This is a genomic window from Bartonella bacilliformis Ver097 (assembly GCF_000709795.1).
GTDB lineage: Bacteria > Pseudomonadota > Alphaproteobacteria > Rhizobiales > Rhizobiaceae > Bartonella > Bartonella bacilliformis_A.
The window spans coordinates 230,687-346,029 of the sequence record NZ_KL503803.1; the positions used below are offsets into that span (position 1 = coordinate 230,687).

General features: G+C 36.4%; 90 protein-coding genes, 7 tRNA genes and 4 pseudogenes (2 of these 101 running past the window's edge). 74 read left to right on the forward strand and 27 right to left on the reverse strand.

Annotation, left to right across the window (positions count from 1 at the left end; translation table 11 throughout):
• The 9 genes from kdsA to H710_RS03160 all read left to right on the forward strand — a co-directional run.
• On the forward strand, positions 1-88 hold the 3' portion of the coding sequence (gene kdsA / locus H710_RS03120) for a 3-deoxy-8-phosphooctulonate synthase (RefSeq protein ID WP_041849396.1). 761 nt of this gene lie to the left of the window's left edge; 88 of the gene's 849 nt are visible here — the last part of the coding sequence; its start codon lies off the left edge, out of view; it ends in the stop codon at positions 86-88.
• 90 nt (positions 89-178) lie between these two features.
• Positions 179-1,450, forward strand: a complete 1,272-nt coding sequence (eno, locus tag H710_RS03125) for a phosphopyruvate hydratase (RefSeq protein WP_041849397.1) — start codon at positions 179-181, stop codon at positions 1,448-1,450.
• Between the two features lie 331 nt (positions 1,451-1,781).
• Positions 1,782-2,111, forward strand: a complete 330-nt coding sequence (locus tag H710_RS03130) for an FtsB family cell division protein (RefSeq protein ID WP_041849398.1) — start codon at positions 1,782-1,784, stop codon at positions 2,109-2,111.
• 196 nt (positions 2,112-2,307) lie between these two features.
• On the forward strand, positions 2,308-3,294 hold the full coding sequence (gene pdhA / locus H710_RS03135) for a pyruvate dehydrogenase (acetyl-transferring) E1 component subunit alpha (RefSeq protein ID WP_414946216.1): 987 nt from the start codon (positions 2,308-2,310) through the stop codon (positions 3,292-3,294).
• A 16-nt stretch (positions 3,295-3,310) separates the two neighbouring features.
• Positions 3,311-4,675, forward strand: a complete 1,365-nt coding sequence (locus tag H710_RS03140) for a pyruvate dehydrogenase complex E1 component subunit beta (protein ID WP_041849400.1) — start codon at positions 3,311-3,313, stop codon at positions 4,673-4,675.
• Between the two features lie 14 nt (positions 4,676-4,689).
• On the forward strand, positions 4,690-6,015 hold the full coding sequence (locus H710_RS03145) for a pyruvate dehydrogenase complex dihydrolipoamide acetyltransferase (protein WP_041849401.1): 1,326 nt from the start codon (positions 4,690-4,692) through the stop codon (positions 6,013-6,015).
• Positions 6,016-6,232: 217 nt separating this feature from the next.
• Complete coding sequence (gene lpdA / locus H710_RS03150; RefSeq protein WP_041849402.1) at positions 6,233-7,693, forward strand: dihydrolipoyl dehydrogenase; 1,461 nt, start codon at positions 6,233-6,235, stop codon at positions 7,691-7,693.
• 76 nt (positions 7,694-7,769) lie between these two features.
• The gene (lipA, locus tag H710_RS03155; protein ID WP_041849403.1) at positions 7,770-8,723 is read left to right on the forward strand and encodes a lipoyl synthase; all 954 of its coding nucleotides are present in this window, start codon (positions 7,770-7,772) and stop codon (positions 8,721-8,723) included.
• An 11-nt stretch (positions 8,724-8,734) separates the two neighbouring features.
• Positions 8,735-9,196: a type II toxin-antitoxin system RatA family toxin gene (locus tag H710_RS03160; RefSeq protein ID WP_041849404.1), complete on the forward strand. Its 462-nt coding sequence runs from the start codon at positions 8,735-8,737 to the stop codon at positions 9,194-9,196.
• A gap of 90 nt (positions 9,197-9,286) precedes the next feature.
• Here H710_RS03160 and H710_RS03165 read toward each other — a convergent pair whose 3' ends face one another.
• Complete coding sequence (locus tag H710_RS03165; RefSeq protein ID WP_080772754.1) at positions 9,287-10,480, reverse strand: bifunctional 2-C-methyl-D-erythritol 4-phosphate cytidylyltransferase/2-C-methyl-D-erythritol 2,4-cyclodiphosphate synthase; 1,194 nt, start codon at positions 10,478-10,480, stop codon at positions 9,287-9,289.
• A gap of 594 nt (positions 10,481-11,074) precedes the next feature.
• Here H710_RS03165 and H710_RS03170 point away from each other — a divergent pair.
• The 8 genes from H710_RS03170 (at position 11,075) to H710_RS03205 (ending at position 22,246) form a co-directional block, all read left to right on the forward strand.
• Positions 11,075-13,303 (forward strand): sensor histidine kinase NtrY-like, encoded by a 2,229-nt coding sequence (locus H710_RS03170; RefSeq protein ID WP_041849406.1) that lies wholly within the window; start codon positions 11,075-11,077, stop codon positions 13,301-13,303.
• Positions 13,304-13,330: 27 nt separating this feature from the next.
• Positions 13,331-14,689 (forward strand): sigma-54-dependent transcriptional regulator, encoded by a 1,359-nt coding sequence (locus H710_RS03175; RefSeq protein WP_041849407.1) that lies wholly within the window; start codon positions 13,331-13,333, stop codon positions 14,687-14,689.
• Positions 14,690-14,692: 3 nt separating this feature from the next.
• On the forward strand, positions 14,693-16,069 hold the full coding sequence (trkA, locus tag H710_RS03180; RefSeq protein WP_041849408.1) for a Trk system potassium transporter TrkA: 1,377 nt from the start codon (positions 14,693-14,695) through the stop codon (positions 16,067-16,069).
• 4 nt (positions 16,070-16,073) lie between these two features.
• Entirely contained in the window at positions 16,074-16,880 is an 807-nt protein-coding gene (locus tag H710_RS03185) for a hypothetical protein (protein WP_041849409.1), read from the forward strand.
• A gap of 146 nt (positions 16,881-17,026) precedes the next feature.
• Complete coding sequence (gene clpP, locus H710_RS03190; RefSeq protein ID WP_041849410.1) at positions 17,027-17,659, forward strand: ATP-dependent Clp endopeptidase proteolytic subunit ClpP; 633 nt, start codon at positions 17,027-17,029, stop codon at positions 17,657-17,659.
• 206 nt (positions 17,660-17,865) lie between these two features.
• On the forward strand, positions 17,866-19,140 hold the full coding sequence (gene clpX, locus H710_RS03195; protein WP_041849411.1) for an ATP-dependent Clp protease ATP-binding subunit ClpX: 1,275 nt from the start codon (positions 17,866-17,868) through the stop codon (positions 19,138-19,140).
• A 177-nt stretch (positions 19,141-19,317) separates the two neighbouring features.
• Positions 19,318-21,741 (forward strand): endopeptidase La, encoded by a 2,424-nt coding sequence (lon, locus tag H710_RS03200; RefSeq protein ID WP_041849412.1) that lies wholly within the window; start codon positions 19,318-19,320, stop codon positions 21,739-21,741.
• A gap of 202 nt (positions 21,742-21,943) precedes the next feature.
• Complete coding sequence (locus H710_RS03205; RefSeq protein WP_172952859.1) at positions 21,944-22,246, forward strand: HU family DNA-binding protein; 303 nt, start codon at positions 21,944-21,946, stop codon at positions 22,244-22,246.
• 704 nt (positions 22,247-22,950) lie between these two features.
• Here H710_RS03205 and trmFO read toward each other — a convergent pair.
• A complete protein-coding gene (gene trmFO / locus H710_RS03210; RefSeq protein ID WP_041849413.1) occupies positions 22,951-24,339 on the reverse strand; it encodes a methylenetetrahydrofolate--tRNA-(uracil(54)-C(5))-methyltransferase (FADH(2)-oxidizing) TrmFO in 1,389 nt (462 codons plus the stop codon).
• A 156-nt stretch (positions 24,340-24,495) separates the two neighbouring features.
• Here trmFO and H710_RS03215 point away from each other — a divergent pair.
• The 8 genes from H710_RS03215 (at position 24,496) to H710_RS03245 (ending at position 30,410) form a co-directional block, all read left to right on the forward strand.
• Positions 24,496-24,578, forward strand: a tRNA-Leu gene (locus tag H710_RS03215).
• 161 nt (positions 24,579-24,739) lie between these two features.
• Positions 24,740-26,167 (forward strand): trigger factor, encoded by a 1,428-nt coding sequence (gene tig / locus H710_RS03220; protein ID WP_041849414.1) that lies wholly within the window; start codon positions 24,740-24,742, stop codon positions 26,165-26,167.
• A 169-nt stretch (positions 26,168-26,336) separates the two neighbouring features.
• The gene (gene gatB, locus H710_RS03225; RefSeq protein ID WP_041849415.1) at positions 26,337-27,836 is read left to right on the forward strand and encodes an Asp-tRNA(Asn)/Glu-tRNA(Gln) amidotransferase subunit GatB; all 1,500 of its coding nucleotides are present in this window, start codon (positions 26,337-26,339) and stop codon (positions 27,834-27,836) included.
• Between the two features lie 192 nt (positions 27,837-28,028).
• On the forward strand, positions 28,029-28,427 hold the full coding sequence (locus H710_RS03230; RefSeq protein WP_041849416.1) for an NADH:ubiquinone oxidoreductase subunit NDUFA12: 399 nt from the start codon (positions 28,029-28,031) through the stop codon (positions 28,425-28,427).
• An 88-nt stretch (positions 28,428-28,515) separates the two neighbouring features.
• Positions 28,516-28,914 (forward strand): DUF2155 domain-containing protein, encoded by a 399-nt coding sequence (locus tag H710_RS03235; RefSeq protein WP_041849505.1) that lies wholly within the window; start codon positions 28,516-28,518, stop codon positions 28,912-28,914.
• 327 nt (positions 28,915-29,241) lie between these two features.
• On the forward strand, positions 29,242-29,376 hold the full coding sequence (locus H710_RS06460; protein ID WP_280508809.1) for a hypothetical protein: 135 nt from the start codon (positions 29,242-29,244) through the stop codon (positions 29,374-29,376).
• A gap of 26 nt (positions 29,377-29,402) precedes the next feature.
• Positions 29,403-29,570 carry a hypothetical protein gene (locus H710_RS06345; RefSeq protein ID WP_244875588.1) on the forward strand — a complete coding sequence of 56 codons (168 nt, stop codon included), beginning with the start codon at positions 29,403-29,405 and terminating at the stop codon, positions 29,568-29,570.
• A 105-nt stretch (positions 29,571-29,675) separates the two neighbouring features.
• On the forward strand, positions 29,676-30,410 hold the full coding sequence (locus H710_RS03245) for a rhomboid family intramembrane serine protease (protein WP_041849417.1): 735 nt from the start codon (positions 29,676-29,678) through the stop codon (positions 30,408-30,410).
• Here the strand turns inward: H710_RS03245 and H710_RS03250 are convergent.
• Positions 30,400-31,230, reverse strand: a complete 831-nt coding sequence (locus H710_RS03250; RefSeq protein WP_041849418.1) for a TrmH family RNA methyltransferase — start codon at positions 31,228-31,230, stop codon at positions 30,400-30,402. The two genes, H710_RS03245 and H710_RS03250, sit on opposite strands and share 11 nt — an antisense overlap.
• Positions 31,231-31,434: 204 nt before the next feature.
• Between H710_RS03250 and H710_RS03255 the strand changes: the two genes are divergently transcribed.
• The 14 genes and pseudogenes from H710_RS03255 to H710_RS06465 all read left to right on the forward strand — a co-directional run bounded on the left by H710_RS03255 (position 31,435) and on the right by H710_RS06465 (position 48,070).
• Positions 31,435-31,518: transfer RNA gene (locus H710_RS03255), tRNA-Tyr, on the forward strand.
• 23 nt (positions 31,519-31,541) lie between these two features.
• A tRNA-Gly gene (locus H710_RS03260) sits at positions 31,542-31,615 on the forward strand.
• A gap of 162 nt (positions 31,616-31,777) precedes the next feature.
• The gene (gene tuf, locus H710_RS03265) at positions 31,778-32,953 is read left to right on the forward strand and encodes an elongation factor Tu (RefSeq protein ID WP_041849419.1); all 1,176 of its coding nucleotides are present in this window, start codon (positions 31,778-31,780) and stop codon (positions 32,951-32,953) included.
• 45 nt (positions 32,954-32,998) lie between these two features.
• Positions 32,999-33,071: transfer RNA gene (locus H710_RS03270), tRNA-Trp, on the forward strand.
• Positions 33,072-33,301: 230 nt separating this feature from the next.
• Positions 33,302-33,505, forward strand: a complete 204-nt coding sequence (gene secE, locus H710_RS03275) for a preprotein translocase subunit SecE (protein ID WP_041849420.1) — start codon at positions 33,302-33,304, stop codon at positions 33,503-33,505.
• 20 nt (positions 33,506-33,525) lie between these two features.
• Positions 33,526-34,056, forward strand: coding sequence for a transcription termination/antitermination protein NusG (gene nusG / locus H710_RS03280; protein WP_041849421.1), 531 nt, complete (start codon positions 33,526-33,528; stop codon positions 34,054-34,056).
• A gap of 152 nt (positions 34,057-34,208) precedes the next feature.
• Entirely contained in the window at positions 34,209-34,637 is a 429-nt protein-coding gene (gene rplK, locus H710_RS03285; protein WP_041849422.1) for a 50S ribosomal protein L11, read from the forward strand.
• Positions 34,638-34,641: 4 nt separating this feature from the next.
• Positions 34,642-35,340, forward strand: a complete 699-nt coding sequence (rplA, locus tag H710_RS03290; protein WP_041849423.1) for a 50S ribosomal protein L1 — start codon at positions 34,642-34,644, stop codon at positions 35,338-35,340.
• A 347-nt stretch (positions 35,341-35,687) separates the two neighbouring features.
• Complete coding sequence (gene rplJ / locus H710_RS03295) at positions 35,688-36,206, forward strand: 50S ribosomal protein L10 (RefSeq protein WP_041849506.1); 519 nt, start codon at positions 35,688-35,690, stop codon at positions 36,204-36,206.
• Between the two features lie 102 nt (positions 36,207-36,308).
• Positions 36,309-36,683: a 50S ribosomal protein L7/L12 gene (gene rplL / locus H710_RS03300; RefSeq protein WP_041849424.1), complete on the forward strand. Its 375-nt coding sequence runs from the start codon at positions 36,309-36,311 to the stop codon at positions 36,681-36,683.
• A gap of 289 nt (positions 36,684-36,972) precedes the next feature.
• Positions 36,973-41,124: a DNA-directed RNA polymerase subunit beta gene (gene rpoB / locus H710_RS03305; RefSeq protein WP_041849425.1), complete on the forward strand. Its 4,152-nt coding sequence runs from the start codon at positions 36,973-36,975 to the stop codon at positions 41,122-41,124.
• A gap of 159 nt (positions 41,125-41,283) precedes the next feature.
• A complete protein-coding gene (gene rpoC, locus H710_RS03310) occupies positions 41,284-45,495 on the forward strand; it encodes a DNA-directed RNA polymerase subunit beta' (protein WP_041849426.1) in 4,212 nt (1,403 codons plus the stop codon).
• 361 nt (positions 45,496-45,856) lie between these two features.
• Positions 45,857-46,540 (forward strand): nitroreductase, encoded by a 684-nt coding sequence (locus H710_RS03315; protein ID WP_041849427.1) that lies wholly within the window; start codon positions 45,857-45,859, stop codon positions 46,538-46,540.
• Positions 46,541-46,870: 330 nt separating this feature from the next.
• Positions 46,871-48,070: pseudogene (locus tag H710_RS06465) on the forward strand (serine dehydratase beta chain).
• A 480-nt stretch (positions 48,071-48,550) separates the two neighbouring features.
• Here the strand turns inward: H710_RS06465 and H710_RS06360 are convergent.
• Both H710_RS06360 and H710_RS03325 read right to left on the reverse strand, forming a co-directional pair.
• Positions 48,551-48,829: a hypothetical protein gene (locus H710_RS06360; RefSeq protein WP_080772755.1), complete on the reverse strand. Its 279-nt coding sequence runs from the start codon at positions 48,827-48,829 to the stop codon at positions 48,551-48,553.
• Positions 48,830-48,861: 32 nt separating this feature from the next.
• Entirely contained in the window at positions 48,862-50,214 is a 1,353-nt protein-coding gene (locus H710_RS03325; protein ID WP_041849428.1) for a D-alanyl-D-alanine carboxypeptidase, read from the reverse strand.
• A 308-nt stretch (positions 50,215-50,522) separates the two neighbouring features.
• On the opposite strand from H710_RS03325, the pseudogene clpS reads away from it, so the two are divergent.
• Both clpS and clpA read left to right on the forward strand, forming a co-directional pair.
• Positions 50,523-50,810 (forward strand): annotated as a pseudogene (gene clpS / locus H710_RS03330) (ATP-dependent Clp protease adapter ClpS); the annotation flags it as partial.
• Positions 50,811-50,816: 6 nt separating this feature from the next.
• Positions 50,817-53,180, forward strand: coding sequence for an ATP-dependent Clp protease ATP-binding subunit ClpA (clpA, locus tag H710_RS03335; protein WP_041849430.1), 2,364 nt, complete (start codon positions 50,817-50,819; stop codon positions 53,178-53,180).
• On the opposite strand, the gene H710_RS03340 is transcribed toward clpA, so the two are convergent.
• Both H710_RS03340 and H710_RS06070 read right to left on the reverse strand, forming a co-directional pair.
• Positions 53,177-53,599, reverse strand: a complete 423-nt coding sequence (locus H710_RS03340) for an HIT family protein (RefSeq protein WP_041849431.1) — start codon at positions 53,597-53,599, stop codon at positions 53,177-53,179. The two genes, clpA and H710_RS03340, sit on opposite strands and share 4 nt — an antisense overlap.
• Before the next feature lie 84 nt (positions 53,600-53,683).
• Positions 53,684-54,091 (reverse strand): annotated as a pseudogene (locus H710_RS06070) (RidA family protein).
• A 174-nt stretch (positions 54,092-54,265) separates the two neighbouring features.
• Between H710_RS06070 and H710_RS03350 the strand changes: the two are divergent.
• The 13 genes and pseudogenes from H710_RS03350 (at position 54,266) to lpxB (ending at position 68,319) form a co-directional block, all read left to right on the forward strand.
• On the forward strand, positions 54,266-55,081 hold the full coding sequence (locus H710_RS03350) for an EipB family protein (RefSeq protein ID WP_041849433.1): 816 nt from the start codon (positions 54,266-54,268) through the stop codon (positions 55,079-55,081).
• 160 nt (positions 55,082-55,241) lie between these two features.
• Complete coding sequence (gene rpsB / locus H710_RS03355; RefSeq protein ID WP_041849434.1) at positions 55,242-56,057, forward strand: 30S ribosomal protein S2; 816 nt, start codon at positions 55,242-55,244, stop codon at positions 56,055-56,057.
• 109 nt (positions 56,058-56,166) lie between these two features.
• Positions 56,167-57,090, forward strand: coding sequence for a translation elongation factor Ts (tsf, locus tag H710_RS03360; RefSeq protein WP_041849435.1), 924 nt, complete (start codon positions 56,167-56,169; stop codon positions 57,088-57,090).
• Between the two features lie 140 nt (positions 57,091-57,230).
• Positions 57,231-57,950 (forward strand): UMP kinase, encoded by a 720-nt coding sequence (gene pyrH / locus H710_RS03365; RefSeq protein WP_041849436.1) that lies wholly within the window; start codon positions 57,231-57,233, stop codon positions 57,948-57,950.
• A gap of 36 nt (positions 57,951-57,986) precedes the next feature.
• The gene (frr, locus tag H710_RS03370) at positions 57,987-58,547 is read left to right on the forward strand and encodes a ribosome recycling factor (RefSeq protein WP_041849437.1); all 561 of its coding nucleotides are present in this window, start codon (positions 57,987-57,989) and stop codon (positions 58,545-58,547) included.
• Positions 58,548-59,287: 740 nt separating this feature from the next.
• Positions 59,288-60,106 carry a phosphatidate cytidylyltransferase gene (locus tag H710_RS03375; protein ID WP_041849507.1) on the forward strand — a complete coding sequence of 273 codons (819 nt, stop codon included), beginning with the start codon at positions 59,288-59,290 and terminating at the stop codon, positions 60,104-60,106.
• A 13-nt stretch (positions 60,107-60,119) separates the two neighbouring features.
• Positions 60,120-61,259: pseudogene (locus H710_RS03380) on the forward strand (M50 family metallopeptidase).
• A 179-nt stretch (positions 61,260-61,438) separates the two neighbouring features.
• Positions 61,439-63,835, forward strand: coding sequence for an outer membrane protein assembly factor BamA (gene bamA / locus H710_RS03385; RefSeq protein WP_041849508.1), 2,397 nt, complete (start codon positions 61,439-61,441; stop codon positions 63,833-63,835).
• 72 nt (positions 63,836-63,907) lie between these two features.
• Positions 63,908-64,954 carry a UDP-3-O-(3-hydroxymyristoyl)glucosamine N-acyltransferase gene (lpxD, locus tag H710_RS03390; RefSeq protein ID WP_041849438.1) on the forward strand — a complete coding sequence of 349 codons (1,047 nt, stop codon included), beginning with the start codon at positions 63,908-63,910 and terminating at the stop codon, positions 64,952-64,954.
• Position 64,955: 1 nt separating this feature from the next.
• A complete protein-coding gene (gene fabZ / locus H710_RS03395) occupies positions 64,956-65,420 on the forward strand; it encodes a 3-hydroxyacyl-ACP dehydratase FabZ (RefSeq protein ID WP_041849439.1) in 465 nt (154 codons plus the stop codon).
• A 25-nt stretch (positions 65,421-65,445) separates the two neighbouring features.
• Entirely contained in the window at positions 65,446-66,270 is an 825-nt protein-coding gene (gene lpxA, locus H710_RS03400; protein WP_041849440.1) for an acyl-ACP--UDP-N-acetylglucosamine O-acyltransferase, read from the forward strand.
• Between the two features lie 2 nt (positions 66,271-66,272).
• The gene (locus H710_RS03405) at positions 66,273-67,145 is read left to right on the forward strand and encodes an LpxI family protein (RefSeq protein WP_041849441.1); all 873 of its coding nucleotides are present in this window, start codon (positions 66,273-66,275) and stop codon (positions 67,143-67,145) included.
• Positions 67,135-68,319, forward strand: a complete 1,185-nt coding sequence (gene lpxB / locus H710_RS03410) for a lipid-A-disaccharide synthase (protein WP_041849442.1) — start codon at positions 67,135-67,137, stop codon at positions 68,317-68,319. The genes H710_RS03405 and lpxB overlap by 11 nt, the downstream gene beginning before the upstream one ends.
• Positions 68,320-68,348: 29 nt before the next feature.
• Here lpxB and H710_RS03415 read toward each other — a convergent pair whose 3' ends face one another.
• From H710_RS03415 to gltX (H710_RS03440), 6 genes are all read right to left on the reverse strand, one after another.
• The gene (locus tag H710_RS03415) at positions 68,349-69,128 is read right to left on the reverse strand and encodes an amino acid ABC transporter ATP-binding protein (protein ID WP_041849443.1); all 780 of its coding nucleotides are present in this window, start codon (positions 69,126-69,128) and stop codon (positions 68,349-68,351) included.
• Between the two features lie 82 nt (positions 69,129-69,210).
• Entirely contained in the window at positions 69,211-69,918 is a 708-nt protein-coding gene (locus H710_RS03420; RefSeq protein ID WP_041849444.1) for an ABC transporter permease, read from the reverse strand.
• A complete protein-coding gene (locus H710_RS03425; RefSeq protein ID WP_041849445.1) occupies positions 69,915-70,637 on the reverse strand; it encodes an ABC transporter permease in 723 nt (240 codons plus the stop codon). The genes H710_RS03420 and H710_RS03425 overlap by 4 nt, the downstream gene beginning before the upstream one ends.
• Positions 70,638-70,696: 59 nt before the next feature.
• Complete coding sequence (locus tag H710_RS03430) at positions 70,697-71,464, reverse strand: transporter substrate-binding domain-containing protein (protein WP_041849446.1); 768 nt, start codon at positions 71,462-71,464, stop codon at positions 70,697-70,699.
• A 349-nt stretch (positions 71,465-71,813) separates the two neighbouring features.
• A complete protein-coding gene (gene gltA, locus H710_RS03435; protein ID WP_041849447.1) occupies positions 71,814-73,106 on the reverse strand; it encodes a citrate synthase in 1,293 nt (430 codons plus the stop codon).
• 235 nt (positions 73,107-73,341) lie between these two features.
• The gene (gene gltX, locus H710_RS03440) at positions 73,342-74,772 is read right to left on the reverse strand and encodes a glutamate--tRNA ligase (protein ID WP_041849448.1); all 1,431 of its coding nucleotides are present in this window, start codon (positions 74,770-74,772) and stop codon (positions 73,342-73,344) included.
• A gap of 115 nt (positions 74,773-74,887) precedes the next feature.
• Between gltX (H710_RS03440) and H710_RS03445 the strand changes: the two genes are divergently transcribed.
• The 7 genes from H710_RS03445 to gltX (H710_RS03475) all read left to right on the forward strand — a co-directional run bounded on the left by H710_RS03445 (position 74,888) and on the right by gltX (H710_RS03475) (position 85,026).
• Entirely contained in the window at positions 74,888-77,161 is a 2,274-nt protein-coding gene (locus tag H710_RS03445) for a ComEC/Rec2 family competence protein (RefSeq protein ID WP_041849449.1), read from the forward strand.
• Positions 77,162-77,520: 359 nt separating this feature from the next.
• A complete protein-coding gene (gene rpiA, locus H710_RS03450; protein WP_041849450.1) occupies positions 77,521-78,225 on the forward strand; it encodes a ribose-5-phosphate isomerase RpiA in 705 nt (234 codons plus the stop codon).
• A 54-nt stretch (positions 78,226-78,279) separates the two neighbouring features.
• Positions 78,280-78,822, forward strand: coding sequence for a DUF2059 domain-containing protein (locus tag H710_RS03455; protein ID WP_041849451.1), 543 nt, complete (start codon positions 78,280-78,282; stop codon positions 78,820-78,822).
• A gap of 199 nt (positions 78,823-79,021) precedes the next feature.
• Positions 79,022-80,410, forward strand: coding sequence for a glutathione-disulfide reductase (gene gor, locus H710_RS03460; protein ID WP_041849452.1), 1,389 nt, complete (start codon positions 79,022-79,024; stop codon positions 80,408-80,410).
• Between the two features lie 74 nt (positions 80,411-80,484).
• Entirely contained in the window at positions 80,485-81,849 is a 1,365-nt protein-coding gene (locus H710_RS03465) for a class II 3-deoxy-7-phosphoheptulonate synthase (protein ID WP_041849453.1), read from the forward strand.
• Between the two features lie 119 nt (positions 81,850-81,968).
• A complete protein-coding gene (locus H710_RS03470; protein ID WP_041849509.1) occupies positions 81,969-83,645 on the forward strand; it encodes an NAD+ synthase in 1,677 nt (558 codons plus the stop codon).
• Positions 83,646-83,655: 10 nt separating this feature from the next.
• Positions 83,656-85,026: a glutamate--tRNA ligase gene (gene gltX / locus H710_RS03475; RefSeq protein WP_041849510.1), complete on the forward strand. Its 1,371-nt coding sequence runs from the start codon at positions 83,656-83,658 to the stop codon at positions 85,024-85,026.
• A gap of 85 nt (positions 85,027-85,111) precedes the next feature.
• On the opposite strand, the gene H710_RS03480 is transcribed toward gltX (H710_RS03475), so the two are convergent.
• Together H710_RS03480 and H710_RS03485 are read right to left on the reverse strand one after the other, a co-directional pair.
• Entirely contained in the window at positions 85,112-86,503 is a 1,392-nt protein-coding gene (locus H710_RS03480) for a DEAD/DEAH box helicase (RefSeq protein WP_041849454.1), read from the reverse strand.
• A gap of 156 nt (positions 86,504-86,659) precedes the next feature.
• Positions 86,660-87,433 (reverse strand): NAD kinase, encoded by a 774-nt coding sequence (locus H710_RS03485; RefSeq protein WP_041849455.1) that lies wholly within the window; start codon positions 87,431-87,433, stop codon positions 86,660-86,662.
• 248 nt (positions 87,434-87,681) lie between these two features.
• Here H710_RS03485 and H710_RS03490 point away from each other — a divergent pair.
• Positions 87,682-87,758, forward strand: a tRNA-Arg gene (locus H710_RS03490).
• A gap of 362 nt (positions 87,759-88,120) precedes the next feature.
• Here the strand turns inward: H710_RS03490 and H710_RS03495 are convergent.
• Together H710_RS03495 and cpdR are read right to left on the reverse strand one after the other, a co-directional pair.
• A tRNA-Val gene (locus tag H710_RS03495) sits at positions 88,121-88,195 on the reverse strand.
• Between the two features lie 93 nt (positions 88,196-88,288).
• Positions 88,289-88,651, reverse strand: a complete 363-nt coding sequence (gene cpdR / locus H710_RS03500) for a cell cycle two-component system response regulator CpdR (protein ID WP_041849456.1) — start codon at positions 88,649-88,651, stop codon at positions 88,289-88,291.
• 725 nt (positions 88,652-89,376) lie between these two features.
• On the opposite strand from cpdR, the gene H710_RS03505 reads away from it, so the two are divergent.
• Positions 89,377-89,862 carry an Hsp20 family protein gene (locus H710_RS03505; protein ID WP_041849457.1) on the forward strand — a complete coding sequence of 162 codons (486 nt, stop codon included), beginning with the start codon at positions 89,377-89,379 and terminating at the stop codon, positions 89,860-89,862.
• Between the two features lie 194 nt (positions 89,863-90,056).
• Here the strand turns inward: H710_RS03505 and H710_RS03510 are convergent.
• Positions 90,057-90,133 (reverse strand) — tRNA-Pro (locus H710_RS03510).
• 534 nt (positions 90,134-90,667) lie between these two features.
• On the opposite strand from H710_RS03510, the gene H710_RS03515 reads away from it, so the two are divergent.
• Positions 90,668-91,033 carry an iron-sulfur cluster assembly accessory protein gene (locus H710_RS03515; protein WP_041849458.1) on the forward strand — a complete coding sequence of 122 codons (366 nt, stop codon included), beginning with the start codon at positions 90,668-90,670 and terminating at the stop codon, positions 91,031-91,033.
• Positions 91,034-91,105: 72 nt separating this feature from the next.
• On the opposite strand, the gene H710_RS03520 is transcribed toward H710_RS03515, so the two are convergent.
• From H710_RS03520 to H710_RS03550, 7 genes are all read right to left on the reverse strand, one after another.
• Positions 91,106-92,038 (reverse strand): lipid A biosynthesis lauroyl acyltransferase, encoded by a 933-nt coding sequence (locus H710_RS03520; RefSeq protein ID WP_196295848.1) that lies wholly within the window; start codon positions 92,036-92,038, stop codon positions 91,106-91,108.
• 3 nt (positions 92,039-92,041) lie between these two features.
• Positions 92,042-93,070: a zinc-binding dehydrogenase gene (locus H710_RS03525; RefSeq protein WP_041849459.1), complete on the reverse strand. Its 1,029-nt coding sequence runs from the start codon at positions 93,068-93,070 to the stop codon at positions 92,042-92,044.
• Positions 93,071-93,082: 12 nt separating this feature from the next.
• Positions 93,083-94,393 carry a beta-ketoacyl-ACP synthase gene (locus H710_RS03530; RefSeq protein ID WP_052472879.1) on the reverse strand — a complete coding sequence of 437 codons (1,311 nt, stop codon included), beginning with the start codon at positions 94,391-94,393 and terminating at the stop codon, positions 93,083-93,085.
• 18 nt (positions 94,394-94,411) lie between these two features.
• Entirely contained in the window at positions 94,412-95,587 is a 1,176-nt protein-coding gene (locus H710_RS03535; RefSeq protein ID WP_041849460.1) for a beta-ketoacyl-ACP synthase, read from the reverse strand.
• A 9-nt stretch (positions 95,588-95,596) separates the two neighbouring features.
• The gene (locus H710_RS03540) at positions 95,597-95,881 is read right to left on the reverse strand and encodes an acyl carrier protein (protein WP_041849461.1); all 285 of its coding nucleotides are present in this window, start codon (positions 95,879-95,881) and stop codon (positions 95,597-95,599) included.
• Between the two features lie 194 nt (positions 95,882-96,075).
• Positions 96,076-98,409 (reverse strand): NADP-dependent malic enzyme, encoded by a 2,334-nt coding sequence (locus H710_RS03545; protein WP_041849462.1) that lies wholly within the window; start codon positions 98,407-98,409, stop codon positions 96,076-96,078.
• A 515-nt stretch (positions 98,410-98,924) separates the two neighbouring features.
• A complete protein-coding gene (locus H710_RS03550) occupies positions 98,925-103,556 on the reverse strand; it encodes a hypothetical protein (protein WP_041849463.1) in 4,632 nt (1,543 codons plus the stop codon).
• A 785-nt stretch (positions 103,557-104,341) separates the two neighbouring features.
• Here H710_RS03550 and hfq point away from each other — a divergent pair.
• From hfq to H710_RS03570, 4 genes are all read left to right on the forward strand, one after another.
• Positions 104,342-104,581 carry an RNA chaperone Hfq gene (gene hfq, locus H710_RS03555; RefSeq protein ID WP_041849464.1) on the forward strand — a complete coding sequence of 80 codons (240 nt, stop codon included), beginning with the start codon at positions 104,342-104,344 and terminating at the stop codon, positions 104,579-104,581.
• A 57-nt stretch (positions 104,582-104,638) separates the two neighbouring features.
• Positions 104,639-106,003, forward strand: coding sequence for a GTPase HflX (gene hflX / locus H710_RS03560; RefSeq protein ID WP_041849465.1), 1,365 nt, complete (start codon positions 104,639-104,641; stop codon positions 106,001-106,003).
• A 135-nt stretch (positions 106,004-106,138) separates the two neighbouring features.
• Positions 106,139-107,863 (forward strand): hypothetical protein, encoded by a 1,725-nt coding sequence (locus H710_RS03565; RefSeq protein ID WP_196295849.1) that lies wholly within the window; start codon positions 106,139-106,141, stop codon positions 107,861-107,863.
• A 138-nt stretch (positions 107,864-108,001) separates the two neighbouring features.
• Positions 108,002-109,078, forward strand: coding sequence for a COX15/CtaA family protein (locus H710_RS03570; protein WP_041849466.1), 1,077 nt, complete (start codon positions 108,002-108,004; stop codon positions 109,076-109,078).
• 20 nt (positions 109,079-109,098) lie between these two features.
• Here the strand turns inward: H710_RS03570 and argC are convergent, their stop codons facing one another.
• Positions 109,099-110,034 carry an N-acetyl-gamma-glutamyl-phosphate reductase gene (argC, locus tag H710_RS03575; protein WP_041849467.1) on the reverse strand — a complete coding sequence of 312 codons (936 nt, stop codon included), beginning with the start codon at positions 110,032-110,034 and terminating at the stop codon, positions 109,099-109,101.
• 304 nt (positions 110,035-110,338) lie between these two features.
• On the opposite strand from argC, the gene glyA reads away from it, so the two are divergent.
• The 6 genes from glyA (at position 110,339) to nusB (ending at position 114,867) form a co-directional block, all read left to right on the forward strand.
• Positions 110,339-111,637, forward strand: coding sequence for a serine hydroxymethyltransferase (gene glyA / locus H710_RS03580; RefSeq protein WP_041849468.1), 1,299 nt, complete (start codon positions 110,339-110,341; stop codon positions 111,635-111,637).
• A gap of 26 nt (positions 111,638-111,663) precedes the next feature.
• On the forward strand, positions 111,664-112,146 hold the full coding sequence (nrdR, locus tag H710_RS03585) for a transcriptional regulator NrdR (protein ID WP_041849469.1): 483 nt from the start codon (positions 111,664-111,666) through the stop codon (positions 112,144-112,146).
• Positions 112,139-113,263: a bifunctional diaminohydroxyphosphoribosylaminopyrimidine deaminase/5-amino-6-(5-phosphoribosylamino)uracil reductase RibD gene (gene ribD / locus H710_RS03590; RefSeq protein ID WP_041849470.1), complete on the forward strand. Its 1,125-nt coding sequence runs from the start codon at positions 112,139-112,141 to the stop codon at positions 113,261-113,263. Before nrdR ends, ribD begins: the two co-directional genes overlap by 8 nt.
• Complete coding sequence (locus H710_RS03595) at positions 113,245-113,862, forward strand: riboflavin synthase (protein WP_041849471.1); 618 nt, start codon at positions 113,245-113,247, stop codon at positions 113,860-113,862. Before ribD ends, H710_RS03595 begins: the two co-directional genes overlap by 19 nt.
• 78 nt (positions 113,863-113,940) lie before the next feature.
• Entirely contained in the window at positions 113,941-114,399 is a 459-nt protein-coding gene (locus H710_RS03600; protein WP_041849472.1) for a 6,7-dimethyl-8-ribityllumazine synthase, read from the forward strand.
• Between the two features lie 3 nt (positions 114,400-114,402).
• Positions 114,403-114,867, forward strand: coding sequence for a transcription antitermination factor NusB (gene nusB / locus H710_RS03605; RefSeq protein ID WP_041849473.1), 465 nt, complete (start codon positions 114,403-114,405; stop codon positions 114,865-114,867).
• A gap of 58 nt (positions 114,868-114,925) precedes the next feature.
• Here the strand turns inward: nusB and H710_RS03610 are convergent, their stop codons facing one another.
• On the reverse strand, positions 114,926-115,343 hold the 3' portion of the coding sequence (locus H710_RS03610) for an outer membrane protein assembly factor BamE (protein WP_041849474.1). It continues 59 nt past the right edge of the window; 418 of the gene's 477 nt are visible here — the last part of the coding sequence; its start codon lies beyond the right edge, outside the window — the gene reads right to left on this strand; it ends in the stop codon at positions 114,926-114,928.

The following is a 115,343-nucleotide window of genomic DNA, read 5'->3' on the forward strand; positions in this document are numbered from 1 at the left end:
GATCGAGATTGATAATTTACAGAGATTGATTGAGATTTTGATGGATTTTGATCGTTTGACGAAAAATGAATTAAATATACATGTATAGAAGGTATCCTATGTTATGGTGTTTTACAATTAATCAAGACCTCTGCTAGATGATGGGGCTTACATAATTAACAGAGCTAATGGGATTTGCATGACAAGAATTGTAGATATAATTGGGCGTGAGGTACTTGATAGCCGTGGAAATCCAACTGTAGAAGTTGATGTTTATCTAGAAAATGGTTTTTTTGGTCGTTCTGCTGTTCCTTCAGGAGCATCAATAGGTGCGCATGAAGCTGTAGAACTTCGCGATGGTGATAAGCGCTATCAAGGCAAAGGCGTTGAGAAAGCGGTTGCTGCAATTAATGGCGAAATTTTTGAAGAACTTGGTGGAAGAGATGTAAGGAATCAATTAGCTATTGATCAAGCAATGATTGCTTTAGATGGAACATCCAACAAAGAACGCCTTGGTGCCAATGCTATTTTGGGTGTTTCATTGGCTGTTGCAAAGGCAGCAGCAAAATCATTTGATCTGCCTTTGTATCGTTATATTGGTGGTACACAAGCGCATCTCCTTCCGACGCCTATGATGAATATTATTAATGGTGGTGTTCACGCTGATAACTCAATCGATTTTCAAGAATTTATGATTATTCCGGTGGGAGCACTTACTTTTAAAGAGGCAGTTCGCTACGGTGCTGAAATTTTTCATACATTAAAAAAACATTTGCAGGATGCAGGTTACAATACCAATGTTGGTGATGAAGGTGGATTTGCACCTAATCTTAAAAGTGCTGAGCAAGCAATTGATTTGATTATGGAATCAATAACTTCATGTGGATATAAACCAGGTGAACAAGTCGCTATTGGTTTGGATTGTGCATCAACAGAATTTTATAAAAATGGTTCATATGTTTATGAAGGTGAAGGTAAATGTCGTGATGTACAAGAACAAGTAGAATATTTAGCTTATCTTGTTGATTCTTATCCTATTATTACAATTGAAGATGGAATGGCTGAGGATGATTGGACAGGTTGGAAGCTGCTTACTCAGGCGGTCGGAAATAAATGTCAACTTGTTGGTGATGATTTATTTGTGACAAATTCAGCCCGTTTGCGTAATGGTATCAGAATAGGTGCTGCTAATTCTATTCTTATTAAAGTCAATCAGATTGGCACGTTAAGTGAAACGCTTGATGCTATAGAAATAGCTCATAAGGCAGGTTATCGCGCCATTATATCTCATCGTTCAGGCGAAACAGAAGATTCTTTTATTGCAGATCTTGCTGTTGCGACGAATTGTGGGCAAATTAAGACTGGTTCACTTGCACGTTCAGATAGATTAGCAAAATATAATCAGCTTATTCGTATTGAGGAAATGCTAGGGACACAGGCTCGTTATGAAGGCAATTGGCATCATCGATAGCTGTTAGAAAAGATATTATATCTTTCAGTTACTTTGATAGATTTTCAAATTTGTTTTCTTTGTCAATGGATTCATCAATGATTTTTGAGAAATTTTTTATAGCGAGTAAAAGTGAAAAAAATGATACAAATCGATTAAGAATTATTGATTATTTCAATTTCTACAAATTTTACATAAGAATAGAATTTTCAACTTTTTGTTTTGGTAAGTGAAGCTTAAACTGTAAAAAAGACTAATTATCGATCACATTTGGTTATTATTTTGGTAATGAGGTATTAATCAAAGTGATATATCGTTAGATATAAAATATTTTACAAACCCGGCTATCAATATGTGGACGAAGCAAAAACGTAGATCAATCAAAACGCGCTTTATATTGCCCGTTATGACGGTTTGGGTTGTAAGCTATTTCAGCTATCATATTTATCATGGTGAATATGGATTGCACGCACGCGATAAAATTAATCAACATATTATCGAATTGAAAGAGGAACTTCATCAAATAGAAGTTGAGCGAGCGTTTATCGAAAACCGTATTTCTCTTTTGCGTGAGGGGCATATTGAAAAGGATATGCTTGATGAATATGTGCGAGAAAATTTAAATTTTTCTAAACCGAATGAATTAACAATTTTAGTTTCTCCTAAGGGGAGTAAAAATTAATTAGAAATCGATTAAACTAAAAAAATATTTTACAATAAGTCTCCTGATAGTATCGTTTGAGCTGATTTATAATGCTTGTAACTTTTGTTCGTAGGGGTTATTTACGGATCATCATCGAAGGGAGTTAAGTATGGCAGAACGAATCAAAAAAAATTCTGCATCGGTTGAGAATGCTGCATTATTAAATACTGCTAAGATGGTATGTAGGACAGCGCAAATAGCCCATTTTACGAAAGAAGAGGAAATCAATGCTTATCGTGAAATGCTTTTGATTCGCCGTTTCGAGGAAAAAGCAGGCCAATTGTATGGTATGGGCCTTATTGGTGGGTTTTGCCATCTTTATATTGGACAGGAAGCTGTTGTTACAGGCACATTAAAGGCAACAAAAGAAGGTGATCAAATCATTACATCTTATCGTGACCATGGCCATATGTTAGCGGCTGGTATGAGTCCGCGTGGGGTTATGGCAGAGTTAACAGGACGTCGAGGTGGTTTTTCCAAAGGGAAAGGGGGCTCGATGCATATGTTTTCTAAAGAAAAGGATTTTTACGGTGGACATGGTATCGTTGGTGCACAGGTTTCACTTGGCACAGGTCTAGCCTTTTCGAATCAATATCTTAAAAAAGATAATGTGGCATTAGTTTATTTTGGTGATGGTGCTGCAAATCAAGGGCAGGTCTATGAAAGTTTTAACATGGCCTCACTTTGGAAGCTTCCTGTCGTCTATGTTATTGAGAATAATCAGTATGCTATGGGGACTTCTGTTGTGCGTTCAGCAGCAGGAGCGGATTTTTCTCGTCGTGGTCTTTCTTTTGAAATTCCAGGTATTGCTGTTGATGGTATGGATGTTCGTGCGGTAAAAGGAGCTGCTGATGAAGCAATTGGTTGGGCTCGTTTAGGTAAAGGGCCGATTATTCTTGATATACAGACTTACCGTTATCGTGGTCATTCCATGTCTGATCCAGCAAAATATCGGTCTAAGGATGAAGTAGAAAAAGTCAAAACAGAGCATGATCCAATTGATCAAGTAAAAAATCGAATTATTAAACAAGGTTGGGCAAGTGAAGACGATTTGAAATCTATTGATAAAGAGGTGCGTGCAGTTGTTGCTGATGCAGCAGATTTTGCACAAAATGATCAAGAGCCAGATGCTTTTGAGCTCTATACTGACATTCTTGTTTAAAACGAGGGGATAAGGTATGTCCATTGATATTTTAATGCCAGCACTTTCACCAACGATGGAAGAAGGTAAATTGTCTAAATGGCTTAAGAAAGAGAGTGATCAAGTTAACTCTGGTGATGCAATTGCTGAAATTGAAACCGATAAAGCAATAATGGAAGTAGAGGCCGTTGATGAGGGTATTCTTGGCAAAATTTTGATTTCTGAAGGAACTGAAGGAGTGAAAGTTAACACTCCCATTGCAGTTTTATTAGAAGAAGGAGAAACTGCTGAAAATATTTTGCAAGTGATGACATCTTTTAAAAAGCCACAAAAGGATTTTTCTTCTCTTTCTTCATTGGTTCCTGTGTCCCCTGTTTTTGATATAGCTGATGATCCCGATATTCCTGTAGGTACTGAAATGGTTATGATGACAGTTCGTGAAGCACTTAATCAAGCTATGGCTGAAGAAATGCGGCGAGATGACTTGGTCTTCTTGATGGGGGAAGAAGTTGCAGAATATCAAGGTGCTTATAAAGTAAGCCAAGGTTTATTGGAAGAATTTGGTGGGCGCCGAGTTATTGATACACCAATAACAGAGCACGGTTTTGCAGGATTGGGTATCGGTGCTGCATTTGCTGGTTTGCGTCCCATTATTGAGTTTATGACGTTCAATTTTGCTATGCAGGCAATAGACCAAATTATTAATTCAGCAGCAAAAACGCGTTATATGTCTGGTGGACAGATGTCTGTTCCTATTGTTTTCCGTGGTCCTAATGGTGCTGCTGCGCGTGTTGGCGCTCAGCATTCACAGTGTTATGCTGCATGGTATAGTCATGTACCAGGTCTTAAGGTGGTTATGCCTTATAGTGCTGCAGATGCAAAAGGTTTGTTAAAGGCTGCTATCCGTGATGATAATCCTGTTATTTTTCTTGAAAATGAGATTATCTACGGCCATCAATTTGAAGTTCCCAAGATAGACGACTTTGTTTTGCCTATTGGTAAAGCACGTATTCACAAATCTGGTAAAGATGTAACAATTGTGGCTTGTGGAATTGGGATGCATTATGCAATTCAGGCGCTACCAGAGATTGAAAAACTTGGTATTGACGTTGAATTGATAGATTTGCGTACTGTTCGTCCAATGGATCTGCCAACAATTCTTACATCAGTTAAAAAAACTGGCCGGTTGGTAACGATTGAAGAGGGGTATCCTCAGTCGTCTGTTGGTACTGAAATAGCAACGCGTGTTATGCAACAGGCTTTTGATTATCTTGATGCACCAGTTGCTACAATTGCTGGGAAAGATGTTCCAATGCCTTATGCAGCAAATCTTGAAAAATTAGCTTTGCCAAATATTGCTGAAATTGTTGAAGCCGTTAAAGCTGTAACTTATAAAACATAACGGAGGAAGACACTATGCCCATTAAGATCACGATGCCTGCGCTTTCTCCTACAATGGAAGAAGGAAATTTATCAAAATGGAATATCAAAGAGGGTGATAAAGTTTCTCCTGGTGATGTTATCGCTGAGATTGAAACAGATAAAGCGACGATGGAAGTAGAAGCCATTGATGAAGGGACAGTCGCTAAAATCGTTGTTCCTGCTGGAACACAAGGGGTTAAAGTCAATGCTTTGATCGTTATCTTAGCAGAGGAAGGTGAAAATTTAGCTGAGGCAGTAAAGGCTGCAGAAGAAGATGTCGCTCTTTCAGGGAAAAAATCAAAAGTTACAAAACAAGTAGAAGCAAAAGAAGAATTGGTTGCTGATGCATCACTGGCTCAGCAATTTATACAAAGAGATGGAGACAATACACGTCTTTTTGCCTCTCCTTTGGCGCGGCGGTTAGCAGCTGAATCAGATTTCGATTTATCGGTTATTTCTGGAACTGGTCCTCATGGGCGTATTATTAAGCGTGATGTAGAGAAAGCTCTGAGTGGTGGTGCCTTAAGAGATTCTTGTTCATCATCGGTCAATCGACCAATCGCTAAAGGTGCTTCTGGTGAACAGGTGATGAAATTATTTAAAGAGAGTGAATATACATTTGCATCTCATAACAATATACGGAAGACAATAGCCAAACGTTTAGTTGAATCAAAAAGTACGATACCGCATTTCTACGTAACTGTGAACTGTGAACTTGATGCGCTATTAAAGCTGCGTGCAGAGCTTAATGCCATTGCTCCAATGGTTACAATGCAAGAAAATATGAACCCTGCTTATAAGCTGTCAGTCAATGATATGGTTATTAAAGCTGTTGCTCTCTCTTTAAGGGCGTTACCTGATGCTAATGTATCATGGCTTGAAGATGGGATGCTTTATCATAAACACTGTGATGTTGGTGTTGCTGTTTCTATTCCCAATGGGTTAATTACACCAATTATTCGCCATGCAGAAGAAAAGTCGTTGCCAGTTATTTCTAATGAGATGAAAGATTTTGCAACGCGTGCACGTGCAAATAAGTTAAAACCAGAGGAATATCAAGGGGGAACAACAGCCATATCAAATATGGGGATGTATGGCGTAAAAGATTTTTCTGCTATTATTAATCCTCCGCATGCAACAATTTTCGCGATTGGTGCAGGTGAGCAATGTGCAGTTGTTAAGAATGGTGCATTAGCAATAGCAACAGTGATGTCGGTCACACTTTCAGTTGATCATCGTGCTGTTGATGGTGCATTAGCAGCAGAGCTTGCTCATACTTTTAAGAAGCTGATTGAAAATCCGCTATCAATATTAGTTTAGATTTTGTTGGTGCGCTTTACATCACTGTATGTGATGGCAAGACAGGAGTGATGACGCAGGGGAAGTATAGATTTTAATTTTTAGTGGTGGCTTTGCGGCTTCTTTTGATTTAACCAGATTGTTTAGAACTGAATACATGAGAAAGTTCATCATGTTCATTTTGGTCTTAGGCTTGGGTAGGTAGCATCCGTTTTTATATATCCACGGAGGGATTATTATGGCAAATCTTTACGATGTAATTGTAGTTGGTTCAGGGCCAGGTGGTTACGTGACAGCAATTCGTGCAGCACAATGTGGTTTTAAGACTGCGATCGTTGAGCGTGAACATTTGGGCGGAATTTGCTTAAATTGGGGTTGTATTCCAACAAAAGCGCTTTTGCGGTCAGCAGAAATTAAACATTTTTCTGAACATGCCAAAGATTATGGGCTCAAGCTTAATGGTTCAATTGAAGCAAATGTTAAAGATGTTGTCACACGTTCACGTGGAGTTTCTGCTCGTTTAAATGCTGGTGTCGGTTTTTTAATGAAAAAAAATAAAATTGATATTATTTGGGGTGAAGCAAAATTAACCAAAGGAGTCAAAGGTAACCAGCCTGCGGAGATTTTGGTTTCTCCATTATCCAAAAAAATTATGCAACCGCAAAATCCGATACCTAAAGGGACATTGGGTGAAGGTGTATATCAAGCAAAGCATGTGATTATTGCAACGGGTGCGCGTCCACGTGCTATTCCTGGTATTGAACCAGATGGAAAGCTGATTTGGACTTATTTTGAGGCTATGATACCACAAGTGATACCGAAGAAACTTTTGATTATGGGATCTGGAGCGATCGGCATTGAATTTGCTTCCTTTTATCATGATATGGGGGCTGAAGTGACTGTTGTTGAAATGATGCCTAACATTATGCCTGTTGAGGATATTGAAATTTCGATATTTGCGCGTAAACAGTTAGAAAAAAGAGGTATCCGCATTATAACTGAAGCAAAAGTAACGAAGGTTGAAAAAGCCTCTGATTCTGTTACAGCGCATATTGATGTTAAGGGTAAGACACAAACAATGATTGTTGATCGCTTAATTTCAGCTGTTGGGGTGCAAGGGAATATTGAAAATCTTGGTTTAGAAGCTTTGAGTGTTAAAACTGATCGTGGAAGCATCATAACGAATGAGTGGAGCTGGACAGGCGTAGAGGGTATTTATGCGATTGGGGATGTTGCTGGCCCTCCTATGTTGGCCCATAAGGCAGAAGAGGAAGGTGTAACATGTATTGAACATATTGCAGGTTTGAAAAGTGCTCATCCACTTGATAAAGGGAAAATTCCAGGATGTACATATTGCATGCCACAAGTTGCTTCTGTAGGCCTTTCAGAGGCGAAGGCAAAAGAGGCAGGTTATGATATACGCGTTGGTCGTTATTCTTTCTCTGCTAATGGTAAGGCGATTGCTTTGGGTGAAGATCAGGGATTAGTTAAAACCATTTTTGATAAAAGAACGGGACAGCTTCTAGGTGCACATATGGTAGGAGCGGAGGTAACAGAGCTCATTCAAGGTTTTGTTATTGCTATGAACCTTGAAACAACCGAAGAGGAATTGATGCATACTGTTTTTCCGCATCCAACGTTATCAGAAATGATGAAAGAAAGTGTATTGGATGCTTATGGTCAGGTTTTAAATGCTTGATATCTGGATTGTATGAAAAATCTTTCTCTTTATGATTTTTCATCAACCTTCCTTATTTAAAAGGCAGAGGTCCTAAATGGTTACGGTGGTTGATAAAGTTGCGAATATGCGTGTACGTCATCCTGAAAAGGCACATCGTCCAGATACAAGTATTCAGAAAAAACCAGATTGGATTCGTGTAAAGGCACCAACATCACAGGTATATAAAGAAACGCGTGGTATTGTTCGTGCCAATAAATTGGTTACTGTTTGTGAAGAAGCAGGGTGCCCGAATGTTGGCGAATGTTGGAGTCAACGGCATGCTAGTTTCATGATTTTAGGTGAAATTTGTACGCGGGCTTGCGCTTTTTGCAATGTTGCAACAGGTATTCCGCTTGCTGTTGATGACGATGAACCAGAACGTGTAGCAGATGCCGTTGCTCAGATGGGATTAAAACATGTTGTAATTACTTCTGTTGATCGTGATGATCTTGCTGATGGTGGTGCGCAGCATTTTGCAAAAGTTATTTATGCTATTCGTCGAAAATCTCTTGGGACAACGATTGAAGTTCTTACCCCTGATTTTCGTCATAAGGATCACGCTTTAGAAATTGTAGTTGCTGCTAAGCCTGATGTTTTTAATCATAATTTAGAAACGGTTCCATCAAAATATTTAAAAGTTCGACCTGGAGCACGCTATTTTCACTCAATTCGGTTATTGCAACGTGTTAAAGAAATTGATCCAATGATCTTCACAAAATCAGGAATCATGGTTGGTTTTGGAGAAGAACGAAATGAAATTCTTCAATTGATGGATGATTTGCGCTCTGCTGATGTAGATTTTATGACAATAGGGCAATATTTACAGCCCACGCGCAAACATCACCCTGTTATCCGTTTTGTCCCTCCTGATGAATTTGAATCTTTTGCCAAAATTGGTAAAGCAAAGGGCTTTTTGCATATGGCTTCTAGTCCTCTGACACGTTCTTCTCATCATGCAGGAGATGATTTCGAAATTTTGCAAAAAGCACGTGCTCAAAAATTTTCTTGATAAGGATAGTTATGTCGACTTTTACAACACATCGGCAAGTTGCTCATACTGCTCATGAAATGTTTGATCTTGTCGCGGATATTGAATGTTATCCTGAATTTTTACCAATGTGTGAGGCTTTAATTGTACGCTCTCGAGAAGAGTACGAAAACAAAACATTATTTCTTGCTGATATGACAGTTGGCTATAAAATGATTCAGGAAACTTTTACGACTCAAGTTCTTCTTAAACCAAAAGAAAATCTCATTGAGGTTAAATATATTAATGGTCCATTTAAATATCTTGAGAATCGTTGGGCATTTCACCAAATTCAGAATATGAATGCATGTAACATAGAGTTTTTTATTGATTATGAGTTTAAAAGCAAAGTACTTGGAACATTGGTGGGATCAATGTTTGATATTGCTTTTAATAAATTTACTGATGCTTTTGAAAAACGTTCGCATCAGATTTATGGTTTTCCAGAGGAATAAATAATTTTCTTAACTCACTTTGTTGCATGATGGATGGTATGAAGGATTTGTGCTTGAGATAAGCTTAGAGCTTGCCCATAGTAAAATATATTATTTTGGAATTTCTCCTGGATAAATAACAGTAGCAGTTGCAAGAGCAGCAATACCTTCCTCACGACCAATAAATCCCAATTTTTCGTTGGTTGTCGCCTTAATGGAAATACGGTCAGTTGAAATTTTAAGTATCTTCATAAGATTTTCTGTCATGATGTGACGATAGGGACCAATTTTGGGTTTTTCAGCAATGAGTGTGATATCTACATTGGCAATACGACCTTCTGCGTTTTTAATAATTTCAATAGCGTGGTGCAGGAAAATTTCTGACGATGCATTTTTCCATTGCGGATCAGAAGGAGGAAAATGAGTGCCGATATCTCCTGCTCCTTGGGTAGAGAGAAGAGCATCCGTTAGGGCATGAAGCGCAACATCAGCATCTGAATGTCCGTTTAATTTCTTTTCAAAAGGGATTTTGATGCCACATAAAGTGATATAATGGCCGTCTTCAAAAGAATGAACATCATAACCATTTCCAGTACGAATATCAGGAAATATTTGCGTGCCTTTGAGGAGGTATGAGTGTGCGGTTTCAAGATCTTCTGGCCATGTAATTTTTATATTGTTCGGATCTCCAGGGATGGTGCGTATAGGGATACCAAACCATTCAGCGATTGCTGAATCATCAGTAAAGTCTTGTTTATGAGATTGCATCGCTTTTTCATGGGCAGCTAAGATAAGTTTAAATGGAAAGCACTGAGGAGTCTGTGCTCTATAGAGATTAGTGCGTGGGATTGTTTCTAAAACGTGATGTGTGTTGCTGACATATTTAAGGGTATCAGAAACAGAGAGAACAGGGAGAACGCCTTCTTTGTGGTTGATGGAGGTATGGATTTGTTCAAGAAGTGCATTTCCAATAAAGGGGCGTGCACCATCATGAATATGGACATAGTCTGGCTTAACATTTTTGAGTGCACGAAGTCCTTGTAAAGTAGATATTTGACGTGTCTCACCTCCTTCAATAATTGTGAGGTGCTCTTTAAGATCAAGTATAGCGTTTGCACATATTTGGTGGTCATCTGGGTGGATGACTAAAATGATATTTGTGATAGCTGGATGTTGCAAAAAACAACGTATAGTATGACAAATAACTGGCTCTCGTCCTAAAAGTTGGTATTGTTTTGGACCATTTTGGAGAAAGCCTGCTCTGCTTCCACGTCCGGCGGCTAATATGATCGCTGCAATAGAAATATTTAATCTCCTTTTGAAATTTCATTATTTTTTACTCTTATCAATTTTAAACTGACGTTGAAATAGTCATTGCAAATTAAAAATATACATTGTGAAAGAATAATGCACTAAACAAGATGTAGCTAATTCATCTTTGCGTTAGATAGTTAATGTATTTATGATATTTAAATTACAGAAATTGATCAAAGAATAATTAAATTAATTTTGTCAAAATATTTTGTTCTGGAGAGATTATCTTTTGTTATTTTACAACATTAATTACTGAAAATCTCTATGCATTATTTGAAAAAAATACATTTCTACAATTGGTTCAAGGATTTTACATAGAATAAAGTTTCAAAGTGGCATGTTTTTAGCAATATTGAAAATATAACTTAGAGCACTCTAACTAAATGCAGATTACATAAATAAGTATTTAAAAGGGATAATTGGGGAGATAATAGCATTTTTCTTGCTTTGAAGCATTTTCGTATGCATTTTATTCAAAAATTATAGCTCTTTATTTTCTAATCAATTGATATTCTTAATATCGTTTGTCAATTTTTACCACAAGGGGTTGTATAAGGGGAATGAGATAGGTAACGTAAGATAATTATGAGCACAACATCTGGAATACATCTCCAAGGTACAGGCCAAGATACTTATAATGATAGGTCACATCATTTGAGTAAGGTATATACATTTTTAGGTATCATAATTATCGTATTGGCTTTGCTGACGGCTTCTATTTCATTTATTATTCTTATTGGGTTTACTCCTGTTGTTCCTAGTAGAGTTGTAACATTGATCCTCATAGGGGTTAACAGTGTTTGGATTTTTGGATTAATCGTCATCGTTATTTACGAGATAATTCCCATTATCCGTGCATGGCGTTCGAGACGTGCTGCTTCGCGTCTTCATGTGCATCTTATTTCCTTATTTGCACTTGTTGCGACATTACCCGCTGTTGCTGTAGCTCTTGTATTAGGGTTTGCTCTTAATTTAGGGCTTGATCGATGGTTTGATACAACAACTCGGCAAATTGTAGGATCTTCTATCGATTTGGCGAATGCTTATGCAGATGAAATGCTGCAAAATTTGAAAAATTTATCCTATGCTATGGCATTTGCACTAGATAACAAAGCGCTTCTGCTGCACAATTTAGCTGAGTATCGGTTGCAGTTAACACGTCATGCTGCAGGTCGTAATATCCGTGGTGCATTTTTATTAAGCGCTGGAGGAACCATTTTTGCATCAAGTAATCTTGGTGATGAGGATAAATTGCCTATTCCACCGTCTGATCTTATCATACAAGCGACAAATACGAGGCCTTTTTCTTTTCAGCCAGGAATTCACGATTATTTTGGCATTATTTTGAAGTTTACCAATATTCCAAATACATTTTTGTATTTAGTGCGTGATGTTGATAAAACTGTTTTATCTGCTTTGCGTTTGACTGAAGTCAATACAGAGCGTTATCGTGATTTAAATGAAAATCGTCTTCCAATGCAAATTGCATTTGGTATGCTTTATTTATGCCTTTTTTTAAGTTTGTTTTTATCAGCTATTTGGGCAGGCATTGCTGTTGCTGATCGTTTAGTGCGTCCTATTCGGCTTCTTATTGGTGCAGCTGATGATGTGGCTTCTGGGAATATGGAAGTCTTTGTGCCAGTGCGTGCAAAGGATGGTGATATTGGGCAATTATCAAAAACTTTCAATTACATGGTCAGTGAACTTAAAAGCCGACATAATGAGCTTATTGCAGTTCGTGATCAAATTGATGAGCGACGGCGTTTTTCTGAAGCTGTTTTATCTGGTGTAACAGCAGGTGTCGCTGGAATCGATGATAACGGTGATATTACAATTATTAATCGATCTATCGAGACAATGTTTTCTATGGATTCTCAACAGGTTATCGGACATAGTCTTTTATCGCTGAGTGCTGAAATTTGGCAAGTCTTTGAACTTGTTCGTGCATCAGGTCGTAAAAATCATCGTGAGCAAGTAACTTTAAGTGTTACAGGACAGGAGCGTGTTTGTAATGTGCAAATTACAATGGAGGAAGAGGATAGGCAAAGGAAATCTTGGGTCTTGACGATTGATGATATTACGGATCTTGTAGAAGCACAACGTTTATCAGCATGGACAGATGTTGCGCGTCGTATTGCACATGAAATCAAAAATCCACTAACACCTATTCAATTATCAGCTGAACGTATTCGTAGACGCTATGATAAAATGATTGTACAGGATCGAGAAATTTTTGATCGGTGTATCGATACGATTGTTCGACAAGTTGGGGATATTGGGCGTATGGTTGATGAATTTTCTTCTTTTGCACGTATGCCTAAACCACAAATGCATACTTCAGATATACGTGGGTTATTGCATGAGGCATGTTTTTTGATAGAAGTTGTTCGATATGATATCCATTTTGAGAAAGATTTAGGAGATATACCGCTTATAGGTAAATTTGATAATCGTCTTATTGTTCAGGCTTTCAGTAATGTTATAAAAAATGCAAGTGAAGCCATTGATTCAGTAATACGAGCAGAGGGTGTTTACGGTCATATTTTAGTCCGTTCTTATCGCCAAGAGGAGAATTTGGTTGTAGATATTATTGATAACGGTAAGGGGCTTCCAAAAGAACAAAGACAAAAATTATTAGAGCCGTATATAACAACACGGAAAAAAGGCACAGGGCTTGGGTTGGCTATTGTGCGCAAAATTATTGAAGATCATAGTGGTTACATGGAATTATATGATGCACCGAGAAGTTTTTATGGAGGTTGTGGTGCGATGATTCGTATGGTGTTTCCAGTGAACAAAGTAGACTTATGTTGACCATAAATCGTATGATAAGGGGTTGAGATGGTATCAGATATCTTAATTGTTGATGATGAAGTAGATATTCGTGAACTTGTTTCTGGTATTTTGGATGATGAAGGTTATGAAACCCGTGTTGCATGTAATTCTGATGAAGCATTAGAAAAAATTAATGAGCGTGTTCCAAAGTTAATTTTTTTAGATATTTGGTTACAAGGAAGCCGTGTTGATGGTTTAGCGCTACTTGATGAAATCAAAATTCGATATCCAGCTCTTCCAGTGATTATGATTTCTGGTCATGGTAATATTGAAATGGCTGTCTCCGCTATAAAACGAGGTGCGTATGATTTCATTGAAAAACCTTTTAAAGCTGATCGATTAGTATTGGTTGCTGAACGGGCTCTTGAGAATTCAAAATTAAAACGTGAACTTTTGGAATTACGAAAGCGATCAAATGAAATACCAGCATTTCTTGGAACATCAACAGCTATAAAACATTTGCGCCAAGTTGTAGAAAAGGTAGCACCGACCAATAGTCGTGTTATGATTACTGGTCCTTCAGGTGCAGGAAAAGAAATGGCAGCACGGGCTATTCATGCACTTTCAACGCGTTACAATGGACCATTCGTTACAATAAATGCTGCAACAATTACTCCAGAGAGAATGGAAATAGAATTATTTGGCAATGAAATAGAGAGTGGAGAACGTAAAGTTGGTGCATTAGAGGAAGCTCATGGTGGAACATTATACCTTGACGAAATTGCCGATATGCCACGTGGAACTCAAAGTAAGATTCTTCAAGTCTTAACGAGTCAGACGTTTGAGAGGGTTGGCGGTACAAAGCGCGTTAAAGTAGATGTTCGTATAATTTCTTCAACAGTGCAAAATCTTGAAAATTTAATTTCTGATGGGCTATTTAGAGAGGATCTGTTTCATCGTCTTTCCGTTGTGCCTATTTCTGTTCCACCGCTTTCTGCACGTCGTGAAGATATTCCTGAACTTGTTCATCATTTTGTTAAAACTATATCACTGCAGGCTGGTATCAAGCCATGTGACATCAGTGATGATGCTATAGCTGTTTTGCAATCATATACTTGGCCAGGCAATGTACGGCAATTACGTAATAACATTGAGCGTCTTCTTATTCTTGCACGTGAGGATGATAGACCAATAACACCGGAATTGCTTTCTGTTGAAGTGAATGATTCTTTTCCGCATGTGCACATGGAAATAGATAAGAGTGTAATGGATTTGCCGTTACGTGAAGCACGTGAGTTATTTGAAAAAAGATATTTAGCAGCTCAAATTGGGCGTTTAGGTGGCAATATATCACGTACTGCTGAATTTATAGGTATGGAACGTTCAGCTCTACACCGTAAGCTTAAAGCACTTGGAGTTTCATAGATTATGCGTGTTATTATTTGCGGAGCAGGGCAAGTCGGTTATAGTATAGCAGAGCGTCTTTCTTTTGAGAATCATGATATTACTGTTATTGATACTGAAGCGAAGCTGGTTGAAAAAATTCGTGATACGTTGGATATTAGAAGCTTCGTTGGTCATGGTACACATCCTGAAGTTCTTTCAGCTGCGGGTGCCGATGAAGCTGATATGTTGATTGCAGTAACTTTATTTGATGAAGTCAATATGGTCGTGTGCCAAGTAGCACATTCATTATTTAATGTGCCCACTAAAATAGCGCGTATTCGTTCAAAATCATATTTGGAGCCATGTTATAAAACCCTTTTTGCAAGGGAAAGTATTCCTGTTGATGTAGTTATTTCGCCGGAAATTGAAGTTGGGGAAATGGTTCTGCGTCGTATCGCGTTACCGGGAGCGATAGATGTTCTTTATTTTTGTGATGATGAAGTTGTTGCGTTAGCTTTGGAATGTATGGAAGATTGTCCGATCATTAATACCCCCTTGCGTCAGTTAACGGAGCTTTTCCCTGATCTTCAAACAACGGTTGCTGCTGTTAAGCGTGGTTCAGAATTATTGGTAGTGCATTCAGAGACACAATTGCGTGTTGGTGATATTACGTATCTTGTTGCAGCTCGCGATCAGGTGCGTCGTGCACTTGGACTGTTTGGCTATAAAGAACAGGAAGCACATCGCATAATTATTGCAGGGGGTGGTCACATTGGTCTTTATGTTGCACAAGCTATTGAAAAGCGCCTGCATAAATTAAAATTGAAGATTATAGAGGCGCATAGAGAAAGAGCGCTGACAATTGCTGATCAACTTGAAAAAACAACAGTTTTATATGGTAATGTATTAGATCCACTCATTCTTCAAGAAGCTGGGATTGATCAGGCTGATTTAATGATTACATTGACCAATCAAGATCAGGTTAATCTCTTAAGTGCTATTATAGCGAAGAGATTAGGATGCAAATCCAATATGGTATTAATTAATAATGTTGCTTATCAAGAGTTTAGTCGTGCAGTTGGTGTGGATACGCATCTCAATCCTCGTAGCGTTACTGTGTCAAGAATTTTGCAACAAATGCGCCGCGGGCGGATTCGTGCTGTCCATTCAGTTTTTAATGGTGCTGCAGAAATTATTGAAGCAGAAGCAATGCAAACGTCTTCATTGATTGGTAAAACATTATCAGAGCTCAATTTATCAGAAGGCTTACGGATTGGTGCAATTTATCGTAATAAGACAATAATACAACTTGCATCAGATACACGAATTTTATCTGGTGATCGGATAGTGATTTTTTCTCTTGCTAATTGTGTTCGTGATGTTGAGCAATTGTTCCGAGTAAGTTTGGAATATTTTTAATATTATGGATATTTGTACTTTTTGGTATGGTAAACAATTAAGGTTAGTTGATAGGCTTTGTCTAGCATCAATGGTTAAAACTGGTCAACGCGTTAAGCTTTTCAGCTATGAAAGAGTGCAAAATGTACCTATTGGCGTTGAGTTACATGAAGCTCAAGCAATTTTGCCACGTTCAATATTTTATCGACTTGATCCCAATTTTTTTAATCATCAACATAATCATACGATTGTTCAGTTTTCAGATATTTTCTCCGTTATGTTAATGAAATATAAACAAGGTGTTTGGTTAGATACAGATGTTTATCTTGTTCAACAGTTTCATCCAGAAGTAGGTAAAAGTTGGTTAGCTAGAGAAAATGCTTCAAGAGTTGGGGTTTCTGCACTGTATTTACCGCCTGATAATCCGATTATAAAGACATTTGAGGATTATTTGGCGGGTACAGAAATTATTCCTCATTGGTTGGGTTTTAAACGTCGTGTTTGGAGGCCATTTTGGTTAAAAAGAAGAGGAATAACCATTTTACCAAGAATGGTTGGAGTTACGATATTTGGTAATGATGGTATTTCGCGATTAGCTAAACAATATAATTTTTTCCATGAAGCAAAAGAAAAAGAGACATTTTATTATTGGACAGGACGAAAAGCTGAACGGATTTTTGATACAGCTTTTGGTATTAAAATGCTAGAAGATCTGCGCTTTATAGGTTTTCATATTCATAGAAAAGCTAAGACAACTCAAAGACCTCAAGAAGGGAGCTTTTATCATTGGGCAGTGTCACGTATCCCTGATGCGCAGGGTTGGTTTGAGTAGGTTTGTTGTTGTTGTTTTTACATTACTGAAATTTTAATCTACTTGAAATATAATTGATTGTGGCTTGCGTAAGAGAGTATTGTTAGCCTATGAGTAATATGATTAATGCGTAAAGTAACATTTTTAGATTGGTGGAAATAAAAAACATGAGCGATTTGGTAAAAACAGCTTTAAGTTTAGTTCCTATGGTTGTCGAGCAGACTAATCGTGGAGAAAGAGCCTATGATATTTTTTCCCGTCTCTTAAAAGAACGAATTATTTTCATTAATGGTCCTGTTGAAGATAGTATGGCGATGCTTGTGTGTGCACAGTTACTTTTTTTGGAAGCAGAAAATCCTAAAAAAGAGATTAGCCTTTATATCAATTCGCCCGGTGGTGTAGTGACATCTGGTATGGCGATTTATGATACTATGCAGTTTATTCGTCCTCCTGTTTCTACACTATGTATGGGGCAAGCTGCATCTATGGGATCACTACTTTTAACAGCAGGAGCAAAGGGGCATCGTTTTTCATTGCCGAATGCACGTATTATGGTACATCAACCATCTGGTGGTTTCCAAGGTCAAGCTTCTGATATTGAACGGCATGCACAAGATATTATAAGGATGAAACGGCATTTGAATGAAATTTATGTCCAACATACAGGGCAGGATTACGAAATTATTGAGAACACGCTTGATCGTGATCATTTTATGACAGCAGAAGAAGCTAAGATATTTGGTTTGATTGACGATGTTATACAATATCGTGCAGAAACTGAAAAAGAAGAGAAAGATTAGGGAGTTTTTTACAGAAAATAGCATTTATTAAACATGTAAGGATTGCCTTTAAAATAACTATTTTTAAATATAAAATCCTACGAAGATAGTAAATATTTAAAAATATTGTAGCGTTCTTAATTTTTTATAGTCTTTATATTTGTGGTTATGAAAAACTTCTTTAATAGAGACGAGCTGTTTGTGTGTTGGAGTGAAAGGAAAGTGAAATGAGCAAAGTTAGCAATAGTGGGAGCGAACCAAAAAATACACTCTATTGCTCATTTTGCGGCAAAAGTCAGCATGAAGTGCGTAAGCTCATTGCAGGACCTACTGTATTTATCTGTGATGAATGCGTAGAGCTGTGTATGGATATTATTCATGAAGAAAATAAGTCTTCAGGTATTAAGACGCGTGATGGTGTTCCTACTCCACAAGAGATTATAGAGGTTCTTGATGATTATGTTATTGGGCAGCGATATGCAAAGCGTGTTCTTTCTGTTGCTGTTCATAATCACTATAAGCGTCTTGCACATCAGTCTAAAAATAATGCTATTGAGTTAGCAAAATCAAATATTCTTCTTGTTGGACCAACGGGATGTGGAAAAACTTATTTAGCACAAACATTGGCACGCATCATTGATGTACCTTTTACTATGGCAGATGCCACGACCTTGACTGAAGCGGGTTATGTAGGTGAAGATGTTGAAAATATTATTTTGAAACTTCTTCAATCCGCTGATTATAATGTTGAACGTGCACAGCGTGGTATCGTGTATATTGATGAAGTTGATAAAATCTCTCGTAAAGCTGATAATCCATCGATTACAAGGGACGTTTCGGGTGAGGGGGTTCAGCAAGCATTGCTAAAAATTATGGAAGGGACAATAGCCTCTGTTCCTCCGCAAGGTGGGCGTAAGCATCCACAGCAAGAATTTCTTCAAGTTGATACAACAAATATTTTGTTCATTTGTGGGGGCGCTTTTGCTGGCTTGGAACGTATTATTTCGGGGCGTGGTGAAAAAACTTCAATTGGTTTTTCTGCTACTATTAAAGCGCCAGATGAGCGTCGCGTTGGTGAAATTTTTCACGATTTAGAGCCTGAAGACCTTGTTAAGTTTGGTTTAATACCAGAATTTATTGGTCGTCTTCCCATTATTGCTACCTTGGAAGATTTAGATGTTGATGCACTTGTTCGAATTTTGTTACAGCCAAAAAATGCTTTAGTTAAGCAGTATCAACATCTTTTTGAGATGGAAAATGTCGAATTAACGTTTCATGAAGACGCTTTACGCGCTATTGCTAATAAGGCGATTGAGCGTAAAACAGGTGCTCGTGGTTTACGTTCGATTATGGAGAAAATTCTTCTTGATACTATGTTTGAATTACCAGCTCTTGAAGGTGTTCAAAAGGTAGTGATTTCAAGTGATGTTGTTGAAGGAAAGGCACATCCTCTCTATATTTATTCAGAGCGTGTAGAAGATAAAGAAAACGTATCTGCGTGATGTAAGGTTATTGTATAAACGATAATAGGCACTATTTGGAATATATGTCTCTGGGCATTGTGATATGATTCTTGATTTATTTATCTATCGTTACCATCTTCACTTATTATAGGTGGCTAGGTTTTTCTAGAGATGGTTTATAGAGTGAGGGAATCGTCAATTCCAGAAAGGTAAGATATGCAGTATATTGATGAAGAGACTAAGGTGATGGGAGAGCTTTACGCTGTTTTACCGCTCCGTGACATTGTTGTATTTCCACATATGATTGTTCCGCTTTTTGTTGGCAGAGAAAAGTCAATTCATGCTCTTGAAAAAACAATGGCAGAAGATAAGCCAATATTATTGGCTACGCAAAAAAATGCTGCTGATGATGATCCAAAAGCAGAAGATATTTATGATATTGGTACGGTTGCTAATATTCTTCAGCTTTTAAAGCTTCCTGATGGGACTGTGAAGGTTTTGGTTGAAGGTACGGCGCGTGCAAAAATTAGCCAATTCATCACTAATGAAGATTATTATCAAGTTTATGCAGCTATTACAGAGGAATTTGAGGAAGATGAAGTTGAGATTGAAGCTCTTTCTCGATCGGTGATGGTTTATTTTGAAAAATATGTAAAACTTAATAAGAAAATTTCTCCTGAAGTTGTAAGTGCGGTTAGTCAGGTTTATGATCCTTCTAAACTCGCTGATACTATTGCTTCCCATTTAGTCATTAAACTTTCGGATAAGCAGGAAATTTTGGCTTTGTTGTCTATACGTGATCGTCTTGAGCGTGTACTTTCCTTTATGGAAGGAGAAATTTCTGTTTTACAAGTTGAAAAACGTATTCGCTCACATGTTAAACGGCAGATGGAAAAAACTCAACGAGAATATTATTTGAATGAGCAGTTGAAGGCTATTCAGAAAGAGTTAGGAGCAAGTGACGATAGTCGCGATGAACTATCTGAGTTAGAAGAACGCATTAAAAGAACAAAACTTTCAAAGGAGGCACGTGCAAAGGCTGGTGCAGAGCTTAGAAAATTACGTAATATGTCTCCTATGTCTGCAGAGGCAACAGTTGTACGTAATTATCTTGATTGGCTTTTAGCTGTACCTTGGGGAAAAAAATCAAAAATTAAGAATGATTTGGACTTTTCTGAAAAAGTGATGGAAAATGAACATTTTGGTCTTGAGAAAATTAAAGAACGAATCATTGAATATTTAGCAGTACAAAGTCGATCATCGAAAATAAAAGGTCCTATTATTTGTCTCTTAGGTCCTCCAGGTGTTGGAAAAACATCACTTGCACGCTCTATAGCAAAGGCGACAGGTCGTGAATATGTTCGCATTTCATTAGGAGGGGTCCGGGATGAATCAGAGATTCGTGGACATCGTCGGACTTATATTGGTTCTATGCCTGGAAAAATTATTCAATCCATGAGAAAATCTAAAAAAACCAATCCTCTTTTCTTGCTTGATGAAATTGATAAAATGGGTCAAGATTTTCGTGGGGATCCTTCATCAGCTTTACTAGAAGTGCTTGATCCTGAACAAAATGGTACATTCATTGATCACTATTTGGAAATAGAGTATGATCTTTCCGATGTGATGTTTGTTGCAACTGCAAATACGCTTAACATTCCAGGGCCATTAATGGATCGAATGGAAATTATTCGTATTGCAGGTTATACTGAATGTGAAAAGATGGAGATTGCTAAACGGCATCTTTTACCAAAGGTATTAAAGGAACATTCTCTATCTAAAAAAGAGTTCAGTGTTTCTGATGATGCAATAAGGTCGATTATTCAGTTCTACACACGTGAAGCTGGGGTCCGTAACCTTGAGCGTGAGGTAATGAAATTAGCTCGCAAATCAGTTACAAAAATTCTTAAAAATAATCAGAAGTCTATAGAAATTACAGAAGATAATATTGGCGATTTTCTAGGAATAAAGCGTTATCGCTTTGGTCAAGTTGAAGGGGAGAATCAGATTGGTGTTGTTACTGGGCTTGCATGGACTGAAGTTGGTGGAGAATTGTTGACCATTGAAGGAGTGATGATGCCTGGTAAAGGCAAAATGACTGTGACTGGAAATTTACGTGATATCATGAAAGAATCAATTTCTGCGGCGGCGTCTTATGTACGTTTTCGTGCTGTTGATTTTGGCATTGAGCCAACGCTGTTTGAAGAGCGTGATATTCATGTTCATGTCCCAGAGGGAGCAACACCAAAGGATGGTCCATCAGCTGGGATCGCAATGGTGACAGCAATTGTTTCAGTATTAACGGAAATAGCTGTTCATAAAGATATTGCAATGACTGGTGAAATTACTTTGCGTGGGCGTGTTTTACCGATTGGTGGATTGAAAGAAAAATTACTTGCGGCTCTTCGGGGAGGAATTAAAAAAGTTCTCATTCCTGAAGAAAATGCAAAGGATTTGGTTGATATTCCTGATGATGTCAAAAATAATATAGAAATTGTTCCTGTAAGTCATGTTAGTGAAGTACTTAAGCATGCGTTAGTTTGCTTTCCTGAAGCTATTGAATGGACAGATCCTTCTAAAAAAGTATCTACGACTGTTAGAACAGGAAGCGATGATGAAAGCATACCGGTTGCACATTGATTCATTTTTTGAATTTATAATTGTATTTCTCACAGTAATGAAAGCCATTTTTTGGGAAAGGACTTTATTTTTTTTGAAAAAAAATAAAAAAAACGTAAATAACTGTGATTATTGCTAAAAAAACAATGTACTAAGATAAAATAATTCTTCAGTTTACTACAGTTTTCAATAAACTTGCTCATAATCGGTTAAGTTATATCCGGTGATACAGGAAAGGAAATATTCAATGAATAAAAGTGAATTGGTTAACTCCATTGCTGCAAAAGCAGGTGTCTCAAAAGCACAAGCTGGTTCTGTTTTAGATGCCTTTATTGCTTCTGTAACAGAAGCTTTAGGAGAAGGGGGTGATGTGCGTCTTCCAGGTTTTGGTTCTTTTGAAGTTTCTCGGCGTGCTGCTACAAAGGGACGTAATCCTTCGACAGGTGCAGAAATTAATATTCCAGCGCGTTCTGTCCCTAAGTTTTCTGCGGGCAAAAATCTTAAAGAAGCTGTTAATAAACGGTAATTTGAATTCCGTTTTAAAAACCCGGTTTATTAATAAGCGGGTTTTTTTGAAGAAAGCTTTTTAGTCTTTTTTCAAAGATAGGCATTTTATAAAGAGTTGTTAGCAGGGGGGGAGTGTGGCATTTATCCTTTACGTTTTCAGATAAGATATTGCCAGTTTATGAGCGCTGATTTTGGGTGTAAATAGTAATTTTGATTTTCGACTAATATACTGATTGATCTATATAGTTGAATTTACCATGATAACTAGAGTATTGGCTATTGGCTCTACATAAAGTTATTGTTGATTATCGCTAATTATTTTAGAGAATGTTATTAGCGATTTTTTCAAGGGGAAAAAGATATAATCCTAGTTATATTTTATGATGAGCTTTCATTAAATTAAGAGACTTAAAATGTTTTTTCTCTTAAACTGTTTAACAAGTGTTAAACTAGAGTTGGTGTTTATTGATATAGATAGCCCAAAATAATTGATTTACCAGTGTGTAAATCATTAATATACAGGCTATTAAAATAGAGAGAAAATTTTTTAGACGTTAAAGCTTCTACTTGGAGTGTTCATATTCGTCCAGGCATTCTTTTTCAAAATTGGAAAGAGCAATAGGGTTTTTGTGCTGTACTGATTAAAAGTTTTTAAACAGATCGAAGGTGAGTCAACAGGTGTTTTATTAAGATCAAGTCCAAAAATTGATTTTAAAGTTATTTTTATCTGTTTAACCACCGTGTGCAATCATTTAAGGCTCGTTCAACGATAGCTCGCCTCTTTGCTATTTTTTTTTCTTTGTGTTGCATAGTTTTTCTTTGATGATTTGTAGAATCAATAGGTGGAAAAAGACCAAAATTGATATTCATTGGTTGGAAGGATTGTTTTTCTGTTTCTTGAGTTACAATATGCCCGCTGGTAATGTGATTTAAAAGGGCTCCGAATGCTGTAGTTTTTGGTGGCAAAGATGGGTAAGTATTATTATATTCAGCAACAGCGAAGCGTCCGGCAAGAAGTCCTATTGCAGATGATTCTACATAGCCTTCGCAACCTGTAATTTGTCCAGCAAAACGCAATTGAGGTTTCTTCTTTAAACGAAGAGTTTCATCTAGAATGGTTGGTGAATCGAGGTAGGTATTGCGGTGAAGACCACCAAGACGTGCAAACTCTGCTTTTTCAAGACCGGGGATTGTTCTAAAGATACGAACTTGTTCATTATATTTCAGTTTTGTTTGAAAGCCAACCATATTATAGAGAGTGCCAAGCATATTATCTTGCCGTAATTGTACAATGGCATAAGCTTTAATTGTAGGGGTATGGGTATTAGTTAATCCCATAGGTTTCATGGGACCATGCCTTAAGGTTTCAACACCACGTGCGGCCATAACTTCGATTGGTAAGCATCCATCAAAATAAGGTACATTTTCAAATTCACGAAATTCTATTTTTTCTCCATCTTTTAACGCTTGAATAAATGCTTCATATTGTTTTTTATCGAGAGGGCAGTTAATATAATCTTTGCCAGTTCCTCCAGGACCAATTTTGTCATAGCGAGATTGATACCAACAAATATTCATATTAATGCTATCGGTATAAATGATGGGTGCAATGGCATCAAAAAAAGAAAGAGCTTCTGTTCCTGTTATTGTTTGTATTGCATGAGCAAGTGCAGGTGAAGTAAGAGGACCGGTTGCAATAATAACATTGTGCCAGTTTTCAGGAATATCATAGATTTCTTCACGTTTTATGGTTATAAGAGGATGATTTTTGAGTGCTTCTGTAACAGTTTGAGAAAATCCATCACGATCAACAGCAAGTGCGCTTCCAGCTGGCACTTTATTGGCATCTGCAGCTTTCATAATTAGGGATTTAGCTAATCGCATTTCAGCATGTAAAAGTCCTACAGCATTTGTTAATGAATCATCCGAACGGAATGAATTTGAACAGACGAGTTCTGCAAGTTTATCGGTTTTGTGAGCTTCAGATAGTCTTTGTGGTCGCATTTCGTGCAAAATAACAGGGATTCCTAATTGAGAAATTTGCCAACTTGCTTCACTTCCTGCTAAACCACCGCCGATGATATGGATTGGGAGATTTAATTTATTTAACATGATTTAACTTTAGCAAAAGCAATGTTGTCTGAAAAGCATAGATTTTTTATCTATAAATTTTGTGAAAAAATATATTTCTAGTTTTTTTCTTTGATTGGTTGAAATTGAATGGTATAGAAACACCGCTTGTATGAGATTATTGGTTTACAGGTTTAAGCGGGTGTGGCGAAATTGGTAGACGCACCAGATTTAGGTTCTGGCGGGAAACTGTGGGGGTTCGAGTCCCTCCACCCGCACCAAGGCGATTGCTTTGTATGCAACGGATTTCCGAATATTTTGAAAATCCATTTCATGTAAACTGGACATTCAAGTGTTAGCATGTTGGTCTGGCACATAGTGTTGGATATCGTTGTTCCCGGAGCGAGGTTATGAGCCTCCTCAAAGAAATGAAGGTTGTTCGATGCAGGTTACCGAGACAATTAATGAAGGACTGAAGCGCGAAATTCAAGTCGTGATTCCAATGAAAGATTTGGAAGCGAAGTTAAATGAACGATTGGATGATACTAAGGGGAAAATCAAGTTGAATGGTTTTCGCCCTGGTAAAGTGCCTTTTAGTTATTTACGAAAAATGTACGGTAAATCTTTTATGGTTGAAGTTTTGAATGAAATCATTAATGATGCTCCTCGTTCTATTTTGGTTGATCGCAATGAACGTTCAGCAGTGCAACCACAAATTGACATCAATGAAGATCAAAAAGTTCTAAATGGCGAGGCCGATTTTATTTTCAATTTAAAATATGAAGTTTTGCCAGAATTTGAAATTAAAGATTTTAAAGATATAGAAATCACTCGTGAAATTGCTGATGTTTCTGAACAGGAGATTGATGAGGAAGTAAAAAAAATCCTTTCTTCTACTCGTAGTTATTTGGAAGGGGATGGTCCTTCTGAAGATGGTGATCGCGTTACAATCGATTATCTCGGAAAAATTGATGATGTCTCATTTGATGGTGGAACAGGTCATGATGTGCAATTGGTTCTTGGCTTGAACCAATTTATTCCTGGCTTTGAGAAACAGTTAGTTGGTGTAAAAGCTGGTGATACAAAAGCGATTTCTGTTAAGTTCCCTGATAATTATGGTGTTGCACATTTAGCTGGTAAAGATGCAGTTTTTGACATCACTGTTAAGGCTGTATCCAAACCAGATGAGCTAAAAATTGATGATGAAGCAGCTAAAAAGCTTGGTTTAGAATCTCTCGACCGTTTGCGTGAAGTTGTTCGAGGGCAGATTGAAAATCAATATGGCTTAATGACGCGTCAAAAAATTAAGCGTCAAATTCTTGATTCATTAGATGCTGATTATAATTTCGTGATTCCTGAACGTCTTGTAGAAATTGAATTTAATAATATATGGGCTCAAGTTAATAGCGATTTACAAAAGTCGGGTAGAAGTTTTGAAGATGAAAATACTACAGAAGAAAAAGCACGGGAAGAATATCATATGCTTGCGCAGCGTCGTGTTCGTCTTGGTTTAGTGCTTTCTGAAATTGGGATGAAAGCTAATATTCAAGTCAGTGAAAGTGAGTTACAAACAGCAATTTTTGAGCAGGTTCACCAATATCCTGGGAAAGAAAAAGAAATTATGGATTTTTTTCGTCGTACGCCAGAAGCTATCGCGAATTTACGTGCACCTATTTTTGAAGAAAAAGTTATTGATTATTTACTGACACATATAAAAATTAAAGATGAAAAAGTAACAGTCGAAGAATTGATGAAAGAATTTGATGAATCAGATGCAATCAAAAAAAGCTCAGTTAGGAAAACAGCTGCTTCAGATAACAAAGAATCTACCGCAGTTAAAAAAAAGATCTATAGTGGAAAAAAAGTGTAAAAGAATAGGAAGATGTAGCCAAAAAAGACACCTAAAAGCGTAATTTGTGAACTGATAGAATGGATCTAATAAAACTGAGCCTTTTATTAGTTTTTTGTGCTATGTTTGCCCTAATGGCAATTGTAGATTAGCCGTTGAGTATGTTAAAATATTGATAATGGATTAACCAATGCAAATGATTGATATTCGTACATCTGATCCTAAGCGCTTTATTCCTGGATCTACAGGTGATTGGGAGGTTGTTATTGGCATGGAGGTTCATGCACAGATTGTATCAGATTCGAAACTTTTTTCGGGTGCATCAACAAAATTTGGTGCTGAACCAAATAATCATGTATCGCTTATTGATGCAGCTATGCCTGGTATGTTGCCTGTTGTTAATCAAGAATGTATTCGCCAAGCTATTCGAACTGGTTTAGGGCTAAAAGCTCAAATTAATTTGAAATCTGTTTTTGATCGTAAGAATTATTTTTATCCAGATTTACCACAGGGATATCAGATTTCACAGTTTCATTATCCGATCGTCGGTGAAGGAAAAGTCACTATATCAATTGGGCCAGATTCAAATGGTCAATTTGAGGATGTTGAAATTGGAATTGAGAGGCTTCATCTTGAGCAAGATGCTGGAAAATCGATACATGATCAGCATCCAACCATGTCTTTTGTAGATCTTAATCGTTCTGGTGTAGCCTTAATGGAAATTGTTTCCAAGCCTGATATACGTTCATCAGAAGAAGCGAAAGCTTATATAACAAAATTGCGGATGATTCTTCGCTATTTGGGTACTTGTGATGGCAATATGGATGAGGGCTCTATACGTGCAGATGTCAACGTATCAGTTCGCCGTCCTGGGGAGCCTTTGGGAACTCGTTGTGAAATTAAGAATGTTAATTCTATTCGTTTTATTGGTCAAGCGATAGAGTATGAAGCACGTCGTCAAATTGCAGTGCTAGAAGATGGCGGTGTAATAGATCCAGAGACTCGGCTCTTTGATGCAGCTAAATGTGAAACGCGGTCTATACGTTTAAAGGAAGAGGCTCATGACTATCGTTATTTTCCTGATCCTGATCTGTTGCCGTTGGAATTTGATCAAGCGTTTGTTGATGCTTTAGCTTCAGAATTGCCGGAGCTTCCGGATGATATAAAAGCGCGTTTTATCAATGACATGGGATTGACTGTTTATGATGCTTCTATTCTCATAACAGAAAAAGAAATTGCTGATTATTTTCAAAAAGTAGCACGTGGGCGTGATGGAAAAATGGTTGCTAATTGGGTGATCAATGATCTTTTAGGTGCTTTGAACAAAAATAATTGTAAAATTGAAGATACGCCAGTTAAACCAGACCAATTAGGAGCAATTATTGATCTGATAGAAGAAGGGATTATTTCTGGAAAAATTGCCAAGGATTTATTTGAGATTATTTGGCATAAAGGGGGGGATCCACGTCAAATTGTGGAAGAACGTGGTATGAAGCAGGTGACAGATACAGGGACTATTCAAAGCGCTGTTGATGAAATTATGGCTAGTAACCCGGATAAAGTTTCTCAAGCAAAAGAAAAACCTGCTTTAATTGGTTGGTTTATTGGGCAAGTTATGAAGAAAACAGGAGGCAAAGCTAATCCTCAAACTGTTAATAAACTGATTAAAATGAAATTTGAAATAGATTAATCTCGTAAAGTAGAAAATATTTCTAGTCTGATATTTTCTCAGAGGGAGAACAATAAAAATTGAAAGTTTGTTGTTTGAAAGAGTTTTTAATGGTATTTCGTAAGAGTTTTCTTGCCTTTGGTGATTTTAAGAGTGATGTGAGTTTACTTCGATGATTAAGCTTATTTGCACTAGAGAAGTGAAATAGAGAAAATGGCTGGCTTTTTAAAACAAATCTTTACGTGGTGGAATGGTAATACCATTAATACGCGCTTTTTTACGTGGCGCAAGGGGAAGCGTATAGGAGAAGATCAGTTTGGCAATATTTATTATGAAGGCGGTCGTCATAAAGATGGTTATCCGCGCCGTTGGGTGATTTATAAAGATTTTTCTGAGGCTTCTACTATTCCTTCAGGTTGGCATGGCTGGATTCATCATCGTTGTGATATGCCACCTACAGAAGAGAATTATAAAGCATATGAGTGGGAAAAACCTCATAGTCAAAACATGACAGGAACAAGAAAAGCATATCGACCAAAAGGATCTATCGCTTATAATGCTGAGCATCTTTCTGCGCGTAAAGATTATGATGCATGGTTTCCTAAAAAATAGAGTGTTTTAATTGATATGTTATTTTATTTCCTTAACTGGCTATATTTAGAGCCGAAATTGTTTATTTGAATTAATTGATGTGGTGTTTATGAAATTTTGTTTAGTATCAAAATTCAGGCATTTTTCTTGCGTTTTTTTAATGGGAATGATGGGGGGGGTGTTGTGGGTAGGGAATATGCAAGCAAAACGTGTTAGCAATACGATTGCTGTTTTTTCTGGCCTTGATAAAATTACTGGTCGAACTACTCGTTTTGAGGTTGCTATTGATGAGGTTTATCAATTTGGTGCTTTGCAAGTAACACCACGAGTGTGTTATACAAGTTCTGAGGGTGAGCCCGCTCGTACAACTAGTTTTATTGAAGTCAATGAAGTAATGTTAGATAAAAAAACGCGACGTATTTTTACGGGGTGGATATTGGCAGATAGTCCTGGTTTGAATGCAGTTGAGCATCCTATTTATGATGTATGGCTAAAAGATTGCAAATAAAATATCGTTAACTTTCCCGCTGAATGATTTTAAAAGTAATTATTCTTAGAATAAAATTGCATGCAGGAAAAGGTTTTTAATTTTTTTCAGTGAGTGTTGTTAATTTTATGTAAGCTTGACACAAGGATAGTTTTTTAAACTGTAATGGTCACTTTTTTCTTGAAGGAATCAATGATATGCATACCTTTACATTTAACAAAAAATTATTAGCTGCTGCACTTATGATAACTCTGGTAAGGTGCCAATTATCATAATTATGATATATAGGTCACAGAAGTAAGTTCAGGAAATTTCTATTACGCCCATAATCCTTTAATTCTGTTTGAGATGCAAGCGAGGTGGATTAGTAATCAAGGGTATGTTCTTGATATAACAACAACTTCAACTAATTCAGGTGATCTTAATTTAACTTTAGCATGGTCTCAAAATCGCAATTATCGTTATATTCCAGGAGGGAAATAGTAATTATGTGTGTTATTGGTTGTATAGTGTCTGAAAAGGGACGCTTGTTTATCCCTGAAGATGAATTTCATACATATGCACGTACGGGCTTTAAGTTTCAATTGATAGGGCGTGGTAATTCTGTAAATGGTTTTCTTGATGCACGTTCTTTTCGGCGTGTTTTGTCTAAGATGCAAGTTTTACCACGCAAGTGATATCCGATATTGAGAAGTGCACACTAGAAAAGTCTAGAGTTGATGATTTTTTCATTATTACAGTTGGCATACTGAGATTTTTTTATAGTGGAGATTGTATGTAAAATGAAAATTACTCATTCTCAATATGATGATGCTTTATTTTCACAAAATCGGCCTAAAGAACCGTTATTAAATGTTCCTTTTATTATAATTTTTTTGATAGCATTTTGTTTTTTCATTTATTTTGTTTCTCATTTTGTTTCTGATCAGCTTCATGCTAGAATTTTTGTGTTATTTGCATTTATACCGGTTTTTTTCAAGGCTGATCCTGTAGGCTGTTTTCATACTGTTGTTAGTTATTCATTTATGCACGGTAGTTTAAGACATATTGCTCTTAATATGATTTGGCTTTTGGTCTTTGGGTCTCCTTTGGTAAGGCATTTAGGCAATTTACGTTTTTTAATTTTTTGGGTCTTAACAGCAGTTGCATCTGTATTGACTTATTTTATTTTTCATCAAAACAGTGAAATACCGCTTATTGGAGCATCAGGTGCGATTTTTGGAATGATGGGAGCTGCTGTACGTTACTTTTTTTCTACTTGTTCTAATTCTAGTACAAGAGATGGAAAATTTGAGAGACCTTTATTGTCGATCAGGGAAGCTCTTCATTCAAGGACTGTACTTATTTATCTTGGTGTGTGGTTTATGATTAATTTTATCACAGGCATATTTCCATATTTTAGCGAAGAAGATAATGTTTCAATAGCATGGGAAGCTCATGTTGGTGGTCTGATTTCAGGATTTTTATTGATTAGTTTTTTTAACATTCCATGGAGAAAATCAAAAATTACGGTCTAAGATATTTATGAGTTGCGTAGAGAGCAATTGTTGCTGCATTTGAAACATTTAATGATTTAATATTTCCAGGCATATCAAGGCGTGCCAATGTGCAAACAGTTTCGCGTGTTTTTTTGCGCAAACCTTTTCCCTCTGCTCCTAAGATTAGGGCAATTTTTTGACCTGTTAATGCGATCTCTAGTGGTTTTTCACCCTCTGAATCAAGTCCAAAGCTAATAAAATCAGCTTTATGGAGTTCTTTAAGTGCTTCAGCGAGGTTACATACAGTAATATAATCGATCATTTCCAAAGCTCCAGAAGCTGCTTTAGCAAGTACACCGCTTTCTTGTGGTGAGTGGCGATGAGTGGTAATGAGTGCTCCAGCTTTAAATGCAACGGCAGAACGCATGATGGCGCCAACATTATGGGGATCAGTAATTTGATCCATTACAACAACAAGATCAGAATGAGTGAGTTCGGATAAATGGCGTGGTTTGAGAGGTTCAGTCTCTAAGACAACACCTTGATGCACTGCGTCACTTCCAATAAGGGTATCCAGTTTTTTAGGCGAGCACAATTCTAGAGGACAAGGTAGGTTTGATTCAACTATATTTAGCCGTTTTAAGGCGTTTGGTGTGACATAAAGACATTTTAAGACTCTATTAGGATTTTGAAGACCTGCATTAACCGCATGGATACCATAAAGACGGATTTTTCCTGCTATTAATGGAGAAGGGCCGTATTTGAAACGTGCTGAAGGTGAGGAAATGAAACCCTTTGTATCACGATATTGGCGACGAAGGTTTGCAAAATAAGAATTTTTACGTGCTTTTTCTATCATATTTTTCTTATAACCCGTTAATCGAAAATATTGGTAAAAAATAAAGATAAATTTAGATTATTATTAGGAAATTTGTATAAAATTGTATTTATTTTGTTGACAGATACAAGACTAATCGTCATAACCGCTGCGCAACTAACTTTGATTTTAGAAAAATTGTTATTAGTTATGGTGATGGTTTTCGCAAAACTCTACTGATTTAATGGAGGGGTGCCCGAGTGGTTAAAGGGGGCGGACTGTAAATCCGTTGCGTATGCTACGTTGGTTCGAATCCAACCCCCTCCACCATTTGTCAGATAGCGAGTTAGGATGCGGGTATAGCTCAATGGTAGAGCAGCAGCCTTCCAAGCTGAATATGCGGGTTCGATTCCCGCTACCCGCTCCAGATATTTGAGGATTAAGCAGAGATCGTGGTAGAGTTTTTTCTATCATGAATGAGGCGGATTTTTTCGTCTTTTGGTATAATAGTCGGACTGGTAATCAGCCCGGTAGAGTTTAGTGCTGAAGACCTGTTTCACAGGTGCTAAGAGACAAGAGATCGACGGCGATGGCAAAGAGCAAATTTGAACGTACGAAGCCGCATGTTAATATTGGCACAATTGGTCATGTTGATCATGGTAAGACGTCGTTGACAGCAGCGATTACGAAGTATTTTGGTGAATTTAAGGCCTATGATCAAATTGATGCGGCCCCTGAAGAGCGGGCGCGTGGGATTACCATTTCTACTGCACATGTTGAATATGAAACAGATCAGCGTCACTATGCGCATGTTGATTGTCCTGGGCACGCAGATTATGTGAAGAATATGATCACAGGGGCAGCGCAAATGGATGGTGCTATTCTGGTGGTTTCTGCAGCAGATGGTCCGATGCCTCAAACTCGTGAGCATATTTTGTTGGCGCGTCAGGTTGGTGTTCCTGCGATTGTTGTTTTTTTGAATAAAGTTGATCAGGTTGATGATGCTGAGCTTTTGGAGCTTGTTGAGCTTGAGGTTCGAGAGCTTCTTTCAAAATATGATTTTCCAGGAGATGATATACCGATTGTTAAGGGGTCAGCATTAGCTGCTCTTGAGGATTCAGATAAAAGCATAGGAGAGGATGCTGTTCGTTTTTTGATGAGTGAGGTTGATAGATATATACCGACTCCTGAGCGTCCAATTGATCAACCATTTTTGATGCCGATTGAGGATGTATTTTCGATTTCAGGGCGTGGAACGGTTGTGACCGGTCGTGTTGAGCGTGGAGTTATTAAAGTTGGTGAAGAAATTGAGATTGTAGGGATACGTCCAACGTCTAAGACGACGGTTACTGGTGTTGAGATGTTTCGCAAGCTTTTAGATCAAGGTCAAGCGGGTGATAATATTGGTGCGTTGCTTCGTGGTATTGACCGTGAGGGAATTGAGCGTGGTCAGGTTTTGGCGAAACCTGGTTCAGTGACTCCGCATACCAGATTTAAAGCAGAAGCTTATATTTTGACGAAAGATGAAGGTGGACGTCATACGCCGTTTTTTACGAATTATCGTCCTCAATTTTATTTTCGTACGACAGACGTGACAGGGATTGTTACGCTTCCTGAGGGGACAGAAATGGTTATGCCTGGTGATAATGTTGCGATGGATGTATCTTTGATTGTTCCTATTGCCATGGAAGAGAAGCTTCGTTTTGCGATCCGTGAAGGGGGTCGTACTGTTGGGGCTGGTATCGTTTCTAAAATCATCGAGTAATTAAAATAATTGTTTAGGAGCGTCTTTGGTTTTTTCTTAAGAGTTAGGGGTATAGCTCAGTTGGTAGAGCGGCGGTCTCCAAAACCGTAGGTCGCGGGTTCAAATCCTGCTGCCCCTGCCGTATTAATTGCCATTTTAGTCGTATTACTCTGAGTGAAAAGTAAAGAAGAAGGTTAACTTCTTTTTTTACTTTTTGTATAAGACTTGTTTTTTTGTATATGAATCGGTATTAAATAGAAAATGAAAAGACCTCATAAAGAGGGGAAGAGATTTTTTTATTTTTATATCATTTGTTTATTGCATGATTTGTAATAAAATTGGAAAGAATATAGTGTAACTGATGATGTCATGACCAATCCAATTGCCTTCTTAAAACAGGTTCGTGCAGAAATCACGAAAATAAAGTGGCCTACACGTCGTGAGACGGTTATTTCTACTGTTATGGTGTTGGTAGTGACGGCAGTTGCTTCAGCTTTCTTTTTTATTGTAGATCAGGTTATAAATTTTAGTGTGTGGCAGGGTATTGATTTCTTAAAGTATATTTTTGGTTAATCCTATAAGGAAGTGTAGCAGTGGTTGCTCGTTGGTATATTATTCAAGCATATTCGAATTTTGAAAAAAAAGTGGCAGAGGCTATTAGTAAAGAGGCGAAGAAAAAAGGGCTTGATCATTTGTTCAAAAAGATTTTTGTTCCAATAGAGCGTGTTGTTGAAGTTCGTCGGGGGCGTAAAGTTGATTCTGAGCGCAAATTTTTTCCTGGTTATGTTCTTGTTTGTGCTGAATTGACGGATGAGGTTTATCATCTTATTAATAATACTCCTAAAGTAGCTGGTTTTTTAGGTTCAGATGCACGACCTGTTCCTATTTCTGATAGAGAGGCTGAGCAAATTCTGAAACAGGTTCAGGAAGGCGTTGAATCTCCGAAATCCTCTGTTACATTTGAAGTTGGTGAGCAGGTACGAATAGCTGATGGGCCTTTTGTTTCGTTTAATGGTGTTGTTCAGGAAGTTGAAGAAGATCGTTCTCGTCTTAAAGTTGAGGTGCTAATTTTTGGGCGTCCTACGCCTGTTGATTTAGAATTTGGTCAAGTTGAAAAACTTTGATTGAAATTGAAGTGATTTTTTATCACTTTAAATGATAGGTGGAAGGTGATTTTATGGTTTTTGCCAGCTTAATGACCCAGACCACCCAACTGCAGTGGGTATTTGGCATAATGAAGTGCCAGTTTACCGATGTTAAGTAAAGGCAGATTATTATGGCAAAAAAAAGTGCAGGTCAGTTAAAATTGCAAGTTCCAGCAGGAACAGCTACTCCTTCTCCGCCAATAGGTCCTGCTCTTGGGCAGCGTGGTATTAATATAATGGAGTTTTGTAAAGCTTTTAATGCAGCTACGCAAGAGATGGAAAAGGGAGCGCCAATTCCAGTAGTTATTACTTATTATCAAGATAAATCTTTCACATTTTCTTTAAAGACGCCTCCTGTGTCCTTTTTTTTGAAAAAAGAAGCAAATTTGAAATCTGGTTCAAAAGAGCCTGGTAAGGTGTTTGTAGGGACTATATCTCGTGACAAAATTCATTCAATCGCAGAAGCGAAAATGAAAGATCTTAACGCAAATGATATTGAAGCAGCGATGCGCATGATTGAAGGTTCTGCTCGCTCTATGGGTTTAGAAGTGGTAGGCTAATGTTATGGTAAAAGTAGTGAAAAGAATAAAGAAAATTCGTGAAGGCATTAATTTTAATGAACTTTATGCTTTAACAGATGCTGTTTTGATGGTTAAAGAGCGTGCAGTGGCTAAATTTGATGAAACGATAGAGATTTCGATGAATTTGGGTGTCGATCCTCGTCATGCAGATCAGATGGTGCGTGGTGTTGCTCATCTGCCTAATGGAACGGGAAAAAATATTCGTGTTGCTGTTTTTGCGCGTGGTGACAAAGCTGAAGAGGCTAAAGCTGCTGGTGCTGATATTATTGGTGCCGAAGATTTGTTTGAGACAGTTAACTGTGGGACGATAAGTTTTGATCGTTGTATTGCAACACCAGATATGATGCCTCTTGTTGGTCGTCTCGGTAAGGTTCTTGGTCCAAGAAGTTTAATGCCAAATCCCAAAGTTGGAACTGTGACAACGGATATTGCTGGTGCTGTTAAAGCGTCTAAAGGAGGAGCTGTTGAATTTCGTGTTGAAAAGGCTGGAATTGTGCACGCTGGTGTTGGTAAGGCTTCTTTTGGAGCTGAACAGCTTGTAGAGAATATTAAAGCCTTTGCTAGTGCGGTTATTAAGGCTAAGCCACAAGGTGCAAAAGGTGAATATATTAAGCGAGTTGCAGTGTCTTCAACTATGGGTATCGGGATTAAAGTTGATCCTGCAACGATTCGTTCAGAGTGAATTTTTAAAAATATAATCTTATTTCGGATTATATTTGGGGTGTTGGTTTTTTCTGACATCTACTTATCTGAGCTTTATTAAGCTCGGGTCATGCCGAAAGAAATTTCGGAATGTCCTGTCCGAGATTGTAGGTGATACTTTGGGTATCTTAATCAAAGAAAGCCTGCATGAGACTGAGGTAAGAACTTTTAGGGTTAAGGAACTAAAGGGATTTGAGTCAGGGTTACCTTTGATCGTTTGTGCGTGAAGAAGGGGACAGGATCCTCATCGATGGTATAAAACTTTATGCTGTTAAAGGTAATGAACAGGTTTGTTTTTTAAGTAAACTTGTTAAATGGAGAAAGACAGTGAATAGAGCAGAAAAACGTGAATTTGTCACATGGCTTAACGGGATTTTTCAGGAGTCTGGTTCTGTTGTTGTTGCACATTATTCTGGTTTAACAGTTGCACAGATAAGTGATCTTCGTTCAAAAATAGATGAAGCTGGTGGTGCTGTTAAAATTGCCAAAAACACTCTTGCTAAAATTGCTCTTCAGGGTACGCAATCTGAATCGATGGTAGATTTATTCACCGGGCAAACACTTATTGCTTATTCAAAAGATCCAATTGTAGCACCAAAAGTTGCTGTTGATTTTGCGAAAACCAATGATAAATTGGTTATCCTTGGTGGTTCGATGGGGGCAGTAAGTTTGAGTGTTGATGCTGTGAAGTCTTTGGCTTCATTGCCTTCACTGAACGAATTGCGGGCAAAGCTTGTGGGTATGATTTCTACACCTGCAACTCGTGTTGTTCAAGTTATCAAAGCACCTGCTGGTCAGGTTGCACGTGTAATTGGTGCATATGCTCAAAAGGGGGAGGCTGCTTGAAGCTTATGTTCGTAATTTATTTTACGAAATGGCTTTGGGATTTTCTGTTTTTTGGATAAGTTTAAATAATAATTCAAATCTTTTAACTTAAGGAATTAAAACATGGCTGATCTAGCAAAGATCGTAGAAGACCTTTCTAACCTTACTGTTTTGGAAGCTGCTGAGCTTTCAAAATTACTTGAAGAAAAATGGGGAGTATCTGCTGCTGCTTCTGTAGCAGTTGCTGCTGTTAGCAGTGGTGCTGCTGCTCCAGCTATTGAAGAAAAGACAGAATTTGATGTTGTTCTTGTTGATGGTGGCACTCAGAAGATAAATGTTATTAAAGAAGTTCGAGCTCTTACTGGTCTTGGTCTTAAAGAGGCAAAAGACTTGGTTGAAGGAGCACCTAAGCCGATTAAAGAGGGTGTTTCTAAAGATGAGGCAGAAAAAATTAAAGCTCAACTTGAAGCAGCTGGTGCTAAAATTGAACTTAAATAATTTTTTATCGGCAGACATGTATGTCTTATGTCTGCTGATTTCTCTTTTTCGTTAAAGGAGTTTAATTGTTTCAGCCATTTCCTAACAGTTTATAGCTATAAGGAGATGAGTTGTATCTGTGAGAATTTTAGCAATTAGACCAAGTGATAAAACTTGGTTGAAGTGTATAGAATTAAAAATAGTGCCTATTTTGACAGGGCATTAAATAAACGGGTCTGTATGTGCAGACTAATAACGTAAAGCTTTTAAGGTTTAGTCTACTTTGAATAGTGAAAATCGAGGAGCGACAATGGCTCAGACTTTGGCAATGATGTCTCAATTCAATGGTCGTAAGCGCATACGCAAATTTTTTGGTAAGATTCCTGAAGTTGCAGAAATGCCGAATCTTATAGAGGTTCAAAAAGCGTCATATGATCAATTTCTCATGATTAAAGAGCCGAAAGGTGGGCGTCCAGATGAAGGCCTGCAAGCTGTTTTTAAATCGGTATTTCCTATTTCGGATTTTTCCGGTACAGCTATGCTCGAGTTTGTTCGTTACGAATTTGATGCACCAAAGTTTGATGTTGAAGAATGTCGTCAGCGCGATCTAACTTATGCAGCACCATTAAAGGTGATATTACGCTTAATCGTATTTGATGTTGATGAAGATACCGGTTCTAAAGATATTAAGGATATCAAAGAGCAAGGTGTCTATATGGGCGATATGCCTTTAATGACGAGTAATGGTACTTTTATCATTAACGGTACAGAGCGTGTTATTGTTTCGCAGATGCATCGTTCTCCTGGTGTGTTTTTTGATCATGATAAAGGAAAATCTCATTCATCAGGAAAGTTTCTTTTTGCAGCCCGTGTAATTCCCTATCGTGGTTCTTGGTTAGATATTGAATTTGATGCGAAAGATATCGTTTATGCTCGTATTGATCGGAGACGAAAGATTCCGGTTACGAGCTTTCTGATGGCATTGGGGATGGATGCATCAGATATTTTGTCAACCTTTTATAATAAAGTTACTTATGAGCGGGTTGAAAATGGGTGGCGTATTCCTTATTCAGTGGATCGTTTTAAGGGAGTAAAATTAGTTTCTGATCTTATTGATGCAGAGAGTGGAGAGGTTGTTGCTGAGGTAGGTAAAAAGCTAACAACTCGTACTGCAAAGCTTTTAGTAGAAAAGGGGCTAAAAGCAATTAAAGTCAGTGAAGATGAATTGTTAGGATCTTATTTAGCAGATGATATCGTTAATTATGAAACAGGTGAGATTTATCTTGAAGCTGGTGATGAAATTGATGAAAAAGTATTAAAAATTTTATTTGATGTTGGTGCTGATCAAATCAATATTCTTGATATTGATCACATGAGCGTTGGAGCATATATCCGCAATACTTTAAAAGTAGATAAAAATGAAAGTCAGCAAGATGCGTTATTTGATATTTATCGGGTGATGCGTCCAGGAGAACCACCAACAATGGATACAGCGGAAGCTATGTTCCATTCGTTATTTTTTGATTCCGAGCGTTATGATCTTTCGGCTGTTGGTCGTGTTAAGATGAATTTGCGTATGGGGTTTGATTGCCCTGATACGGTTCGTGTTTTGCGTCAAGAAGATATTATTGGCGTTGTTAAGATGTTGGTTGAATTGCGCGATGGCCGTGGTGAAATTGATGATATTGACAATCTTGGTAATCGTCGTGTTCGATCAGTTGGGGAATTGATGGAAAATCAATATCGAGTTGGCTTGCTTCGCATGGAGCGTGCCATAAAGGAGCGCATGTCTTCAGTTGAAATTGATACTGTTATGCCACAAGATTTGATTAATGCGAAACCAGCTGCAGCAGCTGTTCGTGAATTTTTTGGATCTTCGCAATTATCGCAGTTTATGGATCAAACTAATCCATTATCAGAAATTACTCATAAACGTCGTCTTTCTGCTCTTGGACCAGGTGGTTTAACTCGTGAGCGTGCAGGTTTTGAAGTGCGTGATGTGCATCCTACACATTATGGTCGTATTTGTCCTATTGAAACACCTGAAGGTCCAAATATTGGGTTGATTAATTCTTTAGCAACTTTTGCGCGAGTTAATAAATATGGTTTCATTGAAAGCCCATATCGCAAAATTACTGATGGTAAAGTAACAACTGAGGTTGTTTATTTTTCTGCTATGGAAGAAGCAAAACATTATGTAGCTCAGGCCAATTCTTCACTAGATTCAGAAGGACGTTTCACAGAAGAGTTTGTAGTTTGTCGTCATGCAGGTGAAGTTTTGATGGTGCCACGTGATCACATAGATTTAATGGATGTTTCACCAAAACAGTTGGTTTCTGTAGCTGCTTCTCTTATTCCATTTTTGGAAAATGATGATGCGAATCGTGCGTTAATGGGATCAAACATGCAACGTCAAGCGGTTCCATTAATTCGTTCTGAAGCACCATTTGTTGGTACAGGTATGGAAGCAATAGTGGCTCGTGATTCAGGTGCTGCTGTTAGTGCAAAACGTGGTGGTATTGTTGATCAAGTTGATGCAACACGTATTGTTATTCGTGCAACAGAAGATTTAGATCCTTCAAAGTCTGGTGTTGATATTTATCGCTTGCAAAAATTTCAGCGTTCCAATCAATCTACATGTATTAATCAGCGTCCTCTTGTACATGTTGGTGACCGGATAGAAAAGGGTGATATCATTGCTGATGGTCCATCAACTGATCTTGGTGATTTAGCTCTTGGGCGGAATGTTCTTGTAGCATTTATGCCTTGGAATGGGTACAATTACGAAGACTCTATTTTGCTTTCTGAGCGTATCGTTGCTGATGATGTATTTACTTCGATTCATATTGAAGAATTTGAGGTTGCTGCACGCGATACAAAACTTGGGCCAGAAGAGATTACTCGTGATATTCCTAATGTTGCAGAAGAGGCATTAAGGAATCTTGATGAAGCTGGTATTGTCTATATTGGTGCTGAAGTTCAACCTGGTGATGTTTTGGTTGGTAAAATTACCCCAAAAGGCGAAAGTCCAATGACACCAGAAGAAAAGCTTTTGCGTGCAATTTTTGGTGAAAAAGCCTCAGATGTTCGTGATACTTCTATGCGAATGCCTCCAGGAACTTTTGGGACTGTTGTAGAGGTTCGTGTTTTTAACCGTCATGGTGTGGAAAAAGATGAACGCACAATGGAAATTGAACGTGAAGAAATTGAGCGTTTAGCTAAAGATAGAGATGATGAGCAGTCGATTCTTGATAGAAACGTTTATACGCGTCTTGCAGATATGTTAAAGGATAAAAGTGCAATAAGAGGTCCGAAAGGGTTTGAAAAAGACCAAAAAATTGATAGCACAGTGCTGAATAATTATCCACGGTCACAATGGTGGCAGTTTGCTGTTGATGATGAAAAGGTTCAAAGTAAAATTGAAGCTTTGTGCAATCAATATGATGAGTCGAAAGAGGCGTTGCAACGTCGCTTTATGGATAAAGTTGAAAAAGTTCAACGAGGCGATGAAATGCCTCCAGGCGTCATGAAAATGGTAAAAGTTTTTGTGGCTGTGAAGCGCAAAATTCAACCTGGTGATAAAATGGCAGGACGTCACGGTAATAAGGGGGTCGTGTCGCGTATTCTTCCAGTGGAAGATATGCCATTTCTTGAGGATGGAACCCATGCTGATATTGTATTGAATCCACTAGGTGTTCCTAGCCGTATGAATGTTGGTCAAATTCTTGAAACCCATCTTGGTTGGGCATGCGCAGGCATGGGAAAAAAGATTGGAGATTTGATAGACTTTTATCAAGAAACTGGGGATATACTTCCTCTGCGTCAGCGTATTGAAAATCTCATTCCTAATAATGATCGTAATGAGCCAGTACGTCAGTATGATAATGAAAGTCTTCTTAAATTGGCACATCAGATGAGAAAGGGTGTTTCAATTGCAACGCCTGTTTTTGATGGAGCACATGAAGCTGATATTAATGCAATGTTAGAAGATTCTGGTTTAGATAGTTCTGGGCAGGTTACCCTTTATGATGGTCGTACTGGAGAGCCTTTTGATCGTCAGGTGACGGTAGGTTATATCTATATGCTTAAATTGCATCATCTTGTTGATGATAAGATTCATGCACGTTCAATAGGACCTTATTCACTTGTTACGCAGCAGCCATTAGGTGGTAAAGCGCAATTTGGTGGTCAGCGTTTTGGTGAAATGGAAGTTTGGGCTCTTGAGGCTTACGGTGCTGCATATACTTTGCAAGAGATGCTGACAGTTAAATCAGATGACGTGGCAGGTCGTACAAAAGTTTATGAAGCGATTGTTCGTGGTGATGATACTTTTGAAGCAAGTATACCTGAAAGCTTTAACGTTCTGATCAAAGAAATGCGTTCACTTGGTTTGAATGTAAAGCTTGATGATGCACGTGAATTTATGGCGCAACAAGCATTGTCTGAAGTGGTAGAAAATTAATTATAAGAACGTACTGAGAATTATGCACTCTAATTATCTTAAGAACTTTAATAAAGAGGTTTTTAAAAGATAATAATATAGACGATTTTGCAGTAGAAATGAATTTCTAGTAAAGCTGTGAGAGAAGGAAGAGCTTAAGAATCTTCAAAGGAGAACGGAATGAACCACGAGGTTATGAATCTTTTCAATCCTCAAGCACTGGTACAGACATTTGACTCTATTCGTATATCGATTGCGAGTCCTGAGAATATTCTGTCCTGGTCGTATGGTGAGATCAAAAAGCCAGAAACTATTAATTATCGTACGTTTAAACCAGAGCGCGATGGTCTTTTTTGTGCACGTATATTTGGCCCTATTAAAGACTATGAATGTCTTTGTGGCAAATATAAACGTATGAAATACAAAGGCATTATTTGTGAAAAATGTGGTGTAGAAGTTACTCTTTCGCGAGTACGCCGTGAGCGCATGGGGCATATTGAGCTTGCAGCACCAGTTGCTCATATTTGGTTTCTTAAATCACTACCAGGTCGCATATCTACTCTTTTAGATTTAACTTTAAAGGATATTGAAAGGATTCTGTATTTTGAAAATTATATTGTCACAGAACCCGGGTTAACATCTCTTAAGCTACACCAGCTTCTTTCTGAAGAAGAATATATGCTTGCTATTGATGAATTTGGAGAAGATCAGTTCACGGCGATGATTGGTGCTGAAGCTATTTATGATCTTCTTTCTGGGATGGAGTTAGATAAAATTGCGAATGATTTGCGTGCTGAATTAGCGAAAACGACTTCAGAGTTAAAACAAAAAAAGCTCATTAAGCGGCTTAAGATTGTTGAAAATTTTCTTGAATCTGGTAATAAACCGGAATGGATGATTATGAAAACAATTCCGGTTATTCCACCGGATTTGCGTCCATTGGTTCCGCTTGATGGTGGACGTTTTGCAACATCGGATTTAAATGACCTCTACCGACGTGTTATAAACCGTAATAATCGTTTGAAGCGGCTTATTGAATTGCGTGCTCCTGGAATTATTGTGCGTAATGAAAAGCGTATGGTGCAGGAAGCTGTTGATGCGTTATTTGATAATGGCCGCCGTGGCCGCGTGATTACAGGGGCAAATAAGCGCCCGTTAAAGTCACTTTCAGATATGCTGAAGGGTAAACAAGGGCGTTTCCGTCAGAACTTACTTGGGAAGCGTGTTGATTATTCAGGTCGTTCTGTTATCGTGACGGGGCCTGAATTAAAGTTGCACCAATGCGGTCTTCCGAAAAAGATGGCTCTTGAGTTGTTCAAGCCATTTATTTATGCGCGACTTGATGCAAAGGGCTATTCATCTACTGTGAAGCAGGCAAAGAAGCTTGTTGAAAAAGAACATCCAGAAGTTTGGGATATTTTGGATGAAGTTATTCGTGAACATCCTGTTTTGCTTAATCGTGCGCCGACACTTCACCGTTTGGGGATCCAGGCTTTTGAGCCTGTGTTGATTGAGGGAAAAGCAATACAACTTCATCCACTCGTCTGTACTGCTTTTAATGCAGATTTTGATGGTGATCAGATGGCGGTTCATGTTCCGCTTTCTCTTGAAGCACAGCTAGAAGCTCGTGTTTTGATGATGTCGACTAATAACATTCTTCATCCAGCCAATGGTGCGCCAATTATTGTTCCATCGCAAGACATGGTTCTTGGTCTTTACTATCTTTCGATTGTTTCTGAAAAGGAACCAGGGGAGGGGATGGCTTTCGCTGATATGGGTGAGCTATATCACGCTTTAGAAAATAAAGTCGTAACTCTTCATACGAAAATTAAAGGTCGTTTTAAAAATATTGATAAAGATGGAAAAGAAGTTGCTCAACTCTACGATACGACGCCTGGTCGTTTAATTATTGGTGAATTATTGCCAAAAAATCCAAATATTTCGTTTGATATTGTCAATCAGGAGATGACCAAAAAGAATCTTTCTAAGATAATTGATCAAGTTTATCGGCATTGTGGGCAAAAAGAAACTGTTGTTTTCTGTGATCGTATTATGCAGCTTGGTTTTTCTCATGCATGTCGTGCTGGGATTTCATTTGGTAAAGACGATATGGTTATTCCTGAGAGTAAGTCACGTTTGGTCGCAGAAACGGAAGCTTTAGCTAAAGAATATGAACAGCAATATGATGACGGTTTAATTACACAAGGTGAAAAGTATAATAAGGTTGTTGATGCGTGGGGTAAATGCACTGATCGTATTGCAGATGAAATGATGAAGGGTATTCAAGCTGTTAAATTTGATCCTAAAACGGGTCGTCAGCAGAAAATGAATTCGATTTATATGATGTCTCATTCTGGTGCGCGTGGTTCTGCTAATCAGATGAGACAGTTAGCTGGTATGCGTGGATTGATGGCAAAACCATCAGGTGAAATTATCGAAACACCAATTATTTCTAATTTTAAAGAAGGTCTGACTGTTAATGAGTATTTTAACTCAACTCATGGTGCGCGTAAGGGGCTTGCTGACACTGCGTTGAAAACTGCTAACTCAGGTTATTTAACACGGCGTCTTGTTGACGTTGCACAGGATGCTATTATTTCGGCAGTTGATTGTGGTACTGTTAAGGGGCTTACCATGCAGCCAATTATTGATGCAGGACAAATTGTTGCATCACTTGGTCAGAGAATTCTTGGTCGTATAGCACTTCTTGATATTTTGCATCCAGTTTCTGGTGAAGTCATTGTTGAAGGAGGGATAATGATTGAGGAAGCTGATGTTCTTAAAATTGAAGAGGCTGGAATTCAATCAGTTCAGATCCGTTCTGCTTTGACATGTGAGACGCGTCTTGGTGTTTGCGCTAAATGTTATGGTCGTGATTTGGCACGTGGAACACTGGTTAATCAAGGTGAGGCGGTTGGTGTTATTGCAGCTCAGTCGATTGGTGAACCAGGAACACAGCTTACTATGCGTACTTTCCACTTAGGTGGAACAGCGCAGGTTGTTGACTCATCTTATTTTGAATCCTCTTATGAAGGTATAGTAGAACTTCGTAATCGTAATGTTGTTCGCAATTCTGAAGGGCATTTGGTTGTGATGGGACGCAATATGGCTGTTCTTATCAAAGATGAAAACGGTAAAGAACGTGCTGTGCACCGTATTAATTATGGTGCGCGTCTCTTTGTTGATGATGGTGATATTATTAAACGTGGTCAGCGTATAGCTGAGTGGGATCCTTACACTCGTCCGATTCTAACTGAAGTTGATGGTTATGTAGGGTTTGAAGATATGGTTGATGGTTTATCAGTTACTGAAACAACTGATGAATCGACAGGAATCACGAAACGTCAGGTGATCGATTGGCGTGTTAACCCACGTGGTGCTGATCTAAAACCAGCAATGATTATTCACTCAGATAAACAAGGTAAGAATATTGCTAAATTGCACAAAGGAGGAGAAGCCCGTTATGTGATGTCAGTGGAAACTATTCTTTCTGTTGAACCTGGTTCGCATGTTAAGGCAGGTGATGTTATCGCACGCTTACCAATGGAAAGTGCCAAGACAAAAGATATTACAGGTGGTTTGCCGCGTGTAGCTGAGCTTTTTGAAGCACGGCGTCCAAAAGATCATGCTATCATTTCTGAAATTAGTGGTACGGTTCGGTTTGGGCGTGGTTACAAGAATAAGCGTCGTATTATCATTGAGCCTGATGATGAGACACTTGAGCCAGTAGAATATTTGATCCCAAAAGGTAAGTTGTTCCATCTGCAAGAGGGTGATCAAATTGAAAAAGGTGATTATATCCTAGATGGTAATCCAGCACCTCATGATATTTTGGCAATTAAAGGTGTTGAAGCTTTGGCATCTTATCTGGTTAATGAAATTCAGGAAATTTATCGTTTGCAGGGTGTTTTGATTAATGATAAACATATCGAAGTCATTGTTCGTCAAATGTTGCAAAAGGTTGAAATTACTGAATCAGGAGATTCTGATTATATTCCAGGTGACAATGTTGATCGCATTGAATTGGACGAAATTAATGATCATTTGATTGCAGAAGGTAAAAAACCTGCTTCTGGTACTCCTATACTTCTTGGAATTACAAAAGCATCTCTTCAGACACCATCCTTTATTTCAGCTGCGTCATTTCAGGAGACAACTCGGGTTCTTACTGAAGCAGCGGTTTCTGGAAAAATTGATACTTTACAAGGGCTTAAAGAAAATGTCATCGTCGGTAGACTTATTCCCGCGGGTACAGGTGGTACAATTGCTCAAATTCGTCGTATTGCTACTGTTCGTGATGATTTGATTGTAGATGAACAGCGCAAATCTAGCAATGATGGAATACCTAAAGCTATATTGACAGATATGATGGCGAATGCGGCTGCTGAATAATTTTAATAGATGTTAGAAAAAAATGTGGAAACGCCTGAATTTCATTCAGGCGTTTTGAGTTTTAGAATGCAGGAATAAATAGAAGTTTTTTCATAAAATAAATATGATTATAAAAACTATAAGGTGATTATAATTTTAAAGAATTCTTGTCGTTGATTATATTCATGAGGTTTATCGAAATGGTAAATATCCAAAATTTATTGGAGCTACGTAATACGTACAAGATCAAATTTTTGGATCGAGGGTAGCTTGTTTTAATAGTTATATTGGGTTCTCTTTTACAATTATTGATTACAGCAAATTTTCTTTACTTGAGTAAATAACATTGAAGTTTATTGTTTTTGTAAGGAGACAGCAAAAAATGATGAATTGTACCACTGATATTTTTCAATCTATCTTGTCACGAAAGTCAATTCGGGCTTTTACTGATCGACCTGTTGAACAGGAAACAGTTGAGAAAATTTTAAAACTTGCAGCACGAGCACCATCAGGAACGAATTTGCAGCCTTGGCAGGTAATTGTTGTGGTGGGAGAGGCATTGCAACAGTTAGGACAAGAGCTTTCACAACTTGCACTATCAGGTGTAAAAGGAGAGCGTGAATATCATTATTATCCACGTCAGTGGCGAGAACCTTATCTTTCTCGACGTAGAAAGATTGGTTTAGATCTTTATAAGAGTCTTGGAATCCAAAAAAATGAGAATGAAAAAATGCTTCGTCAACAAGCGCGCAATTTTTTATTTTTTGGTGCACCTGTTGGACTTTTGTTTACCATGGATCGAGATATGGAAATGGGGAGTTGGCTTGATCTGGGTATGTTTATGCAGACAGTTATGTTAGCAGCACGAGGATTTGGATTGGATACATGTCCTCAGGCTTCTTTTGCTGATTACCATCAGAAAATTCATATGATTTTATCTGTGCCTCCTGAGCGCCAGATTATCTGTGGTATGGCACTTGGTTATCGTGATACGAGCGCTCCAGAAAACAATTTCGAAACTGAACGTGAGCCAATTGAGAATTTTGTTCGTTTTGTTCAATCATGATAATAGAGCATTTGAGCGCATTAAAGCATAAGTTTTTAAACGCTTGAGAATTGTAAAAATATCTCAGTGTGAGTTTATTGTGTTCATTTTATTTTGATGTTGCATGTTAACACTTATTTTACTAAATTGATTATATCAAAATAATGATTATTTTAACAATGAGTTGGTTCCTCAATTGAGTATGGAAAATACTATAGAGAAAAGCTGTTGGGTTGTAGCAAGGCGTGCAACACTCATATTTGTTGCTATTATTTTTTTAGTTTATCTTACCGTTTGATTTTAAGTAGAAAAAAAATTTATTTTTTAGATTCATCTTTGGTTTGGGGGCTGATATTTTTGTCTGTTTTTGATATTTTAAAAGTTGGTATTGGTCCTTCCAGCTCACATACAATGGGGTCTATGAAGGCTGCATGTTTTTGTAAGAGATCACTTCTGTAGTATCTTCTTGGCCATTGCATATTAAAATTTCTTGTATTCGTGTTTATCTTCATGGTTCATTAGCTTTCACAGGAGTCAATTATTCTACAAATAGAGCTATTGTGCACTAAGGCTGTTAGGAGGGGAATCTTTTACAGTTGATTTTGATTATATAGATTTGATGGTAGAAAAAGTTAAATGTGAAAAAGGTGCAGCCAGAAGGTATCCTTCTTATCACTTTAATTGGCAAAATGATCTTATTTTTGAACAGAAAACAGTTTTACCTGGACATACTAATGGCATTGCCTTTGAAGGACTTGATGTTGATAATAATGTTCTCTTAAGGAGGGTTTATTATTCCATTGGTGGTGGTTTTGCTATAGCTGAAGATGAATTGGGTGATCTAAGTTGTAATACAAAACTTGAAATATCTAAGGTGCCATATTCTTTTGATCCAGCAGGAAAAATGTTATTGATGGCAGAAAATTCAGGTCTTTCAATTGCTGCAATGAAACGTATAGATGAAGAGACTAAAATGGATCGTGTTGCTTTTAATACTGCACTTGATATGATGGATTGTATTAATAGGGGGCTTTCACGAGAAGGTAAGTTACTGGGTGGATCCATATTCCAAGACGCGCTAGAAAGTTGTACGATAAGCTTTTAGAGGATCAGAAAAAAATCATCACTATCCATTTGAGACAAATGATTGGTTTTCTATATATGTTATGGCGATCAATGAAGAAAATGCCACGGGTGTGGTCGTATTGTAACTGCGTCAACAAATGGTGTATCTGGTGTTATTCCAGCTGTTTTACGTTATTGCTTGCAATTTAATGATGATTCAGATCGAGAAGGGATATATAATTTTTTACTAACGACAGCAGCTATTGGTATGGTATCATTAAACGTAACGTTTCTATCTCTAGTGTGGAAGTTGGTTATCAAGGTGAAGTTGCAGGCCTTGACAGGTTCCTTGTATTGAGCCCAATACTATGGGAGCTTAAGGCCGTAACGATTTCATCGTTCGCTTTGCATGGTAATGATGTTTGTGCTGAGACGATGTGTTAAACGGGGCGTGATATGAGTGAGCGCTATAAAGAAACAAGCTAAGATGGTTTTGCATTCAGTGCTATCTCTTGTTGAGTTATATGATAGTAAACACTTTAACCTGAAAATTGTATATTTAGCTTTTTAGTGAAGGAGAATTATTTTGCACGCTTAAAGAAGCATAGGTTTAATGAGTGTGTCCAACAACATGTAGAATATATAGGTTGTATTATGCAGTGTGGCTGTTTAATGGGGTAAAGAAATATACGAAGGCAAAAAGCTTTTAAAGCATTAACAGTAACGGTAAAAGAGCTTTCAACAGATTTCATTTTGTCTAGAATTTCAAAAGATATTCAATATTTTTTTAGATATTCTTTAAAGATAGTAAGATTGAAATGTTAACGGTATGTGTTGAAATAAACCCATGACAACGTAATCTTTGCAGATTTAAGATGAGAAAATTTATTTATGTATTAAAGTTTCTTTAAAATAATAGAGAATAAGCAGATATTTTATGAATAAAATGCTTTCTTATGTTGAGAATCAGTTATTTGTTGCTCCTAAACGAAGTTTAACAGGTACATTACCTGTTTGGCTTGCTACTCGTAAATGGATACGTACAGGAGGGATAGCGGAGCGATAGTTTCGATTTGTTTGACAAATCAGAAGGTTAACAAGAGAATATGTACTAAGTATAGTTGGGGTATATTTAAAATGCGCAAATTTAGTTGCAGCATCATGAAGAAGGTGTAAAGAAAGGAATGACGATTGCTTTAACAGTTTTTCTTTTTTAAAAGATATAGAGTGAGTATTATATCTCATATAGTGTGCCTCTCACGTAGATTTTAGAATTTTTAATATGCTACGGTATAACAATTAAATTTTTCTCTCTTTAGAGCAGAACAAGTATCAAATGCAGCTTTTTTTGATTGAAAACCAACAAATCGTGCACGATAATGACGCTGTCCGTTTTTTTCAAATAATTGCATGTGTGAGGATACATTTCGTAAATTTTCAGGAGCGGCGTTTTTCGCTTTTATAAGTATAGAGTTTGCTTGTTTTTTACTGGGAAGAGAACCAATTTGAATAGCCCATCCACTATTTGTTGATAAAGAAGCTGTTATGATTTTTTCAATTTTAATAGATGTATCTTTGTGAGGATTTGGAGTTGGTATAATTGCCTGATTAACAGCAGTTATTGCTGTATTGAAGTCATTAGGCTCTGCTGCAAGCGCTGTCAAAAGGGAAGAAATATCGTTTTCCAAATTGCTTTGATTTGCTTTTGCAACAGGTATAGGAGCTTTTGCGCCAGTTGGTAAGTTATGGTATGTAGCAGCCGCTATCAAGCGTTTGTCAGTTTTTACAGGACTTGCTTTTGGTAGATATGTATTTAGTAAATTAGCCATATGGATATCACGTTCGACGGATGATTTCCCTCCCATCACGACGGCAACGATAGAACGTCCTCCTAAGCGCATCGATGTTGCTAAATTAGAACCTGACATTTGTGTGTATCCTGTTTTAATGCCATCAACACCTTTCATTGTTTGGACTAATTTATTGTGGCTATTAATTGTTTGTCCGTGAAAAATGAAATTTTTTATTTTAAAAAGTTTATATTGTTGCGGAAAATGTTCGCGTAAAGCTAATGACAAAATAGCTAAATCCTGAGCTGTAGAGTAGTTACGCGTATCTGGGAGGCCTGAAGCATTTGCAAAATTAGTATTTATCATGCCTAATTGGCGGGCTTTAACTGTCATCATTTGAGCGAATTTTTGTTCGCTTCCTCCAAGATATTCACCAATAGCTGCTGCTACATCATTAGCTGATTTTGTAATAAGAGCTTTAGCAGCTGCTTCTGCAGGAATTGTTTGGCCTGTTTTAAAGCCAATTTTTGTTGGTGGTCGTGTTGATGCATAAGCTGATATAGGGATAGGCGTGTTTGGTGCTACGCGACGTACTTGCATGGCTTCAAAGAGCATGTACAATGTCATCATTTTTGTTAAGGAAGCCGGATATCTTTTCATAGTTGCATTGGTTTGAAACAAGGTTTTTCCTGTATTTGCATCTATAACGATAGCTGCATATTTATCGGCGTGAACACCTTTAGGAGCAGCTTCTACCCAAGAGTAAGAAGCTACAAAAATAACAAGAAAAATTGCTATTTTTTTATAGAATTGCGCAATTTTTTTATTGTTTATATACACGTTATTTGCCTTAAAATTTTTGTTAAGATTTTTCTATGACAGCTTATTGGGACGCATTTTAGATGAATGGGATTACTAATTTGTTTATAAGAATATTTTTTAGTTGCTACATTAGAATTAATATGTCCCATAAGGAAAAATTTTTTCATCCTATAGTACAAATCAGCTATTGTAATGGTTATGAAAGGATTTTAAATTAATGGTCAGGTTATATTCTATGGAAAATCATGATGATATTAATTGTGAATTTTATGCTCTATGCCAATGCAGCATGAAAAAACAAAAGTAGGAATAAGGGGAAGCATAGCTTCATTATTATGCCTCAAGTTAGACAAAAACTTCAAAAGCCTAAATTATATCGCGTTTTATTGCTGGATGATGATTATACCCCCATGGATTTTGTTGTGTTTATTTTAAAGAATTTTTTTAAGAAAAATTTCGAAGAAGCAACACGTATTATGTTAAATATTCATCATAGTGGAATAGGTGAATGTGGTACTTATACCTATGAAGTGGCTGAAATGAAAGTTGTGCAAGTTATGGAGTGTGCACGTCAAAATGAGCACCCATTACAATGTGTAATAGAAGCAAAGTGAGGGGTTATGCCGTCTTTTACACCCAGTCTTGAAGAAGTTTTGCATCGTGCATTAACAATTGCTACTCAAGCGCAGCATGAATATGCTACATTAGAACATCTTCTACTTGCTTTACTGGATGATGCTGATGCAAGTTCAGTTATTTGCGCTTGTCAGGTAAATGTAGAAGAATTACGGGAGCGCTTAGTCAATTATATTCAGTCAGAATTAGATGCACAAATTAGAGCAGACCAGGATACAAAACCAACGGTGTTTTTTCAGCGTGTTATTCAACGTGCAGTTATTCATGCACAATCAGCAGGAAAAGATGAGGTTTCAGGAGCAAATGTCCTTGTTGCAATTTTTTCTGAACGTGAAAGTCATGCAGTGTATTTTCTTCAAGAGATAGGCATGACACGTTATGATGCTGTACGTTTTATTTCACATGGTATTGTTCGTGATGATGGGTTGTCTCTTCTGCTTGAAGATCTTGAAGAACATCTAGATCAACAGGCTTTAGAAAATAACGAAAAAGTACCAAGCGCGCTTTCTACTTATTGTGTGAATTTGAATTGCAAAGCACGCAGTGGCAACATTGATTCATTAATTGGTCGTGACACAGAAATTTCACGAATGATTCAAATTTTATGTCGAAGATCAAAAAATAATCCGCTTTTGGTTGGTGATCCTGGTGTTGGAAAAACGGCTATCGTTGAAGGGCTGGCTAAACGTATTATTGATGGGCAAATTCCTGAAGTTTTGTCAAATGCAACAATATTTTCTCTTGATATGGGAGGGTTGGTTGCTGGAACACGCTATCGTGGTGATTTTGAAGAGCGGTTGAAGCAGGTTGTTCAAGAGCTTGAACAATATCCAGACGCTGTTTTATTTATTGATGAAATTCATACATTGATTGGAGCAGGGGCTACATCAGGAAGCAATATGGATGCAGCAAATCTTTTAAAACCTGGGTTATCTTCAGGTGATATTCGGTGTATTGGATCAACGACTTATAGGGAATATCGTAAAATTTTTGAACAAGATCGAGCTTTGGAACGTCGTTTTCAGAAAATTGATGTTAATGAGCCATCTGTTGCTGATGCAATTAAGATTTTGCAGGGATTGAAACCTTATTTTGAAGATTTTCATCAAATTAAATATACTGATGAGGCGATGAGGGCATCTGTAGAATTATCCTCACGTTATATAGCGGATCGTCGGTTACCAGATAAAGCGATTGATGTTGTCGATGAAAGTGGTGCGGCACAGATGCTTTTACCGAAGAAGCAGAGAAAAAAAAGTATAGGCGTCAAAGAAATTGAATCTACCATTGCGGCTATAGCAAGAGTTCCATCAAAAACAGTTTCTAGAGATGAGAGGAAATTGCTTAATAATCTTGAAAAAGAGCTGAAACATGTTGTTTATGGACAGGATCAAGCAATTACAGCATTAGTATCATCAATTAAATTAGCACGAGCAGGATTGCGTGAACCAGAAAAGCCAGTAGGGAATTACTTATTTTCAGGTCCAACAGGTGTTGGAAAAACTGAAGTTGCAAAGCAACTCGCATCTTCTTTAGGTATTGAACTTTTACGTTTTGATATGTCGGAATATATGGAGAGGCATACGGTTGCACGTTTGATAGGAGCTCCTCCAGGTTATGTAGGATTTGATCAAGGTGGTCTTCTTACAGATGCGGTTGATCAAAAGCCTCATGCCGTTGTGTTGTTAGATGAAATTGAAAAAGCTCATCCAGAGTTGTTTAGTATTTTATTGCAAGTGATGGATTACGACAAATTAACAGACAGCAACGGAAAAAAAATTGATTTTCGCAATATAATTTTGATTATGACAACCAATGCTGGCTCTGCGGATATGGAAAAGTCAGCAATTGGGTTTGGTTCGGTGCATCGCGATGGTGATGATATAGAGGCTATTAATCGATTATTTACACCAGAATTTCGTAACCGGTTAGACGCAGTTATTCCATTTACACCTCTATCTCAGTTAGTCATTAGTCAAATTGTGCAGAAGTTTATTTTTCAGCTTGAGGCGCAACTGATTGATCGAGGAGTTACCTTTGAACTCAGTACTTCTGCGATGATATGGCTTGCTAATAAAGGGTACAACGCTCAAATGGGTGCACGTCCACTGAGCCGTGTCATACAAGAACATATTAAGAAGCCATTAGCTGATGAAATTTTATTCGGAAAGTTACGCAATGGTGGCATGGTTCGTATATTCACAAACAAGATAAATGAAGGGAGAGAGACACTACAGTTAGAAATTTTATCTTCTATATGTTCAAAAAGTGGCAAAACCCTTAAAACTTCGTTAGGGGCTACAAAACAACGTATAAGCAAAAAAGCTTTGCAACATAAAATATTCTAAAAAGTCGCTCGGATTTTTTGTGCCTGCTCTTCGAGTATCTCCGTGGGAGTTATAACGTTATTATGGGATTCGAGCTCTACTCCTTTCATACGTGGTATAACATGGAAGTGGAGATGATAAACGGTTTGTTGGCTAGCCGCTTCATTAAATTGCATAACCGTTACGCCATCTGCTTGAAAGGCTTTTTTGACAGCGTTGGCGATTTTTTGAACAACTTTAATAACGGAGGATAATGTTTCAGTATCTGCATCCAATAAATTTCTGGAGCCTTTTCTAGGAATCACCAGCGTATGGCCTGGTGCTTGAGGCATGATATCCATAAATGCAATAACGTCATCATCTTCATAGACACGAACAGAAGGGATTTCATTGCGAATCAATTGAGCAAAAATATTATTGCTATCATAAACTTGTTTCATAGAACCGTTCCTTTTAACAGTATTTTTTCAAAACGATACTTTTAACATTCAGTATTCGCATTATGTGGGTATTTTTATGAAAAGTTAGATCTTTATAATGGCTTCTACTTTTACCGGAGTTCCCATAGAAAGAGAAGTAACACCAATAGCAGAATACACGTGTTTACCAGCTTCACCAAGAACTTTAATTCATAAAACAGAAGTTCCATTAGCAACAAGAGGAATGTTAGTAAACTTAGGATCTACAGCAATAAAAACGGTAATTTTTACTATATGTTCTATTTTATTTAAGTTACCAAGGAATAATTTCATTTATGCGAGAATATTAAGAGCGCATACCTCAACTGATTTTTTTTGCTTGTTCAACACTAACAGTTGCGCCAACTTTTCCAATTGCTATAGGGATTCCTGTTGGTAAGTGGTAGCTAGCCAAAGACAAAAAACTGTTTACCACTTTGGTGATACTGTTGTGTAATTTGCAATGGATGACATTGCTTCTTTTAGACAGCTTTCCGATTAAGTTCGTCATATTTTAACTCCATAGTTATTCTATAATACACTCTTTCATAACTTATTTTCTGATTTAAGGAAGTGTGTTGTTATTTCCAAGATATGCATTTTTATCTTTTGATACAATTACATGCGATAGAATAGCTGGAGTTTAAAATGGTTAGATTGTTATTTATTTTAGGTTTACATGTTGCTTTCCTATTTTCTGCGAGAGCTGAAGAGGCTGTTGTTTTGAGACCTCACCGAATTATTTATGATTTCAAACTTGACGATGTTCCTAGTGAGATGAAAGCATTGGGGATGTCTGGGAGGTTAGTTCATGAATTAACAGGTTCAGAATGTAAGGGTTATAAGATACGTTCTCGATTTATAAATCGTATGTATACTAAAAATATGCAAGAACGTGCAATAGATCAGCAAATAGTTAGCTATGAAACAAGTGATGGTCGTGAGTTTCATTTTGAAGTTAATGATAACGTAGGACAAGAGGTTACACATAATATTCAAGGGATAGCTGAGCGTACTGATGACGGAATCGTGGTTAAACTGAGAAAACCAAAAGAAGATGTTTATAAACTTCCATTAGCTGATTTTCCAACCATGTATCTCAAAACTATTATTCGGAAAGCAAAGGCAAACCATAATCTGTATCAAGCAACTGTATTTGATGGAACAGGTAATGCAAATAAAATTATAAAAAAGAGCGTGATTATTGGAGAAAAGCAGGCGCTGCTATCTGATTCTAAAATGGAAAAATTAGATCGAGAGGACTATTGGCCTGTGCAAATTTCTTATTATGATGATGAAAAAAATAAAGGTGGTTTACCCACCTATCATATGAACTTTTTTTTAAGTGAAACTGGCATCATGCGCGATTTATCTATAAATTATGGGGAATTTTCAATGCGTGCAGATTTGGTAAGTTTTGAGTTGCTCAATGATGAAAAAGATTCGGAGAGTTGCGAACATTGAATGATATGTAGAAAATGACTTGAAAAAAAATCAAATATTAGTACAGTACTTCAATCTCGCACGCGAAATTTGGGTGTTTACTGCAATATTAGGTAAATATCCGCCGGTAGTAGGGTTTTCTTACTTTTTTCGCGGAGGTTACACCGGAAAGGATAAGATAGTGGCATTACCAGATTTTACTATGCGCCAGCTTTTAGAGGCGGGTGTGCATTTTGGCCATCAGACACAGCGCTGGAATCCGAAGATGGCGCCTTATATTTATGGCCAGCGCAACAACATTCATATTATTGATCTTTCTCAAACTGTTCCGCTTTTGTATCAAGCGCTTAAGCTTGTTTCAGATACAGTTGCTCGTGGTGGCCGTGTTCTATTTGTTGGTACTAAGCGGCAGGCATCTGATATTATTGCTGACGCGGCTAACCGTTCAGCACAATATCATGTTAATGCACGTTGGTTGGGTGGTATGCTAACGAATTGGAAAACGATTTCTAATTCAATACACCGTTTGCGTAAGTTTGATAAAATTCTTGCTGCTGAAGCACAGGGTTTTACCAAGAAAGAGCGTTTAAATCTTGAGCGTGATCGCGAAAAATTGAATCGTGCACTTGGTGGTATTAAAGATATGGGATCTACTCCAGATCTTATGTTTATCATTGATACAAATAAAGAAAATATTGCTATCCAAGAAGCAAAGCGCCTAGGTATTCCAGTCGTAGCTATTATTGATACTAATTGTGATCCTGATGGTGTTGACTATCCGATTCCGGGTAACGACGATGCTTCGCGCGCGATTTCTCTTTATTGTGATCTTTTCGCACGTGCGGCTCTTGATGGTATTGCGCGTCAGAAAGGTGCAATGGGAGTTGATTTAGGTGCTCAGGCTGATGCTCCTATAGAACCAGTTTTGGAAGATGTAGCAGTTGATACATCTGCTGCGGATCTTATTTCAGAAGATACGATTCCGGTTTCTAACTAAGTAATTTAAAAGTGCCTGTTGAGGCATAATTTTCTAAAGAAAAAATGTGAATGTGCATAGGAGTTTTTTCCATGCGCGTTTTCTCTGTTATAGAATTAAAGAGGAAAATATGATCATTACTGCTGCACAAGTAAAAGAACTTCGAGAATTATCGGGCGCTGGTATGATGGATTGCAAAGTAGCTTTAATGGAAACCAATGGTGATATAAAGGCTGCGGTTGACTGGCTTCGCAAAAAAGGCATCGCCAAGGCAGATAAAAAGGCTGGACGTACAGCAGCTGAGGGATTAGTTGGTATTGCATCTAAAGGTTTAAGTGCTGTTGTGGTTGAAGTTAACTCTGAAACAGATTTTGTTGCGCGCAACGATGCATTTCAAACAATTGTACGAAATGTAGCAACCGCTGCTTTAGATACAGAAGGCAGTGTTGAATCTGTTTCTACATCTATTTATCCAGGTTCTGAGAAAACAGTAGAAGAAGCAATTAAGGATGCAATTAGTACAATTGGCGAGAATATGACATTTCGTCGCTCAGCTAAGTTATCTGTTCAAAATGGTGCTGTTGCTACTTATATTCATAATGGTGTTGCGGATGGTCTTGGAAAACTTGGAGTTTTGGTTGGTATTGAAACGACAGGAGATAAGGAAGTTGCGGTTGATTTTGCTCGCAAAATTGCGATGCATATTGCTGCAACTAATCCATTAGCTTTAACAGTAGCGGATGTTGATGCCAGTATTATCGAGCGTGAAAAAGCAATTTTTTCAGATCAGGCGCGTCAGTCAGGAAAGCCTGAAGATATTGTTGAGAAAATGGTAGAGGGTCGCATACGTAAATTTTACGAAGAGGTTGTTCTGTTTTCTCAGGCTTTTGTTCTGAACCCTGATGTTACTGTTGAGGCTTCTTTGAAAGATGCAGAAAAAATGATTGGAGCTCCAGCAAAAATCACAGGTTTTATTCGCTTTGCGTTGGGTGAAGGCGTAGAAAAGGAAGAGGTCGATTTTGCTGCAGAAGTTGCAGCTGTCGCAAAGGGTTAATAGTTTTTTCGATCATTTAGCAGAAATTTCAAACTGCATTCTAAATAAAAAATATAATTGTCTGAAGGGCATCACGTGACAATGTGGTGCCCTTAGTGTATCGAAAACAAAAAAGTAATGTGCTTTTTGGGAGATTATATATGACATTAGCTCTTCGATATAAACGTGTTTTGTTAAAAGTATCTGGTGAAGCACTTATGGGAGAACAAAGTTTTGGAATTGATGTTTCAGTTGCAGACCGTATTGCTTCTGATATTGCTGACGTGCGAAAAATGGGTGTGGAAGTCGCTATTGTAATAGGTGGTGGTAATATTTTTCGTGGGGTTGCTGTTGCTTCGCGTGGTGGCGACCGTGTAACTGGTGATCATATGGGAATGCTTGCAACAGCTATCAATTCTCTGGCGTTGCGAACATCATTGACGAAGCTAGGTATTGAAACGGTTGTACTCTCTGCAATTGCCATGCCACAAATATGCGAAAGTTTTTCTCAGCGTAAGGCAATGAGCTATATGGAACAAGGAAAAGTTGTTATTTTTGCAGGTGGTACAGGTAATCCATTTTTTACTACTGATTCTGCTGCTACTTTACGGGCAGCAGAAATTTGTGCGGATGTTTTATTGAAAGGAACACAAGTAGACGGTATTTATTCTGCTGATCCAAAGATAAATTCTACCGCTAAACGTTTTAATCAACTAACGCATGTTGAAATTTTACGATTAGGATTGTCTATTATGGATACGACAGCAGTAACTTTAGCACGTGAAAATAATATACCGATTATTGTATATTCCATTCATGAAAAAGGTGGTCTGGCTAAGGTGTTAAATGGGACAGGGCGGTTTACAGTAGTATCACAATAAAGATAATTTCAGAACATAATTAAAGGAGGCAGTACTATGAGTGTTACATCAATTATGAATGATCTGAAACGTCGGATGGATGGTTCTATTTCGGCTTTTAAACACGAGTTAAGTGGTTTGAGGACTGGGCGAGCATCGGCTAGCTTGTTGGAGCCATTGACTGTTGAAGCTTATGGTTCTGTTGTCCCTATAAAACAGGTAGCAAATATTTCTGTTCCAGAGCCGCGGATGCTTTCAGTTTCTGTATGGGATAAAACGATGGTAGGAGCTGTGGAGCGTGCTATTCGTGATTGTGGTTTTGGTTTAAATCCCATTGCTGATGGTATGAATTTACGTATTCCTTTGCCTGAATTGAATGAAGAACGCCGTAAAGAGTTGGTAAAAATCGCGCATCAATATGCAGAGCAGGCTCGTGTTGCCACTCGCCATGTTCGTCGTGATGGTATGGATAATTTAAAAAAATTAGAAAAAGAAGGCGAAATTAGCCAAGATGAGGTTCGTAGTTTATCTGAAAAAGTTCAAAAACTCACAGATGACGCTATTGCTGACATTGATAAAATTTTAATTATGAAAGAAACCGAAATTATGCAGGTTTAAGATTTTTTTATCCTTAAAAAAGGTGTTGTATCTACGTTGTCTCGTCTGATTATGAATTAGGACCGTGCAATTTAGTGTATAATTTCTTTATTAATATAAGGTATATTATTTTGCATTATACTGTGTATTATACGAGAAAGACTAGTTTGGATTGATCAGTACTTTTTCCTTTTAAAAAATATTTAATGAGATTTAGTTAATTAAAAAGATTTTTAAAGTTTTTTGTTAAACTGTACAGTAAGGAAATTCATATTTGTTCTATTGGCAATCATCAGGTATCCTGAGGTTATTTCAGCAGCGTTAGTAGATGTAAAGATATGATGTCTTGTAATGGCACTTTAACTTATCATTTTATTTAATTATAAAGGGTATAATTAACCAGTTGAGCAACTTTTGCTTCGTGCAATGATTTTTTATCTTCTGAATAATCGTGAGTATTTTTCGGTAATAAAAAATATTTAGATATAAAAATGCTAAATCTTGATTGCATTGTTAATATAAACGGTAAATAGCATTTTGAGCTTACTTTTATAGTAAGCCACAGAGTCTGATCATTATATTTCATAATGTTTTGAGTTACATTTTGATTGAATAAACCTTTGGAGTGACAATAATTAATTATTGGATTGTTGTGATAAGTCTAAATAAAGTTACAGAGGTATAACTGTAAAAACAGTGTATAGCAGATTTTGTTTTTGCAATTAGTTTTTGCCTTTTTGGTTATGTTTGGAGATATAACTTTGTCTAACCTTTTTTTGCGCATTCTTACAGCTTTTGTTTTTGGCACTATTACTTTATGCTTAACATGGTTTGGAGGAGCTTTATTTTTCTTATTTATATGGGGAATTGGAGGTTTTATCCTATATGAGTGGATTACGATCACTAAAGATAAATGGAGCTTTTTACAAAAAATATTGGCAGGTGTTTTTTATTTTGTTTTTTGTATATTCTTATTATTAGGCACATCCGCTCTGTTAATTTTTGGTATTTTGATAGCTTTAGCAGTATTTTTGGGTAGTGTTGGACTCTTCAAAAATATTGGCTGGGTTTTGTGTGGTTTTCTTTACGCATCTTTGCCTGTTGTATCTTTGTCTTTTTTACGAGGTTATGAGATATTAGGGCTTCGGATGGTTATTTTTTTATTTATGATAGTATGGGGAACAGATATTGCCGCGTATTTTATTGGTCGCGCGTTTGGTGGCCCTAAATTAGCACCAAAATTTTCTCCTAATAAAACATGGTCCGGAGCTATAGGTGGTACCCTAGTTGGAGTTTCTGGTGGTGTATTTGTTGTCTTTTTTGTTTTTGACATGGGCCAAATAACTATTATTGTACCATTATTGGCTTTAATTATATCAATTATTTCACAAATTAGTGATTTAGGCCAATCGTGGTTGAAGAGGCGATTTTCTGTTAAAGATTCTGGTTATTTTTTACCTGGACATGGTGGGTTCATGGATCGTATGGATGGGTTAGTTGGTGCTGCTTTTATGCTTTATTTAATCAGTTCTTTTATGTCTGGTCTGAATACACCTTTTAATTTCTTTTATATGATTTAGTGGGGGCAATGTTTTGGAATTTTTAAATCATATCCTTAGTGGAGTTGAGGCACTTTGGAGAGACTTTGGTATTGTCTTTATCATTATGGTTATTATTTTTGTTCACGAGATAGGACATTATCTTGTTGGACGATAGTGCGGTATTAAAACATCGTTTCTCGCTTGGATTCGGACCATCTATACTGAATTATACAAACAAACATGGCACACGGTGGTGTTTAGGATTAATTCTTTTTGAAGGATATGTAAAATTTATCAATGATCAGGATGGGATCAGTATGCTGTCGCCAGAATCATCATCGTTGATGCATGGTTGATTTGCTGGCGTTCGTGCTTGAAAAGGGCTTCTACCGTTTTTGCTGGTCCTTTATTCAATATTCTTTTTAGTATTATTATTTAACGTTTTTTTCTTTTCTCATGGGCGCGTAACCATTGAGCTTGGAGTTGGTTCTTTGGAAAAAGATTCTCCTGCTGTTCAGGCAGGTTTGATATTAGGCGATCGTTTTATTGAAATGAATGGTAAAAGAGTTAAAAGTTTTGAAAATTTAGTAACATATGTGACTTTTCATAGTGGAGATCGCATAAAATTTAAAATGGAGTGCATGGGAAGAGTGTTTAGTACGGTGATTACATCGATAGTGACAGAAAAAGATGATGGATTTGGCAATCAAGTTCGGGTTGGCATGATTGGTGTGGGTGTACCTGTTGATCCAGGTAACTCCACGCGTTTAGATCAAACTTATAAGAAATATATTCACTATAATTTCTTGGAAGCAATGGAAGAAGCATTAGAGCGTACAACACTGATTGTCACGCGAACGTTTTTTATTGGCCGTTTAATAAAAGGACAAGGAAATCTTTGTCAATTAAGTGATCCTTCGAAGACTATTAAAATTGCTTGGCAAATTAATGAAAAGGTTTTTTCTCTTTTGAATTTTGCAGCTTTTTTTTGGTTAGTATTGATCTCATTAACCTTTTTCCGATTTCTCCGCTTGATGGCGGACACTTATTACTTTATATTATTGAAGTTATTGTTGGAAAGCCAGTACCAGCTAAAATTCAGGAAGTTATTTTCCATATAGATCTATTTATTGTTTGCGCATTTATGATTTTTGCGCTCTTTAATGATTATTTTTGTTGGTTTAGCTATTAAGTTATAGCAAATATTTTGCAAATTAGTTACTATTTAAGAATTAAGGAAATAGGGGTTAAGAGCTGTTTGCTGTATTCGCAAAGTTACGTATCATAGCTATTAGTAAATTAAGTAGATAAGATACAAGAAGAGCTTTTTGTATGTATGTTCAGGGAAAAAAATATAAGGTGAAGAAGCCAATGGCCATGAATTCAAAATTTTTTAACGCAGCATCTATGTTGGTATTAATTAGGGTTACAGTTATTCCAGTAATCGCTGCTGTACCAGTTTCGATTATTGGAAATGCTCAGGCATCTGTTGTTCAGTCTATTGAAATTCATGGTAATAATCTTGTAGATGCTGAGACGATTCAGGGTAATATAAGTATCAAAGCTGGGAAGACTTTTGAAAGTAGCGATATTAACGCTGCCGTGAAGCAGCTTTTTGGATTAGGTTTGTTTTATGATGTTAAAATAAATCAGGTAGGCAATAAGCTAATTGTAACAGTTAAAGAATATGAGATTATCAATCAAGTATTGTTTCAAGGAAACAGAGCACTCAAAGAACCTGATCTTAAACGTTTCATTGCTTTGAAACCGAATGCAACTTTCAGTGCTGCTAAGCTATCAGCTGACATCAAGACGATTAAGGACGCTTATCGCACTGTTGGTCGTAGTAATATTTCTGTTTCAGCCCAAACTATTAACTTAGGAAAAGGGCGTGTGAATGTTATTTTCAAGATTGTTGAGGGTCAGAGAACAAAGATTAAGAATATCGTATTTGAAGGGAATAAAGCATTTGGAAGTCGTCGTTTACATGATGTTATTTCAACAAAATCTTCAGGAATCTTCTCTTTATTAATGAGGGGTGATGTTTATACTGAAGAACGTTTGGCTGCAGATGAGCAAGCGCTGCGTCTTTTTTATTATAATCGTGGTTATGCCGATTTCCGTATTGTTTCATCCAAAGCATTGTTTGATGAAGTTAATAATAGCTATGAGATTTACTTCGTTCTTGATGAAGGAGCGCGCTATAAAATTGGTAATGTAGGTGTTGAAAGCGATATTGATGGAATTGATACTAAATCCATGACAAGTATGCTTAAAACCCGTCCAGGTGATGTTTATAGTGCAGAGCTTATTGAGCGGTCTGTTGCAATTATCAATAATAAAGTTGCTGATTCTGGATATGCTTTCGCCAAAGTTGATCCTCGGGGAAATCGTGATTTTCAAAATCACACAATTTCTATTCTTTATAATATTGAGCAAGGGCCACGGGTTTATATTCAAAGGATTGATATACGTGGTAATGAAAAAACTCGTGATAATGTTATCCGTCGTGAAATTGATTTGAACGAGGGTGATGCATATAATCAAACATTAGTGCGACGAGCACAACGTCGGTTAGAAAATTTGGGTTTTTTCAAAACAGTTAATATTTCGATGGTACCGACTAGTGAGTCTGATCAGGTTACCTTAGTTATAGATGTAGTAGAAACGCCAACAGGAGATTTTTCTTTCTCTGGTGGTTATACTACAGGTGGTAATAGTCCAGGTATGTCGCTTGAAGCATCTGTGACTGAACGGAATCTTGGAGGCTATGGTCAGTATGTTCGTTTAGGTTTAGGTGCTGGTCAGGGAAATTCTCGTAATTACAATTTATCATTTGTTGAGCCTTATTTCCTAGGTTATCGCTTGTCTTCAGGTATTGATATTTTCCGTAGTACCTCTCGTGTTGATAAGGCATATGATTCGCAGCAAACAGGTGGTTCTCTTCGATTTGGGGTATCAATTAATGAGGAAATTTCTGCAAGTTTAGCTTATTCTTACGTGCAGGAAGAATATAATTTTGGTAGCAATTATGATTTAACCGATGATGCAGTTATAGAAGAGTTGTATGATAAATATTCTGGCGCGATTGTTCAGGCTGCAAAGAATAGTCCTTGGAAGCGTTCATCAGTCATTTGGGGTCTAACTTATAACTCTGTTGATAATATGAGAAATCCGCATGACGGTTTGTATATTCGTGCGTTGCAAGAATATGCAGGACTTGGTGGAAACGCAAAATTCTTAAAAACGACAGGTAAAGCGATGATGTATAAAACATTGTCTGATGAAATGGATCTCGTTGGTTTGCTTTCTGTTGGTGCTGGTTATATACATGAAATAAGTAAAGATGGTGTTCGTATTTTTGATATGTTTAAAAGCAATACTGATATAATTCGGGGATTTAGGTATAATGGAATAGGCCCGCGTCAGATTTCTAATACGGGTGAGGTGTCTTTCTTAGGAGGAACAACATATATGAATGCAACTGCTGAAGCACAGTTTCCTATTCCTCTTATTCCTGATAGTTTAGGTTTTCGTGGTGCTGTATTTGCAGATGCTGCAACACTTTATGGTAATAATTATAAACCTGTTTTACAAAATGAAAAGCCGGTTACAGATCTTGGCAGTGCATGGCGTACATCTGCAGGTGTTAGTTTAATGTGGGAGTCACCGTTTGGTCCACTTCGTGTTGATTATGCTTGGCCAATAACTAAGCAAAACGGTGACCAAGTGCAGAATTTGAATTTTGGTATTTCTACTAAGTTTTAATTTAGATTTTCTCTAGGGAGGAGGAGGAGGCTTCTAAAGGAAATGAATTAAGCTAGGAGAGAAATTGTTTTGATGGCAGATACATTTTTTTTTATGCCGTCTCGGCGATTGACGGTTGCTGATGTTGTTGAGCTGACGGGTGCAGGGCTTCGTGACCCAAAATTTTCCAATATAGTTATAAAAACTCTTTCTTCTATTGAAAATGCTCGAGAAGGTTCTCTTGTGTTTTTAGAAAATCAGAAATTTGCAGATGTTTTATTAGGTAGTTTTGCAGCTGCAGTTTTCTGTAGGAGTGATGTCGTTGTTAAAGTTCCTGAATCAATAGCAGCTTTAGTAACATCAACGCCACAACGCGATTTTGCTCAAATTGGGCGCATTTTATTTCCTGATTCCGTTAAGCCAACGCCTTGGTTTGGCCAAAAGGAAATTTCACCACATGCGCATATCCACCCAAGTGCCAAGATTGAAGATGATGTCTGTATTGAAGCAGGGGCGATTATTGGTAAAAATGTTGAAATTGGTGCAGGAACTCTTGTTTCGTCAACTGCTGTTATTGGTGAAAATTGTCGTATTGGGCGTGAGTGTTATATTGCTCCCAGAGTAACGGTCCAGTATTCTTTGATAGGTGATAAAGTTCGACTTCATCCTGGTGTTTGCATTGGACAGGACGGTTTTGGATATGTTAGTGGTGCTTTTGGCGTTGAAAAAATTCCGCAACTTGGTCGTGTTATCATTCAAGATGGTGTAGAAATTGGCGCAAATACAACAGTTGATCGTGGAACATTTGAAGATACAATTATTGGTGAGGGTAGCAAAATCGATAATTTAGTACAGATCGCTCATAATGTGAGGATAGGTCGTTATTGCCTCATTGCTGCTCAGTGTGGCATTGCTGGAAGTACATCTATAGGTGATATGTCTCGACTTGGTGGGAGCGTTGGGGTTGTAGACCATGTTACAATAGGTGAAGGAGTTCAGATTGCTGCTGGTAGTGGCGTTATGAATGATATTCCCGATGGCGAAAAGTGGGGTGGAAGTCCAGCTCAGCCATTTAAAAAATGGTTTCGTGAAATGGTGGCGTTGCGCAATATTGGCCAGGTTAAAAGGGAGAAACGCTAATATGGTTAATACAGGAGAAATTAAAAATCTAGAGGCTATAGATATTGTTAAATTACTATCTGTGTTACCGCATCGTTATCCATTTTTATTAATTGATCGTATTATTGAAATTGATGGTGATCGAAAGGCTATCGGTATTAAAAATGTGACGGTTAATGAACCACATTTTGTAGGACATTTCCCTGAAAATCCAGTTATGCCTGGCGTTTTAATTTTAGAGGCAATGGCGCAAACAGCAGGAGCTATTTCACTTTTAGCGTTAGGTAAAGGAAAAGAGGATTTAGTCTATCTTATGACTATTGATAATGCAAAATTTCGTAAACCTGTTGTTCCTGGTGATCAGTTGAGAATTCATGTTCAATTGTTAAAGAAACGGTCTGAAGTTAGGCGTTTCTTGTGTATTGCAGAAGTAGAGGGCACCCGCGTTTCTGAAGCAGAAATTTCTGCGATGGTTGTCAAATCATAGCAAATAATAAAATAGGAATTTAGAAATGTCTGGGACGAAAATTCATCCAACTGCCTTTGTGGAGGAGGGCGCACAGCTTGGTGAGAATGTATCTATTGGACCATTTTGTCATATTGGTCCACGAGCTGTAATTGGTGATGGATGTTGTTTGATGAGTCATGTTGTGATTATGGGAAATACAATATTAGGTGCTAATAGCAAAGTATTTCCCCATGCAATTTTAGGTGGAGATCCACAAAATAATAAACATAAAGGGGGGCATACAAGTCTCTCTATTGGTAAAAATAGTATGATTCGCGAAGGTGTCACAATGCATAGGGGATCTGATACATGCGTAGGGAAGACGATTGTTGGCGATAATTGTCAATTCTTTTCTTATGCACATGTTGCGCATGATTGTCATGTGGGGCATCATGTAACATTTGCTAATAATGCTATGATTGGCGGTCACGTTACAGTTGGTGATTATGTTATTATTGGTGGTGGTTCCGCTGTTCATCAGTTTGTTCGTGTTGGGCATCATGCGTTTATTGGCGGTGTATCTGCATTAGTTGGCGATTTGATTCCCTATGGAATGGCTGTTGGTGTACAAGCAAAACTTGCGGGATTAAATATTATTGGTATGAAACGTGCTGGTCTTGAGCGGAAAGAAATTCGTTCATTACGTCATGCAGTGAGTATGCTTTTTGATCATAGCAAGCCGCTGAGAGAACGTGTATACGATGTCTTTTCTTTCTATTCTACGTCTCAATCTGTGATTGATATTGTTAATTTTATTCAAGAAAAAGGGAAACGTTTTTATTGTACGCCTAGATTTGAAAATGACACAATGCGCTTAAATAAGGATTAAAAATGTCTTCCTCAAATGTTAGAAGTTTTCTTTCTGGTCGGACTGCTATTATAGCAGGAAATGGTGTTTTACCTATTGCTGTTGTTCAAGCTCTTAAAAAATGTGGAAAAAAACCTTTTCTTATCCTTTTACATGGTGAAGCAGAGTCTACACTTTATAACTATGAGCATTGTGAATTATCAATCGTAGAATTAGCGCGACTATTTAAAATTTTGAAAGAAAAAGAGATTTGCAATATTATTTTAGCGGGGGGAGTAAGAAAGCGGCCTGATCTTTTCAAGTTACATTTCGATTGGAAAACTTTGTTAGCTTTACCTAAGTTATTTAAGATATTGGGGAGTGGAGATGATATATTATTAAAAGGCTTTATACAGCTTATTGAAGCACGTGGCTTTTGTGTTGTTGGTGCTCATGAAGTAGTACTAGATTTATTAGCTCCCGTGGATTTTAGTTTAACATCGCGGCGTGCTACTCAAAAGGAAAAAAATAGTATTCTATTAGCAGCTAAGGCTGCAAAATTGTTAGGTCACTTAGATATTGGTCAAGCCGTTGTGGTTATTAATAATTGGGTGGTTGCAGTGGAAGGAGCAGAAGGGACTGATGATATGCTGAAGCGAGTCCAGGAGATGCGGAAAAAAAAGCAAATACCATTTAAAGGGGGTATTCTGGTGAAATGTGCAAAGCCACAGCAAGAGCATCGAGTAGATTTACCATCAATTGGGCCGACAACAATCGTTAATGCTGTAAAAAGTGGATTGGTTGGTGTTGCCGTAGAGGCAGATAGAAGTTTAATATTATCTTGTAAACAAACAATAGAAGAGGCCAATAAACATTTGTTGTTCGTGGAAACATTTAGGATATCTGATGACGAATAATTGTTCTTTGAAAATTGCTGTTATTGCGGGTGAAGAATCTAGTGATTTACTTGGAGCAGATTTGATTTCTTCTTTGTCCCATCAAACAGGATGCAAGATTCATTTAATTGGCGTCGGTGGTGAGCATTTAAAGGCATTGGGTTTAAAAAGTATTTTTAATTCTGATGATATTTCTTTAATAGGTTTATGGGCGGTATTAAAAAAACTGCTACTGTTGTTGATGCATATTCGTAATGTATCTAGATTTATTGCACGAGAAAAACCTGATTGTTTGATCATTATCGATAATCCTGATTTTACACACCGTGTTGCAAAAAAAGTGCGAATTTTAGAACCTTCTATTCCAATCATTAAATATGTTGCACCAACTGTTTGGGCATGGCGGCCAGAGCGTGCTAAGGCTATGCGCGAATTTATTGATCACATTTTGGCGGTTTTCCCTTTTGAAGAAAAAATTATGAAGAATTTAGGAGGACCGCCTCTTACTTACGTCGGACATCGTCTTTTAACGTATCCTCCGCTGTTAAAGATTCAATCCCAAAAAGAGTGCTTGGATACTCAGCGAGAAACATTCACGATGGTTGTTTTGCCAGGATCACGTAGTTTGGAAGTTCGTTATCTGATGCCAGTTTTCGGAGAAACGGTAGCAATAGCTAAACAACGTATTCCTAACTTACGTGTTATTTTACCAACTTTATCACATTTAATAGATGAAGTTCATTATTTTGCAAAAAACTGGAAAAATGAGGTCGAGATTGTTGTTGGTGAAGATGCAAAATGGCATGCTTTTACAGATGCTGACGTTGCTCTTGCAGCACTTGGAACGGTATCACTTGAATTAGCATTAGCAAAAATTCCAATGCTCCTTTGTTATAAACTGGATTGTTTATCTAAATTTTTTCTTTTTCCAAAGATAACGTTATGGAGTGCTGCTCTTCCAAACATTATTTCTGATAAACCTGTTATTCCAGAGTATTTTAATGAATTTTTACGTCCTGGTATGTTAGCAAGACAGATTGAACAACTTTTATATAATCATTCATTGCGACAGGTGCAATTGGATGCTTTTGATGTGATCAAAAAGAAAATGCAGACTGAGTTGCCGTCAGGTGTCATCGCTTCTCAGACAGTAATAAATCTTCTTAAAAACAAGTCAAGATACTTGGGATTATAAGTGATTATGGAGATATAGAAGGTTTATAGTTAGTACTTAATTTTAGCAAGAAAATCACGAGCACGCTGGGTTTTAGGATTAGTAAAAAATATATCAGATGTCGTATCTTCAATAATTTTTCCATTTTCTAGAAAAAGTATTCTTTCTGAGATTTCACGAGCAAAATTCATTTCGTGGGTAACGCAAAGCATGGTTATTCCTGTATTGGTCAGCTGAGCCATAACCTCTAAGACTTCCCTAACATTTTCTGGATCAAGAGCTGATGTTGGTTCATCAAAAAGCAATATTTTAGGCTCCATGCAAAGTGCACGTGCGATAGCAACACGTTGTTGTTGTCCACCAGAAAGTTGTGAAGGATATTGTTCACAATATTTTTCAATACCAACATGCGTAAGATAATAAATTGCTTGTTTTTTTGCTTGTTTTTTAGAAAGTCCGTGGACTGTCATGGGTGCTAAAATGCAATTTTGCATAACAGTCATATGAGGGAATAAATTAAAGTTTTGAAAAACCATTCCTACTTTGCGTAGAACATTTTTTTTCTGTTGTATGGAGGCTGCAGCAATATCTACATCGTAGATGTAGATTGATCCTGTTTGTGCTTGTTCTAATTGATTAATGCAACGAATTAAAGTTGATTTTCCTGATCCAGAAGGGCCACAAATGACTATCCGCTCACCGGCTTTTATATCTAAATTGATATTATGCAATACTTGAAAATTTCCATACCATTTACTAAGATTTCGAATAAAAATAACCGGATTTTTATTAATATCGAAGGAGTTATTATTTTTATTTTCTGGATTCATTTTTTGTATTTTTTCATTGAGGGATTGAATTATATTAATTTAGTGTTTTGGCTTAGTGAAAAATTTTTATGATTATTCTTATTTACTGTAAATATCGCGTTAGGCGACGTTCAATAAGAATGATGAAACAATGAATGAGTTCAACGATGAGAAGGTAGATAGTAGCTGCCCAAATATAAACTTGAAAATCAAGTGTGCGCGCATAAAGTAGTTTAGCAATGCCCATTAAATCATAGATAGTTATGAGTGAAGCAATAGCACTAGATTTCATAATTAAAGTAAACTCATTGCCTAGAGGGCGTAATGCTAAAATCATCGCTTGTGGAAGAATAACTTTAAAAAATTTTGTAGAACTATGTAGCCCTAAAGCCTTTGATGCTTCATGTTGTCCAATTTTTACCGATGAAAAACTTCCTATGAAGATTATAGTTTGATAGGCTGCAGAATTAAGTGCAAAAATAAAAATACAGCAATACCACGCATTTTGAAAAAACCACCATAACCCAATTTTTTCCCAAAAATCTCTCATTGACCCAAGGCCATAGTAAAAGAGAAATAGTTGCGCTAATAGGGGAGAGCTACGGAAAAAATAAGTGTAAGTCTGTGCTGAATATTTTAAAAGCTTGTTTTTTGATAAATGACCAAGCGTAATGGGTATGCTCAGAAAAAAGCCAATGAAAAAAGAAATAGAAACGAGTTCAAAAGTGACAATAAGGCCATCAAGAAATTTTAGGCCATAACTATCTAAAAGTTCAGGATTGAAAAGAAAATAAAGCCATTCAGGAATCATAGGGAAGATACCTTTTGACAATTTTCTTGAGTATATGTTTCTAAATAGCGTAAGATTAAAGAAGAAAGTGCTGAAAATAATAGATAAAGTAAGCAGGCTACAAAATAAAACAGCATAGGTTTACCGGTTGCAGAAACTGCTAAATTTGTTTGTCGCATAAGATCAACAAGTGAAATTGTTGAAACAAGAGATGTATCTTTGAGTAATGTGAGCCAATTATTAGAAAGTCCTGGTAAAGCATTACGGATCAATTGAGGAAAGACAATTCTAAAGAATGTTGTAGAGCTTGAAAAGCCTAGAGCTTTAGCTGCTTCATATTGGCCTTTATTAAAGACTTTAAGTGCACTAATCCATACTTCACAAGAAAAAGCTGCGAAAACCATACTCAATGCGAGAACACTGGCAATAAAAGCATTGATACGAAATGTCATTTCAATGTTTAGATAATCAAGCACAGCTTGAATAGGACTTTGCAAGCCATGATAAACAAGAAATAAGATTAAAAGTTCTGGCAGACCACGGAATATTGCTGAAAATAAAGTCGCTATAATTTTTGCTATTTTAATATTAGATTGAGTCATCATGGCATTAAGAAGTCCTAAAGGAATCCCTAAAAGAACACAGCACACAGCCAATGATAATGTCATTCCTGCACTTAATAGTATAACCACACCCCATCCACCATTGCTAAAAGATAGCAATGCTAAATTTTCAATCATCTAAAAACTCATATAAAGATTTAATAATTACTCGCTGAAAATATGATTTTTTTCATTTTTTAATTTATGTCAAGATTATAACTATCTGATTGAAAATATTTTTTTATAATTTTTTTATATGTTCCATCTGCATGAATTTCTTCTATAGCTTGATTAAACTTATTTTTAAGATTTTCATTTTTTTTTCGTATAGCAATTGCAACAGGGAGTTTTGTATTCTTAATGACTCCTAAAAATTTACAGCATTCTTTTCCTTCATTTTTAAGCCAGTTTAATATTTGTAATTTATCAATAATACTCACATCAAGGCGATGACTTAGAAGATCGCGATTGACTTCTATTGCTGTGGGATAGAGTTTTATGTTTGCTCCTTTAGAAGCATAATTATCTTCTGCATATATAGCTTGTACCGTATTTGATTGCACACCAAGGTTTTTTCCTTTAAATGCCTCTGCTGAAATTTCTTCGATGTTTGAATCTTTAGTAACAATGACTGCTAATTCCGTACTATAATAAGCATTTGTGAAATCTATTTTTTTTAGCCGTTCCTGTGTAGGATTCAGTGATGCGATGATAGCGTCATATTTTTTAGCAAGGAGACCAGGGATAATTCCATCAAAGTCCTGAGCGATAATAACGCATTCAACTTTCATTTTTTCGCAAAGTGCATAAGATATATCAATATCAAAACCATGAAGTTTATTGTTTGAGTCAATATAACTAAAAGGAGGGTAGGAGCCTTCGCTTGCAATTTTTAGTGTTTCGGCATTAGCCCATTGGGTAAACAATGCTACACTTGCTATGAGAGCTATTACCAATAATTTCATTATATTCTCCTACAGGATATACAGAAAAATGCCCGATCATCGTATCCTTATAATTTGGAAGATTTATTTTAAGAGCAGTAAAAAACACAAAATCTTCCATTGTTTCCATCAGTAAGTATAATAAACAAGTTATGGTAAATTATTATTGAATTATTATAGTGTAAATAATTTATTAAAGGTATTAATATCCACTATTTTTTACAAAAATTTATCATGAAAATATTGTTTTTGTGAGAAAATTTCTTAAATCAAAGCTTTTTGAAATATTTTTATGTTCGTACTATTCGGCCAGTTTTAAAATATTCAAACAATAAAGCCCCAATAAACTGAGGCTTTATTATTTGTTACTTTATAAGCGATTATCTATAGAGATATATTCACGTGCAGTAGGACCTGTATAAAGTTGGCGTGGTCGGCCAATTTTTTGCGCTGGATCTTCAATCATTTCTTTCCATTGTGCAACCCAACCAACACTGCGTGCTAATGCAAAGAGAACAGTAAACATTTCGGTAGGGAATCCTAAAGCTTTTAATGTAATACCAGAATAAAAGTCGACATTAGGATAAAGCTTTTTGTTGATGAAATATTCATCATTCAGAGCGATGTGTTCAAGCTCCATCGCTATATCAAGAAGTGGGTCATCTTGAATGTTGAGCTCTTGTAAAACTTCATGGCAGGTTTTCTGCATAATTTTTGCACGTGGATCATAATTTTTGTAGACTCTGTGGCCGAAGCCCATAAGACGAAAAGGATCATTTTTATCTTTTGCACGCGCAATAAATTCAGGAATTTTTTTAACAGAACCTATTTCTTGTAGCATTTTTAGACATGCTTCATTAGCTCCACCATGAGCTGGTCCCCAAAGGCATGCAACACCTGCTGCAATACATACAAACGGATTAGCTCCTGATGAACCTGCAAGGCGTACTGTTGACGTAGATGCATTTTGTTCATGATCTGCATGAAGAGTAAAGATTCGATCCATAGCTCGAGCAATAACAGGGCTAATTTTGTGTTCTTCACAAGGAACAGAGAAGCACATATGAAGAAAATTTGTAGCGTAATTAAGGTCATTACGTGGATAAACAAAAGGTTGCCCAATACTATATTTATATGCCATAGCAGCAAGAGTTGGAACCTTTGAGATAAGGCGAATAGAGGCAATCATTCTCTGTTGAGGATCTGTAATATTAATAGAGTCATGATAAAATGCAGACATAGCACCAAGACAAGCGACCATAACAGCCATAGGATGAGAATCGCGACGAAATCCGTGGAAGAAGCGTGCAAATTGTTCATGCACCATTGTATGCCGCATAATACAGCGATCAAAATCTATTTTTTGTTGTTTGTTTGGCAACTCACCATAAAGCAAAAGGTAGCATGTTTCAAGAAAATCTCCATTTTCAGCTAATTGGTCAATAGAATATCCGTGGTAAAGTAATATTCCTTCATCTCCATCGATATAAGTGATTTTTGATTCACAAGAAGCCGTTGAAGTAAAGCCAAGATCATAAGTGAAAGTGTCAGTTTCTTTATAGAGAGAAGCAATCTCAATAACATCAGGACCAATAGTTCCTTTACGTACTGGCAATTCTGTCTTTCTATCATTGATGATAATATATGCTTTATTCTCAGGCATGAAATGTTCCTTTCGGATCCTTTATCTTTTAAATTATTAAGATGCTGGGTTTATCAGATAGGGAGGTGTGTAGTTGAAGCTTTTCTTAATTATGTTTAGATTATTAAATTAACCATAAGAGTTAGTTTATGTAATTTAAAGGTATTTTTTCAGTTTTGCAAAAAATATCTTTAGTTTTTAAAAGACAAAAACAAATCTTGGTTTACTTTGAGGTATTTGTAATCCGCTGCGCGATTTATGAGCACTTGGTTGTATTGATTTGCTGATTAATACGATTGAGAGATTCATTTCGTCCCAACAAAACAAGGACGTCGAAAACACCTGGTGATGTTGCGCGTCCTGTAAGCGCTGCTCGAAGAGGCTGAGCAATGGTTCCAAATTTAAGTTCTTGTTTTTGCGCATAATGTCGTAAAACTTCATCTAGCGTATTTGTATCCCAATCTGAGCAAGTTTCGAGAATAGGGTAGATGCTTTTTAGGATGGCTTGACCATCTTCATTTAAGAGCATTTTTGCTTTTTCATCAAGCAATAACGGCTGTTTTGTAAAGATAAAGGATGCACCGTCAATAAGTTCAAGAAGTGTTTTGGAACGCTCTTTTATATGGGGTATTGCGGCTAGAAATTGGGTACGGTGTTTTTCATCAAGCTTGTCTATTATTTCTAAACCGCTTTCAATCTCTGGTAAAATACTCAAAGCAGAATCAAAAAGATCTTGATCAGTGCTCATACGTATGTAGTGTCCATTGATGGCATTTAATTTTTTGAAATCAAAACGAGCAGCACCTTTATTAATATCATCAATATTAAACCAAGAAATCATATCTTCGGTTGAGATGATTTCATCATTACCATGGCTCCAACCTAAGCGAACAAGATAATTGCGCAAAGCAGCAGGAAGATATCCCATTGCTCGGTAAGCATCAACACCTAGTGCTCCATGTCGCTTTGATAGTTTTGCACCATCTTCACCATGAATGAGTGGAATATGTGCCATAACAGGGATTTTCCACCCCATTGCATTAAAGATAATTGTTTGGCGTGCTGCATTTGTGAGATGATCATCACCACGAATGATATGCGTGATTCCCATATCATGATCATCAACAACAACAGCAAGCATATAGGTTGGAGTACCATCGGAACGTAAAATAATAAAATCATCTAGGTCTTTATTCAGAAAAAGAACATCACCTTGAACACGATCGCGCACAATTGTTGCTCCCTCTTTGGGTGTTTTCATGCGAATGACAGGTTTTATACCTTTAGGAGCTTCAGAAATATCACGATCACGCCAATGTCCATCATAATGTGGTGGGCGGCCTTCTGCACGCGCATTTTCTCGCATTTCAGCTAATTCTTCAGGTGATGCATAACAATAATAAGCTTTACCATCTTTGACTAATTGTTCTGCAACTTCACGATGACGTTCTGCTCGCTCAAATTGTGAAATATGATTTCCATCATAGCTAAGTCCTATCCAATGCAAGCCATTAATAATTGCTTTAACAGCGGCATCTGTCGAGCGTTCTCGGTCTGTATCTTCAATGCGTAAAAGCATTTTTCCACCATGATGTTTTGCATAAAGCCAATTAAAGAGAGCAGTGCGGGCTCCACCAATATGAAGAAAACCTGTGGGCGATGGTGCAAAACGGGTAATGACAGACACGGATATTATCCTCTACATTAAGATTGTTATTTATAGAACTGTATCGTGGAATTATGTTAGCATAGCTGATAAGATGTGCAATAGTAGCATTGCAGGTCAATGTGGGGGGGTGCGAATGCTCGACCCAAATAAAATTAATGATGATCTATCAATAGGAAATTTCTCAAAAAAGAGAAATTTGATCCTATCGCAACGAGGTTATCCTTCTATTATTGATGGTTCCAATAATGCTACTTATAACGAGAAAAAGCTTTCTTTATTCAATATTTTAAAAGACTTCATAATTCTTGTTTGGCAGTGGCTAATAGAGTGCATAAAAAAAGAAATTTCTTTTGGTCTACTCTTTTTATTGATTTTAGTGTTCTCTACTACAGGTGTTATCTTTTATTTCAGTTTAGACCAAGAGCCAAATTGGGAACAATTCGTTGTATTGATCATTTCATTTCTTGGAATATTATATATTTTACGTTGTTATAGGGGAATATGGCTTGTCGTTGGGTTTTTATTTTGTGTTTTATTAGGTGCTTTAGCAGCAAAAATAGAAACGTGGCGTATGTCTACGCCAATGTTGAGCAATAATGTTTCCACTACATTAACTGGGCGCATTGTTTCTATTGAAACGATGGAAAAAGGGGGATTTCGTTTAATTGTAGATGTTTTAAAAACAGAAAATCCAACTTTACATCATGGTCCTGATCGTGTTCGTTTAGTTGTAAGACATTTGCCTGATGGATCCGTTCCCGGTGATGGCTTATATGGTAAAGTAAGACTTCGTGCTTTATCCGGACCTGTACGTCCAGGAAGTTATGATTTTAGTTTTCATAACTATTTTAATAAAATTGGTGCTCAAGGAGCTTATTTCGGGAAACCGATCAAAATATCAGTTTCTCAATCTGATACTGTATTAGGTATGGCATCACAGAAAATTGAAAATCTGCGAATGAAAATGACGCAAAGAATCCGTACAACAATTAGTGGAGAAGAAGGTAGTGTTGCTGCTGCTTTAATAACAGGACAACGGGGAGCTATTTCGAGTGACACTAATGAAGCATTGCGTATGTCTGGATTGGCCCATATCTTGTCAATATCAGGTTTACATATGGCTCTACTTAGTAGCATGGTTATTATTGTTATTCGTAGTTTTTTTGCGTTGTTTCCAGTTTTTTCATCCTATTATTCGACTAAGAAATTTTCTGTTATCGTTGCGTTAATAATTACAGCTTTTTATTTGATTTTGTCTGGTGCGGCTGTCGCAGCACAAAGAAGTTTTGTGATGGTTGCAGTGATGTTGATTGCTGTATTATGCAACCGTTCTGGTATGACAATGCGTAATTTTGCTATTGCTGGTTTGGCCATTATGGTTGTTGTTCCGCATGAAATATTAGGTCCCAGTTTTCAAATGTCATTTTCAGCAACTATAGCTTTAATTGCTGCTTTTGAGTGGTGGAACAAAAGGTACTCTTTTTACAGGAGAAAAATAACACCATCTCATGTTGGAAAAAAGATAGTTCATTTTGCTTTCTTATCAGTTTTTTCAACTTGTTCATCTTCTTTTGTAGCAGGGCTTGCTAGTGGAATTTATGCTGCTTATCATTTTACAAATGTAGCACCTTTCAGTATTATAAGTAATGCTTTGGCCCTACCTATCGTATCCGTTTTGGTGATGCCTTTTGGATTGATAGCAGCATTTGCAATGCTTTTGGAATTTGAATGGTTGCCATTACAAATTATGGGTTTTGGTATCAGTCTTGTAACGAAAATTGCTTATTTTATCACAGCTATTTCTCCAGTTATTAATCCTGGATTTATACCATTATCTACGTTGATTTTATTAAGTTTAGGTTTAGTTGGACTGACTTTTTTTAAAACATCTCTGAGATTCTTTTTTATTATTTTTATTTTTATAGGTATTTGGGTTTACGTGATACGTTCACCTGTGCAATTAATCATAGCAGATAATATGAATCTTGTTGGTATTATAAATGAGAAAACATTGTATGCTGATCGTTCACGTGTTTCCAAATTTACGAAATCTGTATGGGAAAAATCATTCTATATAAACGAAATCATTAAACCAACAAAAATTGGTCCTGCATTGAACGGACAATTTATTTGTGATGATAACATTTGTACAGCCTTATTAGAAAATGGGTTAAAAGTTGTCGTGTCGTATAAAAAAACAGATCAATGTATCAAATCAGATGTTCTAATTCAGACATTTATGATGCGTAGTAAAACATGCAATGATGTTGCAGGAATAATGTTTACGCCTCAGCAACTTTTATTACGAGGTAGTGTTATGATGATGAAAAACAAAGATATTATCTGGTCTTATACAGCTTTCCATCGACCATGGAATGCCCATAGACAAAAATTACAAAATTTATAAATTTATTGTATCAAGCTGATATAGCTATAATTTTTCAATTAATTTATGGAATTTATTAAAGATTACAGATAATTAATTGCAATATTTTTTGATAACTGGTTTATAAATTTGCAAAAATCATAACTCTACAATAAAATAATAGATTTCGAAAATAAGATCTAAATTTAAACTGTCTATCAAGTTGTGTAAACGCAAACAGGTTCAAAAAATACTGCATTCTATTATTAATATATTTCTATGGTAGCTAAATTTTTGAGTCAGAGGATTATAAATAAGTTTATGAAAAATTAATAAGGTAATAGATTTTTTATTATCAATTCATAACGAATATGGATGATTTATAAAAGAAAGAATGATTCATGAATGTCCAAGGATTGAAAAAGATGGCGGCTGCTAAAGCACTTGAGTTTGTTCAAGATGGTATGCGTCTCGGTATAGGGTCGGGTTCTACAGCTAATGAATTTATTCGCCTTCTTGGTGAACGTGTTGCAAATGGTTTGCGTGTTATCGGCGTTGCTACTTCACATTATTCTGAACAATTATGTCGTCAAGTTGGGGTACCTGTCACTACTTTAGAACAAATGCCTGAGCTTGATCTTGATATTGATGGGGCAGATGAGATTGGTCCTAATATGACCTTAATTAAAGGGGGAGGTGGGGCGTTGCTACGTGAAAAAATTGTTGCTGCAGCATCTCATGAAATGCTTGTTATTGCTGACGAAACAAAAGTGGTCAAAACACTTGGTGCTTTTGCACTACCAATTGCAGTCAATCAGTTTGGTCTGAGTGTTACACACAGTGCTATCGAAAAAATGGCTGAAGGTTTAGGTCTTTCAGGAAAAGTGACGTTAAGAATGAATGGGGATAATCCTTTTGAGACGGATGATAGCCATTTTATTTTTGATGCATCTTGGGGGCAGATTGTTCAACCAAAACTTTTATCAAATGCACTATTTGAGATTCCTGGTGTTATTGAACACGGACTTTTTTTGGGAATGGTGTCGCGTTCAATTATAGCGATGGCAGATGGTCAAATAAAAATTTTAGAATTGAAGAATTGTTGAGAATTTTAATATAGTGACAAATATGAATTACAATAATTATGGAGTAATCATTGAATGAAAAATATATTTTCTCTCCAGCGCTTTATTACATTGTTTAGTGCAGTTGCTATCTTGGTTGTTAATATTGGGCTGGTTCATGCACAAGATGTTAGTGATCAGCACTTAGATGCCGCTAAAAAAATGATTAAAGCCGTTCATGCAACTGATCAGTTTGATGATTTTTTATTAATTGCTGCACGTGATCTCAAAAATGAATTGATAGGAAATGATCCACATTTAGCAACAATTATTTCTGATATTGTTGATAAGCAGACACTTGCTTTAGCTAAACGACGCGCTGATTTAGAAAAAGAAATTGCTCATGTCTATGTAAAGCATTTTAGTCAAGAAGAACTTGATAAAATCACAATATTTTATAGTTCTGATACTGGTAAAAAATTTTTAAAGGAAGTTCCGAGTATCGCGCGTGATTCTTATGCTGTGTTCGATGCGTGGCGTTCCGCTATCGTAAAAGATCTTATGAAAAATGTTGAAGGTGAAATGTCTAAAACACTTAATTTAGATAAGTCTGCTACTCCTATGAAATTACCTCTTTAGGTAGGAACTAAGTAAGTTAATCAATTTTGTTTTTTGGTAAAAGTCTTCTTTCATTAAATAAAACGGTAGTAAAACTACCGTTTTAATGGGACAGGAATTTTTGAGTATTTGCACTGTTTATGCAAAAAAATAAGGAATTTTATTTGCTAATAAATAGTTAATAGTTTGACAATCTAGACGCACAGGAGAGGGATAATTTGTGATGTCTTTTGATTTTGATTTATTCGTTATTGGAGGTGGGTCTGGTGGGGTGCGTGCTGCCCGCCTGGCGGGAGCGCTAGGTAAACGCGTTGCTATAGCAGAAGAATATCGCATGGGGGGGACTTGTGTTATTCGCGGTTGTGTTCCCAAAAAACTATTCGTTTATGCATCACAATATGCACAAGAATTTAGTGACAGTGCTGGTTTTGGCTGGAAATATGCAGATTCAATTTTTGACTGGCAAAAGTTGGTTGCAGCTAAAGATAGAGAAATATCAAGGTTAGAAGAATTTTATCACAAGATATTAAGAAATAATAATGTTCATATTTATAAAAGTCGCGTTGTCTTTATTGACGAACACACATTAGAACTTATTGCAACAGGTGAGCGGATAAGAGCAAAAAAGATCTTAATTGCAACAGGAGCAAAAGTTGCGCTAAATACAGTTGTCGGTAGCGATTTATGTCTTACTTCTAATGAGATTTTTGATCTTAAAAAATTACCCAAATCAATAATAATCATTGGCGGTGGTTATATTGGTGTGGAATTTTCCAATATTTTTCATGCATTAGGAGTGCAAACAACATTGCTTCATCGTGGTGATTTAATTCTAAGTGGCTTTGATTATGATTTGCGGTATTTGTTAAGCGATGCAATGATTCAAAAAGGGATTTCTGTTATCTATGGTGCGGCAGTTTCTCAAGTTAAAGTTGAATCTAAATCCTATAATGTTACTTTAGCGAATGGACAAACGATCACTGCTGATCAGGTTATGTGGGCAACAGGGCGTGTGCCTAATACAAAAGGTTTAGGACTTGAACAAGCAGGGGTTAAGCTTGATAATACTGGTGCGGTTATTGTTGATGAAAAAATGATGACAAATGTTCCTCATATCTGGGCGATTGGTGATGTAACAGGCCATCTGCAATTAACGCCTGTTGCTATTCATGAAGCAATGTGTTTCATTAATACTACGTTTAAGAATACTCCAACTGTGCCTGATTATGATTTAATTTCGGTAGCTGTTTTTTCACAGCCAGAGATTGGAACAGTTGGTCTTTCAGAAGAAGATGCAATACGCTGTTATAAGCGTGTTGAAATTTATCGCACGTTGTTTCGTCCTATGCGTAATATTCTTTCCGGTAATTCAGAAAAGATGTTTATGAAACTTGTTGTTGATGGTGAAAGTCGTATTGTTGTTGGTGCCCATATTTTAGGAGCAGGTGCTAGTGAAATGATACAGCTTATAGGGATATCTCTCAAAGGAAAACTAACAAAAGATGTATTCGATGAGACTATGGCATTGCATCCAACCGCAGCAGAAGAATTGGTAACAATGTATGAACCAAGCTATGTATACGAAAATGGAAAAAAATTGGAAAATTAGAGGAAGATGCTTGTAGTGAATAATAAGGCTTTCATGCTATATAAATTGCATGGGTAAGCTTTAGAGAGAATACCATGATAGAGAAATGGACACCTGAATCTTGGAGAACAAAGCCAATTAAGAAAGTTCCAACTTATCCAGATAAATTTTTATTAGCGAATATTGAAAAAAAGCTATGTGGATATCCTCCTTTGGTTTTTGCAAATGAAGTCCGTGATTTAAAAAATGAATTAGCAGCTGTTGCAGAAGGGAAAGCTTTTTTATTGCAAGGGGGGGATTGTGCAGAGAGCTTTGTGGAGCATGAAGCTGATCGTATCCATGATTTTTTTCGTGTATTTTTGCAGATGGCTTTAGTTTTAACTTTTGGCAGTTCGAAGCGAGTTATTAAAACTGGTCGTATTGCTGGTCAATTTGCAAAACCGCGCTCCTCTGATATGGAAAAAAAGGAAAACGATGAGCTTCCTGCTTATCAGGGTGATATTATTAATGGTATTGAATGTAGTGAAGCTTCTCGTACGCCTGATCCACGACGAATGTCTATTGTCTACCATCAGTCGGTGGTAACGCTTAATTTATTACGAGCTTTTGTACAAAATGGCCATGCTAATTTAGAAAATATTCATAAATGGATCGTGAATTTTATTGCTAATAATCTACAAGGTGAGCGTTATGAATTATTGGCAAGACGTATTTTTGAATCAAACGACTTTATGCGTTCAATAAATATTTCAGAAAAAATGAATGATGCGTTATGCCAAACACCTCTTTATACGAGTCATGAAGCACTTTTGCTTGGTTATGAAGAGGCTTTAACTCGGATTGACCCCACTTCTGGAGATTGGTACGCGACATCTGGTCATATGTTGTGGATTGGTGATCGCACACGCCAACTTGATCATGCGCATGTTGAATATTGTCGTGGTATTAAAAATCCTATTGGACTGAAGTGTGGTCCTTCACTTAATCCTGATGAGCTTTTGAAATTAATTGATATTCTTAATCCTGAGAATGAAGCAGGTCGGCTTACTCTCATCATCCGTTTAGGACATGATAAAGTAGAAACTTATCTTTCTCAATTGATTCGTGTCGTTGAGCGTGAAAAGCGTAAAGTTGTATGGTCTTGTGATCCAATGCATGGCAATACAATTATTGCCAATGGTTATAAAACTCGTTTTTTTGATCATATTTTCAAGGAAATTGAGAATTTTTTTTCAATACATTGGGAAGAAGGAACGTATCCAGGAGGTATTCATATTGAGATGACAGGTCGTCATGTAACTGAGTGTATAGGTGGTGCACAGGCTATTTCAATAGACGATCTTTTTGATCGTTATCAGACTTATTGTGATCCACGATTAAACGCCGATCAAGCATTAGAATTATCTTTTCTTGTTGCTGAACTTATCAAAAAAAATCGTGACACTGATCAATTGATATAGCAAATATTTAAAAAAGAAATCGTATAACATTATCTATTTTTGGTGTTTATAGGATTAAGTGCTTTTTAAAGAAAAGAAATGATTGAAATTGAGCTCGCAACTACGCTAAGTTGATGATGATGGCAAAAAAGTTGATAAAAGATGACTTTCGGATTGCAGTTTCTCAATTAAATCCCATTGTAGGTGATATTGAGGGGAATTTTGTCCTTGCTAAAATGGCACATCAGAAAGCTCAACAACAGGGTGCTGATCTTGTTTTATTGACTGAGCTTTTTATAAGCGCTTATCCGCCAGAAGATCTTGTACTTAAGCCTGCTTTTACAAAAGCCTGTGAAAATGCGATTAAGAAATTAGCAAAGGTTACAAAGGAAGGACCAGGTATTATTATTGGTGCTCCGATAAAGCGTGGTGATGTTATTTATAATGGTGTTGTACTGCTCGATAATGGGCAGGTCATTACTGAATACTTAAAGTTTGATTTGCCTAATTATCTTGAATTTGATGAGAAAAGAGTATTTTCTCCTGGTCCGAGTCCTGAGCCTATTGTTTATCGTGGGATAACACTGGGAATTGTTGTTTGTGAAGATATTTGGAACGATTCCTCGATTTGTACAGAGTTTCGCAATAAAGGAGCTGAATTCATTCTCGTTTCTAATGGGTCTCCTTACTGTCATAATAAAATATTAAAACGTATGAGTATTGTTCGCGCGCAAGCTATTCAAGCTGGTGTCCCGGTTATTTATGCTAATCAAGTTGGTGGTCAGGATGAATTAATTTTTGATGGGGGTTCTTTTGCGCTGAATGAGCAAGGTACGGTGGCATTTCAAATGAAACATTTTGAAAGCCATATCGCTGTAAGTCATTGGCAAAGAAAGTCGATTGGATGGCAATGTGTTTCTGGTCCAAATGAAAAACTTTTAGGTGGGGTAGCTGCCGATTACCATGCTTGTGTTTTAGGTTTAAGAGATTATGTCAATAAAAACGGTTTTAAAGATGTAATTCTTGGTCTTTCAGGGGGAATTGATTCAGCGCTTTGTGCAGCAATAGCAACAGATGCTCTTGGAGCGGAAAGGGTTCACGCTGTAATGATGCCTTACCATTATACATCAGAGGAGTCACTACAAGATGCTAAAGATTGTGCACACTTTTTAGATTGTCATTATGAAATAATACCAATTGTTCAACCTGTTGAAAATTTTTTAAGTATAATGGCACCTATTTTTTCAGGGCTGCCTTCTGATATTACAGAAGAAAATTTGCAAAGTCGTGTACGTGGCACTATTTTAATGGCTCTTTCAAATAAATTCGGTTCAATGGTTATTACAACAGGAAATAAGTCAGAAATGGCAGTTGGATATGCAACACTTTATGGCGATATGAATGGTGGTTTTAATCCCATTAAAGATATTTATAAAATGCAGGTTTATGCATTAGCTGAGTGGCGCAATAAAAATCATCTACCAAATTTTTTAGGAGCAGAAGGGGTTGTTATTCCTCCAAATATTATAAAGAAAGCGCCTTCTGCAGAGTTACGAGAAAATCAAAAGGATGAAGATTTTCTTCCTCCTTATCCTATTTTAGATGATATTTTGCAGTCTCTTGTAGAAAATGACATGAGTGTTGATGAGATCGTTAAATGTGGTCATTTACGAGAAACTGTTGAGAAAGTTGAACACCTTCTTTATGTAGCTGAGCATAAGAGGCGACAGTCTGCACCTGGTATCAAAATCAGTTCTAAAAATTTCGGGCGCGACCGTCGTTACCCTATTACAAATTATTTTCGTGATAAAAGTTGAGCATTATTCTATGATAAAAGTTCGTTTTGCCCCATCTCCAACAGGTTATATTCATATTGGGAATATTCGTATTGCATTATTTAATTGGCTTTATGCACAGGCAAATAATGGGGCATTTATTTTACGCTATGATGATACAGATCTTGAACGATCTAAACAAGAATATATAGACGGTATTATAACCGATCTTGAATGGCTTGATATTAAACCGGATGAAATTCATCATCAATCTAAACGGTTTCGTCGATATGATGAGGTTGCAGAAACACTAAAGGAACGAGGTCTTCTTTATCCTTGTTATGAAACGGTAGAAGAATTAGATAGACACCGCAAAATTCAACTTTCACGCAAATTGCCTCCTGTATATGATCGTAGAGCGCTAAAATTAACAAAAGAAGATAAGAGATTATTGGTATCTCAGGGCCGTAAACCTCATTGGCGTTTTCTTTTACCTAATTTTGAAAGTAATCCATTTCAAATTAAGCGAACAGAAATTTCTTGGGATGATATTGTAAAAGGAAAACAAACAATAGATCTGGCCTCTATTTCAGATCCTATTTTAATTCGTGAAGATGGAAGCTACCTTTATACGCTACCTTCTGTGATTGATGATATAGATATGGCCATTACACATATCATTCGTGGTGAAGACCACATTACCAACACAGGTGCGCAAATTACTATTTTTGAAGCTCTGAATGCACAATTACCAATTTTTGGGCATATTAATTTATTGACTACGATTTCAGGGAAAGGGCTTTCAAAACGTAACAGTGATCTTTCTATTCGCTCTTTAAGGGAAGAAGGATTTGAATCTATGGCTGTTCGGTGTCTTTCTGTTTTAACTGGAACATCGAAGAATATAGAAGCTCATCGTGATCAAAAAGCACTTTTAGAGCATTTTGATCTTCACAATATATCAAAATCATCTGCTAAATTTGATATTACAGATCTTCTCTCTTTGAATAGGCAATTTGTTCACGAATTAACTTATGAAAAAGTTAAAACAAGGCTTGAAAAGCTTTCCATTTGCGGGGAGAAGGCGGAATATTTTTGGAATGCCATAAAAGATAATATTGATAAGGTGAATGATGCAGTTTTATGGTGGGAAATTATTCATAGTGATCAGAGCTTTGATGTTGTTTCATTTGAAGATCGCGCATTCGTACAACAGTCTGTTGATTTGTTACCTGAGGGGAGTTTAAATGATGAAAGCTGGAAGATTTGGACAATGGCATTAAAAGAAAAAACAGATCGTAAAGGAAAAGCTTTGTTTATGTCATTGCGTTTGGCCTTAACTGGAAGGCAACATGGTCCTGAAATGGGAAAGCTTTTACCGCTCTTTGGGCGTGAAAAGATAATCAATAGATTAACTATTTGATGCGAAGAAACTGTAAAATTCAGCAACCCAACAAATCCAACGAAGTATTTTATTGATTTTTTCATTTCAATGGCTAGCGTTCTGTTCAAGAACGAGTTTTTATGAGCATAAATGCTGGAATATCAGTGCCAAATGCAAGAATAGGAGAAGTTTTTTCTTTTTCAGAATGGTGTTTATCAAAAGAAGCCACTTTATTGTTGGTCTTTTTCATGCAAATTTCTGCATTCTCTTTTGGCGTTTTGATAGTATTTTTTTGAATATTTTTCTTTGGTGATTTTGTTAACTTAGTTTTTAAGCTGGTGTCATTTCCTTCATCATTATTGATCAGAGTAGATAGATCTCCATCAAGCCATTCAATATTCTCATTGCTTATTTTTTCAATAGCACTAATATACTTTTGGTCATCTTTTGTAACAATTGTAAAAGCTTTACCACTACGTTTTGCACGTCCTGTGCGACCAATTCGGTGAATATAGTCTTCAGCATGTGTAGGGACGTCATAATTGAAGACATGGCTTACATCTGGAATATCAAGCCCGCGGGCAGCAACATCAGAAGCAACGAGAAGTGTGAGTTTATTTTCTTTAAAATCAGCCAGTGTATTCATACGTGAATGTTGATCCATATCACCATGAAGTGCACCTACACTAAAATTATATTTGACGAGTGACCTAAAAAGTTCAGAAATATCTTTTTTCCGGTTGCAAAAAATAATAGCATTTTTAAGTTCTTTGTTTTCATCGTGGATAAGTTTTCGTAAAACAGCTCTTTTATGCCACGCTTTACTTCCTGATTTAACAAGCCGCTGCGTAATGGTTTTAGCAGTTGAGGATTCTTTGGTGATTTCAACACATACAGGTGAATGTAAAAACTGATCTGTTAATTTTATAATTTCTGGTGCCATTGTTGCTGAGAAGAACAATGTCTGGCGCGTAAAGGGCGTCAATTTACAAATACGTTCAATATCGGGGATAAAGCCCATATCCAACATACGATCAGCTTCGTCGATAACAAGAATTTCAACACCCATTAAGAGTAATGTGCCACGCTCAAAATGGTCAAGAAGCCGCCCTGGTGTAGCGATAAGAACATCAGCGCCTCGTTCAAGTTTGCGGTCTTGATGGTCAAAAGAAACACCACCAATTAAAAGAGCGACATTTAAACGGTGATTTATGCCGTATTTATCAAAATTTTCTTTAACTTGAGCTGCAAGCTCTCGTGTTGGTTCTAGTATGAGAGTACGAGGCATTCTAGCTTTTGCACGGCCTTTTTCAAGTAATGTAAGCATAGGAAGAACAAATGAAGCGGTTTTACCAGTACCCGTTTGAGCAATTCCTAAAACGTCTTTGTGTTGAAGTACATGAGGAATCGTTTCGCTCTGAATAGGGGTTGGAGCCGTATATCCTGCTGACTGAACAGCTTTAATAACCTTTGCAGAGAGGCCTAAATTGTCAAAACTGTTTAAAGGTGGTGTCATTTCTTTTATCGATTACTTTTCTGAATTTTAGTTTCATTAGCTAATACAACAAAGCTTAACCATTTCATATCATCGAGGATGGGGTAAGGTGGATTGACAAAAAAGTCAACTATAACTGTTCTATCTATATATAGAGAGAAAGAATTATAAAAATAATTAATAACGAAATTGTTCTGATAAAATGCGCTCATCCCATGAATGGTTAGGGTCAAAAAGTATAGAGACTGTTATGTCTGTAGCAGATGAAATAGTAACTGAGTAAACAGATTTAACTTCAACATTGTCAGCAGCAGCATTCACAGGGCGTTTATCAAATTCAAGCATATCAAAGCGTACTGTCGCTGTATCGGGGAGTAATGCTCCACGCCAGTATCGTGGACGAAAAGGGCTGACAGGGGTAAGCGCCATAAGAGGAGCCATGAGAGGTAAAATAGGACCTTGTACTGATAAATTGTATGCAGTGGATCCTGCTGGTGTAGAAACAAGGATGCCATCACAACTTAATTGTTCAATGCGTACTTTATCATCAACACTGATACGAATTTTAGCAGCTTGATAGGACTGACGGAATAAGGATACTTCGTTAATTGCAAGTGCTTCAATATGCTCTTTACATTCTGATTTTGCAATCATGCGTAGGGGATGAATGTTTTTTTTATGTGCTGCAGCAATACGATCTGGCAATTTTTTTTCATGAAACTCATTCATAAGAAACCCTATTGAACCTCGATTCATACCATAAATAGGTTTTTGGATATTCATAACATTCCTCACTGTTTGTAACATTGTTCCATCGCCACCAATTGCAACAATTATATCAGTTTCTTCAAGAGAAGAGTGACCATAGATAGAAATTAATTTATTGGTGGCTTTGATAGCTTCTTCAGTTTCAGAAGAAATGAAATGAAAGCGACTGGGTAATGGAGTCATTAAAAATTATCCTGATATTCACGACCTATTTTTAAAATTTAAAAGCTTTATATAAGGGCTATTTTTGTAAAAAGAAGAATTTTATAAATTAATCTGTTTAAAGAAAAAGTATTTCGGTTAAAAAGAGTTCATAATTGTATGAACAAATATTCCTTTTACAATTTTTGGTCAGAATAACAATTCATCATTGAAGCTGAGAGCATGATCGGTTAATAAAAAGTCCAAAGCTGATTTAATCATAATTTTAAGCACCCGTAGCTCAGCTGGATAGAGCGCTGCCCTCCGAAGGCAGAGGTCACAGATTCGAATTCTGTCGGGTGCACCAAGTTTTCAATTTATTTTTTATCATAAACGGATATTTAGAGAACTATTTTTACCTTTTGTAAAAATTCAGCAATAATTCAGGTCTTTAACATTTAAAAGAATCACTTTGTATATGGCATTCTCTTAGTATTTTAGCTTCTTTATTAAGGTGTTAAAAAAGACAAGAAGTTTTTATTGCTGCTCGAAGAAGATATTAATGAACTGTCTTACGGAATGTGAGTAATAAACTGGGGGAGTTTCAGATAAAGAGCGAATTCATTTCAAATAAATCCTAGGAGATTCGTAAAGGTCAAGTTAAAAATTCTATCCTTTGCTCTTTATCTTAAAAAAGACAAAAAAATATCAAGCATTACAAAAATTGAATGGTGGGCGTGACAGGGATTGAACCTGTGACCCCTACGATGTCAACGTAGTGCTCTCCCTCTGAGCTACACGCCCGTCAATGATGTGCATACAGCATATAGAATTATAAAGGTCAATGCCTGATTTCATTTTTTATTTGATCAAGTATAGATATTTAATAGGCTCACTTTAAGCAGCTATAAGTATTTTTCCAACTTCATTAACTAATTCGCGTAAATGAAATGGTTTAGAAAGCACTTTAGCATCAGGAAAGGTATCATTATTTGAATTTAATGCAACTGCTGCAAAGCCTGTAATAAACATAACACGCAAATCAGGGTCAATTTCAGTAGCACGTCGTGCAAGCTCAATTCCATCCATTTCTGGCATTACAATATCAGTCAGCAAAAGAGAAAATGGCTTTTCTTGTAAACATTCATATGCACTAGCACCATTATCGAAATCAACGACTTCATAGCCTGCACGTTCCAACGCTTTTACTAGAAAGCGGCGCATATCGTTATCATCTTCCGCTAGCAAAATTCGTTTCATGATTATATCCAATTGCTCCGTATATCAGAGCTTTTTATATTAACGTTACATATCATAGAGTATTTATAAAAAAAATTATAAAACACTTATAGTGAAAATGAGTAGAAAAATGGTTAATTCTCATATTTATGCAAATATATGGATATTATTTTCGTAATTGAGTTCAATAAAGATGTGCGTAATGCTTTGAAAATAGGAAACAGAATTGAATATTTTGAGCTTTTTTGTCATTCCAAATTTGAAAAAGTTTTAAGTTCTTATCATGTGATTAAATTGTGGATTTATTAAAAGATTTTATATTATTTGATTATGAATGATTAAATGCAGTCCAAAAATTATTTTTAATAAAGATATATTATCACAAAAGGAATTTTGTGATTGGTGGTTATTAAAATTCGCTATTATGAATATTGAGAAGAGAAGAATTTTGTTTTTAAGGGTAAAGAGATATCTATAATTAATACCTCTGACGTGTATTTACAAGTTAGTTCAATTTCAAAGAAAAAACTTATATTCATCATAAGAGTAATCAAGGATTGAGAAATAAAACTCTTATTTTGTATTTCTTATATATTAAAATACAAAAAAGAGTTGAAATAGGAAAGACTGATTACCAAATAAATACTGAGGTTGCCATGATGGGACTAGTTTTCTAAGCAGGCCTGCCATTCGGAGACTGCATAGGTCAATTATAGATTATAGCTGCTCTAAAGGAGGGCAATATTATGCGCCAAGTAGATTTTTCACCCTTTTATCGTTCAACTGTAGGATTTGATCATCTTTTTAATTGGTTTGATTCCAGAGTACAGCCAAATGATGTTTCTTCTTATCCACCGTATAATATTGAGCGTTTAAGTGAGGATTCATATCGGATTTCTATGGCTGTTGCTGGTTTTTCTTTAAATGAAATAGATATTGAAATACATTGTAATCAGCTAACCATTAAAGGTGAGAAAATGCCTGGGAATGAAGATGATGGACGAGAGTTTCTTTATCGAGGCATTGCTTCACGCGCCTTTGAACGGCGTTTTCATTTAGCTGATCATGTTAAAGTTATTGGAGCGGAATTAAGCGATGGGCTTTTGCATATTCAACTCAAAAGAGAAATGCCAGCTGAATTAAAACCAAAGAAGATTGCGATACAGACGTCATCCTCTATTGCTAAAAATAGTTTAGATAAAACAAGTTTAAAAATTGGAATTACTGAATAATTGTTTCTTTCTAAGATTTTTAATACGCGAGGCAAAAGTCTCGCGTTTTTTGATATTTCTTATTGAAAGAAAATTATTTACAAAAAAATAGCTGTAAAGTGTTTTGAGGTAATCAGGAGAGGATAGCCTGAAAATAATAAAATACTTAACGATCGATTTATTTTCTATAGTTTGATATAATTATTTAAGAAAAATGGTCGGAACGGCGGGATTCGAACCCACGACCCCTTGACCCCCAGTCAAGTGCGCTACCAGGCTGCGCTACGCTCCGAATGGTTCAGAACGACTAAACGACTGTTTCTTTAAAGGCAAGAGAAAAATAAATAGAATAAAATCGGTAAAATATTTTCTTTTCTATTTTAAAAAGACAAAAGAAGCCTTGTATTTTAGTCTTTTTTGATTGACTTAAGATAAGTTAGTCAAATTATTTAATCTCAAGCGATTGTTAATTGTATAGATTTTATTAATTTGCATTAAATTTTATATTTTTATTAATTATTTAAATGTTTTTTGTAATTTTAGATTAATTAATTTAAATATCATATTGATAATATAAAGAAAAATGAAATATTCTTATTCATTTATTGATAATCATTTTAAAGAATGAGCTTGTATTGTCAATATTGTGATGAGAATATACTTTAAAAATCTGTAATTAATGCATCTCTATAATCCAATTTATTCGTGTTATAAAAAAATAAAAATATTCGATTTATACTTGTTATTTTATTTTTAATGTAGAGAATGAATGGAATCTCGTTACAAATTCATTGAAAATGTTTATTTTGCAAGAGAAGAGTGAATGATGAACCGTTGTTTAGTAATAAGTTTGACAGAAGCCGCAATAAATCGAGTCAAAAATATTATGGAGACAAAAGATTCTCATGGTATTCTTATCAGTGTTAAAAAGGGGGGGTGTGCAGGGATGGAATATACAATTACCCTTGTAAAAGAAGAGATACATGGTACGGATATTGTTGAAATTAATGGTGCTCGCGTTTTTATTGCGCGTGATGCAGTATTATTTTTATTAGGAACGCAGCTTGATTATGAAGAGACAGCATTGCGTTCTGGCTTTATATTTAATAATCCTAATCAAATTTCAGCATGCGGGTGTGGTGAATCAGTAGAAATTAGTCCTGTTTCACAAAATCAGTTAAATGAAGTTTAAGAGCCAGCTTTGCTTTTGCAAAATATTTTCTGGTATCAATATTTTTCTTTTTCTATAATTGCTAAGAATAAGTTATTCATCCCAACGTTTATGAAACCACATCCATTGTTTAGGGTATTCACGCACCCAAGCTTCGACAATATCATTTAGTTTTTGCACAGAAGCATTTATATCAACTTCATTTTTCTCGTTAAGTGGAAGTTCTATACGTTCATATAATTCTAAACGATAGCGTCCTCCAGCTAAGCGAATACAACGTGCAGGATAAATGTCACATTCATATTGCCGAGCAAGTTTTATAATTAAAGGATTGGTTTTAACAGGGCGATCAAAAAATGTTCCAGAAATGCCTTGACGAAATTTTTGATCAATAAGCATACCGACATTTCTTCCTTTTGCTAATTGTTCTGCTAATGCCAAAGCTGCACCGGCTTGGGATGGAACAAGATGCCCCATGGAAGTTTGTCGAGCTTTAAGAACTCGTGTTGCAATATAGGGATTATTAGGTGGTCTAAATAATACTGTGATATCAAGATCGAAACTCTGTGCACATACAGGAAGAAGTTCAAAATTTCCAGTATGAGCTGTGAAAAAAATATGTGGTTTTTTTTCATCCTTTAATCGTTGGAATATCTCAGCGCCATCGACTTCAACTACACTTTCTTGGTCGGCTTTGGGATCAAAATCAAAAATTTTATCAAGAAAAATATATTCAGCTAAAAGCCTCCCCATATTTTTCCACATTTCTATAGCAATTGTATGGAGTTCTTGTTCTGTTTTTTCTGGGTATGCAGCTTTAAGGTTCGCAAGTGCAATTTGATGACGGGAAACAAGAGGACCGAGTATTGTTGCTAACCAAGAAAAAAAAGATAACCCAACTTTTGCAGGAAAATATCGTAGAACCGCTAAAAAACCGATTAGTAAGTATGACCATAATAAATCAAACAATTTTTTTATAATTATTTTAATATGATATATAAAAAGTTTTATATAAAACTTTATCATAATTTAATCAATTTTAAGAATAATTTTACCAAAAATATCACGTTTTTCCATTCTTTTAAAAGCAACATCAATATCGTTAAAATAAACAACTGTATCAATGACAGGATGTATAATTCCTTGTGCCATTTTTTGCATAGCATTTGCCATATTTTCCATACGACAGCCAAATGAACCAAATATTTTGAGTTGTTGCTGAAACAGTTGCATTAAATTCATAGGAGCAGAAACACCAGAAGTAGAACCACAAGTCACCAAACGTGCCCCTTGTTTCATGCACAACATAGAACCTGCCCATGTATCAGCACCGACATGTTCAAAAACAACGTCAACGCCTTTTTTTTGAGTTAATTTACGGACTACACCTTCAAAGCGGTCTTTACGGTAATTAATAACATAATTTGCTCCAAGGGATTGTGCCTTTGCAATTTTGTCATCGGAGCCCACAGTTGTAATAATTGTACATTTCATGGATTTTGCGATCTGAATAGCAGCTGATCCAATGCCAGAACCACCAGCATGTATAAGAATTGTTTCTCCAATTTGTAATTTTGCATTGTCAAAAAGCATATGCTCTACGGTACCAAAGGTAACTGGAGCGACAGCTGCTTGTATTTCATCACATTCTGAAGGTGCTGGCACGAGTAGACGTGCTGGAAGATTAATAAGTTCACAAGCAAATCCATCTAGGTGAAAACCATGTACACCTTTTGCATGATTGCAAAGATTGTCATGCCCTTTGTGACAAGCTTGACACAGACCACAGGTGTGTGCACCATAAATTGAGACGAGCTGTCCAAGTTTCAAATTATCAATACCATTTCCCAGCTGAATAATTTCACCTGAAGCTTCTGCACCTATAGTGAGAGGCATTTTTCGTTTAGCAAAGGCCATACCACGCCATCCCCACACATCGATATGGTTAAGAGCAACAGCTTTTATACGCACTGTTACTTCACCGGGGCTAGGAGGGGGTGGAGAGGCGATATGGGTTATTCCAACTTGGCGCTCATTAAATAATTGCAGTGCACGCATTATCACCCCCTTTTATATTGATAAAAGATTATTTTTTTTATGAAAAGATTTTTCTTTATAAGCAGTGATGACAAGACTACTATTTTGACCACCAAAACCAAATGAATTGGATAAAATCGCATTTACGCGAGTGTTGCGGCTATAGTTGGGAACAACATCTAAAGGGATAGCAGGATCAGGATCATCGTAATTGATTGTAGGAGGGAGAATTCCTGATTGGATGGTTAAAAGCGAAAAGACAGCTTCTATAGCGCCTGCAGCAGTTAACGTATGGCCAATCATTGATTTGTTCGAAGAGACAGGAATATGTTTCAAAATATCACCAAATACTGCTGATAATGCTAGATATTCCATTTTTTCATTTTCGGGTGTTGAGGTGCCATGTGCGTTAATATAATCAATTTCATCGATGGTTATTTTTGCGTCAGCTAAGGCTTTTCGAACTGCTTCAGTTGCTGGTGATGCATCAGGTTTTGAACGAGTACGGTGAAAATCATCTGCTGTTTCTCCACAGCCAGCTAAAATGCCTAAAATTTTTGCTTTACGATTTAAAGAACTTTCTAGAGATTCAAGAATAAGAGCACCCGATCCTTCTGCCATAACAAAGCCATTTCGATCATGGCTAAAAGGTTTTGCGGCTTTTTCTGGGGGATCATTGTGGGTTGAAAGAGCTGATAATAAAGAAAAGCGAATAAGGGATTCTGCTGAAACTGAACCATCTGTAGCAATTGTTAGTGCACGATCTGTTTCGCCCCGTCGAATAGCTTCAACACCTAATTGAATTGCTGTCGCTCCAGATGCACAGGCAGTTGAAAGTGTAATGGGGAGTCCTTTGGTGCCAAATTTTTCTTGAAGATTTTCTGCAATTGCTCCAAATTGAGTAGTTTCAAAAAGTTCTTTCTGGGGATTACGGCTACAAATTTCAAGAAGATGTGCATAGGAAGGTTCAATGTTAGAGGTTTCTACTTGGTCAAGAGCGAAACGTGCTTTCCATTCAAGTTCAACAGGAGGCGCAGCTAAAAACAATGGTCCATCAAAATTTTTCTTGTCGAGACCTGATTGTTCTAAAGCCTCTTCTGCTGAGAGATAAGCTAATTTTTCAGAGAGAGCTGCAGCACCAATTCTACTTTCTTTAAGAAAATCAATTGTGCCTGCAATATGTGTATTTAATCCTTCAACAGGAAAACGTGTTATTTTATGGATACCGCTAACGCCATTGATTAATTTTTGCCAATTTTCCTGCTTTCCTTGCCCTAGCGATGTTATAACTCCCGCTCCGGTTATGGCTACCAGTGGACGTCCGAGATGGTCGTTATACTTCATAATAGAGATACTCTCTCTTTAAACAGCGGTGAGGTGTGCTATACCTTCAGCTCTTTTTATACCAATTGTTGTGACAAATACTTCATGCACTTCTTTTAAAAATGACTTTTCATGAGTGCTTAGTGTTAGAAAGCTCCTCTTTTTTTTGACAGCAATAGCAGCTAGTGCAAGTGCTAAAGGAAATTGCGCTTCCCGTAGATAACCAAACAATGTTGTAACACCACGGTAAGCTATATTAGCATCATCGAGTGCATTTTGTTCTATTTTTGTAATTTCATCAAATCCTGAAGCAGCTGAAATTGCAAAAGAAGATTGAGCTTTTATCGTTTTTAGCATTTTAGAAATTGTATTTTTAAGTGGTTTCTTTTTTCTGTTTGTTTGATCTGTGATAATTTGAGTAATTTCAGCATAAATGGGTGCATTTCGTCTTTTTGCGTGTTCACCGCTTTCAAGAACAAGAAAGATACCACCAGAGCCGGTTATAACTCCTCCGCCAATGCTGTTACTACGGTCCCAAACAGGTGTCCACCCACTACGCGTTAAGAGGCCTCCAAGTTCATATGCTAACAACATGTCGTGGCCTTGTGCATTATAGGAGCTACCTACCAATACGTGTGTACTTTGTCCTGATTGAATACGGGAAACAGCAATTTGAATAGCAGAAAGTCCACTTCCTTCTTCCCCCATGAAGGTACGAGAAGAACCAGTGACTTTGTGAACAATTGAAATGTTGCCAGCTAAAAGATTGGATAATTGTGCTAAAAACAAAGTTGGACGAAGTTCAGTTGAAAGAGCGAAATTGAGCATAGAATTGCGATCAGCTGTCATGCGTGCTTTAGCAAGAATTTGTGTATCAACAGCAATATCACGTTCACCACCACCAGCTGCAACAATCATATCCATTGTTGATGTTAATTGCTTATTATTTTTTATTCCTGCATCATCAAGAGCAAGGCCAGCTGCATAGGTGCCAAGGCGCTGCCATGTTTCCATTTGTCGTTGATCGCTTCGTTTTGGAATTTGCTGATTCCAATCAACGTTGGTTAATTTATGAACAGTGTAGGGTGAAAAGTTTATACAATCTAGATTTGGTGTAACTGTAGGATCATTCAATTTGTTCCAATGATGATCAACTCCTTCACCCAAAGAGCTTATCAATCCTATGCCAGTAATAAATACAGCTTGATTTTGCATAATAAAAAATTAATTAGCCCGCTTTAAAATAACGAGTTCATCAATTTTTTCGCAAAGATTCTTAAGAACAAAATATTTTTCGGTTGTAACGGTACCTTCATTAACTTCTTGAGTCCATTGTTCTAGAGGAACTTTAATTCCAAAAGCTTTATCAATAGCAAAAACAATATCAAGGAAATCGAGGCTATCAATTCCTAAATCATCAATTGTATGACTTTCAGGTGTGATAACACTACGATCAATTTCACTGATTTCTGAAATAATATTAGCAACTTTGTTAAAAGTAGAAGACAATATGCAATTCCTTATTATGGTTTATAATTTTACAGAAAAATTTCGATACTACGTTATCTAGCTTCTGTTTTTTTTGAAAAAAAGACTTAATCAGAAATACAATTGTCTTTTTGATTGAAGGTAAGCTTTCAGTAAATAGGCGATTGTAACTAAAATGTCTAAAAAAAAATTCTTAAATTTTATTTTAATAAAGATCACTTATCTTTATTTATTTTATTATGAAATTTTTTCCTATTTGCAGAAAGTACTGCAAGTGCTGTCATATTGACGACTCCTCGTGAAGTTACTGAAGGTGTGAGTATATGGACAGGACGTGCTGCACCAATTAAAATAGGACCCACATGAAGTGAATCAGTTAAATGTTTAACAATATTGAGCGTAATATTGGCCGCGTCAAGTGTTGGGAAAACGAGAAGATTAGCCTCGCTTTTGAGGCGTGAATCAGGGAAAATACGATCACGAAAAATTTTCGATAGTGCTGCATCGCCTTGCATTTCTCCATCTGCTTCCAAATCTGGGTACAATTCAGTAAGAATTTCAGTAGCACGACGCATTTTACGTGCACTTTCTGTATCTTTAGAGCCAAAATTTGAATGCGATAATAACGCTGCTTTTGGCGTTATACCAAACGCTTCAACTTCTTGTGCTGCTAACACAGTCATTTCTGCTATTTCTTCTGCAGAAGGATTTTCGTTAACATAAGTATCTGTTAGGAAGAGAACTCTGTCTAGAGAAATAAGCAGACTAACAGAAGAAAAATGACTAATATTTGAATCAAGTCCAATAATTTGTTCGATTAATTGAAGATTACGTTCAAAATGTCCTTCTAAACCGCAGATCATGGCATCAGCTTCTTCGCGCATGACTGCAATAGCTGCAATAGCTGTTGTTGATGTTCTTATAATTGTTTTTGCAACTTCAGGTGACACGCCACATCTAGCCGTATACTGAAGGAATAAATTGACATAATCATGGAAACGTGGATCATTTTCTGGATTTATAAGCTCAAAATCTGTGCCAGGAAGAATTTTTAAACCAAAGCGTTTTAATCTCGCTTCTACCACGTGTGGACGGCCAATGAGAAGAGGAATAGCGGTTTGTTCTTCAAGAACAATCTGTGCTGCACGAAGTACGCGTTCATCTTCACCATCAGCGTAGATTACGCGTTTGCGTTTTGCTGTTTTTGCTGCTGCAAAAACAGGCTTCATTGTGAGACCGGAACGAAAAACAAAACGGTTAAGGGTATCGTGATAAGCAGAAATATCTTTAATTGGTCGAACAGCTACATTCGTTTTTATTGCTGCTTCAGCAACAGCAGGAGCAATGCGCAATATTAAACGTGGATCAAAAGGTGAGGGGATAAGATAATCTGGGCCAAAATTGGGTGCTTCTTTTGAATAGGCACGTGCTACAACATCTGAAGATTCTTCGCGGGCAAGGTTAGCAATAGCATGAACTGCTGCTATTTTCATTTCTTCATTAATTGCGATAGCACCAACATCTAGTGCACCACGGAAGATATAAGGAAAACAGAGAACATTATTGACCTGATTTGGGTAATCAGAACGTCCTGTGCAGATCATTGCATCTGGTCGAACTGCACGTGCTTCCTCTGGCATGATTTCTGGTGTTGGATTAGCAAGTGCTAGAATTAAAGGATTTGAAGCCATTTTTTTCAGATATTCAGGTTTTAAAACGTTGCCTACAGAAAGACCTAAAAAAATGTCTGCATTTTCAATGATTTCGGATAAGGTTCGTGCATCAGTTTTTTGCGCATATTTAACTTTCCAGCGATCCATAAGTGTTTGACGGCCTTCATAAACAACACCCTCTAAGTCGCTAAGCCAAATATTTTCAACTTTTGCTCCAAGGTGAACTAAAAGATTAAGACAAGCCAAAGCTGCAGCACCTGCACCTGAGGTAACTATTTTTGCGTCTTCAATTTTTTTCCCAGAAAAATTTAGTCCATTAAGTACAGCAGCAGAAACAATAATGGCAGTTCCATGTTGGTCATCATGGAAAACGGGGATATTCATTTTAGCGCGAAGTTTTTCTTCAATTTCAAAACATTCAGGCGCTTTAATATCTTCGAGATTAATACCACCAAATGTTGGTTCCAATGAGGATATGATTTCCACCATTTGTTCAATATTTGGCGCATCGAGTTCAATATCAAAAACATCAATATTTGCAAATTTTTTGAATAAAACAGCTTTTCCTTCCATAACTGGCTTAGAAGCGAGCGGACCAATATTTCCTAATCCAAGAACAGCGGTTCCATTTGATATAACGGCTACTAAATTGGAACGAGAAGTATACTGAGATGCAAGTTTTGGATCATGATGAATTGCAAGACATGGTGCAGCAACACCCGGAGAATAAGCAAGTGCCAAATCACGTTGATTACCAAGAGGTTTTGTCGCTTGTATTTTTAGTTTTCCAGGTTCTGGATATTGGTGATAAAAAAGCGCTGCGCTGTTGAATTCATCTTCTTGTAAGCTGCCGTTACTATTTTGTTTTTTAGACATTTTATTCTATCCAGATTAATGTATTTTTGCTGATACTGGTATAAGGGTACAACATATATTTACACTCTTTTTATTACTAGTATATTTAAAATGGAGAGCAAGCAATTTGAGTGATAAAGGCGATTTGCTCATTTTTGATTGATCAAAGTGAAAAAATAATTTCTTTATAGTTAAGGCTATATTAAATTTTGTAAATGTATTAAAAAACATAAAATCAAATACTTACTGAGAAGATAGTGAATATATTAACGGCTTTTAATGAGTATTTTATAAATAAGGGATTTTATTAAAAAATATCAATTAAGTATTCTAAAGTGGAAATTATATGTGTAAATAGTCCGATATGATTGCTCGCTCAATTATTATCTTTTACATCAAAGAATTTTCGGAAACAGTTATAAATATCTCTCTGTTTCTCAATTTAGCATAAAAATAAAATCCTTTACGAAAGATATTATGGTTACGTATAAATTAAAAAAGAGCAAAGGGAATTGCTCTTCTTCTTTATTCTTTTCTTATTTAATGCGTCCGCTTGCATGGGCAAGTATAGTGTAGACCTTTCCACTATCTGATGTCAGATAGTGCCGAGCTGAATTCATATCCTTAGTATTTCGAGATACATCACGTAATACTTTTTCAAAGTCAATAATGTATTGATTGACTGCATATTTAAAATGAGGATCACTCATATATTTTTGCTTAATTTTTTCAAATATAATTTGTCCACTTTTAGTATAAAGGCGTTCTGTCACAATGTTGTTTTGTCCACGCTTATAATGATTCCACAACTCGACGATAGCATCATGATTAATAGATTTTATAATACTAGCTGCTAATGAATGAAGAGATGTATTCATTAGACGAGCTTCTGTCTTCACTTGTGAAAGAGTCGAGTTATTACCCATTTCTTCGCGTGATATTTCTGCAGACGAAGCTCTTGCTAGGAGATCTGATACCCATTTATTTTGGTTTATTTTATTTTGGTCTTTTTGCAAAATAGACGCTGATGGCACTATTCTCTTTATAAGGTTAGAAGAAGTATCATTATCTTTATTAGGCGTCAATGATATAAGAGGTTCTGACGTTAATTGATTTTCTTTTTTCTTGTTATTATCACTTTGTACAACATTTGCTAAATCTTTTAATTTTGTAACTTTTTCATCTAGAGTGTAGCGGATTGTATCTGTTGTTCCGTTGATTTTTTCCGGAAGCTTTTGAATAGTATCATTTACATCATTATTGACTTTGGAAAGTTCTAATCGAATTTCATTAGCTGAGCGGCGTATATCTTCCGCAGCTCCTGAGAAACACGTTGTAGCTTCATTAATGATCTGATTTAACGTCTGTTGTAACAATTGTGTAGAATTGCGCGTATTTTCATCAGTTCGTTCAAATGCCAGGTTAAGAACATTTTCATAATGCTCAATCAGCTGATTAACTTCATCAGATTTTGCAATAAGGCTATTGCTTAATGTAGATAGTGCATTTTGCCTTTTTGTGAGTGTTGCATCGAGCACATTTTCTGATTTTTCGAGAGTGTTAATGACTTCAGAAAGTGTCTTAGCATGTTCACCAAAATTATTTGTTACATTACTAATTTTTTCAAATGTGTTGCGTACAAACTTTTGCAGAATTTCCATATTATTACTGAGTTCTTGATTTGCATCTGACAAATACTCAGCTACTTGGTTGGTATTCTGAAAGAAATTATTTGCAGTTTCATTAAATTGACCATCAATATTTTGAACTGTTGACATTAAAGCATCACTATTTTCGTGAATGTTACAAATCGATAGATTTAATTGTTGAAGGATCGATGAAATATTATTAATAAGATCTTCTTTCGCAGCAGTCATGGTCTGAATAGTTTCAGAGCTTGTCTGTGTTATAATGTCTACTAAAGATTGATTTTGCGCGAAAATTCTTTTTTCAGACTCTTCTGCTGAGAGTGAAAGTTGTTCACCAACGTGCTGTGTTAAATTATTGAGTGATTCAGCTGTATGCTGCACAACCTGATTTAAATGATCTGTTAACTCCGCCAGTTGCTCAACATGTCCTGAAATTTGAGCAGCTGTTTGGTTGCTTGTTGTTTCTAAACTGTTGCTAATATTAGTAAGTCGATACTCTAAATTATTTTCAAGTTCCTGTATGGAATTATAAAGAATGCCAGAACGTTCAGTCAATAATTGTTCAATTGCTGTTGTTGAAGTGTTTACAACCTCACTAAACAATGCTTGTGCATTCTGGCTAGTGTCCTGAATTGTTTGTTCAATATTTGATACAATACGATTACCAGATTCTAAGATCATATTTTCTGCTTTTTCAGCAACATCAGAAACAGATGAAATAAATTTATGTCCAGTAGAGAGGATAGAGTTTTCTGATTTTTCTACCTGATCAGCTATGATTGATGTTAACTCATGAGAAAAATTGGAAAGCTTTTCTTGTACTTTATCTGTTTTATCATGTAGTGATGAAAGCATCTGCTCACCCGTAGAAGAAATAATATCAGATGCTTGTATGATCTTATCTTGTAAGCTGTCTGTGATCGTATTAACAGAATTTTCTAACGTAACGCGCATATGATCGACGCTAGCGTCTAATGCATTTTGGACGTCTTTTTGGTGCTCATTATTGAGCATGATAGATGTTTTTAAGCTATCAGAGTTTTCTTCAAGCACAGATGTTTGTAACTGAATAGTCTCACATACTTGGCTCAATTTTTGGGATAATGTTTCTTCTAACATACTTGCATGTTCAAAAATTTGACGTGCACGATTTTCTAAATCTTCATCAAATGATCCCATGCGCATTTCAAGAGATTCAAAGAGAACTCCGTTCGAGTGAGAGAGAGTATCCCTTAGAATCTCAGTATGATCCTCAAGGTTTTTGATGTGATTTTGAACAGTTTCAGTAATAGCCTTATTATTATCAACAATTGCGCTTTCAACTAAATCCATTTGCTGCTTTAAAACGACATTAACATGTATATCACTTTTTGCGATGAGATTATGGAGCTCTTCCATACGCTCTTCAAGTGCATTCACTTGATTTGCAAGAACTTCGTTAAGAGAAAAACTATTAATAGCTAAAGAGTCACGCAAAGCATCAGCACGTATATCAATATTTCTGGCGTGCTTTTCTAAAGCATCTTTAGTAGTCTCACAGCTTTGCGTAATAGTTTCTTGTAGTTTATCTACGCAATGGATTACATTTGCTACATGATTTTCGGCATGAAGATCAATAATTTGAACATTATCAATTAAAGTCTTTTCAATCGTTGAAACACTCTGTGTTAATGTCTCAATCTGATCTTGCAATGTATTAGCGATTTTATCTTTTTCATTGCTGAGCATTTCAGACATCATATCTCTTTGGTCAGCAAATTGTACTTTGAATTCTTGCGAACGCTCTTTTATAACATCAACAATCATATTATCAATATGTGTGATTTCCTCTCTCAGTAGTTTTTTACTTTCATCAACAGCGATAAGAATATCGTCATGTCCGCGTGTAAATGTGCTTGCAATGTTAGCTGTTGTTTCTTCAAGATTTGCATTAATTTGCGAAGTATGAGCTTCTAAAAATAACTCAAGCTTTTGAGCATTATCTTCTATGGCTTGACTGCGGCAAATGAAAGCTTCGATGATAGAATCACTATGCTCTCTAAGGGATAAATCAACTGTTGCTAAACGGTTTTCAAAGGCTTCAATCGCCTCTGAAGTTATATTATCAAATTGAGAAGAAATTTTATCAGCCTGTTTGTCAAGCTGTATGATTTTTTCATCAAAATCCTGCAATGACTCGTTATGGCGGTCAATAATTGTTTGATTTAATATTTTAAATTTATCGTCGATTCTAGATAAAGTTTGATCTGTTGCAGTTTGTATATGTGTTGCAATTTCAGTAATATGCATTTCAGCTCTAACGGCTGTTTCATTAAATGTTCTTTCTAATTGCTTTTCATTATTATTAAAATGCTCTGAAAAACTATCAAAGTTTCTTCCTAATGCATGAAAAAAATCTTCATTTTTCTGCTGCATTTGTTCAGTTGTTGCGTTAAATTTTTCAACAAGTTGATTTGTTACACCATCACCTATCTGTGAAAGCTTTGCAATCAAGTCTTCTCCCTGTTGTTGCAAAGTTTGAGAAAGTGTTTGGACAAGACTGTCAACATTGGTTGCAATTTGAGATGTCACCAAATTAAATTCATCACTGAGTTGTTCTTGTGTTCCTTTAATTGTTGATTGTACACGATTAGCATGATTCAAAATTGCTATACGTTCGTTACTCAATTCTTTCACCAACGTGTGAATACGCGTTTCATTTTCAGAGTAAGCATGTTCAAGACTACGCACTTCACCTTGTACAATAGCTTCAAGTTCAATCGCACGCCCGAGAATATGCTCAATTTCTTCGTTTATTGTGGCCACTTCTTTGCGAATCGTTTGTCCTATAACGATGGCTTGCTTTTCAGATAAATTCTGAGAGTCATTATTAAGATGCTGTGCAGCATTTGTGATAAGAATAGCAATGTTACGCAATTCGTTTGAATGTTTTGTCAATTGGGCAAAACCCCAAGACATAAGGATAGGAATTGCGGTTCCTGCTGCTACAGCAAATCCAGTAGGTGATGTAATAAAGGTGATAATATTTGCTAAAGAACTTAATCCCTCAGGGGCTAAATGATGAGCGATAAAAGCACCTCCTGTTGCCCATAAGGCACTAAGTGCTGTAGTATTCCAATAGAGACGAGAGGTAGAATTATTCTTTAGTGATATAGAATTTAAAGGTGTTGTTATATCATCATTAGCGGGAAGAGGGTGTGCAGATAATAACGTGTTGTGCACAGTTCCACCCGAGAGTTCATCTGTAGGTTTTTGGCCAAAAAGCTGTTCAACAACAGACCCATCAATAACGGCGCTATCATGAATATTCGAAGCAGAAATTGAAGTACCGTTTTCGGTAATAATTTCTTCTTCTGCTGTTGCTATCTTTTCAATTAAGTCATCTATCCTAGTAGGATCTGTGGAGTCATTTGGTGACATTTTCTCAATTTCTACACCATCAAAGTTATAGTTCATTGCTTTTTCAAGAGCTTCTTCAACCTTAACTTCAAATATTTGCAGCTTAGTTCTGCTTGTCATACTTGCCTCATACTCTACAGATTGAAAAGAGATAAATCTTCCAGACACATTTTATAATATATTAACTGTTTATTCTGCAGAAAGAAATATATTCAAAGCAAAGTTTTAAAATTTGTGAATATAAAGTTAATATCGTTTTCGTTTCTCATTTTTAAATGGTCGCAAAGTCCATTAAAAACAGTGCAGTATGCAATCATAATTATGGTAAAATAGTGTTCATAACTTAAAATAGGATATTGATTTGATGCAGAGATTTTGTCTTATGATTATTGTTGTGAACTGAAAGAACAGAATAAACATAATTTAAAATGAAGAAATTTATGGCAATTCTTAATTCTATTTTTAAATATAGGGATTAAAAATGGAATTGAGGAGAGGAAGAAGTGGTCGCTAAATAAAAAGATTCTTTGTGTTTATTTCAAAATAGGGTGCATACTCTTGGCACACAGGGGAAGGTTATTTATCCTATATACCCTATAAATTTTTTTGCTTTAAATAGAAAATAGTGAAGAAAATTTTAAATAATTTAAGTCATGAGCTCATTAATATATTTATTGTTTTTACAAAAAAAATATGTAAATTCAATTCTTTGTAAGAAGAAAGCCTTTAGAGTTTTTTGATATTTTGCTAACCATGATGTTTAGTGTACACAAATCATACATATTTCCTTATGATAAATAGGATTTTGTTAGATTTTTTTACGCAATAGATTGACAATTGAAGATTTTTCAGTCGATATGCATTTAACGAATGTTTTTATGCAATTCGCAACAAGGGTGTAACGAATGGTAGAACGATCACAACACCTGCAGGATGTATTTTTAAATACTGTTCGCAAGCAAAAAATTTCTCTTACAATTTTTCTCGTGAATGGCGTTAAATTAACGGGTATTGTAACGTCATTTGATAATTTTTGTATTCTTTTGCGTCGTGATGGACATGCGCAATTGGTTTATAAGCACGCTATTTCTACAATTATGCCTGGTCATCCTATAAAAATGTTTGAAGGTGAGGGGTGTGAATAAACAGCCTGTTTTTGTAGACTTTTCATTTTTTAGAAAATTACTATTTTATTAGCTATCATGATGGATGTAAATAAGGGATGTGGAAGATTTATTTCACAGGCCTTAAAGCGAGAGCGCACTGTTATTTTTGTACCAGTTTATCGCGGAAACAAAAATGAAAAAATTGCAAATGAGCGTTCAGTATCTTCTCGAGTAAAAGAAGCATTAGGGTTAGCACGTGCTATTGAGCTTGATGTTGTTCATCATGAAATTGTTAATATCACCACACCACATCCTTCGACTTTATTTGGGTCGGGTAAGGTAGAGGAATTTAAACAAGCATTATCGCATTTTAACGAGCCTCGTATTGCTGTTGCAATCGTGGACTATTCTCTAACACCAGTCCAGCAGCGTAATTTAGAAAAATTGTGGAACTGTAAAGTTATTGACAGAACCGCTCTTATTCTTGAAATTTTTGGCAATCGTGCACGAACGAAAGAGGGAGTTCTGCAAGTTGAATTAGCGCATTTATCTTATCAAAAAGGCAGGCTTGTTCGTAGTTGGACACATTTGGAAAGGCAGCGTGGTGGTAGTGGTTTTTTGGGTGGTCCTGGTGAAACTCAGATTGAAGCGGATAGGCGTATTTTACAAGATAAAATTGTTCGTATTCGCCGCGAATTAAAAACAATTATTAAAATGCGTGCTCTTCATAGAGCGAATAGAAAAAAAACGTGTCATCCTGTTATCGCTTTGGTAGGATACACCAATGCAGGAAAATCAACACTTTTTAATCGTTTAAGTGGTGCAAATGTATTAACAAAAGATATGCTATTTGCAACACTTGATTCAACTTTACGCAAGATCACTCTTCCTCATGGAAAAACTGTTCTCTTATCTGATACTGTAGGTTTTATTTCTAATTTACCAACTCATCTAATTGCAGCTTTTAGAGCAACTCTTGAAGAAGTAATTGAAGCTGATTTAATTATTCATGTAAGAGATATATCAGATCCTGATCATCAATTTCATGCTCAGGATGTCTTAGAAATACTTTCGAGTCTTGGTATCGATATTAACGATAAGAAGCGTATCATAGAAGTTTGGAATAAAACTGATATATTGGATCAGCATCTATTGAATGCTTTGCAAATGAATGCAAAAACATTGTTAAATCCTGCATTAATGGTGTCTGCTTTTACAGGAGAAGGATTAAAGCAATTATTGATGACTATTGAAAAATTGATTTCCGGAGAGACGCAAAATGTTGAGTTTGTTTTAAGACCTGAGTCAATGTCATTAATTGATTGGTTTTATAAAAATTCTGGAAAAATAGAACAAGAAAGCCATGATGATGGCTCTATTACCATTAAAGCAGTTTTAACCTATGAAGCAAAAAAACGGTTTGATTATATCAAACGAAATATACGTCACAACCTCATCTGAGGCCTTATTAAATGAGATCGTTGTGGTTTTTTAGATTTTTTCTAATCGAGAAAATAATACAACTTCAAATTAAGAGGATGGTTACTTCTTTCTCTTAATAAAGAAATATGAAGTATTTTTTCGGTTACAACAAAGATGAATCTTAAGTGTGATAAGAGATCGTTGGTATGTATAGTACCACGGAATATTTTAGTTATTCTCTTATTCGCAGGATTATTTATGTCTTTAATGTGGTTGTATTATTTTTTTCAACTACGATTTTATCAAGCAACTTTAACATTCATGTTATCTGATGCCAGTGGAATGCCATTACCGAGTAGTGAAAGTGATACTATCATTAAATTCTTATTGTCTTCTGATGAAGTAAGTGAGACAGATTTTCATGACACTATTCTTCTGTCCCGTAATGGTGATTTGATTAATCTTGCATTTAAAGCAGAAACTGCTGAAGAGGCGCAAAAAGGTTTAGAATCTCTATTTTCTGGTTTTTCAAAAGAAATTATCAAGCAGAATCAAAAATCATTGTCTGCAATACAGGATATTAGACAACAATATGATAAGAAATTATTACTTAATATAGTACAAGATTTTCGTTCATCTATCGGTTCTACAATTTATTATGATGCAAAACAGGTAAAGCTTAATAAGTTCTATGTGCAATTAACAGATGCAACTTTAAAACGTATTCATTTTACAATTTTGAGTTCAAATATTGAGATGATGAAGAAGAATAATCAATCTTTATTATCCTTATCATTTATTGCAAAAAACTCAGCTATTGTTACATTAAAAGAAAAGCTTGATCTTTTGGCAACACAAAAAGCTCACATGGTGGCACAATTGGGTTGGAAAAGTCCACAAATTAAGGCAATAATTGCTGAATCAGAAGCACTTTCTGTTCAACTGGAAGATACAATTTTGCAGATTGTTAGTCAAATTCGTTCGGATGAGATGATTGCAAGAGATTTTGAAAGACAGCTAAGCAAAAGAATTAGCACTTTTGTCAATGACCAGCATCAATCCTTAAATCAAATGCTGAATACCTTAGAAAATGATGTAAAGGCAGTAATAGATGCACAAAATAAACAAATAAGTGCTTATCGTTCTTTATCAAAAAATATAAAGATTCATATAGTAACCCCGGTAGCGGTGACTCTGATTTCTTTTGTAGATTTTTATGGAAAAAATGTTCTTTTTGTTCTTTTTGCGAGTTTCATTGCTTTTTTGGGGGGGCTGTTATTGTTTCAAAAATATTTTGAAGATAAAACAACTGAATCAAGGGAAGAAAATTTAAAAAAAAGTGAGAATATTTTATTATCTAAGGCAATAAAAACCTTTGAATCTTTTATCACAATGAAAACATTGTCTAATTTTTTAAAATCTCACTCTTCAACGGTTGTTTCAATAATTGGACCAGAGGCTGCACGAATAGCAGCAAAATTATCTCTCCATCTTATAGAAGATAGAAAAACAGTTTTGTTGGTAGATATTTCAGGTCAGAAAATAGAAAAAGTGATTGGACCACATAGGGGATTAAGCGATATTTTAATAGGTGATGCGCAATTGCAAGACGTTATTTATCGTGATTACGATGCAGGGGTTGATATACTTCCACGGGGGCTAGCGAGTGCTATCCGTGCGCAAAATTTTTCGCACGAAATTCTTAGCATACTTGAAGGATTTAAAAAAGATTACGATGTGATCATTTTGGAAATAGGTAACGAACCTAAATACGGTTTTGAGCAAATTGCGCGGTCAACAGAATATTATATTTGTGGTGTTGCTCTTAATGAATATGACTGGATAATGCAGATGACATCTAGATTTCCAAGGAATATTTATCGCGTAATTCCGTCTTAAATATTATTCAATGAAAATGATGATTAAAAGATATTTGATTTTTCACGAAGGAGCGCTCACCCTATTGAAAAAGTTAAAATTTAGCATTTAGAGCTGAAAAGTATTTTCCAGTAAGGGATAAATTGGAGGCAATAACAAATGGCAATAAAGAAATTGAATAATATTACTTTAACGCCACTGCAAAAACAAAATAGGAAAAAGATTCAGATGTGGCTCTATACTATTTTATTGTTTTGCTTCGCAATTGTTTTAGTAGGAGGCGCTACCCGTTTAACGGGTTCTGGGTTATCAATTACTGAATGGAAGCCAATTCATGGTATGATTCCGCCAATTGGTATCAATCAATGGCAGGAAGAATTTTTAAAGTATCAACAAATAGCCCAATATAAGGTGCTTAATCGTGATATGACCTTAAATGCGTTTAAGGTCATTTTTTGGTGGGAGTGGGGACATCGTGTTCTTGGACGTTTTGTTGGTCTTGTAGCTTTATTAGGCTTAGTTTTTTTGGGGATTACCAAGCGTATTGAAAAAAACATTTTTCTTCAGCTTCTTGTTGTGCCAATTCTAATTGCTATGCAAGGTATTATTGGCTGGTGGATGGTTGCATCAGGCCTTGGTCAAAGCAATCTGACAAGCGTTAGTCAGTACCGTTTAGCCATTCATCTTATAGCTGCATGTCTTGTAATTATTTTTGTCACATATTTATCTCGAGGTTTAGAAGAATATTCAGAAAAACCAGCAAATCAGGGAGTTCAACATTTTGCAGGTTGGCTTGTATTCCTTATTTTAGTTGAAATCTATTTTGGTGCTCTAGTAGCAGGTCTTCACGCGGGTAAGGTCTATAATACATGGCCGTTGATGGATGGCCAAATTGTACCGGACGGATTATTGAATCATGATCCAGTTTGGCTCAATTTTTTTGAAAATCCATTAACTGTTCAATTTATTCATCGTTGTTTTGCTTATTTTTTATTTATTACAGCGATTATTCATGCTCTATATGTACAGAAAAATGTACCGCATTCAGCTCATGCTCATCGTGCAATTTTTTTATGCATCATGATTGTTATCCAAGCATTTTTAGGCATCATAACATTATTACATGAAGTGCCAATCAGTTTGGGGCTTATTCATCAAGGGGGAGCATTAATTGTCTTGTGCTTTTCGGTGATGCATTGGCGAGCAACAAAAGGAGCTTACCGTGTTGTTGAATAGGAATTTGTCTTAAGAAAAATTTAGCTATTTAAAAGCATTAAGTTAAGATTTTGAACAGCTGCTGCAGATGCGCCTTTTCCTAGATTATCTAACACAGCACACAGATTGAAAATCCCTTCACTTTCATCACTGAAAACAAAAATTTTCATATTGTCTTTATGGGCTAAGCATTCTGGGTCTAATTTAGTTAATGTTTCAGTTTCTTCTTGTGATGCAATTGATACGATATTTTGACCCTCATAATGAACATTGAAAATTTCACGCAAATTAGAGCAGTTAGCTGATTTTGTAAATAAATGACGATGTAGGGGAAGATTGACAATCATTCCTTGCGGGAAACGACCAACACTTGGCACAAAAATAGGTGTTTTATTGATCCACCCATGGATTTTAATTTCTGACAAGTGTTTATGTTTGAGATTAAGGCCATAAATAAAATAATTGCTTTGAAGAGAATCTTGTTGGGATTTGTTTTCTATTTGTGCAATCAATTGTTTACCGCCACCCGTATAGCCAGAGACAGCATTAATGGATATTGGGTAGTGAGCATCTAGAAGACCTGCTTCGCGTAATGGTCTAAGCAAGCTGATTGCACCAGTAGGGTAACACCCGGGATTGGCAACATAACGGGCTGCTTGAATGCATTTTTTTTGTTTTGCTGTCATTTCAGGAAAACCATAAACCCAATTTGTTGCAGTACGGTGTGCTGTTGAACTATCAATAATTCTAATTTTTTTATTATTTTTAAGCAATTTTATTGTTTCACGTGCAGCATCATCTGGAAGACATAAGATAGCAATATCTGCTTGATTAAAGTAATCATACCGCAGATCAATGTTATGCCGATCTACGTGAGGAATTGAGAGTAATTCTAAATCAGAACGCGCTGCTAGTCTCTTTTGTATTTGAAGTCCGGTTGTTCCGTGCTCACCATCAATAAAAATTTTTGTTGCCATTATATTTGCCTTGAAACAATCTCTTCGCTATCAAATTTAGCTTATCACACTGCGTTTAATTTACATGATTAAAGATTTGAATACTATGAATTTGCTTCGTTTTCATGAAAAATGTTGCAACAAAAATTCAGTACTTGTTTGGCATCATTTATTTTTGTTACGCTGAAATTAACCTTATATGACATAAGACAACTATCTTACTGTGTTTATAATTTTAGGGTGAAAATGTGACCAAGATATTTGGCTTGTGTAGTGTGCTGTGTTACTGTCCAATTACTCTATCTCTTTAGTGTTAGGATTGTTTATGATTAAGAGAGAAAATGACCTACAACAGTATTTTTTTAATGATACTTTGCAAACCGTTGATGCTGCAGTTTTTGATGCAGTTAGTGGTGAGCTTCGACGTCAATGTGATGAAATTGAGTTAATTGCATCAGGAAATATTGTTTCAAAAGCAGTGCTTGAAGCACAAGGATCTGTTTTGACCAATAAATACGCGGAAGGTTATCCAGGAAAGCGTTATTATGGTGGCTGTCATTTTGTTGATTGCATTGAAGAGTTAGCTATTGAAAGAGCAAAGACGCTTTTTGGTGCTGCGTTTGCTAATGTTCAACCTAATTCTGGAAGCCAGATGAATCAGGCTGTATTTTTAGCTTTTCTTCATCCTGGTGATACATTTATGGGGTTAGATTTGAGTGCTGGTGGTCACCTTACCCATGGCTCACCCGTTAACATGTCAGGAAAGTGGTTTAATCGTGTTGCTTATGGTTTGCGTCAAGAGGATCAGTTACTTGATATAGAGTCCGTTGAACGTCTTGCAAAAGAGCATAAACCAAAACTTATTTTTGCAGGTGGCACAGCTTATTCACGTATATGGGATTGGAAACGCTTCCGTGAAATTTCAGATGAGGTTGGGGCTTATTTAGTCGTTGATATGGCTCATATTGCAGGTTTAGTTGCTGGTGGTGTTCATCCATCACCTATACCATATGCACATATTGTTACTACTACAACACATAAATCACTCCGTGGTCCTCGTGGTGGTATGATATTGACGAATGATGAAGTTTTAGCCAAGAAAATCAATTCAGCAGTTTTTCCTGGTCTTCAAGGCGGTCCTTTAATGCATGTGATTGCTGCTAAGGCAGTTGCATTAGGGGAAGCTTTACAACCTGCTTTCAAAGACTATGCAGCCAAAGTTGTTGCTAATGCTAAAATTTTAGCAAAGAGCTTACAAAATAATGGTTTTATGATTGTTTCTGGTGGTACAGATAATCATTTATTGTTAGTTGATTTACGTAACAAAGGCCTAACAGGAAAACGTGCGGAGTTAGCTTTGGAGCGCGCTAGTATTATCTGTAACAAAAATAATATTCCTTTTGATCCTGAATCACCATCTGTAACTTCAGGTATTCGTTTGGGCACACCTGCTGCGACAACGCGTGGTTTTGCAGAAAATGAATTTATTCAAATTAGTGATTTAATTTCAGAAATTCTTGATGGCCTAACAAGAGCAAAAAATGATGATGAAAATTTTTCAGTTGAAGCAGCTGTTAAGAAAAAGGTAAAAAATATAACAGATAATTTTCCTTTTTACTCTTAACATTATACTTATTGAGGCATAAAAAGATGCGTTGCCCTTACTGTCAATGTGAGGATACACAGGTTAAGGATTCACGTCCTGCAGAAGAAGGAGCGGTAATTCGCCGTCGGCGTATGTGTTCTGTTTGTGGTGGTCGTTTTACAACTTTTGAGCGTGTTCAATTACGTGAGCTTTTAGTTTTAAAGAAAAGTGGTCGACGTGAGCTGTTTAATCGTGATAAATTAATGAAATCAGTTGATTTGGCAGTGCGTAAACGCAATATTGATCCTGATCGTATTGAACGAGCGATTTCTGGTATTGTGCGCCGCCTTGAAAGTCTTGGAGAACCTGAGATAGCTTCAGGAAAAATTGGGTATCTTGTTATGGAATCTTTAAAAAGAATCGATGATATTGCTTACATTCGTTTTGCTTCAGTATATCACGATTTTCGTAATGCAAGTGATTTTCATGACATTATCGATGAATTGGCAAAAGATGTAGCGGATATAGAATCTTGTTTTGATGAATAAAAAAGCACAAGACTATCGATTTATGGCCGCAGCTATTCGTTTGGCAGAACGTCATGTCGGCCTTACTAACGAAAATCCTTCTGTTGGTGCCTTAATTGTGCGAAGTGACGGTATAGGACCATTTATTGTTGGCTATGGTGTAACAGCTCTTCATGGAAGACCCCATGCTGAAGTGCAGGCTTTGCAGATGGCGGGTCCATTGTCTAAAGGGGCTACTGCTTATATTACTCTAGAGCCTTGCGTGCATTATGGAGAAACTTCACCATGTGTTGATTCACTTATTGATGCAGGTATTGCACGGGTTGTTATTGCTCTGATTGACCCAGATGAGCGAGTTTGTGGTCGTAGTATTGCTCTTTTACAAGCTGCTGGTATTGAAGTTGTTAAAGGGATTTTAAAAAAAGAATCCTCTGAAGTGTTAAGTGCTTATTTATGTGCCAAGAAGTTGAAACGTTGTGAAGTAACTTTAAAGATGGCAATCTCTGCAGATAATGGTATAGGAAAAAAAGGGCAGAGAGGGATAAAAATTAGTGGAGCAGCTTCTCATACATATACACATATTTTGCGTGCTCGACATAATGCTATAATGGTTGGTATTGGCACTATATTAGCAGATGATCCGCAATTAACTTGCCGTTTGCAAGAGCTTGAAATGCGTTCGCCTATACGTGTTATTTTAGACAAAGATTTACGTATTCCATTGGATGCACAAGTTATTCAGACAGCAACACAAGTTCCTACGTGGGTTATTTGTAGTGATACTCCTTCGAATCAAAGAAAAAAAATGAAACTAGAGCAATATGGTGTATGTGTGCATTCGATAGAAATAAGCAATAATTTCATGCAACCTCTTTCTATTTTACAACTTCTTTGTCAGCTTGGAATTAATAGCGTTTTGCTTGAAGGAGGAGCAGAGACAGGAGAAAAATTTTTAAATGCTGGTTATGTAGATCATTTAATATGTTTTTATGTGTCAATTATTTTAGGTGAAGATCGTATTAAGGCTCCTTATTTTGAAAATTATCTTTCGGAATTTAATGAAATTGAGACGAAAATGTTAGAAAATGACCGTTTGTGTAGATGGAGGCGTAAGGTATTATGTTCACAGGGATTGTAATGGGTATCGGTTGTGTTGAAGAAATTCAATCTTTGGCACAAGGTGTGCGTTTAAATATTTCGACTCATTATGACCTAGAAAATTTAAAAATTGGTGCATCAGTTGCATGTTCAGGTATTTGTTTGACAGTCGTTGAATGTGCATTAACACAAAAGAGTTCTCATTGGTTTGCTGTAGAAGCTTGGGAAGAAACATTGCGTTTGACAAATCTTTCACAGTGGAAAAAGGGGACTTTTGTCAATCTAGAACGTTCATTACGGCTTGGTGATGAAATGGGAGGGCATTTGGTTTTTGGTCATGTGGATGGTTTAGCTAAGATCATTAATCAGAAAAATGAAGGGGATATGGTTTGTTTTCGTTTACAAGTTCCAGAACAGTTAGCGCCTTTTATTGCACAAAAAGGTTCTGTTGCACTTAACGGTACATCTTTGACTGTTAATTCTGTTGAAGATAATGTTTTTGATGTTCTTATTATTCGTCATACACTTGAAATGACGACGTGGGGGCAAGCTAAAGTTGGAGATCAAGTGAATTTAGAAGTTGATCAATTTGCTCGTTATGTTGCTAGACTTTCTAATTTTAAAATAAAAGATGAGTGACCTCAAAAATTATCATACTGTTTTGGATTTGATATTGCGTCATTTCAAATATATTTATTTTTTCATGAAAGTTTTTTTATGACTCAAAAATTACATATAAATCCGCATTTGTTGATTGTTGAAGCACGTTTTTATAATGAGCTTTCTGATGAGATTCTTGCCAGTGCAGTAAGTGTTTTGCAAAAATCTGGAGTAAGTTATGATATTATAACAGTTCCAGGAGCATTAGAAATTCCTGCTGCAATAGCTTTTGCTGAAAAAGATAAGACAGTATTTTATGATGGTTATATAGCACTTGGTTGTGTTATTAGGGGTGAAACATATCATTTTGAGATTGTTGCGGATAATGCTTGCCGCGCCTTGATGGATTTAACTGTTCATCAACAATTGGCTATTGGAAATGGTATTGTAACCGTCGAAAATGAAAAACAAGCATGGGTGCGTGCAAAACAGGATGAAAAAAATAAAGGTGGTTTTGCTGCAGAGGCTGCTTTACGTATGGTCGCTTTAAAAAAGCGATTTGGAGATAATTGTTAAGTTATGACTAATATAAAATATTCTCCGTGTTTGGTTAATAAACGCGGAGCAGCAAGGCTTTCTGCAGTGCAGGCTCTTTATCAAATGGATATAGTTGGCACTGGTGTTATGGAAACAGCAGCTGAGTATGAGGCTTATCGTTTAGGAAAAGAGATTGATGGTGATCAGTATCTTGATGCTGATTTTCAATGGTTTCGAGCTATTATTGCTGGTGTTGTACGAGATCAAAAGAAACTCGATCCTATGCTTCATCAACAGCTTTCTGAAGAGTGGTCACTTTCACGATTGGATTCAATATTACGAGCAATTTTGCGTGCAGGTTTGTGGGAGTTGATAAACCGTAAAGAAGTCCCTATTGCAGTTATCATAAATGAATATGTTGATATAGCAAAAGCATTTTTTGAAGCTGATGAACCAAAACTTGTAAATGCAGTTCTTGACAATATAGCAAAAAATAGTCGTCTATAAAAAATGTAACACGATTGCAATATAACTAAGATTTATAAGAATTAATTAAAACGGATCATTAGTTAACCGGTGTTTTGTTAAAACCTTTGATAAATTGCATCAAAAAAGACTGATCTTTACTACTGGTTGGCGTTGTTTGTGTGATGAAATCAAATACCCGACCGTCTTGTAAGCCATAATTAGCTATTCTTTCAACTTGATTATTGTTATCAAAATAAATAGTCAAAACCTTACGATCAACGATTTTAGTTTTCATGAATTGCATTCCACGGTATCGAATTTGTGAAATATAATAGAAAACCTCATTATCATATTTTGTTTTTAATGAAGGAGATCCTAGAGATAAAAGAACCTGTTCCTGACTTGATCCAATAGAGATGGAATCAAGAGCACTTTGATCAAGAATATAACCTTCCTTATAAACTTGGCTTAAGTTACTACAACCAGAAAGTGCTATTAGGCTTGCTATGAGTGGA

Excerpts from the sequence above, each read along its gene's own strand:
- rpoC (WP_041849426.1), top strand. The coding sequence starts at position 41,284 with ATGAACCACGAGGTTATGAATCTTTTCAATCCTCAAGCACTGGTACAG.
- lpdA (WP_041849402.1), top strand. The coding sequence starts at position 6,233 with ATGGCAAATCTTTACGATGTAATTGTAGTTGGTTCAGGGCCAGGTGGT.
- H710_RS03170 (WP_041849406.1), top strand. The coding sequence starts at position 11,075 with ATGAGCACAACATCTGGAATACATCTCCAAGGTACAGGCCAAGATACT.
- hflX (WP_041849465.1), top strand. The coding sequence starts at position 104,639 with ATGATGGATGTAAATAAGGGATGTGGAAGATTTATTTCACAGGCCTTA.
- nusB (WP_041849473.1), top strand. The coding sequence starts at position 114,403 with ATGACTAATATAAAATATTCTCCGTGTTTGGTTAATAAACGCGGAGCA.
- nrdR (WP_041849469.1), top strand. The coding sequence starts at position 111,664 with ATGCGTTGCCCTTACTGTCAATGTGAGGATACACAGGTTAAGGATTCA.
- H710_RS03420 (WP_041849444.1), bottom strand. The coding sequence starts at position 69,918 with ATGATTCCTGAATGGCTTTATTTTCTTTTCAATCCTGAACTTTTAGAT.
- H710_RS03565 (WP_196295849.1), top strand. The coding sequence starts at position 106,139 with ATGAATCTTAAGTGTGATAAGAGATCGTTGGTATGTATAGTACCACGG.
- rplK (WP_041849422.1), top strand. The coding sequence starts at position 34,209 with ATGGCAAAAAAAAGTGCAGGTCAGTTAAAATTGCAAGTTCCAGCAGGA.
- H710_RS03130 (WP_041849398.1), top strand. The coding sequence starts at position 1,782 with ATGTGGACGAAGCAAAAACGTAGATCAATCAAAACGCGCTTTATATTG.
- H710_RS03230 (WP_041849416.1), top strand. The coding sequence starts at position 28,029 with ATGGCTGGCTTTTTAAAACAAATCTTTACGTGGTGGAATGGTAATACC.
- tuf (WP_041849419.1), top strand. The coding sequence starts at position 31,778 with ATGGCAAAGAGCAAATTTGAACGTACGAAGCCGCATGTTAATATTGGC.
- lpxA (WP_041849440.1), top strand. The coding sequence starts at position 65,446 with ATGTCTGGGACGAAAATTCATCCAACTGCCTTTGTGGAGGAGGGCGCA.
- H710_RS03140 (WP_041849400.1), top strand. The coding sequence starts at position 3,311 with ATGTCCATTGATATTTTAATGCCAGCACTTTCACCAACGATGGAAGAA.
- H710_RS06360 (WP_080772755.1), bottom strand. The coding sequence starts at position 48,829 with ATGAGATATAATACTCACTCTATATCTTTTAAAAAAGAAAAACTGTTA.
- H710_RS06460 (WP_280508809.1), top strand. The coding sequence starts at position 29,242 with ATGCAAGCGAGGTGGATTAGTAATCAAGGGTATGTTCTTGATATAACA.
- tig (WP_041849414.1), top strand. The coding sequence starts at position 24,740 with ATGCAGGTTACCGAGACAATTAATGAAGGACTGAAGCGCGAAATTCAA.
- H710_RS03340 (WP_041849431.1), bottom strand. The coding sequence starts at position 53,599 with ATGAAACAAGTTTATGATAGCAATAATATTTTTGCTCAATTGATTCGC.
- hfq (WP_041849464.1), top strand. The coding sequence starts at position 104,342 with ATGGTAGAACGATCACAACACCTGCAGGATGTATTTTTAAATACTGTT.
- H710_RS03185 (WP_041849409.1), top strand. The coding sequence starts at position 16,074 with ATGGATATTTGTACTTTTTGGTATGGTAAACAATTAAGGTTAGTTGAT.
- lipA (WP_041849403.1), top strand. The coding sequence starts at position 7,770 with ATGGTTACGGTGGTTGATAAAGTTGCGAATATGCGTGTACGTCATCCT.
- gltA (WP_041849447.1), bottom strand. The coding sequence starts at position 73,106 with ATGCCTGAGAATAAAGCATATATTATCATCAATGATAGAAAGACAGAA.
- rpiA (WP_041849450.1), top strand. The coding sequence starts at position 77,521 with ATGAATGTCCAAGGATTGAAAAAGATGGCGGCTGCTAAAGCACTTGAG.
- frr (WP_041849437.1), top strand. The coding sequence starts at position 57,987 with ATGAGTGTTACATCAATTATGAATGATCTGAAACGTCGGATGGATGGT.
- H710_RS03505 (WP_041849457.1), top strand. The coding sequence starts at position 89,377 with ATGCGCCAAGTAGATTTTTCACCCTTTTATCGTTCAACTGTAGGATTT.
- rpoB (WP_041849425.1), top strand. The coding sequence starts at position 36,973 with ATGGCTCAGACTTTGGCAATGATGTCTCAATTCAATGGTCGTAAGCGC.
- H710_RS03480 (WP_041849454.1), bottom strand. The coding sequence starts at position 86,503 with ATGACACCACCTTTAAACAGTTTTGACAATTTAGGCCTCTCTGCAAAG.
- H710_RS03595 (WP_041849471.1), top strand. The coding sequence starts at position 113,245 with ATGTTCACAGGGATTGTAATGGGTATCGGTTGTGTTGAAGAAATTCAA.
- H710_RS03520 (WP_196295848.1), bottom strand. The coding sequence starts at position 92,038 with ATGATAAAGTTTTATATAAAACTTTTTATATATCATATTAAAATAATT.
- eno (WP_041849397.1), top strand. The coding sequence starts at position 179 with ATGACAAGAATTGTAGATATAATTGGGCGTGAGGTACTTGATAGCCGT.
- cpdR (WP_041849456.1), bottom strand. The coding sequence starts at position 88,651 with ATGAAACGAATTTTGCTAGCGGAAGATGATAACGATATGCGCCGCTTT.
- H710_RS03425 (WP_041849445.1), bottom strand. The coding sequence starts at position 70,637 with ATGATTGAAAATTTAGCATTGCTATCTTTTAGCAATGGTGGATGGGGT.
- H710_RS03470 (WP_041849509.1), top strand. The coding sequence starts at position 81,969 with ATGGCAAAAAAGTTGATAAAAGATGACTTTCGGATTGCAGTTTCTCAA.
- H710_RS03430 (WP_041849446.1), bottom strand. The coding sequence starts at position 71,464 with ATGAAATTATTGGTAATAGCTCTCATAGCAAGTGTAGCATTGTTTACC.
- lon (WP_041849412.1), top strand. The coding sequence starts at position 19,318 with ATGCAGTATATTGATGAAGAGACTAAGGTGATGGGAGAGCTTTACGCT.
- H710_RS03545 (WP_041849462.1), bottom strand. The coding sequence starts at position 98,409 with ATGTCTAAAAAACAAAATAGTAACGGCAGCTTACAAGAAGATGAATTC.
- gltX (WP_041849510.1), top strand. The coding sequence starts at position 83,656 with ATGATAAAAGTTCGTTTTGCCCCATCTCCAACAGGTTATATTCATATT.
- H710_RS03235 (WP_041849505.1), top strand. The coding sequence starts at position 28,516 with ATGAAATTTTGTTTAGTATCAAAATTCAGGCATTTTTCTTGCGTTTTT.
- trkA (WP_041849408.1), top strand. The coding sequence starts at position 14,693 with ATGCGTGTTATTATTTGCGGAGCAGGGCAAGTCGGTTATAGTATAGCA.
- H710_RS03245 (WP_041849417.1), top strand. The coding sequence starts at position 29,676 with ATGAAAATTACTCATTCTCAATATGATGATGCTTTATTTTCACAAAAT.
- H710_RS03175 (WP_041849407.1), top strand. The coding sequence starts at position 13,331 with ATGGTATCAGATATCTTAATTGTTGATGATGAAGTAGATATTCGTGAA.
- lpxB (WP_041849442.1), top strand. The coding sequence starts at position 67,135 with ATGACGAATAATTGTTCTTTGAAAATTGCTGTTATTGCGGGTGAAGAA.
- trmFO (WP_041849413.1), bottom strand. The coding sequence starts at position 24,339 with ATGTTAAATAAATTAAATCTCCCAATCCATATCATCGGCGGTGGTTTA.
- pyrH (WP_041849436.1), top strand. The coding sequence starts at position 57,231 with ATGACATTAGCTCTTCGATATAAACGTGTTTTGTTAAAAGTATCTGGT.
- secE (WP_041849420.1), top strand. The coding sequence starts at position 33,302 with ATGACCAATCCAATTGCCTTCTTAAAACAGGTTCGTGCAGAAATCACG.
- pdhA (WP_414946216.1), top strand. The coding sequence starts at position 2,308 with ATGGTATGTAGGACAGCGCAAATAGCCCATTTTACGAAAGAAGAGGAA.
- H710_RS03445 (WP_041849449.1), top strand. The coding sequence starts at position 74,888 with ATGCTCGACCCAAATAAAATTAATGATGATCTATCAATAGGAAATTTC.
- clpP (WP_041849410.1), top strand. The coding sequence starts at position 17,027 with ATGAGCGATTTGGTAAAAACAGCTTTAAGTTTAGTTCCTATGGTTGTC.
- H710_RS03415 (WP_041849443.1), bottom strand. The coding sequence starts at position 69,128 with ATGAATCCAGAAAATAAAAATAATAACTCCTTCGATATTAATAAAAAT.
- H710_RS03455 (WP_041849451.1), top strand. The coding sequence starts at position 78,280 with ATGAAAAATATATTTTCTCTCCAGCGCTTTATTACATTGTTTAGTGCA.
- clpA (WP_041849430.1), top strand. The coding sequence starts at position 50,817 with ATGCCGTCTTTTACACCCAGTCTTGAAGAAGTTTTGCATCGTGCATTA.
- H710_RS03405 (WP_041849441.1), top strand. The coding sequence starts at position 66,273 with ATGTCTTCCTCAAATGTTAGAAGTTTTCTTTCTGGTCGGACTGCTATT.
- ribD (WP_041849470.1), top strand. The coding sequence starts at position 112,139 with ATGAATAAAAAAGCACAAGACTATCGATTTATGGCCGCAGCTATTCGT.
- rplL (WP_041849424.1), top strand. The coding sequence starts at position 36,309 with ATGGCTGATCTAGCAAAGATCGTAGAAGACCTTTCTAACCTTACTGTT.
- bamA (WP_041849508.1), top strand. The coding sequence starts at position 61,439 with ATGGCCATGAATTCAAAATTTTTTAACGCAGCATCTATGTTGGTATTA.
- H710_RS03550 (WP_041849463.1), bottom strand. The coding sequence starts at position 103,556 with ATGACAAGCAGAACTAAGCTGCAAATATTTGAAGTTAAGGTTGAAGAA.
- H710_RS03570 (WP_041849466.1), top strand. The coding sequence starts at position 108,002 with ATGGCAATAAAGAAATTGAATAATATTACTTTAACGCCACTGCAAAAA.
- H710_RS03535 (WP_041849460.1), bottom strand. The coding sequence starts at position 95,587 with ATGCAAAATCAAGCTGTATTTATTACTGGCATAGGATTGATAAGCTCT.
- glyA (WP_041849468.1), top strand. The coding sequence starts at position 110,339 with ATGATTAAGAGAGAAAATGACCTACAACAGTATTTTTTTAATGATACT.
- rplA (WP_041849423.1), top strand. The coding sequence starts at position 34,642 with ATGGTAAAAGTAGTGAAAAGAATAAAGAAAATTCGTGAAGGCATTAAT.
- clpX (WP_041849411.1), top strand. The coding sequence starts at position 17,866 with ATGAGCAAAGTTAGCAATAGTGGGAGCGAACCAAAAAATACACTCTAT.
- tsf (WP_041849435.1), top strand. The coding sequence starts at position 56,167 with ATGATCATTACTGCTGCACAAGTAAAAGAACTTCGAGAATTATCGGGC.
- lpxD (WP_041849438.1), top strand. The coding sequence starts at position 63,908 with ATGGCAGATACATTTTTTTTTATGCCGTCTCGGCGATTGACGGTTGCT.
- H710_RS03525 (WP_041849459.1), bottom strand. The coding sequence starts at position 93,070 with ATGCGTGCACTGCAATTATTTAATGAGCGCCAAGTTGGAATAACCCAT.
- H710_RS03250 (WP_041849418.1), bottom strand. The coding sequence starts at position 31,230 with ATGATAGAAAAAGCACGTAAAAATTCTTATTTTGCAAACCTTCGTCGC.
- argC (WP_041849467.1), bottom strand. The coding sequence starts at position 110,034 with ATGGCAACAAAAATTTTTATTGATGGTGAGCACGGAACAACCGGACTT.
- H710_RS03145 (WP_041849401.1), top strand. The coding sequence starts at position 4,690 with ATGCCCATTAAGATCACGATGCCTGCGCTTTCTCCTACAATGGAAGAA.
- H710_RS03530 (WP_052472879.1), bottom strand. The coding sequence starts at position 94,393 with ATGAAGTATAACGACCATCTCGGACGTCCACTGGTAGCCATAACCGGA.
- H710_RS03465 (WP_041849453.1), top strand. The coding sequence starts at position 80,485 with ATGATAGAGAAATGGACACCTGAATCTTGGAGAACAAAGCCAATTAAG.
- fabZ (WP_041849439.1), top strand. The coding sequence starts at position 64,956 with ATGGTTAATACAGGAGAAATTAAAAATCTAGAGGCTATAGATATTGTT.
- H710_RS03600 (WP_041849472.1), top strand. The coding sequence starts at position 113,941 with ATGACTCAAAAATTACATATAAATCCGCATTTGTTGATTGTTGAAGCA.
- H710_RS03350 (WP_041849433.1), top strand. The coding sequence starts at position 54,266 with ATGGTTAGATTGTTATTTATTTTAGGTTTACATGTTGCTTTCCTATTT.
- gatB (WP_041849415.1), top strand. The coding sequence starts at position 26,337 with ATGCAAATGATTGATATTCGTACATCTGATCCTAAGCGCTTTATTCCT.
- H710_RS03315 (WP_041849427.1), top strand. The coding sequence starts at position 45,857 with ATGATGAATTGTACCACTGATATTTTTCAATCTATCTTGTCACGAAAG.
- H710_RS03515 (WP_041849458.1), top strand. The coding sequence starts at position 90,668 with ATGAACCGTTGTTTAGTAATAAGTTTGACAGAAGCCGCAATAAATCGA.
- H710_RS03485 (WP_041849455.1), bottom strand. The coding sequence starts at position 87,433 with ATGACTCCATTACCCAGTCGCTTTCATTTCATTTCTTCTGAAACTGAA.
- H710_RS03160 (WP_041849404.1), top strand. The coding sequence starts at position 8,735 with ATGTCGACTTTTACAACACATCGGCAAGTTGCTCATACTGCTCATGAA.